Annotated in this window: 111 protein-coding genes, 2 tRNA genes and 1 pseudogene (1 of these 114 only partly in view); 53 read left to right on the top strand and 61 right to left on the bottom strand. The window is 68.6% G+C overall.

Translation table 11 applies throughout. The features are described from left to right. Positions 1-34: 34 nt before the first annotated feature. From V8201_RS09650 to V8201_RS09635, 4 genes are read right to left on the bottom strand one after another with little or no spacing between them, the layout of a single operon-like run. Positions 35-934: a hypothetical protein gene (locus V8201_RS09650; RefSeq protein WP_336545145.1), complete on the bottom strand. Its 900-nt coding sequence runs from the start codon at positions 932-934 to the stop codon at positions 35-37. Positions 935-973: 39 nt separating this feature from the next. Beyond that, positions 974-2,413, bottom strand: a complete 1,440-nt coding sequence (locus V8201_RS09645; RefSeq protein WP_336545144.1) for an efflux transporter outer membrane subunit — start codon at positions 2,411-2,413, stop codon at positions 974-976. Then, the gene (locus V8201_RS09640; protein ID WP_336545143.1) at positions 2,410-5,604 is read right to left on the bottom strand and encodes an efflux RND transporter permease subunit; all 3,195 of its coding nucleotides are present in this window, start codon (positions 5,602-5,604) and stop codon (positions 2,410-2,412) included. The genes V8201_RS09645 and V8201_RS09640 overlap by 4 nt, the downstream gene beginning before the upstream one ends. Next, positions 5,601-6,863, bottom strand: coding sequence for an efflux RND transporter periplasmic adaptor subunit (locus V8201_RS09635; protein WP_336545302.1), 1,263 nt, complete (start codon positions 6,861-6,863; stop codon positions 5,601-5,603). Before V8201_RS09635 ends, V8201_RS09640 begins: the two co-directional genes overlap by 4 nt. Before the next feature lie 87 nt (positions 6,864-6,950). Here V8201_RS09635 and V8201_RS09630 point away from each other — a divergent pair, with 87 nt between their 5' ends. After that, positions 6,951-7,625 (top strand): response regulator, encoded by a 675-nt coding sequence (locus V8201_RS09630; protein ID WP_037536314.1) that lies wholly within the window; start codon positions 6,951-6,953, stop codon positions 7,623-7,625. Beyond that, positions 7,622-8,938 (top strand): sensor histidine kinase, encoded by a 1,317-nt coding sequence (locus V8201_RS09625; RefSeq protein ID WP_336545142.1) that lies wholly within the window; start codon positions 7,622-7,624, stop codon positions 8,936-8,938. Before V8201_RS09630 ends, V8201_RS09625 begins: the two co-directional genes overlap by 4 nt. Here the strand turns inward: V8201_RS09625 and V8201_RS09620 are convergent. From V8201_RS09620 to ald, 3 genes are all read right to left on the bottom strand, one after another. After that, on the bottom strand, positions 8,933-9,763 hold the full coding sequence (locus V8201_RS09620) for an aldo/keto reductase (RefSeq protein ID WP_336545141.1): 831 nt from the start codon (positions 9,761-9,763) through the stop codon (positions 8,933-8,935). The genes V8201_RS09625 and V8201_RS09620 overlap by 6 nt on opposite strands. Before the next feature lie 62 nt (positions 9,764-9,825). Further along, positions 9,826-10,044 carry a DUF3072 domain-containing protein gene (locus V8201_RS09615; protein ID WP_271298834.1) on the bottom strand — a complete coding sequence of 73 codons (219 nt, stop codon included), beginning with the start codon at positions 10,042-10,044 and terminating at the stop codon, positions 9,826-9,828. A 59-nt stretch (positions 10,045-10,103) separates the two neighbouring features. Further along, a complete protein-coding gene (gene ald, locus V8201_RS09610) occupies positions 10,104-11,210 on the bottom strand; it encodes an alanine dehydrogenase (RefSeq protein ID WP_037536483.1) in 1,107 nt (368 codons plus the stop codon). A 124-nt stretch (positions 11,211-11,334) separates the two neighbouring features. On the opposite strand from ald, the gene V8201_RS09605 reads away from it, so the two are divergent. The 4 genes from V8201_RS09605 (at position 11,335) to V8201_RS09590 (ending at position 14,463) form a co-directional block, all read left to right on the top strand. After that, a complete protein-coding gene (locus V8201_RS09605; RefSeq protein WP_271298833.1) occupies positions 11,335-11,778 on the top strand; it encodes an Lrp/AsnC family transcriptional regulator in 444 nt (147 codons plus the stop codon). 192 nt (positions 11,779-11,970) lie between these two features. Continuing rightward, positions 11,971-13,818 (top strand): potassium transporter Kup, encoded by a 1,848-nt coding sequence (locus V8201_RS09600; protein WP_336545140.1) that lies wholly within the window; start codon positions 11,971-11,973, stop codon positions 13,816-13,818. Continuing rightward, a complete protein-coding gene (locus V8201_RS09595; RefSeq protein ID WP_336545139.1) occupies positions 13,815-14,342 on the top strand; it encodes a 2'-5' RNA ligase family protein in 528 nt (175 codons plus the stop codon). Before V8201_RS09600 ends, V8201_RS09595 begins: the two co-directional genes overlap by 4 nt. A 44-nt stretch (positions 14,343-14,386) precedes the next feature. Beyond that, positions 14,387-14,463 (top strand) — tRNA-Met (locus V8201_RS09590). 33 nt (positions 14,464-14,496) lie between these two features. Here V8201_RS09590 and V8201_RS09585 read toward each other — a convergent pair. Beyond that, entirely contained in the window at positions 14,497-14,760 is a 264-nt protein-coding gene (locus V8201_RS09585) for a SemiSWEET family transporter (protein ID WP_037536321.1), read from the bottom strand. Between the two features lie 158 nt (positions 14,761-14,918). On the opposite strand from V8201_RS09585, the gene V8201_RS09580 reads away from it, so the two are divergent. Beyond that, a complete protein-coding gene (locus tag V8201_RS09580; RefSeq protein WP_037536322.1) occupies positions 14,919-15,209 on the top strand; it encodes a hypothetical protein in 291 nt (96 codons plus the stop codon). Between the two features lie 28 nt (positions 15,210-15,237). Here V8201_RS09580 and fdhD read toward each other — a convergent pair whose 3' ends face one another. The 3 genes from fdhD to V8201_RS09565 are packed head-to-tail and all read right to left on the bottom strand — an operon-like array spanning position 15,238 to position 18,808. Then, positions 15,238-16,017 (bottom strand): formate dehydrogenase accessory sulfurtransferase FdhD, encoded by a 780-nt coding sequence (gene fdhD, locus V8201_RS09575; protein ID WP_336545138.1) that lies wholly within the window; start codon positions 16,015-16,017, stop codon positions 15,238-15,240. Then, positions 16,014-16,607, bottom strand: a complete 594-nt coding sequence (gene mobA, locus V8201_RS09570; RefSeq protein WP_235199826.1) for a molybdenum cofactor guanylyltransferase — start codon at positions 16,605-16,607, stop codon at positions 16,014-16,016. Before mobA ends, fdhD begins: the two co-directional genes overlap by 4 nt. Then, positions 16,514-18,808: an FdhF/YdeP family oxidoreductase gene (locus tag V8201_RS09565; protein ID WP_336545137.1), complete on the bottom strand. Its 2,295-nt coding sequence runs from the start codon at positions 18,806-18,808 to the stop codon at positions 16,514-16,516. Before V8201_RS09565 ends, mobA begins: the two co-directional genes overlap by 94 nt. Positions 18,809-19,019: 211 nt before the next feature. On the opposite strand from V8201_RS09565, the gene trxB reads away from it, so the two are divergent. After that, positions 19,020-19,988 (top strand): thioredoxin-disulfide reductase, encoded by a 969-nt coding sequence (gene trxB / locus V8201_RS09560; RefSeq protein WP_037536329.1) that lies wholly within the window; start codon positions 19,020-19,022, stop codon positions 19,986-19,988. A 226-nt stretch (positions 19,989-20,214) separates the two neighbouring features. Here the strand turns inward: trxB and V8201_RS09555 are convergent, their stop codons facing one another. The 3 genes from V8201_RS09555 to V8201_RS09545 are packed head-to-tail and all read right to left on the bottom strand — an operon-like array spanning position 20,215 to position 21,960. Next, positions 20,215-20,979 (bottom strand): hydrolase 1, exosortase A system-associated, encoded by a 765-nt coding sequence (locus V8201_RS09555; RefSeq protein ID WP_336545136.1) that lies wholly within the window; start codon positions 20,977-20,979, stop codon positions 20,215-20,217. Beyond that, the gene (locus V8201_RS09550; RefSeq protein ID WP_336545135.1) at positions 20,967-21,677 is read right to left on the bottom strand and encodes a hypothetical protein; all 711 of its coding nucleotides are present in this window, start codon (positions 21,675-21,677) and stop codon (positions 20,967-20,969) included. The genes V8201_RS09555 and V8201_RS09550 overlap by 13 nt, the downstream gene beginning before the upstream one ends. Positions 21,678-21,687: 10 nt before the next feature. After that, positions 21,688-21,960 (bottom strand): acyl carrier protein, encoded by a 273-nt coding sequence (locus V8201_RS09545; protein WP_037536336.1) that lies wholly within the window; start codon positions 21,958-21,960, stop codon positions 21,688-21,690. Between the two features lie 82 nt (positions 21,961-22,042). Between V8201_RS09545 and V8201_RS09540 the strand changes: the two genes are divergently transcribed. Together V8201_RS09540 and V8201_RS09535 are read left to right on the top strand one after the other, a co-directional pair. Then, positions 22,043-23,539, top strand: a complete 1,497-nt coding sequence (locus V8201_RS09540) for an AMP-binding protein (protein WP_336545134.1) — start codon at positions 22,043-22,045, stop codon at positions 23,537-23,539. After that, the gene (locus tag V8201_RS09535; RefSeq protein ID WP_336545133.1) at positions 23,536-24,756 is read left to right on the top strand and encodes a pyridoxal-dependent decarboxylase, exosortase A system-associated; all 1,221 of its coding nucleotides are present in this window, start codon (positions 23,536-23,538) and stop codon (positions 24,754-24,756) included. Before V8201_RS09540 ends, V8201_RS09535 begins: the two co-directional genes overlap by 4 nt. Here V8201_RS09535 and V8201_RS09530 read toward each other — a convergent pair. Beyond that, a complete protein-coding gene (locus V8201_RS09530; protein WP_152542409.1) occupies positions 24,753-25,172 on the bottom strand; it encodes a DUF4879 domain-containing protein in 420 nt (139 codons plus the stop codon). The genes V8201_RS09535 and V8201_RS09530 overlap by 4 nt on opposite strands. 243 nt (positions 25,173-25,415) lie before the next feature. Between V8201_RS09530 and V8201_RS09525 the strand changes: the two genes are divergently transcribed. The 10 genes from V8201_RS09525 (at position 25,416) to V8201_RS09480 (ending at position 37,794) form a co-directional block, all read left to right on the top strand. After that, positions 25,416-26,006, top strand: coding sequence for an XrtA/PEP-CTERM system exopolysaccharide export protein (locus tag V8201_RS09525; RefSeq protein ID WP_373276476.1), 591 nt, complete (start codon positions 25,416-25,418; stop codon positions 26,004-26,006). Between the two features lie 64 nt (positions 26,007-26,070). Further along, the gene (locus tag V8201_RS09520; RefSeq protein ID WP_271298822.1) at positions 26,071-27,579 is read left to right on the top strand and encodes an XrtA system polysaccharide chain length determinant; all 1,509 of its coding nucleotides are present in this window, start codon (positions 26,071-26,073) and stop codon (positions 27,577-27,579) included. Next, positions 27,576-28,619 (top strand): AAA family ATPase, encoded by a 1,044-nt coding sequence (locus V8201_RS09515; protein WP_373276470.1) that lies wholly within the window; start codon positions 27,576-27,578, stop codon positions 28,617-28,619. Before V8201_RS09520 ends, V8201_RS09515 begins: the two co-directional genes overlap by 4 nt. Then, positions 28,616-30,226, top strand: a complete 1,611-nt coding sequence (locus V8201_RS09510) for a porin family protein (protein WP_336545132.1) — start codon at positions 28,616-28,618, stop codon at positions 30,224-30,226. The genes V8201_RS09515 and V8201_RS09510 overlap by 4 nt, the downstream gene beginning before the upstream one ends. Before the next feature lie 11 nt (positions 30,227-30,237). Continuing rightward, positions 30,238-31,401, top strand: coding sequence for an ExeA family protein (locus V8201_RS09505; protein WP_336545131.1), 1,164 nt, complete (start codon positions 30,238-30,240; stop codon positions 31,399-31,401). Beyond that, positions 31,391-32,245 (top strand): XrtA system polysaccharide deacetylase, encoded by an 855-nt coding sequence (locus V8201_RS09500; protein ID WP_336545130.1) that lies wholly within the window; start codon positions 31,391-31,393, stop codon positions 32,243-32,245. Before V8201_RS09505 ends, V8201_RS09500 begins: the two co-directional genes overlap by 11 nt. 2 nt (positions 32,246-32,247) lie before the next feature. Then, positions 32,248-33,267, top strand: coding sequence for a FemAB family XrtA/PEP-CTERM system-associated protein (locus tag V8201_RS09495; protein WP_271300874.1), 1,020 nt, complete (start codon positions 32,248-32,250; stop codon positions 33,265-33,267). Continuing rightward, positions 33,267-34,412 (top strand): TIGR03087 family PEP-CTERM/XrtA system glycosyltransferase, encoded by a 1,146-nt coding sequence (locus V8201_RS09490; protein ID WP_336545129.1) that lies wholly within the window; start codon positions 33,267-33,269, stop codon positions 34,410-34,412. Before V8201_RS09495 ends, V8201_RS09490 begins: the two co-directional genes overlap by 1 nt. Further along, positions 34,409-35,908, top strand: coding sequence for an exosortase A (gene xrtA / locus V8201_RS09485; protein ID WP_336545128.1), 1,500 nt, complete (start codon positions 34,409-34,411; stop codon positions 35,906-35,908). Before V8201_RS09490 ends, xrtA begins: the two co-directional genes overlap by 4 nt. Continuing rightward, a complete protein-coding gene (locus V8201_RS09480; RefSeq protein WP_037536358.1) occupies positions 35,908-37,794 on the top strand; it encodes an XrtA/PEP-CTERM system amidotransferase in 1,887 nt (628 codons plus the stop codon). Before xrtA ends, V8201_RS09480 begins: the two co-directional genes overlap by 1 nt. 3 nt (positions 37,795-37,797) lie before the next feature. On the opposite strand, the gene V8201_RS09475 is transcribed toward V8201_RS09480, so the two are convergent. Beyond that, positions 37,798-37,983 carry a hypothetical protein gene (locus tag V8201_RS09475; protein WP_271298816.1) on the bottom strand — a complete coding sequence of 62 codons (186 nt, stop codon included), beginning with the start codon at positions 37,981-37,983 and terminating at the stop codon, positions 37,798-37,800. After that, positions 37,983-38,408: an MAPEG family protein gene (locus tag V8201_RS09470; protein ID WP_037536495.1), complete on the bottom strand. Its 426-nt coding sequence runs from the start codon at positions 38,406-38,408 to the stop codon at positions 37,983-37,985. Before V8201_RS09470 ends, V8201_RS09475 begins: the two co-directional genes overlap by 1 nt. Positions 38,409-38,546: 138 nt before the next feature. Between V8201_RS09470 and V8201_RS09465 the strand changes: the two genes are divergently transcribed. From V8201_RS09465 to V8201_RS09435, 7 genes are all read left to right on the top strand, one after another. Next, positions 38,547-38,897, top strand: coding sequence for a response regulator (locus tag V8201_RS09465; RefSeq protein WP_037536362.1), 351 nt, complete (start codon positions 38,547-38,549; stop codon positions 38,895-38,897). A gap of 180 nt (positions 38,898-39,077) precedes the next feature. Next, positions 39,078-39,845, top strand: a complete 768-nt coding sequence (locus V8201_RS09460) for an SDR family NAD(P)-dependent oxidoreductase (RefSeq protein ID WP_336545127.1) — start codon at positions 39,078-39,080, stop codon at positions 39,843-39,845. 6 nt (positions 39,846-39,851) lie between these two features. Continuing rightward, positions 39,852-40,766: a glycoside hydrolase family protein gene (locus V8201_RS09455; RefSeq protein WP_336545126.1), complete on the top strand. Its 915-nt coding sequence runs from the start codon at positions 39,852-39,854 to the stop codon at positions 40,764-40,766. Positions 40,767-40,809: 43 nt separating this feature from the next. Continuing rightward, entirely contained in the window at positions 40,810-42,528 is a 1,719-nt protein-coding gene (ilvD, locus tag V8201_RS09450; RefSeq protein ID WP_336545125.1) for a dihydroxy-acid dehydratase, read from the top strand. After that, entirely contained in the window at positions 42,515-42,910 is a 396-nt protein-coding gene (locus V8201_RS09445) for a hypothetical protein (protein ID WP_037536370.1), read from the top strand. Before ilvD ends, V8201_RS09445 begins: the two co-directional genes overlap by 14 nt. Continuing rightward, positions 42,907-44,289: an NAD(P)H-hydrate dehydratase gene (locus V8201_RS09440; RefSeq protein ID WP_336545124.1), complete on the top strand. Its 1,383-nt coding sequence runs from the start codon at positions 42,907-42,909 to the stop codon at positions 44,287-44,289. Before V8201_RS09445 ends, V8201_RS09440 begins: the two co-directional genes overlap by 4 nt. Next, on the top strand, positions 44,286-45,470 hold the full coding sequence (locus tag V8201_RS09435; protein WP_336545123.1) for a class I SAM-dependent RNA methyltransferase: 1,185 nt from the start codon (positions 44,286-44,288) through the stop codon (positions 45,468-45,470). Before V8201_RS09440 ends, V8201_RS09435 begins: the two co-directional genes overlap by 4 nt. A 465-nt stretch (positions 45,471-45,935) precedes the next feature. On the opposite strand, the gene truA is transcribed toward V8201_RS09435, so the two are convergent. Together truA and fmt are read right to left on the bottom strand one after the other, a co-directional pair. Then, positions 45,936-46,673, bottom strand: coding sequence for a tRNA pseudouridine(38-40) synthase TruA (gene truA / locus V8201_RS09430; protein ID WP_037536376.1), 738 nt, complete (start codon positions 46,671-46,673; stop codon positions 45,936-45,938). After that, complete coding sequence (gene fmt, locus V8201_RS09425; protein ID WP_336545122.1) at positions 46,670-47,596, bottom strand: methionyl-tRNA formyltransferase; 927 nt, start codon at positions 47,594-47,596, stop codon at positions 46,670-46,672. The genes truA and fmt overlap by 4 nt, the downstream gene beginning before the upstream one ends. A 53-nt stretch (positions 47,597-47,649) precedes the next feature. Between fmt and recR the strand changes: the two genes are divergently transcribed. The 4 genes from recR (at position 47,650) to V8201_RS09405 (ending at position 50,699) form a co-directional block, all read left to right on the top strand. Then, the gene (gene recR, locus V8201_RS09420; RefSeq protein ID WP_037536379.1) at positions 47,650-48,246 is read left to right on the top strand and encodes a recombination mediator RecR; all 597 of its coding nucleotides are present in this window, start codon (positions 47,650-47,652) and stop codon (positions 48,244-48,246) included. Positions 48,247-48,314: 68 nt separating this feature from the next. Then, positions 48,315-48,833: a peptide deformylase gene (def, locus tag V8201_RS09415; protein WP_336545121.1), complete on the top strand. Its 519-nt coding sequence runs from the start codon at positions 48,315-48,317 to the stop codon at positions 48,831-48,833. 178 nt (positions 48,834-49,011) lie between these two features. After that, positions 49,012-50,457: a DNA recombination protein RmuC gene (locus V8201_RS09410; RefSeq protein WP_271298807.1), complete on the top strand. Its 1,446-nt coding sequence runs from the start codon at positions 49,012-49,014 to the stop codon at positions 50,455-50,457. 11 nt (positions 50,458-50,468) lie between these two features. Further along, entirely contained in the window at positions 50,469-50,699 is a 231-nt protein-coding gene (locus V8201_RS09405) for a hypothetical protein (RefSeq protein ID WP_336545120.1), read from the top strand. Positions 50,700-50,952: 253 nt separating this feature from the next. On the opposite strand, the gene V8201_RS09400 is transcribed toward V8201_RS09405, so the two are convergent. From V8201_RS09400 to V8201_RS09370, 7 genes are read right to left on the bottom strand one after another with little or no spacing between them, the layout of a single operon-like run. Beyond that, a complete protein-coding gene (locus V8201_RS09400; protein ID WP_336545119.1) occupies positions 50,953-51,765 on the bottom strand; it encodes a TrmH family RNA methyltransferase in 813 nt (270 codons plus the stop codon). 39 nt (positions 51,766-51,804) lie between these two features. Continuing rightward, complete coding sequence (locus tag V8201_RS09395; RefSeq protein ID WP_037536388.1) at positions 51,805-52,080, bottom strand: HPr family phosphocarrier protein; 276 nt, start codon at positions 52,078-52,080, stop codon at positions 51,805-51,807. Next, on the bottom strand, positions 52,077-52,484 hold the full coding sequence (locus tag V8201_RS09390; RefSeq protein WP_037536390.1) for a PTS sugar transporter subunit IIA: 408 nt from the start codon (positions 52,482-52,484) through the stop codon (positions 52,077-52,079). The genes V8201_RS09395 and V8201_RS09390 overlap by 4 nt, the downstream gene beginning before the upstream one ends. A 14-nt stretch (positions 52,485-52,498) precedes the next feature. Then, a complete protein-coding gene (rapZ, locus tag V8201_RS09385; RefSeq protein WP_037536497.1) occupies positions 52,499-53,407 on the bottom strand; it encodes an RNase adapter RapZ in 909 nt (302 codons plus the stop codon). A gap of 7 nt (positions 53,408-53,414) precedes the next feature. Continuing rightward, positions 53,415-53,843: an HPr kinase/phosphorylase gene (locus V8201_RS09380; protein WP_336545118.1), complete on the bottom strand. Its 429-nt coding sequence runs from the start codon at positions 53,841-53,843 to the stop codon at positions 53,415-53,417. After that, positions 53,840-55,411, bottom strand: coding sequence for a sensor histidine kinase (locus tag V8201_RS09375; protein WP_037536394.1), 1,572 nt, complete (start codon positions 55,409-55,411; stop codon positions 53,840-53,842). Before V8201_RS09375 ends, V8201_RS09380 begins: the two co-directional genes overlap by 4 nt. Continuing rightward, positions 55,380-56,090, bottom strand: a complete 711-nt coding sequence (locus tag V8201_RS09370; RefSeq protein ID WP_037536395.1) for a response regulator transcription factor — start codon at positions 56,088-56,090, stop codon at positions 55,380-55,382. Before V8201_RS09370 ends, V8201_RS09375 begins: the two co-directional genes overlap by 32 nt. Before the next feature lie 213 nt (positions 56,091-56,303). On the opposite strand from V8201_RS09370, the gene V8201_RS09365 reads away from it, so the two are divergent. The 3 genes from V8201_RS09365 (at position 56,304) to V8201_RS09355 (ending at position 59,858) form a co-directional block, all read left to right on the top strand. After that, positions 56,304-57,917 (top strand): phosphoenolpyruvate carboxykinase, encoded by a 1,614-nt coding sequence (locus tag V8201_RS09365; protein WP_336545117.1) that lies wholly within the window; start codon positions 56,304-56,306, stop codon positions 57,915-57,917. A gap of 83 nt (positions 57,918-58,000) precedes the next feature. Next, on the top strand, positions 58,001-59,221 hold the full coding sequence (locus V8201_RS09360; protein WP_336545300.1) for a BtaA family protein: 1,221 nt from the start codon (positions 58,001-58,003) through the stop codon (positions 59,219-59,221). After that, positions 59,214-59,858 carry a class I SAM-dependent methyltransferase gene (locus V8201_RS09355; protein WP_336545116.1) on the top strand — a complete coding sequence of 215 codons (645 nt, stop codon included), beginning with the start codon at positions 59,214-59,216 and terminating at the stop codon, positions 59,856-59,858. Before V8201_RS09360 ends, V8201_RS09355 begins: the two co-directional genes overlap by 8 nt. 8 nt (positions 59,859-59,866) lie before the next feature. On the opposite strand, the gene V8201_RS09350 is transcribed toward V8201_RS09355, so the two are convergent. Genes V8201_RS09350 through V8201_RS09340 form a run of 3 tightly spaced genes read right to left on the bottom strand, consistent with a single transcriptional unit; the run spans position 59,867 to position 61,793 of the window. Further along, positions 59,867-60,307, bottom strand: coding sequence for an acyl-CoA thioesterase (locus V8201_RS09350; RefSeq protein ID WP_037536399.1), 441 nt, complete (start codon positions 60,305-60,307; stop codon positions 59,867-59,869). A gap of 59 nt (positions 60,308-60,366) precedes the next feature. Next, positions 60,367-60,819: an NfeD family protein gene (locus V8201_RS09345; protein ID WP_271298801.1), complete on the bottom strand. Its 453-nt coding sequence runs from the start codon at positions 60,817-60,819 to the stop codon at positions 60,367-60,369. Continuing rightward, positions 60,816-61,793: an SPFH domain-containing protein gene (locus tag V8201_RS09340; protein ID WP_037536402.1), complete on the bottom strand. Its 978-nt coding sequence runs from the start codon at positions 61,791-61,793 to the stop codon at positions 60,816-60,818. Before V8201_RS09340 ends, V8201_RS09345 begins: the two co-directional genes overlap by 4 nt. Positions 61,794-61,868: 75 nt before the next feature. On the opposite strand from V8201_RS09340, the gene V8201_RS09335 reads away from it, so the two are divergent. The 4 genes from V8201_RS09335 (at position 61,869) to V8201_RS09320 (ending at position 65,831) form a co-directional block, all read left to right on the top strand. Beyond that, positions 61,869-62,606: an ATP-grasp domain-containing protein gene (locus tag V8201_RS09335; RefSeq protein ID WP_336545115.1), complete on the top strand. Its 738-nt coding sequence runs from the start codon at positions 61,869-61,871 to the stop codon at positions 62,604-62,606. A gap of 61 nt (positions 62,607-62,667) precedes the next feature. After that, positions 62,668-64,125, top strand: a complete 1,458-nt coding sequence (gene guaB / locus V8201_RS09330) for an IMP dehydrogenase (protein ID WP_037536406.1) — start codon at positions 62,668-62,670, stop codon at positions 64,123-64,125. After that, positions 64,126-65,298, top strand: coding sequence for an RsmB/NOP family class I SAM-dependent RNA methyltransferase (locus V8201_RS09325; protein WP_336545114.1), 1,173 nt, complete (start codon positions 64,126-64,128; stop codon positions 65,296-65,298). Positions 65,299-65,330: 32 nt separating this feature from the next. Further along, positions 65,331-65,831 carry a tetratricopeptide repeat protein gene (locus V8201_RS09320; protein WP_081793193.1) on the top strand — a complete coding sequence of 167 codons (501 nt, stop codon included), beginning with the start codon at positions 65,331-65,333 and terminating at the stop codon, positions 65,829-65,831. Positions 65,832-65,833: 2 nt separating this feature from the next. On the opposite strand, the gene rsmA is transcribed toward V8201_RS09320, so the two are convergent. The 4 genes from rsmA to V8201_RS09300 form a co-directional block, all read right to left on the bottom strand. Beyond that, positions 65,834-66,673 carry a 16S rRNA (adenine(1518)-N(6)/adenine(1519)-N(6))-dimethyltransferase RsmA gene (gene rsmA, locus V8201_RS09315; RefSeq protein WP_336545113.1) on the bottom strand — a complete coding sequence of 280 codons (840 nt, stop codon included), beginning with the start codon at positions 66,671-66,673 and terminating at the stop codon, positions 65,834-65,836. Beyond that, on the bottom strand, positions 66,670-67,662 hold the full coding sequence (gene pdxA / locus V8201_RS09310) for a 4-hydroxythreonine-4-phosphate dehydrogenase PdxA (protein WP_336545112.1): 993 nt from the start codon (positions 67,660-67,662) through the stop codon (positions 66,670-66,672). Before pdxA ends, rsmA begins: the two co-directional genes overlap by 4 nt. A 1-nt stretch (position 67,663) precedes the next feature. Next, entirely contained in the window at positions 67,664-69,025 is a 1,362-nt protein-coding gene (locus V8201_RS09305; RefSeq protein WP_037536414.1) for a peptidylprolyl isomerase, read from the bottom strand. Between the two features lie 83 nt (positions 69,026-69,108). Continuing rightward, entirely contained in the window at positions 69,109-71,331 is a 2,223-nt protein-coding gene (locus V8201_RS09300) for an LPS-assembly protein LptD (RefSeq protein WP_271300872.1), read from the bottom strand. A gap of 178 nt (positions 71,332-71,509) precedes the next feature. Here V8201_RS09300 and V8201_RS09295 point away from each other — a divergent pair, with 178 nt between their 5' ends. The 4 genes from V8201_RS09295 to V8201_RS09280 all read left to right on the top strand — a co-directional run bounded on the left by V8201_RS09295 (position 71,510) and on the right by V8201_RS09280 (position 74,470). Next, entirely contained in the window at positions 71,510-72,979 is a 1,470-nt protein-coding gene (locus V8201_RS09295) for a leucyl aminopeptidase (RefSeq protein ID WP_037536418.1), read from the top strand. A gap of 9 nt (positions 72,980-72,988) precedes the next feature. Further along, positions 72,989-73,429 (top strand): DNA polymerase III subunit chi, encoded by a 441-nt coding sequence (locus V8201_RS09290; protein ID WP_271298795.1) that lies wholly within the window; start codon positions 72,989-72,991, stop codon positions 73,427-73,429. A 97-nt stretch (positions 73,430-73,526) separates the two neighbouring features. Next, a complete protein-coding gene (gene ndk / locus V8201_RS09285; RefSeq protein WP_037536422.1) occupies positions 73,527-73,949 on the top strand; it encodes a nucleoside-diphosphate kinase in 423 nt (140 codons plus the stop codon). Beyond that, positions 73,949-74,470: a GNAT family N-acetyltransferase gene (locus V8201_RS09280; protein WP_336545111.1), complete on the top strand. Its 522-nt coding sequence runs from the start codon at positions 73,949-73,951 to the stop codon at positions 74,468-74,470. The genes ndk and V8201_RS09280 overlap by 1 nt, the downstream gene beginning before the upstream one ends. Positions 74,471-74,513: 43 nt before the next feature. Here the strand turns inward: V8201_RS09280 and V8201_RS09275 are convergent, their stop codons facing one another. Further along, entirely contained in the window at positions 74,514-75,143 is a 630-nt protein-coding gene (locus V8201_RS09275) for a carbonic anhydrase (RefSeq protein ID WP_336545110.1), read from the bottom strand. A gap of 139 nt (positions 75,144-75,282) precedes the next feature. Between V8201_RS09275 and lipA the strand changes: the two genes are divergently transcribed. Together lipA and V8201_RS09265 are read left to right on the top strand one after the other, a co-directional pair. Continuing rightward, positions 75,283-76,218: a lipoyl synthase gene (lipA, locus tag V8201_RS09270; protein ID WP_037536427.1), complete on the top strand. Its 936-nt coding sequence runs from the start codon at positions 75,283-75,285 to the stop codon at positions 76,216-76,218. Then, positions 76,211-76,669: a type II toxin-antitoxin system RatA family toxin gene (locus tag V8201_RS09265; protein ID WP_336545109.1), complete on the top strand. Its 459-nt coding sequence runs from the start codon at positions 76,211-76,213 to the stop codon at positions 76,667-76,669. Before lipA ends, V8201_RS09265 begins: the two co-directional genes overlap by 8 nt. Here V8201_RS09265 and V8201_RS09260 read toward each other — a convergent pair. From V8201_RS09260 to V8201_RS09250, 3 genes are read right to left on the bottom strand one after another with little or no spacing between them, the layout of a single operon-like run. After that, on the bottom strand, positions 76,630-77,130 hold the full coding sequence (locus tag V8201_RS09260) for a CinA family protein (RefSeq protein WP_336545108.1): 501 nt from the start codon (positions 77,128-77,130) through the stop codon (positions 76,630-76,632). The two genes, V8201_RS09265 and V8201_RS09260, sit on opposite strands and share 40 nt — an antisense overlap. Next, positions 77,130-77,651 (bottom strand): hypothetical protein, encoded by a 522-nt coding sequence (locus V8201_RS09255; protein ID WP_037536433.1) that lies wholly within the window; start codon positions 77,649-77,651, stop codon positions 77,130-77,132. The genes V8201_RS09260 and V8201_RS09255 overlap by 1 nt, the downstream gene beginning before the upstream one ends. Continuing rightward, on the bottom strand, positions 77,648-78,772 hold the full coding sequence (locus V8201_RS09250) for a bifunctional 2-C-methyl-D-erythritol 4-phosphate cytidylyltransferase/2-C-methyl-D-erythritol 2,4-cyclodiphosphate synthase (protein ID WP_336545107.1): 1,125 nt from the start codon (positions 78,770-78,772) through the stop codon (positions 77,648-77,650). The genes V8201_RS09255 and V8201_RS09250 overlap by 4 nt, the downstream gene beginning before the upstream one ends. An 81-nt stretch (positions 78,773-78,853) precedes the next feature. On the opposite strand from V8201_RS09250, the gene dusB reads away from it, so the two are divergent. The 7 genes and pseudogenes from dusB (at position 78,854) to hflX (ending at position 87,947) form a co-directional block, all read left to right on the top strand. Then, a complete protein-coding gene (gene dusB, locus V8201_RS09245) occupies positions 78,854-79,861 on the top strand; it encodes a tRNA dihydrouridine synthase DusB (protein ID WP_037536436.1) in 1,008 nt (335 codons plus the stop codon). A 7-nt stretch (positions 79,862-79,868) separates the two neighbouring features. Continuing rightward, a complete protein-coding gene (locus tag V8201_RS09240) occupies positions 79,869-80,921 on the top strand; it encodes a two-component system sensor histidine kinase NtrB (RefSeq protein ID WP_336545106.1) in 1,053 nt (350 codons plus the stop codon). Beyond that, positions 80,918-82,333 carry a nitrogen regulation protein NR(I) gene (ntrC, locus tag V8201_RS09235; protein ID WP_271298786.1) on the top strand — a complete coding sequence of 472 codons (1,416 nt, stop codon included), beginning with the start codon at positions 80,918-80,920 and terminating at the stop codon, positions 82,331-82,333. Before V8201_RS09240 ends, ntrC begins: the two co-directional genes overlap by 4 nt. A 111-nt stretch (positions 82,334-82,444) precedes the next feature. After that, the gene (locus tag V8201_RS09230; RefSeq protein WP_051583673.1) at positions 82,445-84,670 is read left to right on the top strand and encodes a sensor histidine kinase; all 2,226 of its coding nucleotides are present in this window, start codon (positions 82,445-82,447) and stop codon (positions 84,668-84,670) included. A gap of 2 nt (positions 84,671-84,672) precedes the next feature. After that, a complete protein-coding gene (gene ntrX / locus V8201_RS09225) occupies positions 84,673-86,049 on the top strand; it encodes a nitrogen assimilation response regulator NtrX (RefSeq protein WP_336545105.1) in 1,377 nt (458 codons plus the stop codon). A gap of 99 nt (positions 86,050-86,148) precedes the next feature. Further along, positions 86,149-86,658: pseudogene (hfq, locus tag V8201_RS09220) on the top strand (RNA chaperone Hfq); the annotation flags it as partial. Positions 86,659-86,660: 2 nt separating this feature from the next. Then, positions 86,661-87,947 (top strand): GTPase HflX, encoded by a 1,287-nt coding sequence (gene hflX, locus V8201_RS09215; RefSeq protein ID WP_037536447.1) that lies wholly within the window; start codon positions 86,661-86,663, stop codon positions 87,945-87,947. On the opposite strand, the gene mazG is transcribed toward hflX, so the two are convergent. Further along, positions 87,944-88,669: a nucleoside triphosphate pyrophosphohydrolase gene (mazG, locus tag V8201_RS09210; RefSeq protein WP_336545104.1), complete on the bottom strand. Its 726-nt coding sequence runs from the start codon at positions 88,667-88,669 to the stop codon at positions 87,944-87,946. The two genes, hflX and mazG, sit on opposite strands and share 4 nt — an antisense overlap. A 294-nt stretch (positions 88,670-88,963) precedes the next feature. On the opposite strand from mazG, the gene V8201_RS09205 reads away from it, so the two are divergent. Continuing rightward, on the top strand, positions 88,964-91,336 hold the full coding sequence (locus V8201_RS09205) for a TonB-dependent receptor (RefSeq protein WP_336545103.1): 2,373 nt from the start codon (positions 88,964-88,966) through the stop codon (positions 91,334-91,336). A gap of 63 nt (positions 91,337-91,399) precedes the next feature. Here V8201_RS09205 and V8201_RS09200 read toward each other — a convergent pair whose 3' ends face one another. From V8201_RS09200 to V8201_RS09170, 7 genes are all read right to left on the bottom strand, one after another. Further along, positions 91,400-92,017 carry a retropepsin-like aspartic protease family protein gene (locus V8201_RS09200; protein ID WP_336545102.1) on the bottom strand — a complete coding sequence of 206 codons (618 nt, stop codon included), beginning with the start codon at positions 92,015-92,017 and terminating at the stop codon, positions 91,400-91,402. Next, the gene (locus tag V8201_RS09195) at positions 92,014-92,778 is read right to left on the bottom strand and encodes an MBL fold metallo-hydrolase (RefSeq protein WP_336545101.1); all 765 of its coding nucleotides are present in this window, start codon (positions 92,776-92,778) and stop codon (positions 92,014-92,016) included. The genes V8201_RS09200 and V8201_RS09195 overlap by 4 nt, the downstream gene beginning before the upstream one ends. Next, positions 92,775-93,551 carry a TatD family hydrolase gene (locus V8201_RS09190; RefSeq protein WP_336545299.1) on the bottom strand — a complete coding sequence of 259 codons (777 nt, stop codon included), beginning with the start codon at positions 93,549-93,551 and terminating at the stop codon, positions 92,775-92,777. The genes V8201_RS09195 and V8201_RS09190 overlap by 4 nt, the downstream gene beginning before the upstream one ends. Continuing rightward, complete coding sequence (gene metG, locus V8201_RS09185) at positions 93,551-95,104, bottom strand: methionine--tRNA ligase (RefSeq protein WP_336545100.1); 1,554 nt, start codon at positions 95,102-95,104, stop codon at positions 93,551-93,553. The genes V8201_RS09190 and metG overlap by 1 nt, the downstream gene beginning before the upstream one ends. Positions 95,105-95,145: 41 nt before the next feature. Next, a complete protein-coding gene (locus V8201_RS09180; protein WP_336545099.1) occupies positions 95,146-96,120 on the bottom strand; it encodes a DNA polymerase III subunit delta' in 975 nt (324 codons plus the stop codon). A 10-nt stretch (positions 96,121-96,130) separates the two neighbouring features. Further along, positions 96,131-97,297, bottom strand: a complete 1,167-nt coding sequence (locus tag V8201_RS09175; protein ID WP_336545098.1) for a D-alanyl-D-alanine carboxypeptidase family protein — start codon at positions 97,295-97,297, stop codon at positions 96,131-96,133. Between the two features lie 67 nt (positions 97,298-97,364). Further along, complete coding sequence (locus V8201_RS09170; protein WP_235199829.1) at positions 97,365-98,360, bottom strand: lytic murein transglycosylase; 996 nt, start codon at positions 98,358-98,360, stop codon at positions 97,365-97,367. A gap of 142 nt (positions 98,361-98,502) precedes the next feature. On the opposite strand from V8201_RS09170, the gene V8201_RS09165 reads away from it, so the two are divergent. Further along, positions 98,503-98,592 (top strand) — tRNA-Ser (locus tag V8201_RS09165). A 121-nt stretch (positions 98,593-98,713) separates the two neighbouring features. Here the strand turns inward: V8201_RS09165 and V8201_RS09160 are convergent. The 16 genes from V8201_RS09160 to V8201_RS09090 all read right to left on the bottom strand — a co-directional run. Further along, on the bottom strand, positions 98,714-99,784 hold the full coding sequence (locus tag V8201_RS09160) for a beta family protein (RefSeq protein WP_336545097.1): 1,071 nt from the start codon (positions 99,782-99,784) through the stop codon (positions 98,714-98,716). 11 nt (positions 99,785-99,795) lie between these two features. Beyond that, positions 99,796-100,236 carry an ImmA/IrrE family metallo-endopeptidase gene (locus tag V8201_RS19030; protein ID WP_373276475.1) on the bottom strand — a complete coding sequence of 147 codons (441 nt, stop codon included), beginning with the start codon at positions 100,234-100,236 and terminating at the stop codon, positions 99,796-99,798. Positions 100,237-100,289: 53 nt separating this feature from the next. Continuing rightward, positions 100,290-100,703 carry a hypothetical protein gene (locus V8201_RS09155; RefSeq protein WP_336545096.1) on the bottom strand — a complete coding sequence of 138 codons (414 nt, stop codon included), beginning with the start codon at positions 100,701-100,703 and terminating at the stop codon, positions 100,290-100,292. Between the two features lie 127 nt (positions 100,704-100,830). Further along, complete coding sequence (locus tag V8201_RS09150; protein WP_336545095.1) at positions 100,831-104,700, bottom strand: hypothetical protein; 3,870 nt, start codon at positions 104,698-104,700, stop codon at positions 100,831-100,833. A gap of 9 nt (positions 104,701-104,709) precedes the next feature. Next, positions 104,710-104,994 (bottom strand): hypothetical protein, encoded by a 285-nt coding sequence (locus tag V8201_RS09145; RefSeq protein ID WP_336545094.1) that lies wholly within the window; start codon positions 104,992-104,994, stop codon positions 104,710-104,712. After that, positions 104,991-105,638, bottom strand: a complete 648-nt coding sequence (locus V8201_RS09140) for a hypothetical protein (protein ID WP_336545093.1) — start codon at positions 105,636-105,638, stop codon at positions 104,991-104,993. Before V8201_RS09140 ends, V8201_RS09145 begins: the two co-directional genes overlap by 4 nt. A gap of 2 nt (positions 105,639-105,640) precedes the next feature. Further along, the gene (locus V8201_RS09135; protein ID WP_336545092.1) at positions 105,641-106,261 is read right to left on the bottom strand and encodes a hypothetical protein; all 621 of its coding nucleotides are present in this window, start codon (positions 106,259-106,261) and stop codon (positions 105,641-105,643) included. Beyond that, positions 106,251-106,604 carry a hypothetical protein gene (locus V8201_RS09130; protein WP_336545091.1) on the bottom strand — a complete coding sequence of 118 codons (354 nt, stop codon included), beginning with the start codon at positions 106,602-106,604 and terminating at the stop codon, positions 106,251-106,253. The genes V8201_RS09135 and V8201_RS09130 overlap by 11 nt, the downstream gene beginning before the upstream one ends. After that, entirely contained in the window at positions 106,597-106,755 is a 159-nt protein-coding gene (locus V8201_RS09125; RefSeq protein ID WP_336545090.1) for a hypothetical protein, read from the bottom strand. Before V8201_RS09125 ends, V8201_RS09130 begins: the two co-directional genes overlap by 8 nt. Positions 106,756-107,260: 505 nt before the next feature. Then, on the bottom strand, positions 107,261-107,509 hold the full coding sequence (locus V8201_RS09120; protein WP_336545089.1) for a hypothetical protein: 249 nt from the start codon (positions 107,507-107,509) through the stop codon (positions 107,261-107,263). Beyond that, complete coding sequence (locus tag V8201_RS09115) at positions 107,509-107,871, bottom strand: hypothetical protein (protein WP_336545088.1); 363 nt, start codon at positions 107,869-107,871, stop codon at positions 107,509-107,511. Before V8201_RS09115 ends, V8201_RS09120 begins: the two co-directional genes overlap by 1 nt. A gap of 449 nt (positions 107,872-108,320) precedes the next feature. Continuing rightward, positions 108,321-110,336, bottom strand: coding sequence for an AAA family ATPase (locus V8201_RS09110; RefSeq protein ID WP_336545087.1), 2,016 nt, complete (start codon positions 110,334-110,336; stop codon positions 108,321-108,323). Positions 110,337-110,415: 79 nt separating this feature from the next. Then, positions 110,416-111,003, bottom strand: coding sequence for a hypothetical protein (locus tag V8201_RS09105; protein ID WP_336545086.1), 588 nt, complete (start codon positions 111,001-111,003; stop codon positions 110,416-110,418). 62 nt (positions 111,004-111,065) lie between these two features. Continuing rightward, entirely contained in the window at positions 111,066-111,299 is a 234-nt protein-coding gene (locus V8201_RS09100; protein WP_336545085.1) for a helix-turn-helix domain-containing protein, read from the bottom strand. A gap of 92 nt (positions 111,300-111,391) precedes the next feature. Beyond that, the gene (locus tag V8201_RS09095; RefSeq protein WP_336545084.1) at positions 111,392-112,921 is read right to left on the bottom strand and encodes a tyrosine-type recombinase/integrase; all 1,530 of its coding nucleotides are present in this window, start codon (positions 112,919-112,921) and stop codon (positions 111,392-111,394) included. Between the two features lie 187 nt (positions 112,922-113,108). Beyond that, positions 113,109-113,640, bottom strand: partial view of a prolyl oligopeptidase family serine peptidase gene (locus V8201_RS09090; protein ID WP_336545083.1) — the 3' end only. It continues 1,577 nt past the right edge of the window; 532 of the gene's 2,109 nt are visible here — the last part of the coding sequence; its start codon lies beyond the right edge, outside the window; the stop codon is at positions 113,109-113,111.

Genomic DNA, 113,640 nt, shown 5'->3' with positions numbered 1-113,640 from the left:
GATTCCGGCACGATCCGTCGTCAGACGGCGATGGTCACGCCGGGAGAGCCGCGCCGCGCTGGATGAGATCGGCGTGGGGAATGCCCGCCGGGCCGAACGTCCGCCAGAGGTGATGGGTGACCACCGCCCGGCAGATCGCGGACCAGAATCGATCCTCGCCGCTTGGAATGATTTCTTGCCCATCCAGCCGCTGCGGCCAGTTTCGGTCTAGCATGCGTCTGGCCTCATCCGCGTGGCCGGACAGCATCAGCCCGACCAGCTTCTCCACCGAGGCTTGCGTATAGGCATCAGGGTCCTTCGGGTGATCGCGCCCATGCGGCAAGCGTTCCGACACCCAGGCGCGCAGCTCCCTGCGCATGACGGCGGGGTCCGATGATCGTCTGCTGACATGGCCCGTCGTGAGCGCGCGCCGATCGAGCACCAAGCCGTTCCCGGACCAGATCACCGGCAGGGGCAGGATGATCACGCCGGCGTGGGGCGCGTCGTTGAAATATTCGATGTCGAACGGCAGCGTGAGCCGCAGCGCCGGTCCGCCCGGTCGGACCGCCACGATGTCGAAACGCTCGCCCGTCCATTTGGTGACGTGAACCTCGGGCGTCAGGGTGACGGCGAACAAATCGGCATCGCCACCGGAACCGCCGAAGTCGCCAAGCACCAGCACATCGGGGCCTGATCGTGCCCCGTCACGCTGCCACAGCGTCTTGACGCTCATATAGCCGCCGCCAAGACGTATCGTACGTGTCGCCGTCGTCACCGCGAGCGCGCGGCAATAGGCATCCGTATCGCCCCCCGGCGGACAGGCGACGACGCGAACCTCGCCGCCCTTGCCGCGCCATAGCGAACCCAGCGGCGCCGGCTGAGCCGCTCCCGCTACCGGCGTCAGCAGCACAAGGCTGGCGAGCAACGCCCCGAGCCGATCGAGCCAGACCGCCATATCCCGCCGCCCCCCATGTTCGAAAACGCAGGATAGGGGCTATCGGACGACGGTCAAAGTCCCATCGGGCACCGGCCCGCCGGTCGCCTGGAACAGCGCCACCGTATCGGTCAGCCGTGCCGCACGCGCCTGTACCAGCTGCGAGCGCGCCTGCGCATCGGCTGCGGTGGCGTTGAGCAGCGACAGCGTGCCGACATCGCCGAGCGCGAGCTGACGCCGCACATAGCCGAGCGCCCGGCCCGAGGCATCTGCCGCGCGCGTCGCCGCATCGAGCGCCGTGGCGTCGGTGGCGAGGCCGGTCAGCGCATCGGCGACATCGCCGAACGCCTGTACCACGGCGCCGCGATATTGCGCCTTGGCACCGTCGAGCGCCGCCTCCGCCGCGCGTTGCTGGTTGCGCAGCGCGCCGGCGTGGAACAGCGGCTGGGTGATGCCGCCGAGCAGCGTCCAGAACGGATTGCCGTCCTTGAACATGTCGCCGAAGCGCTGCGCCGAGCCGCCGGCATTGGCGCTGAGCGTGATCGAAGGCAGCCGCGCGGCGATCGCGGTGCGCACGTCCGCGCCGGCGCCTTCGAGCTGCGCCCGTGCCGCGAGCACGTCCGGCCGCCGCGCGACCAGATCGGAAGGGAGAACGGTCGGCAGCCGCGTCGGCAGGGTCAAGGCGGACAGCGACGGCAGCGGCGGCAGCGCATCGCCGGCGGCGCGACCGAGCAGCGCGGCGATGAGGACGCGCTGATGCGCCTCCTGCCGGACGAGCGGCGGCAGCACGCCTTCGGCGGTCGCCACGGCGGTCTGCTGCGTGGCGATATCGGCGGCGCCGATCGCGCCGAGCTGCTGGCGACGCAGCAGGCTCGCCAGGATGTCGCGATTGACCGAGATCGCGGTCTGCGCCGCCGCGATCTGATCGGCGAGCGCGGCGCGGGCGATTACCGCCTGCACCAGATTGGCGACGACGGTGGTCCGGCCCGCCGCCAGCCGCTGCCGCTGCACTTCCGCGGCGGCACGCGCCGACCGGACGCGCGAGCGGGTCGCGCCGAACAGGTCGAGCGCATAGCTGACGTTCACCTGCGCGGTGTGCAGCGTATAGAGTTGCTGTTGCTGATCGGCGACCGGCGGCGACAAAGCGTTGGAGACGCGTGCGCGCTCGACATTGTAGCTCGCATCGAGCTGCGGCAGGGCCGCCCCCGCCGCCACCCCGGCGAGCGCCTGCGACTGGCGCAGCGAGGCATCGGCGCTGGCAATGTCGTTATTGTGGGCGAGCGCCTCGTCGACCAACCGATCCAGCTCGGGGCTGACGAACGCCGTCCACCAGTCCGCGCGTGCCGGCGTGGTCGAGAAGGCCTGCGCCGTGCCGCTGGCGGGGGCGATCGTCGCCGGCGTCGCGGCGGGCGGCAGCGGCGCATGCGCGTCGAGGTCGTGCGGCCCGACCGCACAGGCGGCGGTGGCGCAGGCAAGCAGCAGGACGAGAGCGCGGCTCATGCCGGCACCTCCGCGGCGGGCGCATCGCCGGCCGGGCCATGGCCGACGTCGCGGCCATGCGCGCCGCGGTCCTCCGGCGGCACCCGTTTCGAGAAACGGTCGATCAGCACCGGCAGCACCAGCAGGATGAGCAGCGGCGCGAGCGCCATGCCGCCGACGACGACGAGCGCGAGCGGCTTCTGCACCTGGCTGCCGATGCCGGTCGACAGCGCCGCGGGCAGCAGGCCGATCGCCGCGACGAGGCAGGTCATCACCACCGGCCGCAGGCTGTGCCGCACCGTCGTGCCGAGCGCGGTGGCGCGATCGAGCCCTTCGTCGACCGCATTGTTGAAGGTGGTGACGACGAGGATGCCGTCCATCACCGCGATGCCGAACAGCGCGACGAACCCGATCGCCGCCGAGATGCTGAATGCCGTACCGGTCAGCGCCAGCGCGAGCACGCCGCCGACCACCGCCATCGGGATCGCCGCGAAGGCGAGCAGGCTGTCGCGGATCGAGCCGAAATTGGCGTAGAGCAGCAACAGCATCAGCAGCAGGCTGATCGGCACGACGATCTCCAGCCGGGCGATCGCATTGGTGAGATTGTCGAGCTCGCCCGCCCATTCGAGGTGATAGCCGGCGGGCAGATGGACGTTCTTGGTGATCCGCGCCCGCGCCTCGTCGACCGCGCCGCCGAGATCGCGCCCGCGCACCGAGAATTTGATCGGGATGTAGCGTTCCTGATGCTCGCGATAGATGAACGATGCGCCCGAAGTGAGGTGGACGTTGGCGACTTCGGACAGCGGCACCTGGATCGTGCTGTTGCTGCCGTCGGGGGCGGGGGCGCCGATGGTGATGCGGCGGATCGCCTCGAGCGAGTCGCGTTGCTCGGGCTTGAGGCGGACGATGATCGGGAAGTGACGGTCGGTCCCCGCCTCATAGAGATCGGCGCTCGAACTGCCGCCCACCGCCGCGGCGACCGTCGCATTGACGTCGTCGGGGGTGAGGCCATAGCGCGCCGCGCGGGCGCGATCGACGTCGACGCGCACCGTCGGCTGGCCGAGCGACTGGAATACGCCGAGATCCTCGATGCCGCGCACCTGGCTCATCTGATCCTTGATCTGGTTGGCGAATTTTTCGAGCGTGGCGAGATCGGGCCCGAACAGCTTGATCGAGTTCGCGCCCTTCACGCCCGATGCCGCTTCCTCGACGTTGTCCTCGATGATCTGCGAGAAGGAGAAGTCGACGCCGGGATATTTGGCGGTCAGCTTGCTCGACAGCTCGGCGATCAGCGTCTCCTTGGTGACGCCGTGCGGCCATTCGCTGGCGGGCTTGAGCGGCACGAAGAATTCGGCGTTGAAGAAGCCGGTCGCGTCGGTGCCGTCGTCGGGGCGACCGTGGGCGGATAGCACCGCGGTCGTTTCGGGATAGCTGGCGATGATCCGGCGGATGCCGTTCACCGCCGGCTCGCCCGCCTCCAGGCTGATCGAGCCGGGCAGCGTCGCGCGGATATACATGTTGCCCTCTTCGAGATGCGGCAGGAATTCGATGCCGAGCGTCCGCACGCCGATCACCGCGAGCAGCAGCATCAGCGCCGCCCCGCCCAGGGCCAGCACCCGGTTGCCGAGCGCGAAGGCGGCGGCCGGCTCATAGGCGCGGCGCAGCTTGCCGACGATCCACGTCTCCACCTCCGACAGCTTGTCGGGGAGCAGCAGCGTCGCCAGCACCGGCGCGACGGTGAAGGTGGCGAGCAGGCCGCCCGTGATCGCGTAGGCATAGGTCTTGGCCATCGGGCCGAAGATATGCCCCTCGACGCCGGTCAGCGTGAACAGCGGCAGGAAGCTCGCGATGATGATCGCGGCGGCGAAGAAGATGCCGCGGCTGACCTCCGACGACGCGCCGAGCACCGCCGAGAAGCGGTTGGCGAGCGTGTAATGGCCGCGTCCGCTTTCGACATGCGCCGATCGCTCGACCATGTGACGGAAGATATTCTCGACCATGATGACGCAGGCATCGACGACGAGGCCGAAGTCGAGCGCGCCGACCGACAGCAGATTGGCGCTTTCCCCCTGCAGCACGAGGATCAGGATCGCGAAGGCGAGCGCGAAGGGGATGGTGGCGGCGACGATGATCGCGCTGCGCAGATTGCCGAGGAACAGCCATTGCAGGGCGAAGATCAGCAGGATGCCGACCACCATGTTCTCGAGCACGGTATGGATGGTGAGGTGGATGAGGTCGGACCGGTCGTAGATCCGGTCGAGATGCACGCCGGGCGGCAGCACGCCCGAATCGTTGATCTCCGCGACTTCCTTCTGCACCGCCTGGATCGTCGGCATCGATTGCGCGCCGCGCTGCATCAGCACGATGCCCTGCACGATATCGTCCTGGTCGTTATAGCCGGCGATGCCGAGCCGCGGGCTGTTGCCGACCTTGACCGTGGCGACGTCCTTGACCAGCACCGGCTGGCCGCCGCCGGTGCCGACGAGCACGTTCTCGATCCCCGACGGCGTCTGGATCAGGCCGACGCCGCGGACGATCGCCGCCTGTGCGCCGAAGTTGATCGTCTGGCCGCCGACATTGCCGTCGCTCTTGGCGATCGCGGCGAGCACCTGGCTGACGGTGACGTTGTGCGCGGCGAGCCGGTCGTTGTCGATCACCACGTCATAGGCGCGCAGCTTGCCGCCCCAGCCGGTGACGTCGATCACCCCGGGGATGCGCTTGAACCGGCGCTGCAGCACCCAGTCCTGCAACGTCTTGAGGTCCATCACCGAATAGCCCTTGGGCGCGCTGATCTTGTAGCGGTAGATCTCGCCCACCGGGCTGGTCGGCGACAGCGTCGGCTGCGCGCCGCCGGCGAGCGGCGGCAGCTGCGACAGGCGGTTGATCACCTGCTGCTTCGCCTGGTCGTTGGTGAAATCGTAGCTGAACTGGATCTTGACGTCGGACAGGCCGAACAGGCTGATCGCGCGGATCGCGGTGAGGTGCGGGATGCCCGCCATGCCGACCTCGATCGGGATGGTGACGTTGCGCTCCATCTCCTCGGCGGAGAGGCCCTGCGTCTGCGTGATCACCTCGACCATCGGCGGGACCGGATCGGGATAGGCTTCGATATTGAGGTTGATGAAGCCGATCACGCCGGCGGCGAGCATCGCGACGAAGACGCCGACGATGAGCAGCCGCTGGCGCAGCGCGAAGGCGACAATGCGGTTCATTCGCCGATGCCCGCTTCGTTGACGAACAGCGCACCGGAGGTGACGATCTTCTCGCCCGCGGCGAGGCCCTGGCGGATGACGACCTGGCCGTCCTGCGCATCGCCGGCGACGACGTCGCGTGCGACGAGCAGCCCGTCGGGGCGGACGACCCAGACGCGCGCCTGATCGCCCTCATGGATTACCGCCGCGGCGGGGACGCGGATCGCATCGCCGCCGGCGGCGCGATGGATCTGGAAGCTGGCGAACATCTGCGGCTTGAGCGCGCCGTCGGGATTGGCGATCGCCGCGCGCACCGGCAGGCGGTGGGTCTGCGGGTCGAGCGCCGCGCCGACCAGATCGATCCGCGCCTGGAAGCTGCGGCCGGGCAGGGCGGGGGTGGTCACCGTCGCCGAATCGCCGACGTGGATCGCCGCGGCATCGGTCTCGGCGACCTGCGCGATCAGCCAGACGCGTGAGGGGTCGGTGATCGTCATCACCGGCTTGTCGCCGCCCTGGCTGACATATTGGCCGGCGGCGACGTCGCGCGTCGCGACCAGCCCGCTGATCGGCGCGTGCAGCGTCGTCACGTCGTGGATGCCCGACACTTCGCCGACGCCCTCCAGCTGGCGGATCTCGCCCGGCGACTTGCCGAGCACCGCGAGCTTGTCGCGCGCCGCACCGAGCGCGGCGGCGGCGGTACGCGCGGTCGCCTGCGCCGCGGCGAGGTCGGTCTGCGCCTGCTGATAGTCCTTCTGCGCGCCGCCCGCGGTCTGGTAGATCAGCCGCTGGCGTTCGGCGTTGCGCGTCGCGGTGGCGAGCTGCGCCTGGGCGTTCTGATAGGAGGCCCGCGCGGCGAACAGCCCGTTGCGCGCGTCGACGAAGTCGTTGGTGCGGACGAGCAGCAGCGGCTGCCCCTGCCGCACGCGCTGGCCGGCGTCGACCAGCACGCGCACCACCTGCCCGCTATAGGGCATCAGCACCGGCGTGCTGCGGTCGCCGTCTACCGAGATCGACCCGCTCGCCAGCGTCCGCGCGTCCGCCGCGCCCATGCCGACCCGCATCGTGCCGAGCGCCGCCATCTGCGTGGCGGTCGGACGAAAGGTGCCGGGCGGCGGCGCGGGCGGCGGCGCGTCCTCGTGATGGGTCAGCCTGCCGATCAGCACGATCAGCAGCACGATCCCGGCGAGCACCACCGCGACGATGGCCAGCCAGCGCCATTGCGCCGGTCGCGACAGCGAGCGGGCGGGGGCGAGGGGCTCGGGATGTTCGGTGGCGTGCATCATGATCCTGCGCGTGCGAAGAAGCTTGGTGCCGATAGGCAGGCTGGCTTACAGCGGCCTGACGGATGCTGCGGCGCGGGAGGATGTTTGCGCATTTTGCTGATCGAGGATGACGCGGCGCTCGCCGATGCGCTGATCGGCGCGCTGCGGCAGCGGGGCATGACCGTCGACCATGCCGCCAGCGTCGAGGAGGCCGAGGGGTATCTCGCCGCGATCGATCATGCCGCGGTGCTGCTCGATCTCGGCCTGCCCGATGGCGACGGGCTGGCGCTGCTCCGCCGGATGCGCGCCGACGGCAACGTCCGCCCGGTGCTCGCGCTCACCGCACGGGGCAGCGTCGACGCGCGCATCCGCGGTCTGCACGGCGGGGCCGACGATTATATCGTCAAGCCGTTCGATCCCGACGAGCTGCACGCCCGCATCCTCGCCGTGCTGCGCCGTCAGGGCGGCTATCTCGGTGCGTCGCTGCAATGCGCGCGGCTCGCCTTCGACGTCGAGACGCGGGTCGCGCGCGTCGGCGCGACGCTGCTGCCGCTGTCGACGCGCGAGATCGAGCTGCTCGAGCTGCTGCTGCGCCGCGGCGGCAACGTCGTGCCGAAGCGGCTGGTCGAGGATCATCTGTTCGGTGCGGGTGGCGATCTCGGCTCCAACGCGGTCGAGGTCTATGTCCATCGCCTGCGCAAGCGGCTCGACGAGGCGGAGACCGGGGTACGGATCGAGACGGTGCGCGGCGTCGGCTATCTGCTCCGCGCCGCGGCGTGAGGCTGCGCGCGCCGCGCTCGCTCGCCGCGCAGTTCGCGCTGCTCCACGGCGTCACCGCGCTGATCGCGGCGCTGATGCTGCCGCTCGGCGCGGTGATGCTCCACCGCGTCGCGCATCATTATCAGCGCGACGTGCTGCGTCAGCAGGCCGCGGGAATCGCGACGCTGTTGCGCGATCACAGCCCCGCGGCGGCGATCGAGGCGACCGACATCCTCGCCGGCGGGCTGACGCTCAGCATCGTCGATGCGCGCCGCCGGATCGTCGCGCAGCACGGCCCCTCGCGCCCCGCCATGCTCGCCGCGGTGCCGCTCGACCGGCGCGCGCGGCAGATGCGCCGGGGCGCACTCGCGGCCATCAGCCTGCCGGCCGGCGGGCGCTGGATCGTCGTATCGCAGGACGACAGCGCGCCCGAAGTGGTCGCCGACGATATCGTCGATGCCTTCCTCGCCCGCTTCGCGCTGCTGCTGGTGCCGCTGATCGTGCTGCTGCCGCTGACCGGCGTGTGGCTGACCCGGCGGCTGACGCGGCGGATGACCGCGGCATCGGATATCGCCGCGGCGATCGGCCCGCGCACGCTCGACCGCCGGCTGCCGCACGGCACCTTGCCATGGGAGGTCGAGCCGCTCGCCGCCGCGACCAATGCTGCGCTTGACCGGCTCGAACAGGCCTTTGCCGCGCAGACCGCCTTCGCCGCCGACGTGGCGCACGAATTGCGCACGCCGCTCGCGACGATCCGGCTGCGGGCCGATGCGATCCCCGACCCCGCGGTGAGGGCCAAATTGCTCGCCGAGGTCGATCGCGCGGCGCGGGTCATCACGCAACTGCTCGTCCTTGCCGAACTCGAGCGGCCGATCGACGGGGCGCATGCCAGCGTCGCGCTGTCCGCGGTCGCCGAGGATGTCGTCGCCGATCGCGCGCCGGCGTTGATCGCGGCGGGCCGGCGGATCGCGCTCGACGATCAGGGCGCGCCGCCGCTTCCTGGCTATGCCGGCGCAATCCGCCTCGCGCTCGAGAATCTCGTCGACAATGCCGCGCGGTACACGCCGCCGGGGACGCCGATCACCGTGCGCGTCGGTCCGGGGCACGAGATCAGCGTCGTCGACGACGGGCCGACGATCGCGCCCGCCGATCTCGAACGGATGGCAACGCGGTTCTGGCGAGCGGGGACGACGCGCAGCGAAGGCTTCGGGCTCGGCCTGTCGATCGTGCAGCGGGTCGCCGCGGCGCATGGCGGGCGGCTGCTCATCGCTGCGGGATCGGGTGGGCGTGGCCTGTGCGCCACCCTGCGCTTCGGCCGCGTGCCGCCGCTATAGCATCTCCAGCGGCACCGGCTTCGCGGGGCGCGGGAACAGCCGGTCGAGCGCCGCGAGTTCCTCCGCATCGAGGCGCAGGTCGGCGGCGGCACGATTGTCGCGGACATGGGCGACCGTGCCCGCCTTGGGGATGGCGAGAATGCCGTCGCGGGCGAGCAGCCAGGCCAGCGCCAGTTGCGCCGCGCCGACGCCCTTGGCCCGCGCCATCGCGCTTAGCCCGGGGTGCGTGACGAGCCGCCCCTGTTCGACCGGGCTATAGGCCATCGCCGGCAGGCCGCGTCGGTCGAGCCACGGCAACAGGTCGAGTTCCGGCCCGCGGCGCGTCAGATTGTAGAGGATCTGGTTGGTCGCGCAGGTCGTACCGCCCGCGGCGATCAGTGCGGCCATATCGTCGGGATCGAAATTGCTCACGCCCCAACGCAGAATCTTGCCGGCCGCGACGAGCGCCTCCATCGCCGCCACCGTCTCGGCGAGCGGTATCCGGCCACGCCAGTGCAACAGGTAGAGATCAAGCCGATCGGTGCCGAGCCGGCGCAGCGAATCGTCGCACGCGACCGGCAGCCGGCTGGCGGAGGCGTTCTGTGGAAAGGCCTTGCTGACGAGGAACACCTCGTCGCGCCGCCCGGTGATCGCCTCGCCGACCAGGCGTTCCGATTCGCCGTCCGCGTACATCTCGGCGGTGTCGATGAGGGTGAGGCCGAGATCGAGCCCGGCGCGCAGGGCGGCAATCTCGTCGCGTCGCCGGCTGGCGTCCTCCGCCATCATCCAGCTTCCCTGGCCGAGTGCCGGCACGGTGATTCCATCGGGAAAGCGGATCATCTTCATGGCATCAATCCGACATGGAACGGCCCCCGTCGCGTCCTGTCGCAACGGGGGGCCGTGAGAGGTCACTTGCCGCGGCCGGTCTTGCCCTGCAGCTCGTCGATCTTCTTCGACGCTTCCGCCTTGGTCAGCGATTCGTCGAACGTCTCGCCCGCCTCTTCGGACAGCGTCTTCAGATAGCTCGCCTGCGCGCCGGTCATCGTCTCGTCACCCGTCGTCCAGTCATCCGGATCCTTTTCGGCGTTGGACGTGGGGTGGGTCTTAGGGTTTTCGGTCTCGGACATGGGTGAAGCCTTCTACAGTGTCGAAGGCTTCAACCACCATGTTCCACGTTCGTTCCGGCTCAGCCCTGCCAGGCCTCGAACGGCAGGTCGAGCGCCTCGGCGACCGCCTGATGACGGATCTTGCCGCCCGAGACGTTGAGGCCGTTGGCGAGATGCGGATCGGCCTTCATCGCCGCGTCCGCGCCGAGGTTGGCGAGCTTGAGCGCGAAGGGCAACGTCGCATTGTTGAGCGCGAAGGCGCTGGTCCGCGCCACCGCGCCCGGCATGTTGGCGACGCAATAATGCGTCACGCCGTCGACCTCGAACACCGGGTCCTCGTGCGTCGTCGCATGGCTGGTCTCGAAACAGCCGCCCTGGTCGATGGCGATGTCGACCATCACCGCGCCGCGCTTCATCGTCTTGACCATCTCGCGCGTCACCAGCTTCGGGGCCGCCGCGCCGGGCACCAGCACCGCGCCGATGACGAGATGCGCGTTCTTCACCGCCGCGGCGATCGCCGCCTTGCTCGCATAGGCGGTCTTGATCTGGCTCGAGAAGAACATGTCGAGTTCGGCGAGCCGGTCGTTGGAAATGTCATAGATCGTCACGTCGGCGCGCATGCCGACCGCCATCTGCGCCGCATTGACGCCCGACACGCCGCCGCCGAGGATCGCGACCTTCGCCGGCGCGACGCCCGGCACGCCGCCGAGCAGCACGCCGCGGCCACCCTGTTCCTTTTCGAGATAATGCGCGCCGACCTGCACCGACATGCGACCGGCGACCTCGCTCATCGGCTTGAGCAGCGGCAGGCCGCCGCGCGACGCGGTGACGGTCTCATAGGCGATGCAGGTCGCGCCCGAATTGATGAGCCCTTCCGCCTGCGGCTTGTCGGCGGCGAGATGGAGATAGGTGAACAGCAGGTGGCGCGGTTCGAGCAGCGCGATTTCGCTCGCCTGCGGTTCCTTGACCTTGACGATCATGTCGGCGGCGGCGAACACCGCGGCAGGATCGGGCAGGATGGTCGCGCCCGCGTCGATATAATCCTGATCCTCGAAGTCGATGCCCGCGCCCGCGCGCGTCTCGACGACGACCTCATGACCCGCGGCGACCAGTTCGGCGACCGAGGGCGGGGTCAGGCCGACACGATATTCGTGGTTCTTGATTTCCTTGGGCACGCCGATGCGCATCATCATTCTCCTCTACTGCCGCCGTACATAGCCGCGCCCGAGCGGGAGAAGGTCGCAAAGAATCGCAACGAAAGCAGCACGGACGGGATAGGATTGCAGCGACGAGCGGCCTAACGCACGATCCATGCTCGACGCCCTCGACCGCAAGATCCTGTCGCAACTGCTCGCCAATTCGGACCTCACCAGCGCCGAACTCGGCGAGGCGGTCGGCCTGTCGCCGAGCGCCGCGCATCGCCGTGTCGGCTCGCTCAAGGAGCGCGGCTATATCGCCGGATTCCGCGCGGTGCTCAGCAAGGCGGCGCGCGGCAATCCCAGCGTCGTGCTGGTCAACGTCACGCTGCGCGACCAGCGCGAGGAGACGATGGCCGCGTTCGAACGCGAGATCGCCGACGTGCCGGAGATTCGCGACTGTTTCCTGATGAGCGGCGAGGCGGACTATATGCTCCACGTCGAGGTGCGGCGTGACGACACGTTCGAACGTATCCACCGCGAGACGCTCGCCCGCCTGCCGGGGGTGACGCGGCTCGCCTCGCATTTCGTCATTCGCGAGGTCTTCCGCCGGCCATGACCCCGGCCGGTGCAGCCTTCCCGTTGCCCGCATCGTTCAGCCCATGCTAAGGCGGGATCATATGGAACAGGTTGGGAACATGGCCGGACTTCGCTGCGCGTCGGATCGGTCGCACCGCTCGTGACAACGCCGGTACCGGCCGCCGTGCCGAATGCGCGCGACGAGGGGGACGCTCAGGGTCATCACGACGGCATGCTCAAGCTTGCCGTCGGGGCGATCGGCATCGTCTTCGGCGATATCGGCACCAGCCCGCTCTACGCCTTTCGCGAGACCTTCGCCGGGCACCACAAGCTGGCGCTCGATCCGCTGCACATCATGGGCGTGCTCAGCCTGATGTTCTGGTCGATGATGATCGTCGTGACGATCAAATATGTCGCGATCATCATGCGCGCCGACAACAAGGGGGAGGGCGGCAGCCTCGCGCTGCTCGCGCTCGTCTCGGGCCGGACCAAGAGCCGGCGCTGGTCGGCGGGGATCATCCTGCTCGGCGTCTTCGCGACCTCGCTCTTCTACGGCGATTCGATGATCACCCCGGCGGTGACCGTGCTCGGCGCGGTCGAGGGGCTGGCGATCGCCGCGCCGGCGTTCGGCGGATTGGTGCTGCCGATCGTCATCGCCATCCTCATCGCCTTGTTCTGGGTGCAGAAGAGCGGCACCGCGCGGATCGGGCTGGTGTTCGGGCCGATCATGCTCGTCTATTTCACCGTCATCGCCGTGCTCGGCCTGATCAGCGTCGTGCAGACGCCGGCGGTGCTCTGGGCCTTTTCGCCGCATCATGCGGTGCATTTCTTCCTCGCCGATCCGGTCCGGGCGTTTCTCGCGCTCGGCTCGGTGGTGCTGGCGGTGACCGGGGCGGAGGCGCTCTATGCCGACATGGGCCATTTCGGGCGACGGCCGATCGGACTGTCGTGGCTGGTGTTCGTGCTGCCGGCGCTAATGTGCAACTATCTGGGGCAGGGCGCTTTGCTGTTCCGCGAGGGCACCGCCGCGCTGGAAAGCCCCTTCTACATGCTCGCGCCCAATTCGCTCCAGCTGCCTTTGGTCATCCTCGCGACGATGGCGGCGATCATCGCCAGCCAGGCGGTGATCTCGGGCGCTTTCTCGGTGACGCAGCAGGCAATCCAATTGGGCTTCATGCCGCGGCTGCGCATCGAACATACCAGCGCGGCGACCGCCGGACAGATCTACATCCCGATCGTCAACTGGATGCTGATGGTCATGGTGATCCTGCTGGTGCTGTTCTTCCGCACCTCGTCCAACCTCACCTCCGCCTATGGCATCGCGGTGACGGGGGCGATGTTCATCGATTCGTGCCTGCTCGGCGTCGCGCTGACGCGGCTGTGGAACTGGCCGCTCTATGCCGCCGCACCGTTGCTCGGCCTGTTCTTCCTCGTCGACGGCGCCTATTTCTCGGCCAATCTCACCAAGGTGCCCGACGGCGGCTGGTTCCCGCTGATGGTCGGCTTCATCGTCTTCACCTTCCTCACCACCTGGTCGAAGGGACGGCAGCTGATGATGGACCGGCTGCGCGAGGCGGCGATGCCGATCAAGGTGTTCATCACCTCCGCCGCCAGTTCGGCGAGCCGGGTGCCCGGCACCGCAGTGTTCATGACCTCGTCGGCGGACGGCGTGCCGCATGCGCTGCTGCACAATCTCAAGCACAACAAGGTGCTGCACGAGCGGGTGATCCTCCTCACCGTCAAGATCGTCCAGCAGCCCTATTGGCGCGAGGCGGATCGCGCCATGACGGAGGAGATGGGTGACGGCTTCTACCGCCTGATCCTGCGCTACGGCTTCATGGAGGAGGTCGACGTGCCGGCGGCGCTCAAGCGCGTGCATGGCTGCGGTGCCGAGTTCAAGATGATGGACACCAGCTTCTTCCTGTCGCGCCAGACGCTGCTCCCCTCCGAACGACCGGGGATGATGCTGTGGCGCGAAAAGCTGTTCGCCTGGATGCTGCGTAACGCGGAGAGCGCGATGGAATTCTTCCGCCTGCCGACCAATCGCGTCGTCGAGCTCGGCAGTCAGGTGGAGATTTGACCGGCCCCGCCTCCGGTCCGGCACCGGCGCCGATCATCGTCACCGCGCTGTTCGGGCGGCAGGACCAGGGCTGGTTCGACGCGCAACGCGCCGCGCATTTCCCGCCCGAACGCAACCAGCTGTCGGCGCATCTCACCATGTTCCATCATCTGCCGCCCTCGGCGGAGGCGGAGATCAAGCATCGCCTGTCCGGCCTCACCCGCGGCATCGCCGCGCCGGTGGCGCGCGTCGGTGGGCTGATCTCGCTGGGGCGCGGCGTCGCCTATCGTATCGAATCGCCCGAGCTGGTCGCGATCCGCCGTGAGCTGGCCGATGCCTTTTCGGGGCTGCTGACGCCGCAGGATGCCGGCGGCTGGCGCCCGCACGTCACCATCCAGAACAAGGTGCAGCCCAATATCGCCAAGCTGCTGCTCGCCGCGCTGAGCCGCGATTTCGTCGCGCGCGAGGTCGAGATCGCCGGCCTTGCCACCTGGTGGTATCGCGGCGGACCATGGGAAGCACTTTCCCGTCATATGTTCGCTTGACGGCTGCTGTATCCCACACTTATAGGCGCCACCTCACACGGCGGGGCGGAGTAGCTCAGCTGGTTAGAGCACGGGAATCATAATCCTGGGGTCGGGGGTTCAAGTCCCTCCTCCGCTACCATTTCCGGTAGCGCCCGCCGGTGTGAGCATCATCCTACAGCGCCGTCACAAAGGTGATCAGCCCCAGCACCACGCCGGGTGCGTTGGCGAGCGTCACCGGCCAGTCGCGCCGCTGCTTGACCAGGCCATAGGTCACCCACAGGCTGCAATTGAGCATCGTGCACAGCGGCTGGATCGCCGAGCCCTTGTGGCCGGCCAGATTGAGCCGGATCTGCGACACGTAAGAGACGTACATCGCGACTGCGGTCAGCGTGGCGATCCAGCCGAGCAGATGCACGGCGCGACGTTCGGTAGTCATCAATCAGGTCCCCCTCGGGCGGCATCGCCGCGGCAGACACGGGTAATGACCGGGCGGCGGCTGTGTTGCGTCGGCCGGCCGCGAAAAACGAACCTGTGATAACGTCCTGTAAAGACGCGCCATGCCATGGCGGTCGTCGCTGCGGAGCGAGGCCGGTCATGCCCTATCATCATCCTGTCGAGCGTCGCCGCGGGGACCGTCGCGTCGCTGCCCGCCCGGCCACGCCGGACCGCCGCCTCGCCGAACGCCGGCGCGACGAGGTCAAACTGGTCCGCAAGCCCGAGCCGATGCATCGCGGCGTGCTATGGGCGGCGGTGGCGATGATCCTGATCCTCGCCGACAGCGTCTTCCTCGACGGGACCTATCGCCACATGCTGATCGACGGGTTCGACGGCGTCATCGACGGCATTCGCAACTGGTCGGCGCATCTGTGGGATTGGGGGCACTGACGACCGGCGGCGCGGCGGAGGCGCGTCCTCAGGCGAAGACCGCGCCGGGATCGTTGAGCAGCAGCAGCGCATCCGATCGCGCCAGCGCCACCAGCGTCAGCCCGTGCGCGCGGGCGTGATCGATGCCGAGGCTGGTCGCGGCGGAGATGCCGACGAGCAGCGGCGTTCCCGCCACCAGCGCCTTGTCGACCATCTCGAAGCTGATCCGCGACGTGACCAGGGTGAACGCCGCATCGATTCCCAGGCCGATCAGTTTGTCGAGCGCATTGTGGCGGCCGACATCCTCGCAGAGCGCGAGGATCGCGCCGTCGACACCGCAGGCTGCGGCGGCATGGACCGCGCCGGTGCTGCGGTTGAGGTGCTGCGAATCGCGCACCAGCCCCAGCGCATGAAATATCGCAGCGGGCGCGACGCGCGGCGCCTCGGGCCGGCGGGCGACCGGGCGGACGAGCTGTTCGAGGCTGGCGATCCCGCACAGGCCGCAGCTGGTGTCGCTGGTGCGGTGGCGGATGCGGTCGGCGATACGGCCGCGGCACCGCTCCGCCAGCGCGACGCGGACGATCCAGCCTGCCGGCGCCTCGAACACGTCGATGTCGAGGATGTCGCCGCGGGTATCCGCCAGTCGTTCGGTCAGCATGAAGCCGGTCGCGAACGCCGCCAGATCACGCGGCGTCATCATCATCACCGCATAGCCGAGACCGTCGACTTCGATCGCGACCGGCGCCTCGATCGCCATCGCCCGTGTCGCGGCATCGATGCTGCCGTCGGGGCGCAGCACGTGCACCGCCTCCTGCCGCGCGCCGCTCACAGCGCGAGCAGGTCGTCGGGCGTGTTGACGTTGACCAGCGGCGCGGGGCTGGGGATCGGCAGGGCGCCGATGCTGCGCGCCCAATTCTGTACCGAGCGCCGCGGCGATTCGGCGATATGGCGGAGCAGCGACGGCGCGAGCGCGCTCGGCCAATGGCCGATCACCGGCGCGTCGAGACAGAAGCTGGGCGCGCGGCGCAGCAACGCCGGCAGCAGCGGCTCGGGCAACAGCGGCATATCGCAGGGCAGCGTCAGCACCGAGGCATAGCCATGCGCCGCGCCATAAGCGAGCGCCCCGGCGATCCCGCCGAGCGGACCGAGGCCGGCGTGCGGCCGATCGCACACGCCGTCGTCGCGCCCGACGACGACCACCGCATCCGCCTGTTCCGCGCCGAGCGCGCGCATATGGTCGAGCAGCGGACGCCCCCGATAGAGCGCCGCCGCTTTGTCCGTCCCGAAGCGGCGCGACTGGCCGCCGGCGAGGATCGCCGCGAGGATCAGGCGGATCGCTCCACCCGCACCGGCACCGACTTGCCCGCCGGCACGTGGCTCTGCTCGGCCTTGTGCGTCACCGGCATCAGCACGTTGCACTCGGGATAATAAGCGCCGAGGCATCCCTGCGGAATGTCGTAGGGGACGACGAGCAGCTTGCCGACCCGCCGGTCGCCGTTGCTGCCCGCGTCGCCGACGAGGTCGACCAAGTCATGTTCGGCGAGGCCCATCGTCGCCATGTCGGCGCGGTTCATGAAGACGATGTCGCGAGTGCCTTTGATGCCGCGGAACCGGTCGTGATAGCCATAGACGGTGGTGTTGAACTGATCGTTCGAACGCAGCGTCATCAGTCGGAACCGCCCTGGCGCCTCGGCGAAACCGGTCGCGTTGAGTGTCGAGGGCACGTTGAACTCGGCGCGGCCGCTTTCGGTCAGCCATTGCCGATGCGCCGCCTCGACGCCCTTCCAGAAGCCGCCCGGTACCCACATCCGCTCGTTGAAGCGGGTGAATTTGTCGGGATAGGTCGCCTCGATCGCGTCGCGGACCAGCGCGTAATCGCCGACCCACGCATCCCAGTCGACCTTCGGATTGGGCGCCAGTGTCGCCTTGGCGATGCCCGCGACGATCGCCGGCTCGGACAGCAGGGTGTCCGCCGCCGGCGTCGCCTTGCCGCGCGAACCGTAGATGCGGCTGAAACTGTCCTCCATCGTCACCGCCTGCGGCCCCGTCGCCTGCTCGTCGGTCTCGATCCGGCCGAGGCAGGGGAGCAGGTAACAGGTCTTGCCGGGCAGCAGATGCGTGCGGTTGAGCTTGGTCGCGATGCTGACGGTGAGGTCGAGCTGCTGCCACGCCGGCTCGATCTCGGCGGTCGCCGGCACGGCGCGGGCGAGATTGCCGCCGAGGCCGATGAACGCCTGGGCGCTGCCGTCGATGATATGTTCGCACGCCTCGACCGTGTCCCAGCCCTTGTCGCGCGGCGGCTCGAAATCGTAGAGCGCCTTGAGCCGGTCGAGCGGCGCCAATTCGGGCTTTTCGGTGATGCCGACGGTGCGCTGGCCCTGGACGTTGCTGTGCCCGCGCACCGGGCCGAAGCCCGCGCCCGGCTTGCCGACGTTGCCGCGCAACAGCATCAGATTGACCAGGGTGTGCAGATTGTCGATGCCGTGGACGTGCTGGGTCAGCCCCATGCCGTAGACGCAGATGACGCGCTTCGACTTGGCGTAGATCGCACCGACGCCTTCAAGCTCGCCGCGGCTGAGCCCGCTCTCATGCTCGATCGTCGCCCAGTCGGTGGCGCGCACCATGTCGGCGAAGGCCTCGAAGCCCTTGGTATGTTCGGCGATGAAGGCGTGGTCGAGGATAGCGGGGGCGCCGATCCGCTGGCACTGGTCGTCCGCCTCGATGACATATTTGCAGATGCCGAGCATCGCCGCGATGTCGCCGCCGGTCTTGACCTGATGATATTGGCTGGCGATCGGCGTCGACTTGCCGGTGACCATCTCGATCGGGTTCTGCGGATCGGTGAACCGTTCGAGCCCGCGTTCCTTCAACGGGTTGAATACGATGATCTCGACCCCGCGCTTGGCGCAGGCGCGCAGCGGGTGAAGCGCCCGCGGGCTGTTCACGCCGGGGTTCTGGCCGAAATAGAGGATCATGTCGCAGCTGTCGTAATCCGACAGATGGATCGTGCCGACCGGCGATCCGATCGCGGACTTCAACCCGACCGACGTCGTCTCGTGGCACATGTTGGACGAATCGGGCAGGTTCTGGCTGCCGTACATCCGTGCCATCAGCGCCCACATATAGCTCGTCTCGAGGCTGGCGCGGCCGGAGGCGTAGAAAACGACCTTGGCCGGGTCATAGCCCTTGAGATGCGCACCGATGTCGGCAAACGCCTCCTCCCAGCTCACCGCGACGTAGCGGTCGCTCGCCGCGTCATATCGCATCGGATGGGTGAGGCGGCCCGCCTGTTCGAGGTCGAAATCCTTCCATCCGCGCAACTCGGTGACGCTATGCTCGGTGAAGAAGGCGGGCGTGGTGCGATAGCTGGTCAGCTCCCACGCGGTCGCCTTGGCGCCGTTCTCGCAGAATTCCGCGATATGCGGATGCGCGGGCTTCCCCCAGGCGCACGACACGCACATCACGCCCTCCGGCTTGTTCTGCCGGGCAAGCTCGCGCACCGTCTCGGGATTGACCTTCTCGCGCAGGTTGATGCGGGCGACCGACTTCATCGACCCCCAGCCGCCGGACGGGCCGGTATAGGGTTCGGTACTGATCTGATCGTCGGCCACTATGTTCATCCCTCACGCTTCGTGAGCGCGAACGCGTGGAGGCGAGGGTTGGATGCACGGAAACGATGACAGGATGCCGCTGGGCCGACGATCCCGCCGCCAACCGTCCCCGGTGATCCGATTATAGCCGCATTCGGCGGTGATTTGCCGACGGCATTCAAAAACGCCGCATGATCGCCTAGATCAGCATCCGAATCTTCCCTTCCGACAGGCTGTTCCCATGACCACCCATTCCACGCGCATGCTCATCCTCGGCTCGGGCCCGGCGGGTCTGTCGGCGGCGATCTACGGCGCGCGCGCTGGCATGGCGCCGATCGTCGTCCAGGGCATCCAGCCCGGCGGGCAGCTCACCACCACCACCGATGTCGAGAATTACCCCGGCTTCGCCGACGTCATCCAGGGCCCGTGGCTGATGGAGCAGATGCAGAAGCAGGCGGAGCATGTCGGCACGCGGCTGATGTGGGACACGATCGTCGAGGTCGACCTCACCCGGCGGCCGTTCCGGCTGATCGGCGACGGCGGCGACGTCTACGAGGGCGAGGTGCTGGTGATCGCCACCGGCGCGCAGGCGAAATGGCTCGGGCTCGAATCGGAGGAGGCGATGAAGGGCAAGGGCGTGTCCGCCTGCGCGACCTGCGACGGCTTCTTTTACCGTGGCAAGAAGGTGGCGGTGATCGGCGGCGGCAATACCGCGGTCGAGGAGGCGCTTTACCTCACCAACCACAGCGACGACGTCACGCTGATCCATCGCCGCGACACGTTGCGCGCTGAGCGCATCCTGCAGGAGCGGCTGCACGCGCATCCCAACGTCACCGTGCTGTGGAACAAGGAGGTGCGCGAGTTCGTCGACGGCGGCGGCAATGCCGGCCTCGTCGCGCTCGATCTGGAGGATACGGTGACGGGCGAGCATTCGCGCCTGTCGGTCGACGGCGGGTTCGTCGCGATCGGCCACCATCCCGCGACCGAGCTGTTCCGCGGCCATCTCGCGCTCGACGACGACGGCTATATCGCGGTCGAAACCGGCTCGACCCGCACCAGCGTGCCGGGCGTCTTCGCCTGCGGCGACGTCGCCGACAAAATCTATCGCCAGGCGGTGACCGCGGCGGGCACCGGCTGCATGGCCGCGCTCGATGCGGAGCGCTTTCTCGCCGCCGCCGAGTTCGAGGAGATGGCCGAGGCGGCGGAATAGCGACCGGCCGTGGCCGGAACGGGCGTCGGCACTGCATGACCTTGCAGCGGTGCTCGATGTCGCCGTTCTAGACTGGAAGGTGATCACGCGAAGACACGAAGGCGCTAAGAGTTCAGTGCAATACAATGACGTGGAAGCGTCGGGCGAGTGCACTTCCAGACTATAGAGGAAAGCGCTTCCCTTGTGCGACGACCGAATTTTTCGCGTCTTTGCGGCTTCGCGTGTGTTATTGGTCTTCCAGCAAACCTGCGACCAACGCCTGCAACTGCCGCTGATCCGTCTCCCGGGCGAAGCTGTGCGAGGCGGTGTCGATCCGATGCGCGGGAAGATGCGGCGCTGCGGCGGCGAAGGCCTGCGCGGTGGCGTCGGCGCTCGCGAGGATGATCGTGGCGGCATCGCCCCAATTCTCGATCGCGCCGACGATCCGCCGCGCAAGTGTCTGCGGCGGAGCGGTCGAGGCCTTGTGCAGGCCGCGGAGCGCCTTGCCGAGATCGATGCGGCCGGAGAGCAGCCGCGCCCAGGCGCGCGGGCTGGTCAGGCGCTGGCGATAGGTGGCGCGGATCGCGGCGACCGGGGGAAGGTCGTCGAAGTCCTCGATCGTCCAGGGATTGGCGAGGATCAGGCGATCGACTCCCGCCTCGCGGCCGTGGAGCGCGAGCAGGCTCGCCGCGTCGCAATTGCCATAAGCGACGATCGTCGCGAGCTGCGGCGCGGCGGCGCGGAAGGCTTCCGCCGCGGCGACGAGATCGCCGCGGGCGGACAGGTACCCATGGTTGTCGCCCGACGAATCGCCGATCCCGCGCCGGTCGTAGCGAAAGACGGGATGGCCGCGGGCCGTCATCGCCGCTGCGAGCAGCGCCATGCCGCGATGCGCGCCGCAGCGGATTTCGTTGCCGCCGGAGACGATCAGCAATCCGGTCGCGCCCGCCGCCATGTCGAGCGAGCCGATCAGCGTCTCGCCCGCACAGGGAAAGGTGATCAGGCTTCGCACGCCGCGATCCAGCCGGCGATATCCTCGGCGAGCAGCGCGGCGAGCGCGGCATCGTTGCCCGGTTCGCTGCGGCGCCACAGCGGGGCGGCATCGACGTGGCGGTCGGCTGCGGCGGGGTCGCTGGCGAGGCGGACGACGCGACGGGGGATGCCGGGCTGATCGGACGGCGTCGCCGCCGACATCGACAGCAACAGGTCGCTTGGCAACAGGTTGCCGGCGATCTCGACCGGATCGCCACCCGCCATCATCATCGTCTGGTCGCCGGAATGGCTGGCGGCTCGCCACGTCCGATGCAAATCCCGCAGCAGGTCTGCGCCGGTTTGCGGCGCGAGATGCCACCGTCCGCTATGGAGCGCGCAGCCGTCGAGCAACGCTCCGCTTCGAATGCCCACCGCATAGGTCCGCCGCCCGTCGTCGAGACAGCGATCCGTGATGGCCTCCAGCGCCGTCGCCATGCGCAGCAGCGTAAGGCCGGCGAGCGGGGTGATGCTCTCCCCCTGACCCGGCACGTCGGGCAGCACACTGCCGATGCCCCGCTCCGCCAGCGCCCGCAGCAGCGTCACCACGAAGGTCCGCGTGCGATTGCCTTCCTCGAACATCGGCAGCGCGACGACGGCGAGCGGCCCGTCGTCGGGGCCGAAGCGCAGCATCCCCTCGCGCCCGCCCGGCCAGTCGTAATGATCGATCCGCGGCGCCATGCCGCAGAGGCTAGACGAGCGCCTTGCTCGCGGCAAATTCGACCAGCGCGCCGAAGGTTTCGAGCATATCGCCGTCGACCTCGTCATCCTCGATCAGGATGCCGAGCCGATCCTCGATCTCGGTCAGCACGCTGGCGACCGCCATCGAATCGAGTTCGGGCAGCGCGCCGAACAGCGGCGTCGTCGCGGTGAAGCCGGCGACGCGCTCGGCGGAAAGGCCCAACACGTCGCGCAGGACGGCGCGGACGGTGGTCTCGACGGTGTCATAGCCTTCGGGAAGCAAAGCGGCGGCCCTGATCGGTTGCGGATAGCCGCCGGTACTGGCTGGGGCTGCATTCGGCAACAGAGTGACGCTAAGAGGGGCGATGGCCTTGCCCGATCCGACCCCGTTTCCGCTCGACCACCTGCTGCGCGGCGCCGCGGACGCGCCCGCGCTGCTGACGCGATCCCGCGACTGGACCTTCGCCGCGCTCGAGGAGGCGGTCGCCGCGGTCGCTGGCTGGCTCGACGCACAAGGGTGTGCGCCCGGCGAGCGGATCGCGAGTTGGTTGCCCAAGACCGTGCTCGCCTGCGTGCTGCCGCTCGCCGCGGCCCGCGCCGGGCTGGTGCACGTCCCGATCAATCCGGCGCTGCGCCGCGCGCAGGTCGCCCATATCCTCGCCGACAGCGGCGCGCGCCTGCTTGTCACCCAGAGCGCGCGCGCCGAAACGCTCGACCCCGCGGACGTGCCGGCGGAGTGCCGCCTGATCGACGAGGGTGAGGTGCCGCTCGCCGGCGGCGGACCGGGTCGCTCGACCGCAGACCCGCAGTCGCTCGCCGCGATCCTCTACACCTCGGGGTCGACCGGACGGCCCAAGGGCGTGATGCTCAGCCATGCCAATCTGTGGCTCGGCGCGGTGGCGGTGGCGCATTACCTGCGATTGTCGCCGTCCGACCGGGTGCTCGGGGTGCTGCCGCTCGCCTTCGATTATGGCCAGAACCAGTTGCTGTCCGCCTGGTATGCCGGCGCCGCCGTCGCCCCGCTCGACTATCTGACGGCGCGCGACGTGGTGAAAGCGGTCGAGCGGTTCGAGGCGACGACGCTCGCCGGGGTGCCGCCGTTATGGGTGCAGTTGCTCGACGTCGACTGGCCGGCGGCGACCGCCGCCCGGCTGCGACGCCTGACCAATTCGGGCGGCGCCTTGACCGAGCGGCTGGTGCGCGGACTGCGTGCGCGCTTCCCCGCCGCCGAGCTCGTCGCCATGTATGGACTGACCGAGGCGTTCCGTTCGACCTGGCTCGACCCGGCGCTGATCGACGCGCATCCCGACGCGATCGGCCGCGCCATCCCCTTCGCCGAGGTGATGGCGGTCCGCCCCGACGGCACGCGCGCGCACGGCGAGCCGGGCGAACTCGTCCACGCCGGGCCGCTGGTGGCGCAGGGCTATTGGCGCGACCCCGAGCGGACGGCCGAACGCTTCCGTCCCGCTCCGCCATGGTCGGCGAGCGGCGGCATCGCGGTCTGGTCGGGGGATACCGTCGTCGAAGGGGAGGACGGCCTGTTCCGCTTCGTCGGCCGCGACGACGAGATGATCAAGAGCGCCGGCAACCGGATCAGCCCGCTCGAGGTCGAGGAGGCGGTGCTGGCCGGCGGCGAGGCGCGCGAGGCGGTCGCGGTCGGCGTCGCCGATGCGCGGCTCGGGCAGGCGATCACCGTCATGCTGGCGGGCGATGCCGCGGCGGAACCGGCGTTGCGGGCGCGGCTGCGCAGCCTGTTGCCGAGTTTCATGCAACCGGCCCATTATGTTTGGCGCGACGCGCTGCCGCGCAACGCCAACGGCAAGCTCGACCGGGCCGCGATCCGTGCCGAGGTGACGGCATGAAACCCGTCGGTCCGCTGCCGCCCGAATTCGTCGGTCAGTCCGGCGTCCTGACCATCGCCGGCGCGCCGGCGGAACAGTGGGCGGCGGACACGCCGGTCTTCGTCTACGACGCCGGCATCGTCGCCGCGCGCATCCGCCGCTTCCGCGCCGCCTTTCCGATGGTCGACCTCCATTATGCGATCAAGGCGAATCCCTTGCCCGCGCTGCTCGACACGGTCGCGCCCTGGGTCGACGGCCTCGACGTCGCGTCGGGCGGCGAGCTGGAGCGTGCGCTGGCGGTCAAGCCCGGCGGCGCGATCAGCTTCGCCGGTCCGGGCAAACGCGATGCCGAGCTGGCCGCCGCGCTGCGCAACGGCGCGACGCTCAATCTCGAGTCGGACGGCGAGGCGACGCGCGCGCTGCGGCTTGCCGATCAGCTCGGCGTCACGCCGCGGCTGGCGGTGCGGGTCAATCCCGATGTCGAACTGCGCGGATCGGGCATGAAGATGGGCGGCCGGCCGTCGCCCTTCGGCGTCGATGCGGCCGCGGCGGCGGCCTTGGTCCGCCGGCTGATCGATGCCGGCGCCGACTGGCGCGGCTTCCACATCTATGCCGGCAGTCAGGCGCTCGACGCGGGCGCGATCATCGAGACGCAGGCGGCCACGCTCGCGCTCGCCGCCCGGCTCGCCGAGGCGGCGGGGGCCGCGCCACCGCTGGTCAATCTCGGCGGCGGCTTCGGCGTGCCCTATTTCGCCGGTGACCGGCCGCTCGATGTCGAACGGGTCGGGGCAGGCCTTGCGGAGGGATTGGCGACGCGCGCGGCGGTGCTGCGTGAGGCGCGGTTCGCGATCGAGCTCGGCCGCTGGCTGGTCGCCGAGGCGGGCGTCTATCTGACCCGGATCGTCGATCGCAAGACGAGCCAGGGCGAGACGTTCCTCGTCACCGACGGCGGCCTCAACCATCAGCTCGCCGCGAGCGGCAATTTCGGCACGGTGGTGCGGCGCAACTATCCGCTCGCGCTCGCCAGCGCGATCGACGGCCCCGCGGCCGAGACGGTGTCGGTGGTCGGGCCGCTGTGCACGCCGCTCGACCGGCTCGGCGACCGCGTCGCCCTGCCGGAGGCGCAGCCGGGGGACCTGATCGCCGTCTTCCTTGCCGGTGCCTATGGCGCGTCGGCGAGTCCTGCTGCTTTCCTCGGCCATCCTGCCGCGGCGGAGATCGTGGTCGGCGGTGCCTAAAGCAGGGTGATCTCGGCGGTGAAGGTGCGCGCCGGCGCCGTCATCGCACTGTCCTGCACTGTGATCCGGGTGCCTGAGGGCAGGGGGGCGAGATGATAGGTCAGCTCGATCCCCGTCGCGGGCTCGCCCGGTCGGCACGCGCCGGCGACCACCGCCGCACCGCAGAGCAGGCGCTGGCTCGCCGGGGCCTGCGTCACCACGCCGTCGACGCGCAGTACCCGCGCCCGGCCGATGCCGGTTTCGCGGACGACGATCGTCACCGGCCCGTCGTGACGACGCGCGGTGACGGCCTGATCGGGGCCGATCCGCTCGGCCTGCGTCGCCGAACTGACCCCGGTGATCGTCAGACCGATCAGCGGCGGGGCGGCCTGTGCCGAAACGGGAAAGGGATAGGGCAGGAGAACCGAAAGGGTCATCAAAAGCAGCGCACGAGCCATCATGCTGTGATAACGCAACCCGGCGGCCTTGGGGAGGGCGTGCCGATTGTGCTGTAATTGTTGGCCTAGCGTTCCTAACGCTATCTTCACCTCTCCCGCCCCATGACGCGCAGACGTAACCCCGCCTGTGGATGCGGCCCGGCGTCCCCGGGGGGTCAGGAGATGATTATGCGTTCCGGTGGTCCCGTCCGTATCCTGCTCGCGCTTGGCGGCCTCGCGCCGATGCTCGCCGCCTGCGCCACCGATGCGAGCGGCCCGGCGCTGCCGCCGGCCAGTTACGTCGCGAGCAAGGAGCAGCCGGGCGAGGAATATGTCATCGGCCCGCTCGACCAGCTCAACGTCTTCGTCTGGCGCAACCCCGAACTGTCGGCGAAGGTGCAGGTCCGCCCCGACGGCCGCATCACCACGCCGCTGGTCAACGACATGCCCGCGGTCGGCAAGACCCCCTCGGTGCTCGCCGCCGACATGAAGCAGGCGCTCGGCCAATATGTAAAGGACCCGATCGTCTCGGTGATCGTCGAGAATTTCTCGGGGACCTACAGCCAGCAGGTGCGGATCATCGGCGCGACCGAGAAGCCCGCGTCCATTCCCTATCGCGCGAACATGACGCTGCTCGACGCGATGATCGCGGTCGGCGGGCTCAACCAATATGCCGCCGGCAACAAGGCCAAGCTGGTCCGCCACGATCGCAAGACCGGCGAGCAGCACGAATACAAGCTCCAGATCGCCGACCTGCTCAAGAAGGGCGATTCGAGCGCCAACGTCGGCCTGCAACCCGGCGACGTGATCATCATCCCCGAGTCGATGTTCTGATGGCCGGCATCCTCCTTACGCACGCCGCGCGCGACCACGCGCCGGCGTTCGCCGGACGCGCGCGGTGAACGGCCTCTACGACGAGGTGCGGCTGGCACTGCACGCGATCTGGACGCGCCGCTGGCTCGCGCTGGCGGTGGCCTGGGGCATCTGCGTCGCCGGCTGGTTCGTCGTCAGCCAGATGCCGAGCCGCTACGAATCGCGCGCGCGCGTCTTCGTCCAGATGCAGTCGATCCTGCCCGCGTCGATCGACGCACCCGCGCAGGCGCAGCAGAAGGATGTCGACACCATCCGCCAGACGCTGATCAGCGCGGTCAATCTCGAAAAGGTGGTGCGCGGCACCGACCTGGCGCAGACCGTGTCGAGCGACCGTGACGTCGCCGACCGCGTCGCCGGCCTCGCCAATGCGATCAAGGTCGAGAGCCAGCAGGACAATCTGTTCCAGATCACCACCACCGCCGCCAGCCCCAAACTGGCGCAGGCAATCACCCAGAAGCTGATCGACATCTTCGTCGAACAGAATCTCGGCCGCGACCGCAGCCAGACGACGCAGAGCCTCGACTTCCTCAACAAGCAGCTCGACCAGCTCCAGAAGCAGCTCGCCGATGCCGATGCCAAGCGCGCCGATTTCCAGACGCGCTATCTCGGCGCCTTGCCGGGCACCGGCTCGGTCGGCGACCGGATCGGCGCGTCGCGCAGCCAGATGGCGCAGGTCGACAGCGACCTCGCCGCCGCCCAGTCGAGCCTTGCCGCGGTGCAGGGCCAGATGGCGGGGACGCCGGCGACCATCCCGAATGCCGGCGGCGTCGCCGCCGGTCCGGCGCGTGCCGCGCTTGCCGCCATCCAGGGCCAGCTCGCCGATGCACGCGCGCGGGGCTATACCGATCAGCATCCCGACGTGATCGCGCTCAAGCGTCAGCTCGTCGCGGCACAGGCGGCGGCGCGCGGCGAACCGGCCGGCGCCGGCGGGGGCACGCCCAATCCGCTCTATCTGTCGTTGCAATCGATGCTCGCCGACAAGCAGAGCGCCGCCGCCGCGCTCAAGATGCGCAAGGCCCAGTTGCAGAGCGACCTCGACCAGCTCAACGCCAAATTGTCGGGCGATCCCGAAGTGGCGGCGGAGCAGGGCCAGATCGACCGCGATTATCAGGTGCTCAAGGATCAATACGATCAATTGCTCACCCAGCGGCAGCAGATCGCGCTGCGTGGCCAGGCGCAGACTCAGACCGACAATGTCAAATTCCAGGTGATCGATCCGCCGACGATGCCGCGCGCGCCGACCGCGCCCAACCGCATGCTGCTGCTCACCGGCGTGCTGATCGTCGGCATCGCCGGCGGCATCGGCGCGGCCTTCGCTTTGGGTCAGCTTCGCGCCACCTTCGCGACCGGACCGCGGCTCGAACGCGCCACCGGCATGCCGGTGATCGGCGCGATCGGCGAGGTGGTGACGCGCAGCCAGTCCGAGCAGCGCGGCAAGCGGCTCAAGCTGTTCCTCGGCGGCACGGCCGGGTTGGTCGCGGCCTATGTGCTGCTGCTCGGCGTCGAGGTGTTGCAGCGGGGGATGGCGGCATGACGGTGCAACGGGACGGGACGATGAGCGGATCGCCACGCGCCGAATCGATGCTCGAGCGCGCCGCCCGAGTCTACGACTTCAATGCGCATCTGCGTCGCCGGCCGCCGCCGATCGATCTGCCCGCGCTCGAAGCGGTGGCACCGCCGCCGCCGGTCGACGCCTGGCAGCAGGCCGACTTGGCGGATCCGACGCTGCTCGCGATCCCGCCCGAGCTGCGCGCCCCGGTCGGCCAGGAACTGCCCGACAGCTTCTACGACGCGCCCGAGCTGACCGACATCGCCGCGATCGATCGCGGCATGCTCGCCGAGGCGGGGATGATCGTGCCGGGTGCACCGGTCGGCCCGCTTGCGGAGGAATTCCGGCTGATCAAGCGGCAGTTGCTGATCACCCGCGAACGCATCGCCCGCGCCGGTCGCGACGATGCCGCCGACGCGGACGCGCTGTCGTCGCGCGACCGGGCGCGCACCGCGCTGATCTGCTCGGCGCGGCCGGGCGACGGCAAGACCTTCTGCGCGGTCAATCTCGCGCTGTCGATGGCGGCGGAACGCGATACCGAGGTGCTGCTGATCGACGCCGACTTCGCCAAGCCCGACGTGCTCGCGCAGCTCGGCCTCGCCGAACAGCCGGGGCTGCTCGACGCGCTCGCCGATGGCGAGATCGACGTCGAGAGCCTGGTGATCCGCACCGATGTCGGCGGCCTGTCGATCCTGCCGGCCGGCACCAAGACCGCGAGCGACACCGAGCTGCTCGCCTCCGCCCGGACGCGCGAGGTGCTGGCGCGCCTGCTCGCCGCCAATCCGCGCCGCATCCTCATCTTCGATTCGCCGCCTGCGCTCGCCGCGTCGCCGGCGGCGGTGCTGGCGATGCTGGTCGGGCAGGTCGTGCTGGTGGTGCGCGCCGACCGCACGCCGGAAAGCGAATTGCGCGAGGCGGTGCAGCGGCTCGACGGCTGTGACGAGATCGCGCTGGTGCTCAACGCCGTGTCCTTCGTCCCCGGCGGCCATCGCTACGGCACCTATTACGGGCAGGATCGTCCGTGATCCGCACGTTGGGGATGGCGACGGCGCTGGCGGCTCTGGTCGCCGGCGGACAGGCGGGGGCGCAGGTGCAGCGCGGCCGCGTCGTCGCGACGCCCTATGTCGAGGTCGGCCAGATCCTCGACGCCGACCTCAACTCCGGCGACGTGCTGACCTATTCGAGCCTTGCCGCCGGCATCGATGCCGCGGCGAGCACCGCGCGCGTCAAGGGGCAGATCTCCTATCGCTACGAACGCCGCATCTCGTGGGACGACCGGGTCGGCGATGACGACATCCACACCGGCCTCGCCCGCGTCTCGGCAAAGGTCGCGCGCGGGCTGAGCTTCGAGGCGGGCGGCATCGCGACGCGCGCGCGCAGCGACATCCGCGGTGCGGCGCCGGGGGTGATCGTCGGCAACGGCGACAATATCAGCCAGGTCTATGCCGTCTTCGGCGGCCCGAGCTACGTCACGCGGGCAGGGCCGGTGTCGCTCGCCGCCAGCTATCAGGCCGGATACACCAAGGTCGACACGCCGAGCTACGTCGCCTTGCCCGCCGGCCAGTCGCGGCTCGACTATTACGACGATTCGTTCGGGCAGGTCGCGGCGATCGGCGCGAGCGTGCGACCGGGGCAGATCGCGCCGGTCGGTCTGAGCGCCAGCGCCGGCTGGGAGCGGGAGGACGCCGGCCAGCTCGACGGCCGCTACCAGAGCTGGCGCGTGCGCGGCGACGTGCTTGCCCCGGTGTCGCCCTATGTCGCGCTGACCGGCGGGGTCGGCTATGAGCGGGTCGAGACGAGCAACCGCGCCGCGCTGGTCGATGCGACGGGCGCCGCGGTGGTCGACGGCAACGGCCGCTACGTCACCGATTCCGCCGCGCCGCGCCAGATCGCCTATCGCACCGACGGCGTCTATTACGACGCGGGCGTCGTCTGGCGCCCCAATCGTCGCCTCTCCGCCGAGGCGCATGTCGGCAAGCGCTACGGTTCGCTGAGCGTGACCGGGCTCGCCACCTATCAGGCCTCCGAGCGGGTCGCGGTCGCTGCCGACGTCTATGACACGGTCACCACCTTCGGCCGGCAGCTGCGTACCGGGCTCGCCAACCTGCCGACGAGCTTCCTGTCGGCGCGCGACGCCTTTACCCAGCAATATAACGGCTGCGTCTTCGCGACGAGCGGATCGACGCCGGGCGGCTGCCTCAACGACGTCTTCCAGTCGATCGCCACCGCCAGCTATCGCGCGCGCGGCGTCGACGGCGTCGTGTCGATCACCCGCGGACGTTCGGCCTATGGCGGCGGCATCGGCTATGCCAATCGCAAGCTGTTCGACCGCGACGACGTTCCGGGCGTGACGCTGTACGGGGTCGAAGACCAGAGCGCCTATGCGCAATTGTTCTACAACCGCACGCTCACCGCGCTGTCGACACTCGCCGCCAACCTGTTCGTCAATTACTATGAATCGGGTATCGCCCGCACGCCGGGGATCTGGTCCTACGGCGCGACGGGGAGTTACGGGCGCAGCTTCGGGCGCGTCACCACCACGGCCAGCGCCGGCATTTACGCCTTTGATACCGGAGACGTAGATACCGTCTGGTCGGCGCAGGCACTGATTGCCGCGCGCTACTCGTTCTAAGGGCTCGGTCTATGTACGACGCGCATTTCGGATTATCGGGGCGGCCGTTCCAGCTGACGCCCGATGCGCGCTTCTGGTTCGAAACCGCCACGCACCGCAAGGCGATGGCCTATCTCGGCTATGGCCTCGCGCAGGGCGAGGGCTTCATCGTCGTCACCGGCGATATCGGCGCGGGCAAGACCACGCTGGTCGGCCATCTCACCGGCCAGGTCGATCCGCAGGCGCTCAACGTCATCACCATCGTCTCGACCGCGGTGCCGGCGGACGATCTGCTGCGCATCGTCGCGACCGGGCTCGGCGTCGATCCGCATGGCCTCGCCAAGGCGCAACTGCTCACCGCGATCGAGCGCGGGCTGCATTCGGTGGCGCGATCGGGACGGCGAACGCTGCTGATCGTCGACGAGGCGCAGGCGCTGCCGGTCGATTCGCTCGAAGAGCTGCGCATGCTCTCCAACTTCCAGGCGGGCGGTCATGCGCTGCTGCAGATCCTGCTGCTCGGCCAGCCCGAGTTCCGCGAACGGTTGCACGGCTCCGACCGACTCGAGCAATTGCGCCAGCGGATCATCGCCATCCACCATCTCGAGCCGATGGCGGCGGACGAGGTCGCCGATTATATCGCGCATCGGCTGTCGGTGGTCGGCTGGCAGGGCCGCCCCGATTTCGCCGCCGACGCCTTCGCCGCGCTGTACGAGGGATCGGGCGGCGTGCCGCGGCGGCTCAATCAGCTCGCCGGACGCGTCATGCTCCACGCCGCGGTCGAGGACCTCGACGTGATCGACGGGGCGATCGTGCGGCAGGTGGTCGGCGATCTCCACGACGACCTGCCGATGCTCGCGCCTGACACGGCGGCGGCGGCACCGGCGGAGGCGCCCGCACCGGCGCCCGCCGAAAGCTCGGTCCGCCGCTTCGTCCCGCGCGCCGCCCCCGATGCGGCCGAAGCCGGTGCCGCGCCCGAGCTGCCCGCTGCGGTCGCCGCCCGGCTCGCCGCGCTGGAGGCACGCGTCGCGCAGCAGGAAGGCGCCTTGCGGCGGGTGCTGACGCTGCTCGTCGACTGGGTCGAGGCGGACCGGCAGGAGACCGCCGCCGCCGCCTCGGTGATGGCGGCGGGCGCGGCCGAGATCCGCGAGGATCACGTTCCGATCCGTGCTCCGGCGGCGTGGGACCATGCCGCGTAGCGCCGTCCGCAACGGCCTGTCGGTCGACGTCGAGGAATGGTTCCAGGTCGGCGCGTTCGAGCGGGTGATCGACAAGGCCGACTGGGATAGGCTGCCGAGCCGCGTCGCCGACAATACCGGCGCGGTGCTCGACCTGTTCGTGGAGAGCGGCGTCAGGGCGACCTTCTTCACGCTCGGCTGGGTGGCGGCGCGTCACCCGGCGCTGATCCGGCGCATCGCCGAGGCCGGGCATGAGATCGCCAGCCACGGCTGGGATCACCAGCGCGTCTTCACGATGGACGCCGCGACCTTCCGCGCCGACCTCGCCCGCGCGCGCACCGCGCTGGAGGATGCCTCCGGCCAGCCGGTGACCGGCTATCGCGCGCCGAGCTTCTCGATCGACACGCGCAACCTGTGGGCGTTCAACGTACTTGCCGAGGCGGGCTATGCCTATTCGTCGAGCGTCGCCCCCGTCGCGCACGATCATTATGGCTGGCGCGACGCGCCGCGCTTCGCCTTCCGGCCGCTGTCCGATGCGCCGCTGATCGAACTGCCGGTGACGGTGGCGCGGATCGGCGGGCGGCATCTGGCGACCGGCGGCGGCTTCTTCCGGCTGCTGCCGGCCGCGCTGACCGATTATGCGGTGCGGCAGGTCAATGGCGAAGGCCATGCCGGCATCTTCTATTTCCATCCGTGGGAGGTCGATCCGGCGCAGCCGCGCGTCGCCGGCGCTCCGCTGCGATCGAAGGTGCGCCATTATTCGCGGCTCGGCGCGATGGCGGGCAAGTTGCGCGGGCTGATCGGACGCCATGACTGGGGCCGGGTCGATGCGGTCGTCGCGGCAGAGGCGGCACGGCTGTCGTGACCGTGCCGACGGTGCGCGAGGCCGATCTCGCCGACAGCCGCGACAGCGACGCGATCGACGCGTTCGTCCGGGCGCAGCCGCAGGCGACCCCGTTCCATCTGCCGGCGTGGAGCCGCAGCGTCGCGCGCGGCTGCGGTCAGCGCGCGCATTATCTCGTCGCGGAGCGGGGCGGGGCGATCGCCGGCGTGCTGCCGCTCACCGCGATGCGCTCGCCGCTGTTCGGCAAGGCACTGGTGTCGACCGGTTTCGGCGTCGACGGCGGGATATTGGGGGAGGGCGTCGAAGCGCTCGCTGCAACGGCCTGGACATTGGCGCAGCGTCTCGGCTGCCCCGGAGTCGAGCTGCGCGGCGGTCCGGCGCCGGACGGCTGGCAGACCGACGACACCTCCTATCTCGGTTTCGCCCGCGATCTCGCCGCCGACGACGAGGCCGAACTGCTCGCCGTGCCGCGCAAGCAGCGGGCCGAGGTGCGGCGCGCGCTCGGCAACGACCTGAACGTGGAGGCGGGCGGCGCCGCGCTGCTCGCCGACCATTACCGCGTCTATGGCGAGTCGGTGCGCAACCTCGGCACGCCGGTGTTCCCGGCCAGGCTGTTCCGCGCGGTGCTGGACGAGATGGATGCGGACATCCTCACCGTGCGCAGCGGCGCGCGTGCGGTGGCGAGCGTGCTCAGCCTCTATTTCGCCGGCACCGTCTTTCCCTATTGGGGCGGCGGCACCACCGCGGCGCGCTGCCTGCGCGCCAACGACCGCATGTATTTCGCGCTGATGAGCCACGCCCGCGCGCGCGGCTGCACCCGCTTCGACTTCGGGCGATCGAAGACGGGCACCGGGGCCGCGGCGTTCAAGAAGAATTGGGGCTTCTCCGGCGTGCCGCGCCTCTACGCCCGGCGCAGCGAAGGGGCGGCGCGCGAGGTCAATCCGCTCAATCCCAAATATGCGCTGATGGTGAAGACGTGGCAGCGGCTGCCGCTGCCGGTCGCCAACCGGCTGGGGCCGTGGATTTCGCGCGGCCTCGGCTGATGGAGCTGCTGTTCCTGGCGCATCGCGTGCCGTTTCCGCCCGACCGCGGCGACCGCATCCGCAGCTACCACATCCTCCGCCATCTCGCCGCGCGCGCGCGCGTCCACCTCGTCGCCTTCAGCGAAGGCGCGGGGGAGGTGGCGCCGCCCGAACTCGCCGGGCTCGCCAGCGTGACGCTGATCCCGCGCACCCGATCACAGGCGGTCGCGGCGCTGGCCGCGCTCACCAAGGGGCTGCCGGTGTCGCTCACCGCCTTCGCCTCGGCCGGGATGCGGCGGGCGGTGGCGGCACGGCGCGCGGATGCGGTCTACTGCTTTTCGGGGCAGATGGCGCAATATCTGCCGGCGGGGGTGCCGGCGGTGATGGATTTCGTCGACGTCGATTCGGCGAAGTTCGCAGGGTTCGCCGAACAGGGTAGCCCGCCGATGCGCTGGATGATGCGGCGCGAAGCCCGACTGCTCGGCGCATTCGAGCGGAGGGTCGCCGCTCGCGTCGACGCCAGCCTGTTCGTCAGCGCGGCGGAGGCGGCGCTGTTCCGGGAGGGCGGCGCGACGGGCCGGATCGTCCCGGTCGAGAACGGCATCGACGCCGCCGCCTTCGCCCCCGCTGCCGTGACGGATGTCGCCGCCGAGGGCGCGTTGCTCGTCTTCACCGGCCAGATGGACTATCGCCCCAACGTCGAGGCGGTGCGGTGGTTCGCGCAGGATGTCCTCCCCGCGCTACGCCGCCGATACCCCACGTTGCGTCTCGCGATCGTCGGTCGCGCGCCGACCGCGGCGGTGCAGGCGCTGGCCTCGCCGGCGGTGATCGTCACCGGCGCGGTCGCCGACGTGCGGCCGTGGCTCGCCGCCGCCACCGTCTGCGTCGCGCCGTTGCGTCTGGCTCGCGGCATCCAGAACAAGGTGCTGGAGGCGATGGCGATGGCGCGCCCGGTCGTCGCCACCGCCGCCGCGGCCGAGGGGATCGATCACGCCGGCACCCTCCGCGTCGCCGACGATGCCGACGCCCAGGTCGCGGCGATCGCCGCGCTGCTCGACGATCCGGCGCAGGCGACAGCCCTGGGCGCCGCGGCGCGGGCGCGGGTCATCGAACGCTATGACTGGACCGCGCGGCTCGCCCCGCTCGACGCGCTGCTCGGACTGTGACGGCCGACAGAGCCCTTCGCTGGCGCCGGTATGCGATCGCACTGACGCTGACCGCGGCGGCGATCCTGCTGCTGTTCCGGGAGGACGTCGCCCGGCTGGTGACGATCTGGTGGACGAGCACGACCTTCGGCCACTGCCTGTTCATCGGGCCGGTGATCGCCTGGCTGGTCTGGCAGCGCCGCGCGGAGCTTGGCGCGCTCGCGCCGACCGCCTGGTGGCCGGGGCTCGCCCTCGTTGCCCTCGGCGGCGTCGGCTGGCTGATGGGCGAGGCGGGATCGGTCAGCTTCGCCCGCCAGTTCGGCCTCGTCGTCATGCTGCAGGGCACGGTGCTGACCCTGCTCGGGCCGCAGGTCGCGCGGGGGCTCGCCTTTCCGCTCGGCTATGCGCTGTTCCTGGTGCCGTTCGGCGAGGAACTGGAACCCGCGTTACAGGCGGTGACGGTGCGGATGGTTATGCCGCTGCTGCATCTGTTCGGCGTGCCGGCCAGTTCCAACGGCGTGCTGATCCACGCCGGCCGTTACTGGTTCGAGGTGGCCGAAGCGTGCTCGGGCGCCAAATTCGTCATCGCCATGTTCGCCTTCGCGATGCTCGTCGCCGCGACGTGCTTCCGGTCGTGGCAGCGGCGCGGCTGGTTCCTGCTCGCGGCGCTGATCGTGCCGGTGCTCGCCAACGGCATCCGCGCCTTCGCCACCATCTATGCCGCGCATCTGACCAGCGTCGCGGCGGCGACGGGGTTCGACCATATCGTCTATGGCTGGCTGTTCTTCGGGCTGGTGATGGCGGCGGTGCTGGCGATCGGCTGGCGCTGGTTCGATCGCGCCCCCGATGCGCCGGCGTTCGATCCGGCGACGCTGCCGCCGGTGCGCGGGCACCGCATCGGCCTGCCGATCGCGGCGCTGCTGACGGTCGCGGTGGCCGCGGCCGGGCCGCTGTGGAGCGTGACGATCGCCCGCCGCGCGACGCCGCTGCCGGCGCGGATCGACCTGCCGCAGCTCGCCGGCTGGCGGCGCGCGCCACTCAGTCGCACCACTCCGTGGCAGCCTTATTATCCCGGTGCCGACCATAGCCTGTTCGGCCGCTACGCCCGCCAGGGTGCCGCGGTCGACGTCGCGGTCGCGGTGTTCGCGTCGCAGGGAGAGGGGCATAAGATCGGCGCCTTCGGCACCGGCGTGCTGCGCGAGGAGGATCGCTGGGTCCGCGTGGCCGACGCGGCGCCGATCGCCGGTGGCGCGTCGATGCGGATCACCGCGGCCGGGCCGGTGGAGCGGATCGTCACGACATGGTACGTCGTCGGCGGAACGGTAACGTCGGATGAGCGCGTGGTGAAGATCGAGGCGATGAAGGCACGGCTGTTCGGCGGTTCGCAGCGCGCGATGGCGGTGCATCTCTCCGCCGAGGTGACGCCCGGCCGCGATGCGCGCGCCGATATCGCCGCGCTGGCGGCGGCGCTCGGCCCGATCGGCGACCTTGCCGATCGTATCGCAGGCGCACGCTGATGTGCGGCATCGCCGGCATCTTCCATCCCGAGACGCCCAAACCGGTCGATCCGTCGCGCGTCGCCGCGATGATCGCGGCGCAGGCGCATCGCGGTCCGGACGGCGAGGGCGTCTGGACGGCGCCGGGCGTCGGCCTCGGCCACCGGCGCCTGTCGATCATCGATCTCGAGGGGTCGCCGCAGCCGATGCGCTCCGGCGCGCTCGCCGTCACCTATAACGGCGAGATCTACAATTTCGCCGAGCTGCGCGCCGACCTGATCCGCCGCGGCGCGGTGTTCGTCACCGAGGGCGATACCGAGGTGCTGCTGCACGGCTGGCGCGCCTGGGGGCCGTCGCTGCTCGAACGGCTCAACGGCATGTTCGCCTTCGCATTGCACGATGCCGACACCGGCACGCTGTTCCTCGCCCGTGACCGGATGGGGGTGAAGCCGCTCCATTACGTCGAATTGTCCGACGGCAGCCTCGCCTTCGCCTCCGAACTCAAGGGCCTGCTCGCCCACCCCTTGCTCCGCCGCGTCCCCGACGTCACCGCGATCGAGGATTTCCTCGCGCTCGGCTATGTTCCGGACGATGCCTGCATGATCGCGGGCGTGCGCAAGCTGCCGGCCGGGCATTTCCTCCAGGTGCAGCGCTGGCAGGGCGTGCCGCGCCCGCGCCGCTGGTGGAGCCTCAGCTTCGCCGATCGCGCCACCGGTTCGGCCAAGGCGCTCGGCGAACAGTTGCTCGGCCATATGCGTGACGGCGTGCGCAGCCGCATGGTCGCCGACGTGCCGCTCGGCGCCTTCCTGTCGGGCGGAGTCGACAGTTCGGCGGTGGTCGCGCTGATGGCGGAGGCGAGCAAGGCGGCGGTGCGCACCTGCACGATCGGCTTCGACGAGGCGGGTCATGACGAGCGCGATCACGCCGCCGCCGTCGCCCGCCGCTTCGCCACCGATCATCATGCCCAGGTCGTCCGGCCGGACGATGCCGCGCTGATCGACACGCTCGTCCACCATTTCGACGAGCCGTTCGCCGATGCGAGCGCGCTGGCGACCTATCAGGTCGCGGCCTTGGCGCGGAGCCGTGTCACCGTCGCGCTGTCGGGCGACGGCGCCGACGAGATGCTCGCCGGCTATCGTCGCTATCGGTTCCAGGCGGCGGAGGAGCGGGTGCGCGGCCTGATGCCGGCCCGCTGGCGCCGCGCCGGCTTCGGCACGCTCGGCCGGCTCTATCCCAAGGCCGACTGGGCCCCGCGGCCGTTGCGCGCCAAGACGACCCTGCTCGCGCTCGCCGCGGATGGCGACGAGGCCTATGCGCGCGCGGTCGGCGTCACCACGCCCGAACAGCGGGCGCGGCTGCTCAGCCCGGCGGCGCGGCATGCGCTCGGCGGCCACCGGGCGGAGGACCGCTATATCGCCGCGATGCGCGCCGCCCCGGCGCGCGATGCGCTCGACCGCGCGCAATATGCCGACATGATGATCTGGCTGCCCGGCGACATCCTCACCAAGGTCGACCGGACCAGCATGGCGGTCGGGCTGGAAGCGCGCGAGCCGTTGCTCGATCATCGGCTCGTCGAATTCTGCGCGACGCTGCCGGTGGCGATGCGGCTGCATGGCGGCGAGGGCAAATGGCTGATGAAGCGCAGCCTGGAACGCTATCTGCCGCGCGACATCCTCTACCGGCCCAAGATGGGCTTCGTCACGCCGATCAGCGCCTGGTTCCGCAACGCCCTCGCCGACGAGGCGGAGGGGCTGGCGCGCTCGCGCATCCTCGTCGAGAGCGGCTGGCTCGACATGGCGGAGGTCGCGCGGATCGCCGCCGATCACCGCAGCGGCCGCGCCGATCATGGCCGGACCTTGTGGCAGCTGATGATGCTGGAGCGCAGCGCGCGGCGGCTGTTCGGCTGATCCCTAGCGCAATTTGGCGATCGGCAGACTGTCCGCCTTCGCCCGCTCCTTGGTCGATTCCTCGCTGCGCTTGAGCGCCTTGGCGATCGCCTTCAGCGCCATGCCCTTCTTGGCGAGCAGGTGGAGCTTCTGAATCTCGTCCTGCGTCCACGGCTGGCGATGCCGCTCGAACACCTCACCCTTGGCCATCAGAACACCGCCATGGCGGCGTGGAGGGTGAGCGCGGCGAGCGCCAGCGTCGAAGCGAGGAACAGCATGAAGCGGGGCCATACCCGGTTGACCGTCGCTTGCACCAGCGAATGTAGCACGCGCAGCGCGACATAGGCCCAGGCGATCAGGGCGTTGACGCCATCGCCGGTGCCGCTGATCGCGATCACCGTCGCCACCGCATAGAAGAGCGTCGGCTGCTCGGTGAGGTGGTTGTAATTATGCGCCTTCCACTGGACGGACGGCGGCAGCGCGCGATCGGCGTCGGCGGCCTTGCTGCCGATCAGGCGGGTGATGTCGATCCCGGCCGCCTGCATCGCCGGCAGCCGCGTCGCGATCGTCCAGACCAGCATCACCAACGTCCAGGCGATCAGCGCCACCATGGGTTGCAGGATTTCGCTATGCATCGTCGCCCCTTCCGACTTGATCGGGAGCAGCTTAGCGCGGGCCGGGCGGCTGTCGAGCATCGCCGCCCGGCCCGCGGCGGGACCCGCCGGCGAAATCACCTGTTGGCAAGGCGGGACCGGCACGGGTAAGGGCCGATCATGGCTTCTCCTACGCAGATCCTCATCGTCGAGGACGAACCCTTGATCGCGATGATGCTCGAAGACTTCCTCGAAGTGCTCGACAAGACCTCGGCGGGGACGGTCGATACGGTCGCGGGCGCGCTGTCGCGGGTCGCGGACGGCGGCATCGATGCGGCGATCCTCGACGTCAATCTGCGCGGCGGCGAGAAGAGCACGCCGATCGCCGAAGCGCTCGCGGCGCGCGACATCCCCTTCATCTTCGCGACCGGCGGCAGCGACGACAGCGTCGACGCGCAGTTCCGCGACCGGCCGGTCCTGCAGAAGCCCTTCACCATGGACGGTGTCGCCAAGGCGCTCGACGCGCTGTGAGGCGAGGGGGCTCGGCCCCCGGTAACAATTGCCCGCTCCTCGCCCTGATCCTGTCCGTGGACAGGATCCGACCCGCGCGCCTGTCCCGGCGGCTACCCGTCGGATGACGCATTTGTCACCGGAACGATGCGCCCGTCGCCCGCATTGAGCCGCTGATGATGTGTCGAGAGGGGGACTGACGTGACCGATACGCCCATCGCGGTGGTGACCGGCGGTGAATCCGGAATCGGCGCGGCCTGCGTCGCCGCGCTCGCCAGGGCCGGCGCGCGCGTCGCCTTCACCTATTTCCGCGATGCCGCCGCCGCCGCGGCGGTGGTGCAGGCCGCCGGCGGCGAGGCGCAGGCCCATGCCGTCCAGTGCGACGTTTCCAGCGAGGAGGCGGTCGAATCATTGTTCGCCGAAACGGAACGCCGGTTCGGCACCGCCAGCTGGCTGGTCAACTCCGCCGGTCTCAACATGAGCGGCACGCGGCTCGTCGACATGAAGCTCGACCAGTTCGATCGCGTGCTGCGGTCGGACCTGTACGGACCGTTCCTCACCTGCCGCCGCTTCGTCCGAGCGGCCGAGGCGGCCAAGGCGGGCGGCCGGATCGTCAACATCTCGTCGATCCACGAACGCGCGCCGCGCCCCGGCGGCGTCGACTATGATTCGGCCAAGGGCGGCCTCGCGCAGCTGACCGCGACGCTGGCGCTCGAACTGGCGCCGGCGCGGATCGCGGTCAACGGCGTCGCGCCGGGGATGATCCTGACGCCGATGAACCAGCATGCGGTCGAGGATGTCGACTATCGCGCCAAGCTGGAGGCGAACATCCCTTGGGGCCGCGCCGGCACCGCCGACGAGGTGGCGACGCTCGTCGCCTTCCTGCTCTCCCCCGCCGCCGATTATATCACCGGCACCACCGTGACGATCGACGGCGCCCTGTCGCTCGTCATCGCGCAGGGCGCCTGAGCGGCCATGCCGACCTATGCGGTCGAGGCGCTCGACGCCGTCACCATCGCCGCCGGCTCGCCGCTCGACGGCATGGATCTGATGAGCCCGTTCGTCTGGCGCGAGCAGGGCCGCTATCGCATGCTCGTCCGCGGCGTGCCCGATCCGCTCGGCCCGACCGACCCGACCGGCCTGATCGCCAGCGGCTGGAGCGATGACGGTCTCGCCTTCACGCTCGATCCCGTGCTCGCGATCGCGCCGGGGGCGGACGCCGACGAGGCCGATGCCGGCGGCTGCGAGGACCCGACGGTGCTCGTCGACGCGGATGGCGGCTATGTCGTCTATTACACCGGTGTCGACGCGAAGCGGACGCAGGGCGTGTTGATCGCCGCGAGCGGCCCCTCGCTCGACCAGTTGGTCAAGCGCCGCGTCGCGCTCGCGGCCCCGGAGGGCGAGGGCAATATCAAGGAGGCGACGTTCGCGCAGACGCCCGCCGGCGACTGGCGGCTGTTCTACGAATATGCCGCCGTCGAGGAACGCGGCATCGGCGCGTCGCGGATCGGCATCGCGCAGGCTGCGCATCTCGGCGATCCGTGGACGTCGCTCGCCGACCCGTTTCCGATCCGCCCGGAATCCTGGGACAATTGGCATCTGTCGACCGGCCCGGTGTGTCAGCTGCCCGGCGCCGATCCGGTGATGTTCTACAATGGCGCGACGCTCGATGCACGCTGGCGGATCGGCTGGATCAGCTTCTCGCCCGACTTCGCCACCGTCACCGGCCGCGGCCTCGAACCGGTCGTCGTGCCGCCGCCGCCCGAGGATCGCGCCAAGACCGATATCGCCTTCGCCGCCTCGACCGTGATCGAGGACGGGATGATCTCGCTCTACTTTTCGCTGGAGGATCGCATTCTGCGGCGCGCGCGTATCCGATATTACGCGTAACAAGCTTGCGTTGGCGGGGCCTCTCGCGACATAGGGCGTCGCCATGACCCAGTTCGACAAGTCCCGCCTGCCCAGCCGCCACGTCTCCGTCGGTCCCGAACGCGCGCCCCATCGCAGCTATTATTATGCGATGGGCATCGGTGAGGAGGAGATCGCCCGCCCGTTCGTCGCGCTCGCCAGCGCCGGCAACAATTCCGCGCCGTGCAACACGACGCTCGATGCGCAGGCCGATGCGGCACAGGCGGGCGTGGTGCAGGGGGGCGGCCTGCCGCGCCGCTTCAACACCATCACCGTCACCGACGGCATCGCCATGGGCCATCAGGGCATGAAGGCGAGCCTCGTCAGCCGCGAGGTGATCGCTGATTCGGTCGAGCTCAGCGTCCGCGGCCATTGCTATGATGCGCTGGTCGGCTTCGCCGGCTGCGACAAGTCGCTGCCCGGCATAATGATGGCGATGCTCCGCCTCAACATCCCGTCAATCTTCGTCTACGGCGGGTCGATCCTGCCCGGCCGCTTCCAGAACCGCGACGTCACCGTCGTCGACGTGTTCGAGGTGGTCGGCAAATATGCCGCCGGCGCCTGTCCGCTGTCCGAGGTGCACGAGCTCGAAAAGGTCGCCTGTCCCGGCCACGGCGCGTGCGGCGGCCAGTTCACCGCCAACACCATGGCCTGCGTCGGCGAGGCGATCGGGCTCAGCCTGCCCAACAGCAACATGACGCCGGCACCGTATAGCAGCCGCGAGCAGATCGCGATCGCCGCCGGGGCGCAGGTGATGGAACTGGTCGGGCGGCAGTTGCGTCCGCGCGACATCTGCACGCGCGCCGCCTTCGTCAACGCCGCGCGCGTCGTCGCCGCCACCGGCGGGTCGACCAATGCCGCGCTGCACCTGCCGGCGATGGCGAATGAGGCGGGCATCGACTTCGACCTGTTCGACGTCGCCGAAGCGTTCAAGTCGACCCCCTATATCGCCGATCTCAAGCCCGGCGGCCGCTATGTCGCCAAGGACATGTATGAGGCGGGCGGCGTCTATATGTTGATGAAGACGATGCTCGCCGGCGGTCTGCTCGACGGCGACTGCCTGACCGTCACCGGCAAGACGCTCGCCGAGAACATCGACCAGGTGACGTGGAATCCCGACCAGAAGGTGATCTACGACGTCAGGACGCCGATCACCCCGACCGGCGGGGTCGTCGGCCTGCGCGGCAGCCTCGCCCCGGACGGCGCGATCGTGAAGGTCGCCGGCATGCACCGCCTCCAGTTCGAAGGACCGGCGCGCTGCTTCGACCGCGAGGAGGACGCCTTCGCCGCGGTCGAGGCGCGCTCGATCGCCGAGGGCGAGGTGATCGTCATCCGCTACGAGGGGCCGAAGGGCGGCCCCGGCATGCGCGAGATGCTCTCGACCACCGCCGCGCTCTACGGCCTCGGCATGGGCGAGAAGGTCGCGCTGATCACCGACGGGCGTTTCTCTGGCGGGACGCGCGGCTTCTGCATCGGCCACGTCGGCCCCGAGGCGGCGGACGGTGGCCCGATCGCGCTGGTCGAGGACGGCGATCCGATCCGCATCGATGCCGAGGCGGGGACGATCGACCTGCTCGTCGCCGACGACGTGCTCGCCGCCCGCCGCGCCGCCTGGACGCCGCGGGTGAACGATTATGGGTCGGGCGCATTGTGGCGCTATGCACAGAATGTCGGCCCGGCCTGGCAGGGCGCCGTCACCCATCCCGGCGCCAAGGCCGAAACGCACGTCTATGCGGATATCTGACCGCGGCGCGGCGGTGGCGGCTCTGCTGCTGCTCGCCGCCTGCGGGGACCGGACGACGGACGGCAACCGGCTGGCCGCGGTCGAATCGGAACAGGCTGCTGCGGCGGCGGACGCCGGCACCGTGCCGTGCGCGCGCGGCGGCGCGGCGCTTGCCTCGGTCTGCACCGTCGATCAGGTGGCGAGCGCGGACGGGCTGGTGCTCACCGTCCGTCATCCCGATGGCGGCTTCCACCGCCTGCTCGTCACCCGCGATGGCCGCGGTGTCGTCGCAGCCGACGGCGCGGAGGCGGCGCGGGTCACCATTCCGGCGTCCGGCCTGATCGACGTCGCGATCGGCGGCGACCATTATCGCTTGCCCGCGACGATCAAGCCGGCGCGATGATCGCCTGCGCCGGCCAGCCGATCCTCACCGCCGAGCAGACTCGCGCCGCCGAGGAGCGCGCGATCCGCGCCGGCCGTTCGGTCGAGGCGCTGATGCAGCGCGCGGGCGAGGGGATCGCCGCCGCGGCGCTGCGCTTCGCCGCCGGGCAGGCCATCCTCGTCGCCTGCGGACCGGGCAATAACGGTGGTGACGGTTATGTCGCGGCGACCCTGCTCGCCGCCAAAGGGCAGCGCGTCCGCGTCGCCGCCTCGTCGCCGCCGCGCACCGCCGCTGCGATGGCCGCGCGGACGCGATGGGCCGGGCCGGTCGAGTCGCTGGAGACTGCCGCACCCGCCGCTCTGCTGATCGACGCCCTGTTCGGCACCGGCGCGCGGCCGCTCGATCCGGTGCAGGACGCGACGCTCGCCCGTCTTGCCGCCGCAGCCCGGCTGATCCTCGCCGTCGACCTGCCGAGCGGCAGCGACGCCGATACCGCCAGCGCGCCCGACTGGGCCCAGGCGCACCCCGCGACGCTGACGCTGGCGCTCGGCGCTCTCAAGCCGGCCCACGTCCTCCATCCTGCCGCCGGAGCATGCGGCGCGGTGCGGCTGATCGATCTCGGCCTTCCCGCCGATGCGGCGGTCGCCGTCGCCTCCGCTCCGCAGCTGCCGGAGCCCGGTCCGACCTCGCACAAATATACCCGCGGCATGGTGGCGATCGTCACCGGCGCGATGGCGGGCGCGGCGCGGCTCGCCGGCATCGCCGCGTTGCGGAGCGGCGCCGGCTATGTCGCGCTCTACGGGGACGCCGGGCAGGGCGGCCCCGCCGCCATCGTCCACCGCGACTATGATGCGGAAGCGCTCGCCGAATCGAGGATCGGCGCGGTGCTGATCGGCCCGGGCCTCGGCCGTGATACGCAAGCGCGCGACCGCCTGACGGCGCTGCTCGCCGGCGACCGGCCGCTGGTGATCGACGGGGACGCGCTGCACCTCACCGACCCCGGGAGCCTGCGCGCGCGGCGCGCGCCGGTCGTGCTCACGCCGCACGCGGGCGAGTTCCAGGCGCTGTTCGGCACGCCCGCCGGCTCTTTGCTCGATCAGGCCCGTGCCGCCGCCGCAGCCGCGGGGGCGATCGTCGTGCTCAAGGGCGCGACGACGACCGTCGCCGACGCCGCCCGCTGTCGCGTCCATCCGCACGGCAATCCCTGGCTGTCGACCGCCGGGAGCGGCGACGTGCTTGCCGGGACGATCGCCGCGCAGCTCGCCCATCCGCGCGCCGATCCGTTCGCCGCGGCCGACGCCGGCGTCTGGCTGCACGCGCGTGCCGCGGCGATCGCCGGCCGCAGCTTCCTTGCCGACGACTTGGCAAATGCGCTGACCGCGGTCAGAGCGAGCGCATGACCTCCGACACCATCTTGCGCGTCGCGGCCCGCGGCGACGGCGTCACCGCCGACGGCCGCCACGCCGCCTTCGCCGCCCCCGGCGATTCACTCCACGCGGACGGTACGCTGAGCCACGGCCCGCATCATCAGACGCCGCCGTGCCGCCACTTTCCCGAATGCGGCGGCTGCCAGCTCCAGCACCTCGACGACGAGGCCTATGCCGCCTTCGTCACCGACCGGGTGGCGAGCGCGCTCGCCGGGCAGGAGCTCGCCGCCGATCTGCGTGCGCCGCTCGTCTCGCCGCCCGACACGCGCCGCCGCGCGACGCTGCACGCCGAGGCGAAGGGCGGTCGCATCCTGCTCGGCTTCACCGCCGAGAAGAGCCACGCCATCGTCGACCTGCGCGAATGCCATGTGCTCGCCCCGGCGCTGTTCGCGATCGTCGCGCCGTTGCGCGGCCTGCTCCAGTCGCTCGGCTTCCGCCGCCGCGGCGACGTCCATCTGACGCTCGCCGATCAGGGGCTCGACGTGATGGTGAGCAACCTCACCGCCGACGGGCTCGATGCGGCGGAGGCGATCACCGCCTTTTGCGAACGCCACGGCGTCGCGCGCTTCACGATCGACGGCGGCTATGGGCTGGAGACCCGGTGGGAGCCGCGGCCGGTGACGATCACGCTCGGCGGGCAGCCCGTGCCGCTGCCGCCGGCGAGCTTCCTCCAGGCGACGCAGGAGGGCGAGGACGCGCTCGTCGCGGCGATGCGCGAGGCGACGCAGGGCGCAGGCACGATCGCCGATCTGTTCGCCGGGCTGGGCACCTTCTCGCTTGCGCTGCCGGCGCGCGTCTATGCCGCGGAGGGTGCGCGCGATGCGCTGGCGGCGCTGAAGGCGGCGGCGGGGCGCGCCCAGTTGCCGGTGTTCACCGAGCATCGCGACCTCTATCGCCGCCCGCTCACCGTCGCCGAGCTCGACCGGTTCGACGCGATCGTCATCGATCCGCCCCGCGCCGGCGCCCGCGACCAGGCCGAGGCGCTCGCCGCCTGTCAGGCGAAGGTGATCGGCTACGTCTCCTGCAACCCGTCGAGCTTCGCGCGCGACGCGCGGCTGCTCGTCGACGGCGGCTGGCGGATCGACTGGGTCCAGCCGGTCGGCCAGTTCCGCTGGTCCACCCACGTCGAGCTGGCGGCTCGCTTCGTGCGGTAGCGTCTTAGCGGCCGGACTTTTTTGGGACGTGAAGTCGGACATCACGCGAAGACGCGAGGAGGTTGCGTTCAGCATCGCCCTGATCGATCCGAAGACTGCGTTCCGGGGCTGTTAGCAAAGGGTTCGCGCAGAGGCGCAGAGGCGCAGAGGACGCGGAGCAGAGGGGCCGAGTTAGGCGGGTGGACCGCTCTACGGGAGCGACAATCTCCGCGCCTCCGCGCCTCCGCGCCTCCGCGCCTCCGCGTGACCCCGCTACTGCAAAATCAGAACGACACACCGCGATCGTAACGGCGTGATCGACCTCACCCGATCCACATCATCTTCGCGTCTTCGCGTCTTCGCGAGAATATTTCACGCGGAGGAGCGGAGGCGCGGAGAGGGTGTGGTCGCGGCGGGTGTCTCGATCCTCACGGGATGAGATGGTCTGCCGTTCGCGAGCCATTCGGCGACCGCTATCGCCGCGCCTTAATACACCGCCGACATGAAGAAGAGCCCGTCCGGCGGGGCGTTGAGCCCGAGCCGGGCGCGATCCCGCGCAGCGAGCGCGTCCGCGACGTCGGCGACCGACCATCGCCCCATGCCGACCAGCGCCAGGCACCCGACCATCGAACGGACCTGATGATGGAGGAAGGAGCGCGCCGCCGCCTGCACCGCGACACGCTCGCCGATCCGCGTCACCGACAGCCGGTCGAGCGTCCGCACCGGGCTGTCCGCCTGGCAATGCGCCGAGCGGAAGGTGGTGAAATCGTGCCGGCCGACCAGCAGCGCCGCCGCCGCCGCCATGGCGTCGCTGTCGAGCGGCTGCGGCACCTGCCACGCCAGTCCCGTTTCCCAGGTCAGCGGCGCCCGGCGATTGACGATGCGATATTCATAGGCGCGGCCGAGGCACGAGAAGCGCGCATGCCAATCGTCCGCCACCGCCTCACAGGCGAGCACCGCCACCGGCGCCGGCCGCAGCCGCGCGTTGAGCGCCTCCATCAGCCGGAACGGCGCGATCGGCTTGGCGATGTCGACGTGCGCGCGCATGCCGAGGCCGTGCACCCCGGCGTCGGTCCGCCCCGCGGCATGGACCGCGGCGCTCTCGCCGGTCACCGCGGTCACCGCCGCCTCCAGCGCCGCCTGCACGCTCGGCCCGTGCTTCTGTCGCTGCCAGCCCATGAAGGGGCGGCCGTCATATTCGACCGTCAGTGCGAACCGCGTCACGCAGCGGTGCCGCCCACCGTGGTACCGCTCGCCACCGGGAAGCCGCGCAGCAGCTCGGCGGTGCTCGTCACCGCGCGTCCGGCGCGCTGCACCAGCGTCGGCCGGATCGCGCCGTCGCCGCAGGCGATCGTCAGGCCCGCGTCGACCGTCGTGCCTTCGCCACCGAGGAAGCTGAACGGCAGCACCTCGGCGGCGAGCAGCTTGACCCGCTCACCCGCGATCTCGCACCAGGCGCCGGGCGCCGGGTTCATCGCGCGGATCAGCCGTTCGACCGCGACGGCACTCTGGGTGAAGTCGATGCGCGCCTCCGCCTTGTCGATCTTGGCGGCATAAGTGACGCCCTCGGCGGGCTGGGCGACCGGCGGATGGGCATCGAGGTCGCCGAGCACCGTGACCATCAGCCGCGCGCCCAGCGCGGCGAGCTCGTCGGTCAGCGCGCCGGCGGTCTTGTGGTCGACGGGGACGCGCCCCTCCAGCCGCACCGGCCCGGTATCGAGCCCGGCTTCCATCTGCATGATGCCGACCCCGGCCTCGGCATCGCCGGCGAGGATCGCTCGCTGCACCGGCGCCGCGCCACGCCAGCGGGGCAACAGCGACCCGTGCACGTTGAGGCAACCGTGGCGCGGCGCCGCCAGCACCGGCTTGGGCAGGATGAGGCCATAAGCGGCGACCACCGCGACATCGGCGTCGAGCGCGGCGAAGGCCGCCTGTTCGGCCGGGTCGCGCAGGCTGACCGGATGCCGCACCGCAATCCCCAGCGCCTCGGCGCGCTGCTGGACCGGCGAGGCGACCGTATCGCGCCCGCGTCGCCCGCCGGGACGCGGCGGCTGGCTGTAGGCCGCGACGACGTCGTGCCCGGCCGCCACCAGCGCATCGAGCGTCGGCACCGCGAAGCCGGGAGTTCCCATGAAGATGATCCGCATGGCCCGTCTTCAACGCGCTGGCGGGCGGCCGCGCAACCCCCTATCTGTTCTGCATGGCCTCTCCCGAAATCGAAGCCCTCACCCAGGCGCTGGCGCGGCTGCCCGGCCTCGGCCCGCGGTCGGCGCGGCGCGCGGTGCTCCACCTGCTCAAGAAGCGCGAGGCGGCGCTCGGGCCGTTGCGCGCCGCGCTGGAGGCGGTGGACGAGCGGCTGGAAACCTGCGCGACCTGCGGCAACGTCGATACCGCCAATCCGTGCGCGATCTGCGCCGATCCCCGCCGCGACGCGCGCGCGCTCTGCGTCGTCGAGGAGGTCGCCGATCTCTGGGCGCTCGAACGTTCGCGGCTGTTCCCCGGCCGCTTCCATGTGCTCGGCGGCCGGCTGTCGGCGCTCGAAGGCGTACGGCCGGAGGATCTCGCGATCGACGCGCTGGTCGCCCGGATTGGGGCGGGCGGCATCGACGAGGTCGTGCTGGCGATGAACGCGACGCTCGAGGGGCAGACCACCGCCCATTATCTCGCCGACCGGATCGAGCAATTCCCGGTCCGCGTCACCCAGCTCGCGCACGGACTGCCGGTCGGCGGCGAGCTCGACTATCTCGACGAGGGCACGCTGGCGCAGGCGCTGCGCGCGCGGCGTCCGGTGGCCTGAACAGCGCCGCGACAGCGCGCGCGCACGCCAATCTTGACGTGCCCCCGCCGCCCACCTAGCTCGACGCCATGGCAGTCCTCTCTATCGTCGAAGTACCCGATCCGCGCCTGCGCCTGATCTCCAAGCCGGTCGACGCGGTGACCGACGACACGCGCGCCTTCGTCGCGGACCTGATCGATACGATGTACGCCGCCAACGGCATCGGCCTCGCCGCGATCCAGGTCGGTGTCGACAGCCGCATCCTCGTCATCGATCTGCAGGACGAGAAGGACGCGGACGACAAGCCGATCAAGGCGCCGCACGCCTATATCAACCCGGAGATCCTGTCGGTCAGCGAAGAGACGAGCAGCTACAACGAAGGCTGCCTGTCGATCCCCGAACAATATGCCGATGTCGCGCGTCCGGCGAGCTGCCGCGTCCGCTGGCTCGACGAGCAGGGGGAAAGCCATGAGGAAGAGCTCACCGGCCTCCTCTCGACCTGCATGCAGCATGAGATCGACCACCTCAACGGCGTGTTGTTCATCGATCATATCAGCCGGCTGAAGCGCGACATGGTGATGAAGAAGCTGGCGAAGATGCGCCGCTGACGCACGAGGCCGGACGGGGCGGGGCCGTCCCGCCGCGGCGATCGTCGGCGCGTCACGGCGCGCTCCGGCCAACAAAGTTCTGTCTTCCTCCCGACGTTCGATCTATGTTCTTTCCGTATTGTTGTTTGTTGGTCACGCCGCCCGGGTTCGCGTCGGGAGGTGACCGTCGGGGAGAGACATGGACTTGACCACGCTCATCATCGCGATCCTCGCGCTTGCCGCCGGCCTGCTGGTCGGCTGGCTGCTCGCCAACCGCAAGGCGGCGACGCTCGCCGCCGATCTCGCGGTGGCGCAGAGCCGGGCGGCGGACCTCGATCTCGTCAGCCGTACCCGCGACGCGGTCGAGCGCGAGCGCAACGAAGCGATGCGCGAGCTGGCCGCGCTGCGCGCGCAGGCGGATGATCGCGCCGCGACCCTCGATGCGCTGCGCGACGAGCTCGCCGCGGTGCGCGCCGACCGCGATGCCGCCCGCACCGGGCTGGCCACCACGCGTGCGCAGATCGAGGCGTTCGAGGCGCGGCTCGTCGACATGCGTGACGCCAAGGAGCAGATGGCGGCGCAGTTCAACGATCTCGCCAACAAGGCGCTGACCGATGCGCAGAAGGCCTTCCTCGACCGCGCCGAGGCACGCTTCCGCCAGTCCGAGGAACTCGCCGGCAACAACCTCAAATCCCTGCTCCAGCCGGTCAACGAACGCCTCGCCCGCTACGAGGAGGGCGTCGCCAAGGTCGAGGCCGAGCGCCGCGACGCCTTCGGCGATCTCAAGGGCCAGATCGAGCAGATGCGGCTCGGCCAGGAGCGCGTGTCGGGTGAGGCGGCCAAGCTGGTCAATGCGTTGCGCAACGCCCCCAAGGCCCGCGGCCGCTGGGGCGAGCAGCAGCTGCGCAACGTGCTCGAAACCTGCGGCCTTGCCGAACATACCGATTTCGCGATGGAGGTCAGCGTCGCCGACGGCGAGGGCGGCCGGTTGCGCCCCGACGCCATCGTCCGCGTCCCCGGCGGCAAGTCGCTGATCATCGATGCCAAGGTCTCGCTCAACGCCTATCAGGATGCGTTCGGCGCGGTCGACGAGGGGGAGCGCCACATCGGCCTGACCGCGCATGCCGCATCGATGCGGGCGCATATCAATGGCCTGTCCGCCAAGGCCTATTGGGCGCAGTTCGACGATACGCCCGAATATGTCGTGATGTTCGTCCCCGGCGAGCATTTCCTCTCCGCCGCGCTCGAACATGATGCGGGGCTGTGGGACTATGCCTTCGACAAAAGGGTGCTGCTGGCGACGCCGACCAATCTCATCGCGATCGCGCGGACGGTGGCGGCGGTCTGGCGGCAGGAGAAACTGGCGACCGAGGCGCGGGCGATCGGGGCGCTCGGCAAGGAACTCTACGACCGGCTCGCCAAGGCGGGCGAGGATTTGCGCAAGGTGGGCGGCGGGTTGACCACCGCGGTCAACAATTACAACAATTTCGTTTCGAGCTTCGAAAGCCGCGCGTTGGTCTCGGCGCGCAAGTTCCGCGACCTCAACATCGAGCCGGGCGCGCGGGAGATCGGCGTCGCGGAACCCGTCGAGGCGCTGGCGCGCTACGGCGAGGAAGCGCTGCGCCTCCCCGATGCGGCGGAATAGAGGAGCGGGTGATGAAGGCCATGTACGACGGCGATGTCATCATGGATCAGGACGGCCGGTTGTCCGGCATGGTCGCGGGTGACGTGATCGTGCGGCCGGGCTGCACCGTGCGGATCAGCGGGATGGTCGGCGGCGACGTCTATGTCGAAGCGGGCGCCTCCGCGCGGATCAGCGGCATAGTCTCCGGCCGGATCGTCAACCGCGGCGGCGCGATTCGCGTCACCGGCATGGTCGGTGGCTAGACTGATCGGCGAGGCATTGATGCGGCGGCTGAAAAACGAGCGGCTGTCCTATCTACGAACGTCGTGATAGCCGAATGGCTCCTTCTCACCGGTGCAGATTTCGAAACGAAAGAGCTTCATTGTTCGATTAACGTGTCCAACTTGTCCATGTCGTCCCGAAATGGGACGGAGAAGCGCCGGTTCGGACGAGGCTTGGGGCAGCTCGCCATCCCCTGGCATGGTTTAGTCTCGCCCCCGGCGGGGACGACGCCATTCAGGCCCGATCGCCCTGGCCGTGCTGCGCCAGCACCTCATAGGCCATCACCGCGGTCGCCACCGCGGCGTTGAGGCTGTCCGCCTTGCCGAGCATCGGGATCTTGACCAGCAGGTTGCACGCCGCGGCATAGTCCGCGGGCATGCCCTGCGCCTCGTTACCGGTCAGCAGGAAGGTCGGCGTGGCATAGCGTGCGGCGCGATAGTCGTGATCGGTATCGAGACTGAGTCCGACGAGCTGGCCCGGCCCCTCGCGCAGCCAGCCGAGGAAAGCGTCCCAGTCGCTGCGCACCACCGGCACGGTGAACAGCGCCCCCATGCTCGCGCGAACCGCCTCGACCGAAAAGGGATCGACGCATTCGCCGATCAGGATCAGCCCGCCCGCGCCGACCGCATCGGCGGTGCGCAGGATCGTGCCGAGATTGCCCGGATCGCGCAGCCGCTCGGCGACCAGCCAGATCGCCGCGCTGCCGCGGTCGAGATCGGCGAGCGTCCGGTCGAACTCGTCGAACACGCCGACCACCGCCTGCGGATTGTCCTTGCCGGACAGCTTGCTGAGGATGTCGGGCGTGGTCTGGATCGATTCGCCGCCCGCCATCTCGACGTCGATCGACAGGGCATGGACCAGCGGATGATCGGCATTGCCCGCCGCGTAGAAGAGGATGCGCGGCAGCCGCCCGGTCTCGCGCGCTTCGGTGAGGATGCGCAGCCCCTCCGCCATGAACTGCCGGGCGCCGCGGCGATGGCGCTTGTCGCGCAGCTCGCGGGCATATTTGACGAGCGGGTTGGAAAAGGCGGTGATCTCACGAGGCATGGCGACTCCCCTCCGCCACGGCGGCGGGTCGGCGCAAGCTCAATCTTCGCCGAACTTGGCCTCGACCAGCTCGCACAGCGCGCCGACCGCCGCTTCGGCCCCGTCGCCGCAGGCGCTGATCGTGATCGCATCGCCCTTGGCGGCGCCGAGCATCATCAGCCCCATGATCGACGTGCCGGTCACCGCGCCATCGTCCTTGCGGACATGCACTTCGACCGGCTGGGTCGAGGCGAGCGTGACGAACTTGGCGCTCGCCCGCGCGTGGAGCCCGCGCTTGTTGGTGATCGTGACGGTGCGGGCGACCTCGTCGCTCATGCCGCCGCCTCGCCTAGCACCTCGGAGGCGACCGAGATGTATTTGCGGCCCGCCTCACGCGCCGCGGCGACCGCCTCGACCACCTTCATCGACTTGCGCGCCGACCCCAGGCGGATCAGCATCGGCAGGTTCATCCCCGCGATCACCTCGACCCGGCCGCGCTCCATCAGCGAGATGGCGAGGTTGGAGGGCGTGCCGCCGAACAGATCGGTGAGCACGATCACGCCGCGCCCGGCATCGACCGCGCCGATCGCCGCGGCGATGTCGGCGCGTCGCTCTTCCATGTCGTCGTCGGGACCGATCGCGATCGTCGCGATGCGATCCTGCGGTCCGACGACGTGGATCATCGCGGTCACGAATTCTTCGGCGAGCCGCCCATGCGTCACCAGAACCAGGCCAATCATCTCAGATACGTTACTCATTTGCTGGCCGGCGGCCCCTCGAGCGAGTCCTGCGGTGCGGCCGCGAGGTCGCGATGCGTGATGGTGGGGGAAAAACCGGCATTACGCAACCGGTAGCCGAGATGCTCGGCGACATGGACCGACCGGTGTCTCCCTCCGGTACAGCCGATCGCGACGCTGACATAGGATTTGCCCTCGGCGCGATAGCGCGGAATCAGCAGTTCGAGCAGGTCGCCGATCTGCGCCATCGCGGCGGGATACGCCGGATCGTCGGCGACATAGGCGCTGACGTCGGCATCGAGTCCGGTGCCCGGACGCAGCGCCGGGTCCCAGTGCGGATTGCGCAGGAAGCGCATGTCGAAGACGAGGTCGGCGTTGCGCGGCAGGCCGCGCGCGAAGCCGAACGACTGGATCGACAGCACCGGTTCGTCGGCACCGGTCCGCGAAAAGGTGGTGCGCACCTGTTGCGCGAGGGCGTTGGCCGACAGGTCGGTGGTATCGATCAGCCGGTTCGCCCAGTCGCGCAAGGGGCGGAGCAGCTCGCGTTCGCGCGCGATGCCGTCGCCCGCCGGCCGGTCGGGCGCGAGCGGATGGCGCCGGCGCGTCTCCGAATAGCGACGCTCCAGCTCCGCTCCCGAACAGTCGAGGAACAGCATGCCGATATCGAGGCCGTGATCGTCGCGCAGCAGCCGGATCCGCTCGACGATCCGGGTCGGATCGAAATCGCGGGTGCGGGCGCCGATGCCGATCGCCAGCGGCTGGCTGTCGTCCGCGGTGGCGGCGGCGAGCGGCGCGTCGAGCAGCCGGTCGAGCAGCACCAAGGGCAGATTGTCGACCACCTCCCAGCCGAGGTCTTCGAGCGTTTTCAGCACCGTCGATTTGCCGGCGCCGGACAGGCCGGTGACGAGCAGGATATCCTTGGTCATCATACCCTCATTCCGGCGTCGCCTCGGGCTGGCGCAGCGCCCATTCGATCTTCAGCGGCGTGGCGGCGTGGAAGGCATCGAGCGCGATCTCGCGCACCGCGATTCCCGCCAGCGTCCGCGTCGCGCGCTCTGGCATGCGCGAGGGGGGCACGTCGAGCCGGACGATCAGTGCGACCGGCACCGCATCGCGCGACGCCATCCGGACGATGCCGATCCCGCGCACTTCGATCTGCCCGCGGATCGTCGCCGGCGCGCTGGCGAGCACGGTGGCGTCGACGCGCGCCAGCACCGTCTGATCGTCGCTCACCAGCGTCGCCCCGCGGTCGATCAGCCGCAGCGCGAGGTCGGACTTGCCGGCCCCCGGCGGTCCTTCGAGCAGCACGGCGCGGTCGCCGATCGCGACGCAGGTCGCATGGCGGCGCTCGGACCCGGTCATGACGGTTCGAGCGGCAGGCGGACGACGAAGCGCGCGCCGCCGAGCCGGTCCTCACGCGACTCGACCAAGATGCTGCCCTGATGCGCCTCGACGATCGTCCGCGCGATGGCGAGGCCGAGCCCCGAATGCTGGCCGAACGCCTCGCTTTCCGGGCGGATCGACTGGAAGCGGCGGAAGATCGCCTCGCGCGCCTCCTCGGGCACGCCGGGGCCTTCGTCCTCGACGCGGATGATGAGATCGGCGTCGTCGCGGGTGACGGCGATGGCGATCAGCGCGCCGTCGGGGGAGAAGGAGAGGGCGTTGTCGATCAGATTGTCGAACACGCGTTCGAGCCGCGCGCCCTCGCCGAGCGTGACCAGCGGCGCACCGACCTGATCGAAGCGCAGCCGCACCCCGCGCTCGACGCCGCGCGACAGGCGCTGCGCGACGAGCGCTGCGAGCATCTCGGCGACGTCGATACTCTCGAACTTGGCGCGGCTGAGCTGCGCGTCGAGCCGCGAGGCTTCGGAGATGTCGGTGATCAGCCGGTCGAGCCGATGCACGTCGTCGCGGACGATCGACAGCAAGCGCGCGCGCAGCTCCGGATCGCGCACCGCGTCGAGCCCTTCGACCGCCGAACGCAGCGAGGCGAGGGGGTTCTTCATCTCATGCGTCACGTCGGCGGCGAACGCCTCGGTCGCGTCGATCCGTGCCCGCAGCGCGAGGCTCATGTCGGACAGCGCGCGGGCGAGGCTGCCGATCTCGTCCCGGCGGGACGGCAGACGCGGCACGACGACCTCGCGTGCGCGACCCAGCCTGACCCGCACCGCGGCGCGCGCCAGCCGGCGCAGCGGCCGCACGATCGTCCGCGCGAGGAACAGCGACAGCAGCACCGAGACGACCGTCACCAGCAGCAGCACGATGCTGAGCCGGAAGCGCTCGATCCGCACCGTCTGGGTGATGTCGCGAGCGTTGATCGTCGTCATCACCACCGCCCCATCGGGGAGCGGCGCGGCGGCGGTGATCACCGGCGTGCGGTCCGGCGCGCGCCAGACGCTCGCCGAGGTCGCGCCGGTGCGGGCGACGCGGACGTCGGGCCATTGCCCGCCGTCGGCGCGCTCGCGGTAGAGCGGCGTGCGTGCGGCGCCGACGATGATGTCGATCCCGGCATCGAGCCAGCGCGCGACGACCTGATCCCAGTCCTGTTTGTCGGGATCGAGCAGCACCGCGTTGCGCGAGCCGAGCCGCCGGCTGTCCGCGATCGTCCGTCCGGCGGCATCGAAGGTGCGCAGCCGCGCATGCGTATCGTGCGCCAGCCGCAGCAGCATCTCGTCACGCTGCCCCGCCGGCACCATCGCCAGCGCCTCGCCGATCAGCCGCGCCTCGCGGCTCGCCTGTTCGACGCGGCTGTCGACGATGCGGCTGCGGTAGGAATCGAGATAGAAGAAGCCGCCGGCGAGCAGCAGCAGCGCGATGATATTGACCGCGAGGATGCGCCGGGTGAGCGAGATCTGCCCCGACCAGCGCAAGGCGAGGTCGGCGCCCTCGCCGCGCGCGTCACTCTTCGGAGAATCGGTAGCCGGCGCCATACAATGTCTCGATCGCGTCGAAGGTGGCATCGACCTGGCGGAACTTGCGGCGCAGGCGCTTGATGTGGCTGTCGATGGTCCGGTCGTCGACGTAGATGTCGTCGTGATAGGCGGCATCCATCAGCTGGTTGCGCGTCTTGACGATCCCCGGTCGCTGCGCGAGCGTCTCGAGGATCAGGAATTCGGTAACCGTCAGCGTCACCGGTTCGCCGGCCCACAGGGTGCGATGCCGCGCCGGGTCCATCGACAGCCGCCCGCGGACGAGCGGTTCGACCGCTCCCGCCGCAGCCGGGTCCTCGGCGGCACTCGCCGTCACGTCGGTGCGGCGCAGGATCGCGCGGATGCGGGCGATCAGCAGCCGCTGGCTGAACGGCTTGGCGATATAATCGTCCGCGCCCATCGCGAGGCCCAGCGCCTCGTCGAGTTCGTCGTCCTTGCTGGTCAGGAAGATCACCGGGATCTGGCTCTTCTCGCGCAGCCGGCGCAGCAGCTCGAGTCCGTCCATCCGCGGCATCTTGATGTCGAAGATGGCGAGGTCGGGTGGATTGTCGGTCAGGGCCTTGAGCGCGGTCTCGCCATCCGAATAGACGCGGGTGAGAAACCCTTCGGTCTGCAATGCGATCGAGACCGAGGTCAGGATATTGCGGTCGTCGTCGACCAGCGCGATCGTCGCGGTCATGCGGGGAAAGCCCTTGCCACCATCGCATCGCGGTACGGCAAAGCGGCGCGCGGCTCAACCGCGCCGTCGCGGCAAACGCTTCGTCCCAAAGCGGTTCATCTGCGTCGCGTGGCAGTTTGACGCTACGGCCGTGCCTGCCTATGGCTCGGCTTCCACCGGCGTGCGTGCAGACCCTCCCCAGGATGCGCGCGCCGGGTCGATTGCATTGGGAGGATGTACGTGAACGAGCGCATTCCGCACGCGGATCTCGCCAGCCAGGGTTTCGAGACCCGGGCCGACTGTCACTGGAATCTGGTCACCGCACGGCTCGTCGAGGCTGCGGTCGCGCGCGGCGAAGGCAAGCTCAGCGCCGACGGTCCGCTGGTCGTCGAGACCGGCGCGCACACCGGCCGCTCGGCGCAGGACAAGTTCATCGTCCGCGACACCGAGACCGAGGACAGCGTCTGGTGGGGCAAGTCGAACAAGGGCATGGCGCCCGACCATTTCGCCGCGCTGAAGGCCGATTTTCTCGCCGCGCTGCGCGACAAGGAGCATCTGTTCGTCCAGGACCTGTACGGCGGCTCGCAACCCGAGAACCGGGTGCGCGTCCGGGTGATCAACGAACTCGCCTGGCATAATCTGTTCATCCGCACGATGCTGGTGCGGCCCGAGGAGCGCGAGCTGCGCGATTTCGCGCCCGAATATACGATCATCGACCTGCCGAGCTTCCGCGCCGATCCCGCGCGTCACGGCACCCGCACCGAGACGGTGATCGCGGTCAATTTCACCGAGAAGCTGATCCTGATCGGCGGCACGCGCTATGCCGGCGAAATGAAGAAGTCGGTCTTCGGCCTGCTCAACTATCTGCTGCCCCGCACGGGGGTGATGCCGATGCATTGCTCCGCCAATATGGGGGCGGACGGATCGACCGCGGTGTTCTTCGGTCTGTCGGGCACCGGCAAGACGACGCTCAGCGCCGACGCCAGTCGTACCCTGATCGGCGACGACGAACATGGCTGGTCGGATACCGCCGTGTTCAACTTCGAGGGCGGCTGTTACGCCAAGATGATCCGCCTGTCGCCCGATGCCGAGCCCGAGATCTTCGCGACCACCAAGCGCTTCGGCACCGTGCTCGAAAATGTCGTGATGGACCCGGTCACCCGCCAGCTCGACCTCGACGACAACAGCCTCGCCGAGAACAGCCGCGGCGCCTATCCGATCGACTTCATCCCCAATGCGTCGAAGGACAATATGGGCGGCGTGCCGCGGACGATCGTCATGCTCACCGCCGATGCCTATGGCGTGCTGCCGCCGATCGCCAGGCTGACGCCGGATCAGGCGATGTACCATTTTCTGTCGGGCTATACCGCGCGCGTCGCCGGCACCGAGATCGGCGTCACCGAGCCCGATGCGACCTTCTCGACCTGCTTCGGCGCGCCGTTCATGCCGCGTCATCCGTCGGTCTACGGCAATCTGCTGAAGGAGCGGATTGCCAGGGGTGGGGTCGAGTGCTGGCTGGTCAATACCGGTTGGACGGGCGGCAAATACGGCACGGGCCACCGCATGCCGATCAAGGCGACGCGGGCGCTGCTCAACGCGGCGCTCGACGGCAGCCTCGGCCAGGCCGAGTTCCGCACCGATCCCAATTTCGGCTTTGCGGTACCGGTGGCGGTGCCCGGGGTCGATCCGGCGATCCTCGATCCGCGAAGCACCTGGGCGGACAAGCATGCCTATGACGCGACCGCGGCGAAGCTCGTCGACCTATTCGTCGAGAATTTCGCGCAATTCGCCGACCACGTCGACGCCGGCGTTCGCCGGTCGGCGCCGAAGGTCACCGAAACGGCATGATGCTGTCACGGTAGCTTCGCAGGAACGACCATGCGCCGTCACAAAGACGGCGCATGGGCCGCCCCGTCCACGACGAGGAGCGGATGATGCGCGGAACACAAAAGGCGGTCGCGGCGGCGATGCAACGGCATGGTCATCTGTCGAAACAGGGCCTGCTCGAGCGCGCCTTCACCTGGGCGTTCCGCGGTCTCGTCTATGCGCAGATCTGGGAAGACCCGGTGGTCGATATGGCGGCGCTCGACATCCGGCCGGACAGCCACCTCGTCACCATCGCCTCGGGCGGCTGCAACATGCTGTCCTATCTCACCGCCAATCCCAAGGCGATCGACGCGGTCGACCTCAACACCGCGCATATCGCGCTCGGCACGTTGAAGCTCGCCGCGGCGCGCCACCTGCCCGGCCATGCGAGCTTCCATCGCTTCTTCGGTCATGCCGCCAGCCGCGACAATCTCGCCGCCTATCAGACCTATATCCGCCCGCATATCGACGAGCCGACGCGGCGTTACTGGGAAGGGCGCGACCTCATCGGCCGGCGGCGCATCGCCGGCTTCGCCAGCGGCGTGCACAAGCGCGGCCTGCTCGGCCGGTTCATCGGCGCCGCGCATCTGCTCGCCCGGCTCAACGGTGTCGACCCGCGGCAGCTGCTCGCGGCGGAGACGATCGAGGAACAGCGCGCGATCTTCGAACGCGATCTCGCCCCGGTGTTCGATCGCGGCTTCGTCAAATGGCTGACCGACCAGCCGGCCTCGCTGTTCGGCCTCGGCATTCCGCCGGCGCAGTTCGAGGCGCTCGCCGGCGACGGACGAATGGCGGCGGTGCTGCGCCAGCGGCTCGAGAAGCTCGCCTGCGGATTCGACCTGCGGGACAATTATTTCGCGTGGCAGGCCTTCGGTCGCCGCTATGGCGACGGTCCATCCGCACCGCTGCCGCCCTATCTGCAGGCGGAGCATCACGATGCCATCGTCGCGCGAGTCGACCGCATCACGCTGCGCCACGCCAATATGACCGACCATCTCGCCGCGCTGCCCGCCGCCTCGCGCGATCGCTACATCCTGCTCGACGCGCAGGACTGGATGACCGACGAACAGCTCGGCGCCTTGTGGGGAGAGATCACCCGCACCGCCCGGCCGGGTGCGCGCATCCTGTTCCGCACCGCGGGCGAGGCGGATATCATCCCCGGCCGCGTCCCCGATGCGATCGTCGCGCACTGGCGCTATCGTGCCGACGAGTCGCGCGCCTTCACCGCGCAGGACCGGTCGGCGATCTACGGCGGGGTCCACCTCTACGTGCGCGCCAATGACTGAGCGCGATCACGCCGGGCGGATGGACCGCATCTACGGCGGTCAGCGGCATATCTACGATCTGACCCGCAAATATTATCTGTTCGGGCGCGATCGGCTGATCCGCCAGCTCGATCTTGGCATGGGCGGGACGCTGATCGAGATCGGCTGCGGTACGGGGCGCAACCTCATCCGGGCGGCACGCCAATGGCCGGTGGCGCGGTGCTACGGTATCGACATTTCGGAGGCGATGCTGATGACCGCGCGTGCCAAGGTCGCAACGGCGGGGCTGGCCGATCGCATCACCTTGGCGCAGGGCGATGCCGCCGCTTTCGATCCGCTCTCCCTGTTCGGCGTCGCGAGCTTCGACCGGGTGATGCTGAGCTACACCTTGTCGATGATCCCGCCCTGGCAGGCGGCGCTGACGCAGGCGATGGCGGTGACGGACGCGACGGGACGGCTCGCGGTGGTCGACTTCGGCGAGCAATCGGGTTGGCCGGCGGTATGGCGCAACGCCTTCCTCGGCTGGCTGCGCCATTTCGAGGTCACGCCGCGCGCCGATCTCGCCAGCGAAGTCGCCCGGATCGCGCACGCGCAGGGCCGCAGCCATGAGACGCAGCAGCTCTGGCGTGATTATGCCCGGATCGCCTGGGTCGCGTAGCACGCCGCTCAGCGGCGTTCGAGGAGCCCGGTCGCGGGCAGCGGTCCATCGCCCCGCTGGAAGAATTGTTCGACGATGTCGCGCGCCAGTCGCGCCGGCTTGAGCGTTTCCGCATCGAGGCAGCACCAGCTCGACTTGACCTCGGCGAGCACCTCCTCACCGCGGCGGATCACCGTCTCGTAAAACGCCCGCGCGCCCTGGACCTTTTCGAGCAGCACCGTCGCGATGACGTCGTCACCGAGGAAGGTCGGCTTGCGATAGGTGATCTCATGCTTGAGCGCGACCCACAGGTGCGAGGCGACCGCCTCGGCCGGCGCGAGCTTCTGCCAATGGCTTACCACCGCGTCCTGCACCCACTTGAGATAGCTGGCGTTGTTGACATGCCCCATAAAATCGATGTCGGCCGGATCGATACCGATCGGGAAGGCGTGGGGGATACTGTGGGTCACCTCTCTTCTATAGCAGATCGGCGGGCCACTGACACCTGCGATACGGCCGCGGCGGCGATTTAGCCGCCGGCCGGCTCGACGATGGCGACGCCGTCGCGGATCGCGACGATCCGCACCCGCGTGCCTACCTCAGCGACCACACCGCGCGCCGGCCATGATCCGTCGCCGATCGTCACCCGGCCGCCGTCCGGCCCGATCGGAGCCTGGACGACGACGACGCTGCCGATCAGCCTCGCACGGCGGTCATTGAGCTGCGGATCGCTGCTCGCCACCGGGTAATCATGGTACCAGCGCCGGCCGATCAGCACGGTGACGATGCTCCATGCCGCGAAGGCCGCGAGCTGCGCGGCGGCGGGGAGTTCCGGCAGCACCAGCAGGGCGACGCCGACCACCGCCGCGGCGATCGCCAGAAACACCGCGAACACGCCCGGGATCAGCAGTTCGGCGATCCCGAGCACCAGTGCGGCGATCAGCCACGCGCCCGCGGCCCCGCCGATCGCCTCAAGCGTCACGCCTCCGGCAATTCGAACGGCCCGCGCTTCGGCTGCGGCTTGGCCGGGGCAGACGCAGGAGCAGGAGCCTTGGCGAGCGCATCCTTGGCAAGCTCGCCGATCCCGCCGAGCGTGCCGATCAGCTGCGTCGCCTCGACCGGGAAGAGGATGGTCTTGGCATTGGGGCTGGTCGCGAACTTGCCGACCGCCTCGACATATTTCTGCGCGATGAAATAGTTGATCGCCTGCGTTCCGCCGCGCTCGATCGCCTCCGACACCACCGCCGTCGCCTTGGCCTCCGCCTCGGCGGCGCGTTCGCGCGCTTCCGAGTCGCGATAGGCCGATTCGCGTCGCCCCTCCGCCTCGAGGATCCGCGCCTGCTTCTGTCCCTCGGCGCGCAGGATTTCGGAAGCGCGCGTGCCTTCCGCCTCAAGGATATTGGCACGCTTCTCGCGCTCCGCCTTCATCTGCCGGCCCATGGCGGCGACGATATCGACGGGCGGACGGATATCCTTGATCTCGACGCGGGTGATCTTGACGCCCCAGGGCACGGTCGCGTGATCGACCACCGAGAGCAGCCGCGCGTTGATCTCGTCGCGCTTCGACAGCGTCTCGTCGAGGTCCATCGACCCCATCACCGTGCGCAAATTGGTCGTCGTCAGCTGGAGCAGCGCGACGTACAGGTCCGACACCTCATAGGCGGCCTTCGGGGCGTCGAGCACCTGGAAGAAGACGACGCCGTCGGTCGAGACGATCGCATTGTCCTTGGTGATGATCTCCTGCCCGGGAATCTCGATCACCTGCTCCATCATGTTCACCTTGCGGCCGACGCGATAGAAGAAGGCGGGATAGAAGTTGAAGCCGGGGCTCGCCGTCGTGGTGTAGCGGCCGAAATGCTCGATCGTATATTGATAGCCCTGCCGGACGATCTTGATGCTGGTGAAGAGATAAAACAGCACCAGCAGCAGTGCGAATCCCGCGATCGTGATAGCCATATGCCCTCCCGCCGGCATGATTCTGCGTGCCGTCGCCAACTCTTAGCACAGCGCGGCGACGCAAGAAGGTGGACGATGCAGCGAATTCTCTTCGGCAATCACCCGACGCAGATGCGCGGCATCGTCGCCAGCATCGACGATCGACGGTATGAAGCGAGCTTCGCACCGCTCGACGCGGTCGACCTCGCGCGGTTCGATCTGGTCGTGCCGCTGCGCGTCGAGCAGATCGCTGCGGCACGCGCCGGCCGGACGGTGGTGCCGGACGACCGGTCGGTCGCGCTCTGCGACGACAAGCTGGCGTTCAACCTCTGGCTGATCGATGCGGGCTTCGGCGATACCGTCCCGACCCTGCTCGACACCCGGCCGACCGTATTTCCGTATATCCGCAAGACCCGGCGCGGCGACTTCGGCCACGGCTGCCGGATGATCCGCCATCCCGGCGACGATGACGGCGACGATCATCCCGACGTCTTCCGCCAGCGCGCGGTGGCGGGGGCGGACGAATATGTCCTGCACCTGCTGCGGATCGGCGACACGATCCGCTTCCACGTCGCCTATCGCTACGACATGGGCCAGCCGCTCGGCGTCCGCGGCGCGATCGACCGTCCGGCGAGCATCACGCCCGCCGATCCCGGCGATGCACTGCCGATCTGTACCGCCATCCTCGACGCGCTCGATTACCAGGGCACCTGCTGCTTCAACTACAAGCGCGAGGAGGGGGCGTTGCGCATCCTCGAATGCAATCCCCGCTTCGGCGGCTCGCTGGTCGGCGTCGTCAGCGAATACCTCGACGCGCATCTCGCCGCCCTCTAGCGTAGCGGCGATCCTGCGGTTACATGGCCCGCCACTATCCCTCCCGCGAGGAAACGGCACCTTGGACATCCGGCTCGGCCTCACCTTCGACGACGTTCTGCTCGTACCCGGCGAGTCGGACATCCTGCCGAGCACCGCCGACACACGCACGCAGCTGACCCGCGGCATCGCGCTCAATATCCCGATCCTGTCGTCGGCGATGGATACGGTGACCGAGGCGGACATGGCGATCGTCATGGCGCAATTGGGCGGCATCGGCGTGCTCCACCGCAATTTGTCGATCGAGGAACAGGTTGCCGCGGTGCGGCAGGTCAAGCGTTTCGAATCGGGCATGGTCGTCAATCCGATCACGATCGCGCCGACCGCGACGCTCGGCGAGGCGCAGGCGCTGATGGCGCATCACCGGATCAGCGGTATCCCGGTGGTGGAGCGCGACGGCAAGCTCGTCGGCATCCTTACCAACCGCGACGTCCGCTTCGCCGGCGATCCCAAACAGCCCGTCGCCGAACTGATGACGCGCGACAATCTCGCCACCGTCTCGACCGACGTCGGTCAGGAGGAGGCGCGCGTCCTGCTCCACCAGCGCCGCATCGAGAAATTGCTGGTCGTCGATGACGCCTATCGCTGCGTCGGCCTGATCACCGTCAAGGACATCGAGAAAGCGGTCACCTATCCGACCGCGACCAAGGACGCCTCCGGACGCCTGCGCGTCGCTTCGGCGACGACGGTCGGCGACAAGGGGTTCGAGCGGACCGAGGCGCTGGTCGACGCCGAATGCGACCTCATCGTCATCGACACCGCGCACGGCCACAACCGTGACGTCGCCCGCGCGGTCGAGCGGGTCAAGAAACTCTCCAATTCGGTGCAGGTCGTCGCTGGCAACGTCGCGACCGGCGAGGCGACGCGCGCGCTGATCGACGCGGGCGCCGACGGGATCAAGGTCGGCATCGGTCCGGGCTCGATCTGCACCACCCGCGTCGTCGCCGGCGTCGGTGTGCCGCAGCTCACCGCGGTGATGGATTGCGCCGAAGCCGCCGCGAAGCACAACGTCCCCGTCATCGCCGACGGCGGCCTGCGCACCTCGGGCGATCTCGCCAAGGCGCTTGCCGCGGGCGCCTCGACCTGCATGGTCGGCTCGCTGCTCGCCGGCACCGAGGAGGCGCCGGGCGAGACCTTCCTGTACCAGGGCCGGGCCTATAAGTCGTACCGCGGCATGGGCTCGGTCGGGGCGATGGGCCGCGGCTCGGCGGATCGCTATTTCCAGGGCGACATCAAGGATCAGATGAAGCTGGTGCCCGAAGGGATTGAAGGGCAGGTCGCCTATAAGGGGCCGGCGCGCGACGTGATCCACCAGCTCGTCGGCGGCATCAAGGCGGCGATGGGCTATACCGGATCGGCGACGATCCCGGACCTGCAACAGCGCGCGCAGTTCGTGCAGATCACCGGTGCGGGGCTCAAGGAAAGCCATGTCCACGACGTCACCATCACCCGGGAAGCTCCCAATTACCCGACCCGCTAAGTGACACCCGGCGCCCGGACCCAGGCCGCGATCGAGCTGCTCGATGCGGTGATCGACGCCGCGCGCGGTGGCGGCGCGGCGGCGGACACGCTGATCGCGCGCTATTTCGCAACGCGCCGCTACGCCGGATCGAAGGACCGGCGGGCGGTGCGCGACCTCGTCTATGCAGCGATCCGCCGCGCGGGCGAGGTGCCCGCTTCGGGTCGGGCGGCGATGCTCCCGGTCGCGGCGGAGGATGCGGCGGTTGCCGCGACCTTCGACGGATCGACGCATGCGCCTGCGCCGATCGCAGCGGGGGAAGACGCGGCGACCGGCGGCATCATGCCGGCATGGCTCGCCGAGGCGCTCGCCGCCTCCGGGATCGACGCGGATGCGCAAGCCGCGCTGATCGACCGCGCGCCCCTCGATATCCGCGTCAACCGTTTGCGCAACGACCCCGCGGCGCTGGCCGCCCGGCTCGGCGGCACGCCGATCGTCGGACTACCCGATGCGCTGCGGTTGCCGACCGGCACCAATCTCGATGCGCTCGACGGCGAGGCGGAGGTGCAGGACGCGGGCAGCCAGATCGTCAGCCTCGCGGTGCAGGCGGTGCCGGGCCAGCGGATCGTCGATCTCTGCGCCGGGGGCGGCGGCAAGACGCTCGCGCTCGCCGCCGCGATGCGGAACGATGGGCAAATCCTCGCCACCGACGTCGATCGCGGCCGGCTGTCGCGCCTGATGCCGCGTGCCGAACGCGCCGGTGTCGGCATCGTCGCGACGCGCCTGCTCGATCCGCGCCGCGAGCTGGAGGCGCTCGCCGACTGGCAGGGGCAGGCCGACGCGGTACTGATCGACGCGCCCTGTTCGGGCACCGGCACCTGGCGCCGCAACCCAGAGGCGCGCTGGCGGCTTACCCCGGCGCGGCTTGCCGCCTTCACCGCACAGCAACGCCATGTGCTCGACGTCGGCGCAGCGCTGGTCCGGCCGGGCGGCGGCCTGGTCTACGTGACCTGCTCGCTGCTCGACGTCGAGGGGGCCGATCAGGTCGCGGCCTTCCTCGCCGCGCATCCCGACTGGCGGGCCGAGCCGCTCGATCTGCCCGCCGGCAGCCCGCGCGGGCAGGGGGTGCGGCTCGACCCGGCGCGCGACGCGACCGACGGCTTTTTTGTCGCGCGGCTGATCCGCCCCTGCTAATCCTGCGGGCGATGCCCCCGGTGGAGACCTTCATGCGCGTTACGTCCGTCGCCCTTGCTGCCGCGCTGACCGTCGTCTGCGTCTCGACCTCGCTCAGCGGCCAGCGTCCTGACGATCAGATCGACGCGCGCTCGCTGCAATTGCTGGCGCAGGGGCGGGCGGCGCGCGCCGCGGGAAATCTCGACGGTGCGACCGACCTGCTCGAAACCGCGGTGGCGGTCGATCCGCGCAACCGGCAGGCGTTCGTCACGCTCGGCGAGGTCGCCGAGGCCCGCGGCCTCCCCGGCAAGGCGATCCGCCTGTATCGCGAGGCGCTGACGCTCGAACCCAATGATATCGACGCGCTGCGCGGGCAGGGCGAGGCGCTCGTCGCCAAGGGCGCGGTGGCGATCGCCCGCACCAACCTCGCCAAGATCCGCACCCTGTGCAAAGCGGGCTGTCCCGAGGCGAACCAGCTCGCCGCGGTGATCGCCAAGGGGCCGCCGGTCACCACCGCCTCGGTCGATCCCAAGCCGGCGGTAGCGAAGGAATAGGCTCAGCCGGCGCCGACGACGCGGGCCAGCTCCACGAACTCCGCGACACTGACCGTCTCCGCGCGTCGCGTCGGATCGACGCCGATCGCCTCCAGCCCGGCCAGTGCACCGGCCACGCCCTTGAGGCTCTGTCGCAGCATCTTGCGGCGCTGGCCGAAGGCGGCGGCGGTGAGCCGCTCCAGAACCCGGACGTCGACTCCCTCGGGCGCGGCCTCGGGCACGATATGCACCACCGCCGACATCACCTTGGGTGGCGGCGTGAAGGCGGAACGATGCACCGGCATCGCGATCCGTGCGCTCGACCGCCACTGGCTGAGCACCGCCAGTCGGCCGTACGCATCGTCCCCCGCCGAGGCGACGATCCGCTCGGCGACTTCCTTCTGGAACATCAGCGTGCACGACTGCCACCACGGCTGCCAGTCGGCGGTCAGCCAGCCGACAAGCAAGGCGGTGCCGACATTATAGGGCAGGTTGGAGACGATATGCGGCCGCCCGGCGAACAGCGACGGCGCGTCGATCGTGAGCGCATCCGCCTCGATCACCCGAAGCTTGCCCGGATAGGCCTCGCCCAGCTCGGCCAGTGCGGGGATGCAGCGGTGGTCGCGCTCGATCGCGGTCACGCTCGCGCCCGCGGCGAGCAAGGCACGGGTCAGGCCGCCCGGGCCGGGGCCGACCTCGAGCACCTCGGCACCGGCGAGATTGTCGGGCACCGCCGCGATGCGGCGCAGCAACTGGCCATCGAAGAGGAAGTTCTGGCCGAGCGCCTTGCTGGCATTGAGGCCGTAGCGGGCGATCACCTCGCGCAGCGGCGGCAGGGCGCCGCCCGCCGGGGTATCGCTCATGCGCGGGCGCGGCGGTCCGCCGCCTGGCCCGCCAGAGCGATCGCCGCGATCATCGCGCCGGGATGCGCCCGGTCCTTGCCGGCGAGCGCGAAGGCGGTGCCGTGATCGGGCGAGGTGCGTACGATCGGCAGTCCGAGCGTGATGTTGACGCCTTCGTCGAAATGCAGCGTCTTGATCGGCACCAGCGCCTGATCGTGGTAGCAGCACAGCACCGCGTCATAGCCGGCACGGGCGCGGGCATGAAACAGCGTATCGGCCGCAAACGGGCCGGTCGCGTCGATCCCCTCGGCACGCAGCTGCGCGATCGCAGGCGCGAGAATGTCGATCTCCTCGCGACCGATCGCGCCGCCCTCGCCGGCATGCGGGTTAAGCCCGGCGAAGGCGAGCCGCGGCGCGGCGATACCGAAATCGCGCGTCAGCCCGACCGCGGTGGCGCGCCCCTTGGCGACGATCAATTCGACCGAGAGCAGCGAGGACACCTGCGCGAGGGGGACATGCGCGGTGATCGGCACGACGCGCAGGCTGGGCCCGGCGAGCATCATCACCGCATCCTCCGCCGCGACGCCGCAGCGGCCCGCGACGAATTCGGTCTGGCCGGGATGATTGAAGCCGATGCCGTATAGTTGCGCCTTGGACACCGGGCCGGTGACGAGCGCACGCGCCGCGCCTTGCCGGACCAGGTCGACCGATTGTTCGAGCGCCTGCAATGCCGCCTGCGCCCCGCCGACCTCGGGTGAGCCGGGCATCACTTCGCCGGCGTTGCCCGTCGCCAGCACCGGCAAGGCGCGATCGAACACCGCCGCGGCCTCGTCGATCGCCCCGATCGTCTCGATCGGGCCGTTCCATACCCGGCGCACGGCGGCGGGATCGCCGACCAACGCGAAGTGCGGCAGGCTGCGCAAGCCGCGCACCGCCCAGCTCTTGGCGATGATCTCGGGACCGATCCCGGCGGGATCTCCCATGGCGATCGCGAGCGGCGGCTGGCTCATCTCAGCGATACTCGATCACCGCGTCGCGGCGCAGATCGCGCAGCTTGCTCTGGGCGCGCAGATTGACGCGCTGTTGTTCGAGCTGCCCCTGGATCTGCGCGGCACCCGGCACGGCCGATTGCTGCGGATCGTCGCGACCGCACAGGACGAGGGCGCGAACGCCTTCGGTCGGCGAGCCGAATGGCGGTGTCGCCTGACCGACCTGCAGCTTGAGCAGGATCTCCTGCAACTGCGGCGGCAGGTCGCGGATGCGGACCGAATCATTGTCGACCACCTCGGCGCCGATCGTCGCGGCGACCTTCTCGACCGTACCGCAACCCTGGATCGACTGGACCGTCTTGGCGAAGGTGGCGGCGCGGGTCTGCGCCTGCGCCTGCGTCGTGCCGGCGGGGAAGGCGACGGTAAGCTGTTTGAGGCTGAGTCGCGCGTCGCGCGGGTCGGCGGCGCCGATCGTGCGCTTGTCGGTGAGATAGAGGATCGAGAAGCCGCCCGGCGTCTCGATCGGCCCGGCGACCTGGCCGACCTGCATCTGCTGCGCCGCATCGGCGAGCGGCTGCGGCAGCGTCACCAGCCGGATCCAGCCGAGATCGCCGCCGACGCCGCGGGTCGACGCTTCCGAATAGTTGCGCGCGAACAGCTCGAACGGCTGCTGCGCCTTCTGGATCTCGCCGATGATCTGCTTGGCCTTGGCGAACACCTCGTTGCGGTTGGCGTCGTTGGCGCTGAGATAGATCTCACGCAGATTATATTCTTCGGTGCCCCGCGCCGCTTCGATCCGCTTCTGGATCGCGCTGACCTCTTCGTCGCCGACGTTGACGAACGGCTCGATCTTGCGGCGCAGGTAGCGGTTCCAGGCCAGCTCGCCCTCGATCGCGCGACGCAGCGAGCGTTCGGACGAACCCGCCTTACGCAGCGCGACACGCAGCTGCGGCACGGTCATGTTGAAGCGCTTGGCGAGCCCCGCCTCGCTCTGGTCGAGCTCGGCGGCGGTGACGGTGACCTCGGCGGTCTTCGCCTCCTGGATCTCGAGCGTCTCGTCGATCAGCTGGCGCAGGATCTGGAGCTTGAACTCGTCGATCTGCTCGGGGGCGGGGCCACGGCCGCCGTTGTTGAAGACCGTCAGCGCGAGCCGCTGATCGACATCGGTGCCGGTGATGACCGTATCGTTGACGATCGCGGTCGGCTTGCGGATGTTCGGATCGAGCTTGCCGAAGATCTGGAGATTGGCCGGAATGTTGAGGTTCGTTTCGGGCACCTGCTGATCGGCGACGGTCTGCGCGACCGCGCCGCTGGCGATCGCCGCCAGCGCGAGCCAGCTGATGGTGCGACCGAGGCGGGCGCTGCGTCCTGTGATCTGCTTCACGTTCTTCCGTTATCCCAAAGCGCGGCGTCGCCTGTCTCGCGACGCCTGTTCCCGGCTATGGCCCGATCGAGCTGAACTGCGGCTTAGCGGCCGAGGTTGGTCAACGCCAGCGTCAACAGGAAGCTGTTGCCCGAGCGGGCGTCGCCGGTGTCCTGATAATCGCGCCGCCAGGTGAAGCCGAGCCGCAGGCAATCGTCCTCATATTGCACGCCGAGGCGATGGCGGATCGGTTCGAAGCCATCGGCGAGCGACAGGGGATCTTCGCTGCGCTCGGTCAGGTCGATCACCGTCGACCCGAACGCCGACCAGAAGCGCGCGAACTGGACGCGCCCCGCGAGCCGCACCTCCTCGCGATCCTGAAGGTCCTCGATCGCGGGGAAGATGTTGCGATTGAGGCGCAGATAGCCGGCGAGCACATAGGTCTGGCTCGAACCGACCGTCGCGTCGACCTCGTTGCGGCGCACCGCGAAACTGTCCTTGTCCAGCCGGTAACGGTGGATGATCGACACGAAGTCGCGCACCCGCAGCGTCGATCGACCGACGATGTCGGAGAACCGGTCGCTGAGCCCGGTACCGACCGGCAGGATCGTCGGCCGTTCGGACAGGCGATAGCTCTGGCCGATCACCGTGTTGAAGGTGATGCCGGGCACCGCCACCGCCCATTCCGCGCCATAGGTGACGCGGCTGCTGTCCTCCCACCGGTCGTATCCGGCGAAGCGGTTGAGCGCGAAGAGGTTCGAATCCTCGAGGTCGACCGCGCGCGCATCCTCGTTGGGGATGTCGAGATTGTTGGTCTTGGGCGTGGCGACGAGCTGCACCCGCGGCGTCAACCGCTGCGTGCCGCCGAGAAACTCGCCGATGAACGGCCATTTGACGTCGACCGCGAGCGCACCGATCGCGCGGGTCTGGAAGCCGTCGAGGCCGCGGTAGCTCGCCACCGTGGTGAGCATCGAATCGTGCGTGTTATAGGCGTCGGCACGGCCATAAGCGGTGAACGTCACCTCCTGGCCCCAATTGGTCAGGCGGCGCAGGTCCCATTGCGCGGCGACGAAGGCGCGCTGCGTATCCTGCCCCTCCGTACGGGTGATCGCGAGCGAATTGGCCTGCAACTGCAGCTTGCCGCCGCCGAGATCGATCCGCTTGCGGAAGTCGATCTCGGGCAAGGCGATCGGCTGTGTCCCCTGCGGGTCGTTGACGCGCAGCGTCTGGATATACCAGCCGGTCAGCGCGAAATAGGTGTTGGGATCGATCCGCTCGAGCGATGCGGTGGTGCGCAGCCGGTCGTCGCGCGAGATATCGTAGCGGCGCAGGAAGGTGCGATCGCTGGCGATGCGCGCCGAGCCGCTGATGCTCCAATAGGGATCGAGCTGATAGCGTGCGATGCCGTCGATATAGCCGCGGAACGCGCGCTCGGTATCGGTCGGCGTCGTCGTGTTGAGATCGTCGCTGCGGCGGCTTTCGGTCAGATATCCGGTGACCTGGAATGCGCCCTTGGTGCTGAGCGCCTCGTAGCGCGCCTGCATCATCGGCAGCACCGCCGAGAAGATATGCGGGGTGAGGGTCAGCCCCTTGTTGGGCGCCAGCCGAAAATAATAAGGCGTCACCAGTTCGAGGCCGTTGACCCGGTCGAGCTGCAGGTCGGGCGCGAGCAGCCCGCTTTCCGAGCCGCCCCCGGTCGGCATCGAAAAGGCGGGCAGCGGCACCGCCGGCAGGCCGAACAGATGGAATTGCCCGCCGCCGAAATAGACCCGCTCGCGATCCGGGCGGTAGAGGATGCGCACCGCGGTGATCTGCCACGACGGGGTCTTGGGACAGCCTTCGGACGTCTGCACCGCGCAGGGGGTGTAGGCCGCCTTGTCGAGCTGCATCGAGCCGTCGGTGCGGCGCGTGCCACGCTCCGCCGCCATCCGCCCGCCCTGTTCGAGCACGACGAGCATGTTCTGGACGACGCCGTCTTTCAGCGAGTCGGTCAGCTCGATCGAATCACCGTAGGCGACGTCGCCTTGGGGATTGGTGACGGCGATATTGCCGGTCGCGACGACCCTGCCGGTCTTGCGGTTCCAGACGACCTTGTCGGCGCGCAGCCGGTCGCCCTGCCGGAACATCCGCACCTCGTCGAGCGCGGTGACGATATCGGCGTTGCTGTCATAGTCGAGGCTGCCGGCGCTGAACTGCACCTGGTCCGCCGTCGCCGGCGTCGCCAGCGCGGGATCGTTGGCCGGCGGCGGCGCGACCGGACGATCCTGCAGGTCCTGTGCGCCTGCCGGCGTAGCGAATAGCGCGGCGGCGAGCGCACAGCCGGCCATAAGGTCGAAACGCAACACGATAATCCGAATACCCTTTCGGCGTGGCCGGCGTCGCCCTGAACGACGCCGGAGCCGCGGACCGCCTATCGCATCACCCGCACGGCGCTGCAATCGTTGTGCTCGTCGCACCGCGACCTTAGATCATGCGCCTATTGTCAGTGCCAGGAAGTGTTCCGTTATGCAGATTGCCTTCTCGTCCGATCGTTCCACCGCCGCCATCACCGCGCTGCCGGTGGAGAAGGACCTCGCCGGCCGCGGCAGCTGGGCGGGGCTGGGCGAGGGGCATCAGGCGCTGGCCAGCGCCGCGGCACAGGCGGCGCGCTTCGACGGCGAGGCCGGCGCGATCGTCGACCTGTTCGTCGGCGAGGGCGATACCCACCGCCGCGTGCTGCTCGTCGGCGTCGGCAGCGGCAGCGAGGCGGATTGGGAGAAGGCCGGCGGGGCGTTGACCGCCAAGCTGCTCACCTCGGGCGCGACCGAGCTGACCGCTGATCTTGCCTCGGTCAGCCCGACCGCCAAGGCGGTCGCGCGCTTCGCCGCCGCCGCCGCGCAGCGCGCTTGGCGCTTCGACCAATATCGCACCAAGCTGCCCGAGAAGCAGAAGCCGACGCTGACCCGGCTGACGATCGTCGGCGCACCCGATGGCACCGAAGCGGCGTGGAGCGCGCAGCAGGCCGTCACCGAAGGGCTGACGCTGACCCGCAACCTCGTCGCGGCGCCGCCGAACATCCTCTACCCCGAAAGCTTCGTCGAACAGGTGCGCGCGAGCGTCGAGGGCCTCGGCCTCGAGATCATCACCGTCGACGAGGCGGAGATGGCGCAGCACGGCATGGGCGCCCTGCTCGGCGTCAGCCAGGGGTCGGTGCGGGAGGCCCGCATCCTCGCGCTCCGCTGGAACGGTGCCGGCGAGGGCGATCCGGCGGTGGCGCTGGTCGGCAAGGGCGTCACCTTCGATACCGGGGGCATCTCGCTCAAGCCCGGCGCGGGCATGGAGGACATGAAGTGGGACATGGGCGGTGCCGGCGCGGTCGCGGGGACGATGAAGGCGCTCGCCGCGCGTAAGGCGAAGGTCAATGTCGTCGGCGTGATGGGGCTGGTCGAGAATATGCCCGATGGCAATGCACAGCGTCCGGGCGACGTCGTCACCTCGATGTCGGGGCAGACGATCGAGATCCTCAATACCGACGCGGAGGGGCGGCTGGTGCTTGCCGACGCGATCACCTGGACGCAGGCGACCTTCCGCCCGAAGGCGATCATCGATCTGGCGACGCTGACGGGGGCGATGATCGTCAGCCTCGGCAACGAATATGGCGGCCTGTTCGCCAATGACGACGGCCTGGCCGATGCGCTGCTCGCCGCGGGACTGGCGACGGGCGACAAATTGTGGCGCTTCCCGCTGTCGGACACGTACAACAAGCTGATCGATTCGCCGATCGCCGACATGAAGAACGTCGGTCCGCGGGGCGCCGGCTCGATCACCGCGGCGCAGTTCATCCAGCGCTTCGTCGACGAGGGCGTCGCCTGGGCGCATCTCGACATCGCCGGCATGGTGTGGAGCGACAAGGCGGGCGCGACCTACGACAAGGGCGCGACCGGTTACGGCGTGCGGCTGCTCGATCGCGTCATCGCCGATCGTTTCGAGGGCTGAGGCTCGCCCATGCAGGTCGATTTCTACCACCTTACCGCGACCCCGCTCGATCGGGCGTTGCCACAGATTGCGGCGAAGGTGGTGGAGGGCGGCCAGCGGTTGCTCATCGTCAGCGCGCAGGCGGAGCAGCGTGCCGGCATCGACCGGCTGCTGTGGAGCTATCGCGCCGACAGTTTCCTGCCGCATGCACAGATCGGGGCGGGGGATGACACGCGCCAGCCGATCCTGATCGCCGACGACGTGGTGGCGGCCAATGCCGCGCGCCACGTTGCGTTGGTCGACGGCGAATGGCGGGAGGCAGCGCTCGACTTCGATCGTGCCTTCCACTTCTTCGAGGACGAACATATCCGCAGCGCGCGCGAGGCGTGGCGCGCGCTCGGCGGCCGCGACGGGATCGAGCGGCGATATTGGAAGCAGAATGACGCCGGCCGCTGGGAGCAGGCCGCCTGAGCCGGACCGCTCGAGCCGAACCGGTTGCAAACAGGCCGCCCCGCGACTAGGGCTCCGCGACTTCCACGATTGCCCAAGACAGGAGCCCGTGACCATCATGGCCGCGAACCGTACCTTTTCGATCATCAAGCCCGATGCCACCCGCCGCAACCTGACCGGCGCCGTCACCAAGATGCTCGAAGAGGCCGGCCTGCGCGTCGTCGCGTCGAAGCGCATCCAGATGACGCGCGAGCAGGCCGAGGGCTTTTACGCCGTGCACCGCGAGCGTCCGTTCTTCAACGATCTGGTCAGTTTCATGATCTCCGGCCCGGTCGTCGTCCAGGTGCTCGAGGGCGAGAATGCGATGCAGCGCAATCGCGACATCATGGGCGCGACCAACCCGGCGAATGCCGAGCCGGGCACGATCCGCAAGGAACTCGCCGAATCGATCGAGGCGAACACCGTTCACGGTTCGGATTCGGACGAGAATGCCGAGATCGAGATCGCCTATTTCTTCAAGCCCGAAGAGATCGTCGGCTGATGCACTGGCGGCTGCGGCGCGCGTCCCCCGCGGATGCGCCTGCGGTCGCGCTGGTGGCGGGCGCGAGCTTCCTCGCGACCTTCGCCGGCATCCTCGACGGGGCGGACATCGTCGCCCATGTCGCGAAGAGCAGTTCGGTCGAGGCGTTCCGACGCTGGATCGCCGACCCGGCGAGCGTCGTGACGCTCGCCGAACATCCCGACGGCGCCGCACCGGTCGGCTATACGATGCTGACTGCCCCCGATCTACCGATCCCGGCAGGACCGCACGATATCGAGCTCCGCCGTATCTACACCTTGCCCGTCGCGAGCGGCACGGGTCTGGGCGCGTTGCTGATGGCGCGGGCAGTCGAGGACGCACGGGCGCTGAGCGCGACCCGCATGCTGCTCGGAGTCTATGGCGGCAATAGGCGCGCACGACTGTTCTACGAACGCCAGGGCTTCGCGCTGGCTGGTCGGCGCCAATATCAGGTCGGCGCAACCTTGCACGACGATGTCGTCTATGCGCGGGACATCGGCTGAGATCGTGAACGGCGGCGCCCCTGCGGAGCGCCGCCGGCTTTGATCACGCCGGAGCGAAGACCCCGTCTTCATCCATCACGTGCAGCACGCCGTCCGCGATCGCGAAATAGGCGCCGCGGAGCTTGAGCTTGCCCGCAGCCTCGCGCTCGGCGACGAAGGGGAAGGTGCGCAGGTTGGCGAGACTGACCCGCACCGCCTCGTGCTCCAGCTCGCGCTTCGCCTCAGCGCCTTCGCCGAATTCGGCCTTCACCTTGTCGCGAGCCTCGTCGAGCAGACCGACCCAGTCGGAAATGAAGCCGCCGTTGCCCTTCTCGCGCCCGGCAAAACCGCCCGACAGTGCCGCGGCGCAGCCACCGCACGAGGCGTGGCCCATCACCACCACCTCGGGCACCTCGAGCTGCGTCACCGCGAACTCCACCGCGGCGGAGACGCCGTGGAAACCCTTGTTCGTTTCGAACGGCGGGACGAGATTGGCGACGTTGCGCACGGTGAAGATCTCGCCCGGCGCGACGTCGAAGATCTGCATCGGATCGACGCGGCTGTCCGAACAGGCGATCACCATCACCTTGGGATCCTGTCCCTGGCTTAGCTGGCTCCAACGCTCGCGCTGCTCGGTCCAGCCCTTGTCGCGGAACCGGCGATAGCCTTGGACCATGTCGGCGAAGTCGGTCATTGTACCTCCAATTAGCGTCCGTTTCGGCAGCTATAACGCACATTTATCCGGTGTGTGCCGGCTATGGCAGGCGGGCAAAGCTTCTTCACAAACGGCATGATGGTTGTTCACAAACCGTGGAGTCGCTATCTCGCGGATCATGAACGAGATGACTCCGCTCGCCCGTCCGGAACGCCAGCGCAAGCCCGACTGGATCCGCGTCAAGGCGCCGACCAGCGCCGGCTTCGCCGCGACGCGCGAACTGATGCGGTCGAAGAGCCTGACCACCGTCTGCGAGGAGGCGGCGTGTCCGAACATCGGCGAATGCTGGTCGAAGAAACATGCGACGGTGATGATCCTCGGCGACACCTGCACCCGGGCCTGCGCCTTCTGCAACGTCAAGACCGGCATGCCGCGCGCGGTCGATCCGATGGAGCCCAACAACGTCGCCGACGCCGCGGCGCAGATGGGGCTGGAGCATATCGTCGTCACCTCGGTCGATCGTGACGATCTGCCGGACGGCGGTGCCCAGCAGTTCGTCAAGGTGATCGAGGCGATCCGCCGCGCCAATCCGCGCACGACGATCGAGATCCTCACCCCGGATTTCCGCAACAAGCACGAAGCCGCGGTCGAGGCGATCGTCGCCGCGCGCCCCGATGTCTACAACCACAATCTCGAAACCGTGCCGCGCCTCTATCCGACGATCCGTCCCGGCGCGCGTTACTATGCCTCGATCCGCCTGCTGGAGAGCGTCAAGAAGCTCGATCCGTCGATCTTCACCAAGTCGGGCGTGATGCTCGGCCTCGGCGAGCAGCGGCTGGAAGTGCATCAGGTGATGGACGACATGCGCTCGGCGGACATCGACTTCCTGACGATGGGGCAATATCTCCAGCCGACGCCGCGCCATGCCAAGGTGGCGGAGTTCGTCACGCCCAAGGCGTTCGACAGCTATGCCGCGATCGCGCGCGCCAAGGGCTTCCTGCTCGTCGCCTCGTCGCCGCTGACCCGGTCGAGCTATCATGCCGGCGACGATTTCGCCAAGATGCGCGATGCCCGCGCCGCCAAGCTCGCCGGGAAGACGCTCGAACGTGCCTAAACACGCCGAGACCCGGCATCTGCCGTACACGCCCGAGCAGATGTTCGACATGGTCGCCGACGTGAAGCGCTATCCGGAGTTCCTGCCCTGGGTCAGCGCGATGCGGGTCCGCCAGGACAGCGACACCGCGACGCTCGCCGACATGATCGTCGGCTTCAAGGGGCTGCGCGAGACGTTCACCTCGAAGGTGGAGAAGGTGCGGCCCGACAGCGTCCATGTCGAATATATCGACGGGCCGCTCAAATATCTGCACAACGACTGGCGCTTCCGCGCCCAAGAGGGCGGCTGCGCAGTCGATTTCGCGGTCGACTTCCAGTTCAAGAACCGGATGTTCGAGATGCTCGCCGGCCAGGTGTTCGGCGTGGCGTTGCGGCGGATGATCGGCGCGTTCGAGGATCGCGCCAAAGTGCTTTACGGCAACAGCAACTCGAGCGCGACCAGCGCCGCTTGAAGCCGGATGCCGCCGCGGCCGAGGTCGCCGAACGCCTTGCGGTCGGCATGGACGTCCGACGGATCGCCGCCCTTCTCCGCTCGTGCGAAGACGACGGTGCCGACCGGCTTCTTGACCGATCCGCCGCCCGGCCCGGCGACGCCGGTGATCGCCACCGCGACATCGGCGCCGCTGCTGGCGAGTGCGCCCTGCGCCATGCTCCACGCCACCGCGATCGACACCGCGCCGAACGTCTCCAGCACGTCGCTGTTGACCTTGAGCAGCTTCATCTTGGCGTCGTTCGAATAGGTGACGAAGCCGGCGCCGAACACGTCGGACGCGCCCGGCACTTCGGTGATCGCCGCGGCGACCAGACCGCCGGTGCAGCTTTCGGCGAGCGCGACGGTGCGGCCCGCGGCGCGGTTCGCCTCGACGACGCGCGTGGCGGCGTCGATCAATTCACGGGGTAGCAGCGTATCCATCAGCGCGAACCCTCCGGGCAGAGCGGCAGGTCGGGCACCGCGCTCGCCTTGCCTCTGGCCTTCTGCTCCTTGAAATAGCGCAGGGTGGTGACGATCACCGCCGCGGTATTCTGCGGCGGCAGCGGCGCGAGCGGCGTCACGAAACGGTCGATCGTGCCGCAATCGGCCGGGTTGATCCGCCCGACCAGCAAGGGCGCGAGCGCCGCCGTGAGCAACGGGCGGGCGAATTCCGACTGGAGCAGCGAATCGATCATCGGATCGGACAATTTGACGATCGCCGCCCGCGCATCCGGCCAGGCGCGATCCGCCGCCGCCTGATAGCGGCCGAGGAATTGGCTGTCGGTGCGGCGGATCAGGCTCGACGACGGCAGGCGCGTCGCACAGATGATCCCGGTCTGCTGAATGATGTCGGGCAGCGCGACGAGCGTCATCGCCTCCGCCTCGGGTGTCGTGATGCACCGGGTCTGCGCCTCGGCGGACGAGGCGGCGAGCAGGCCGACGATGGCGAGCAGCGCTCTCATCGCGGCAGGCTCACGGTGGCGACCGCCTGTGCGGCAATGCCTTCGCCGCGGCCGGTGAAGCCGAGCCGTTCGGTCGTCGTCGCCTTGATGCTCACCCGGTCGATCGACAGGTCGAGCAGCGCCGCGATCCGCTCCCGCATCGCCGCGCGGTGCGGCCCGATCTTCGGCGCCTCGCAGATCAGCGTCAGGTCGACGAAGTCGATGCGCCCGCGGCGCTCCGCGATCAGCGTCGCGGCATGTTGGAGGAATTGCGCCGAATCGGCCCCCTTCCATTGGGGATCGGAGGGCGGGAAGTGGGTGCCGATATCGCCCGCGGCGATCGTGCCGAGCAGCGCATCGGTCAGGGCATGCAGCGCGACATCCGCGTCGCTATGACCCGAGAGGCCCTTGTCGTGTGGGATCAGCACGCCGCCGAGCCAGAGTTGCTCACCGGCCTCGAGCCGATGCACGTCGAAGCCGGAGGCGCTGCGTGACTCCCATTGCACGCGCGCCTCGGCGGCGGCGAAATCTTCCGGATGCGTTACCTTGTCGAGCATCGCATCGCCCTGCACCAAAGCGACGCTGCCGCCAAGTCGCTGCACCATTTGCGCATCGTCGGTCGCCTCGTCGTCGGCGGGCCAGGCCGCATGCGCGGCGCGCAGCGCTTCCGTGCGGAAGCCTTGCGGCGTCTGCACGCGCGACAGGCCGTCGCGCGGCACCACCGTGCCGTCGCGGACCAACGTGTCCGCCACGGCGATCGCCGGGATGACACCGTCCGCCGCATCGAGCGCGGCGACGACCCGATCGATCACCGCGGCGGGCACGAACGGCCTTGCCGCATCATGCACCAGCACCCGCGCGCCGGTGACCGCGGCAAGGCCCTTCGCCACCGACTCGCGCCGCGACGCGCCGCCCGTCACCAGCGTCACCGCGCCCAGCGCCGCCTGCGCCAGCGGCTCGGCGCCGGGGGCGATCACCACCACCACCCGATCGATTGCGGGATGGTCGGCGAAGGCGGCGTAGGCATGGGCGATCAGCGGCTTGCCGGCGATCGTGGCATATTGTTTGGGCAAGGCCCCGCCGGCGCGCACGCCGCTGCCCGCCGCCACGATCAGCGCCGTCGTATAAGCTCGTTCGGTCATCGCCCCATCCTAGCCCGCCGCCCGCGACCTTGCCAGCACCGCGGCAAGTCGCTAGGGCGATGCCTGTTTTTCAGGCAGATCATGGCAGCTCTTTCGCCCATCCAGATCGGTCCCGTGCGGATCGACACCCCCGTCATCCTGGCGCCGATGACCGGCGTCACCGACATGCCGTTCCGCACGCTCGTCCGACGCTACGGCTCCGGCCTCAATGTCACCGAGATGATCGCCAGCCAGGCGGCGATCCGCGAGACGCGCCAGTCGATCCAGAAAGCGGCCTGGCATCTGTCCGAAGAGCCGGTGTCGATGCAGCTGGTCGGCTGCACCCCCTATGAGATGGCGGAGGCGGCGAAGCTCGCCGAGGATCGCGGCGCGGCGATCATCGACATCAACATGGGCTGCCCGGTGCGCAAGGTCACCAACGGCGACGCGGGGTCGGCGCTGATGCGCGACCCTACGCTCGCCGCGCAGCTGGTCGACGCGGTAGTCAAGGCGGTCAAGGCGCCGGTGACGCTCAAGATGCGGATGGGCTGGGACCTCGACAGCCTCAACGCGCCCGAGCTGTCCCGGATCGCGCAGGATCTCGGCGTCCAGCTCATCACCGTCCACGGCCGCACCCGCAACCAGATGTACAAGGGCAGCGCCGACTGGCGCTTCATCCGCACCGTCAAGGATGCGGTCAGCATCCCGGTGATCGCCAATGGCGATATCTGCTCGATCGAAGATGCGGTCGCCGCGCTCGACCAATCGGGTGCGGACGGCATCATGATCGGCCGCGGCGCGTATGGCCGACCGTGGCTGCTCGGTCAGGTGATGGAATATCTCGCCACCGGCACGCGTCGCGCCGATCCTTCGCTCGACGAGCAATATCGCGTCATCAGCGAACATTATGACGCGATGCTCGATCATTACGGCAGCGTCACCGGCGTCAATATGGCCCGCAAGCATATCGGCTGGTACACCAAGGGGCTGACCGGATCAGCCGAGTTCCGCAATACGGTCAACCAGCAGCCCGATGCGGCGGTGGTCAAGCGGATGCTCGCCGACTTCTACGCGCCGCTCCGCGACCAGCCGATCGCGCAGGCTGCCTGACCGCGTGATGACGCCGCACAGCGGCTATGCCTCGGGTCGCCCCGGTTTCGCCGAGCTGTTCGGTGCGCTGCCGGTCGCGGTGATCGTCATCGACCCGGACGATCGCATCGCCCATGCCAATGCTTTCGCCGAACAATTGCTCAACCTGTCCGAGCGGGTGATGCGCGGCCAGCCGCTCGCCGCGATCCTGCCGCCGCCGGCCGCCGACGATCGCCGCGAGGGCGGCTTCGCTTATTATGACGCCGAGATCGCGACGCCGCACGGCCCCAAGATCCGCGTCGACTTCGTCGAGGCGGCCGTGTCTGATCATCCCGGCTGGCGCGCCATTACCCTGCACAGCGCGGCGACCACCCGCGGGCTCGCCCAGTCCGGCGGCGGGGCGCGCGCGGCGAGCGGCGCTGCGGCGATGCTCGCCCATGAGATCAAGAACCCGCTGTCGGGCATCCGCGGCGCGGCGCAATTGCTCGGCACCGGCGAACTCACCACGCTGATCGTCACCGAGGTCGATCGCATCGCCGCGCTGATCGACCGGATGCAGGATTTCAGCGACACCCGCCCGCTGCCGATCCATGGCGAGAATATCTACCCGTTGCTCGGCCATGCGCGCCGGCTTGCGCTCGCCGGTTTTGGTCGCGGCGTGACGATCGAGGAACGGTTCGATCCGTCGCTGCCCGATGCGGCGATCAACCGCGATGCGCTTCTCCAGATCCTCATCAACCTGCTCAAGAATGCGGTGGAGGCGTGCCGGGCCGAGCGCAACCCGCGCATCCTGATCACGACGGCCTATCGTCACGGCATGTCGGTCGCCGCCGCCGCGGGCCGACCGCGCACACCGTTGCCGATCGAGATCTGCGTGACCGACAACGGCCCGGGCGCGCCGGCCGACATCGCCGACCATCTGTTCGACGCCTTTGTCTCGGGACGGCCGGAGGGGCAGGGGCTCGGCCTCGCCCTGGTCGACAAGCTGATGCGCGACATGGGCGGCATCGTCCAATATGCCCGCGAAGGAACCCCCGAAATGACGACGTTGCGCCTCCTGCTGCCGCGAGCGACGCTGTGAGCCGTGTCCTCGTCGTCGACGATGATGCCGCGATCCGCACCGTCGTCGCGCAGGCGCTGCGCCGGGCCGGTCATGACGTCCAGACCGCCGAGACGCTGGCGCAGCTCGACCGGATGCTCGCCACCCGCGTGCCGGACGTGCTGATCACCGATGTCATTTTGCCCGACGGCGACGGCATCGCCCGTGCGCAAGAGATCGGCGAGCGCCTGCCGCAATTGCCGGTGATCATCCTGTCGGCGCAGAACACGCTGACCACGGCGGTGCGTGCGGCCGAGGTCGGGGCTTATGAATATCTCCCCAAGCCCTTCGACCTCGACGATCTGACCCGCGCGGTCGCCGGCGCGCTGGCGCGCGGCGCGGTGATGCCGCAGCCCGAGGCGGGGGAGGACCCCGCCTTGCCGCTGATCGGTCGCTCGCCGGCGATGCAGGACGTCTACCGCATCATCGCGCGGGTGCTCTCGAACGATCTGACCGTGCTGATCTCCGGCGAGTCGGGCACCGGCAAGGAATTGGTCGCCCGCGCGATCCACGATCTCGGCGCGCGGCGGGCGGCGCCGTTCGTTGCAATCAACATGGCCGCGATTCCCCGTGAGCTGATTGAGGCGGAGCTTTTCGGCCATGAGCGCGGCGCCTTCACCGGCGCCGCGGTGCGCAATGCCGGCCGGTTCGAACAGGCGGCCGGCGGCACCCTGTTCCTCGACGAGATCGGCGACATGCCGATGGAGGCACAGACGCGGCTGCTGCGCGTGCTCCAGTCGGGTGAATTCACCACGGTCGGCGGTGCGCGGGCGATGCGCGCCGATGTCCGCGTCGTCGCGGCGACCAACCGCGATCTGACGACGCAGGTCGCGTCGGGCCAGTTCCGCGAGGATCTGTTCTACCGCCTCAACGTCGTGCCGATCGCGCTGCCCGCGCTGCGCGAACGTCGGCAGGACATCCCGCTGCTCGCCCGCCACTTCTTAGAGAGCGCCGCGGCGCAGGGACTGCCGCGGCGCCAGCTCAGCGATGCGGCGCAGGCGGCGCTGACCGCGCACGACTGGCCGGGCAATGTCCGCGAGCTGGAGAATCTGATGCGGCGCCTGGCGGTGCTCGCCCGCGACGAGCTGATCGACGCGGCGACGATCCGCGATCTGCTTGGCGCGCCGGGCGGCGCGGGGGAGGCGGCCGATCCGGGCATCGCCGAGGCGGTCCGCCATCTCGTCGAGCGGATCGCGCGCGAGCGCCCCGACGCGCTTGACGACGGCAGCCTGTACGATCGCGTCATCGGCGAGGTCGAGCGACCGCTCATCGCCGTGATGCTCGCCCGTCACGGCGGCAACCAGCTCCGTGCAGCGCGTGCGCTCGGCCTAAACCGCAACACGCTGCGCAAGCGGCTCGACACGCTCGGGATCAGCACACGCACCGACGAATGAGGGGCGGAGGGGCCGGCCGCTAGCGTCGTTCGTCCCGGTGTCACCACAAACCACCGGCAACGCCAAATTATGTGGTTTCCGTGCAACAATCCACGTTGTACGATGGCGACAATGAACGCGGCCGTCACGCCCGATCTGATCGAATCCCTTCCGGATCGCCGGCTGCGCATCACGCCCGCCGTCGAGGCGTTGGTGCTGGCGCTCGCCATCGCGATCGCGACCGCCACCTATTTCATCATCACCGGCAGCAGCAAGCCGGCCCAGCCGCTGTCACCGCCGGCGATCGCCTCGCTGCTCGTCGCCAATCTGGTACCGGGTATCGCGCTGCTGATGCTCGTCGGGCGGCGTATCGCGCGGCGGCGGGCCGCGGCGTCGCTCGTCGGGGGCGAGGGCGTGCTGCACGTCCGCCTCGTCGCCATCTTCTCGATCATCGCCGCGGTGCCGGCATTGCTCGTCACCATCTTCGCCTCCCTGCTGTTCCAGATCGGCGTCGAATTCTGGTCGTCCGATCGCGCGAGCGGCATGATCGAGAATGCGCGGACCCTGGTCGGCGAGAACTATCAGCGCGAGGCCAATCGCGTCATCTCGCAGGTCCAGGCGATGAGCGGCGACCTCGCCGTCGATTTGCAGGGTCATGCGATCGACAGCGCCTATTTTCAGCAGGCGCTCCTGATCCAGACCTATCGCCGTGAACAATCGGAGGCGATGATCATCCGCCGCGGCGAGTCCGATCCGCTGATCGTGCTCAACCCCTATGGCAAGCCGCTGCGGAACCTCGTCACCCCGGCGGTGGAACAGGCGCTCGACACCGGCGCCGGCTTCGTCGTCATCCGCAGCGACGACCGGATCGGTGTGGTCGTGCCGATCGCTTATGGCAAAGGCGCCTATCTCTATTCGGCGCGCATCTTCGATCCGCAGCTTGCCAGCCAGCTGCGCCGCGGCGACGCGATCATCCGCGACTATCAGGCGCTGCAAAGCCGGTCCCGGTCGCTCCAGCTCAAGTTCAATGCGGCCTTGCTGATCGTCTCACTGCTGATCGTCGGTATCGCCGTCTGGGCGGCGCTGGCTGTCGCCGATCGCCTTGTCCGTCCGGTCGCGGAGCTCGTCGGCGCCGCGCGTAAGGTCGCCACCGGCGATCTCACCGCGCGCGTCCCCGATCCGCGCCGCAAGGACGAGGTCGGCACGCTCGCCAATGCCTTCAACCAAATGACCGGTCGACTGCAGGAGCAGAACAGCGCCCTAGTCAGCGCCAATGATCAGCTCGACAATCGCCGTGCGCTGATCGAGGCGGTGATGGCCGGGGTTTCCGCCGGTGTCATCGCCACCGCCGAAGACGGCACGATCCGCATCGCCAACCGCTCGGCGACCGAATTGATCGGCACCGGCGCCGATGGTCTGATCGGCCGCCCGCTGAGCAGGATCGCGCCCGAGCTCGCCGAACTGGTCGACGGCGACATGCGCGAGGCGATCGTCCAGGTCATCCGCAGCGGCGACACGCGGACGCTTGCCGTGCGGATCGCGCGGACCGACGCCGGGCCGATCCTGACCTTCGACGACATCACGCAGCAGCTGCTCGACCAGCGCCGCGCCGCCTGGTCCGACGTCGCGCGCCGGATCGCGCATGAGATCAAGAACCCGCTCACCCCGATCCAGCTCGCCGCCGAGCGGCTTCAGCGCCGCTACGGCAGCAAGATCGACCCCGAGGACACGACCTTCGCGCGGCTGACCGACACGATCGTTCGCCAAGTCGGCGACCTGCGCCGGATGGTCGACGAGTTCAGCTCCTTCGCGCGCATGCCCAAGCCGGTGTTCCGCGAAGAGTCGCTGGTCGACATCGCCCGACAAGCATTGTTCCTGCACGAGGTCGCGCATCCGTCGATCCGCTTCACGCTCGATCACAGCCTGCCGGCGCCCGCGCTGGTCTGCGACCGGCGGCAGCTCGGGCAGGCCTTCACCAACATCGTCAAGAATGCGGTCGAGGCGATCGAAAGCAAGGGCGATGCGGGCGGCAGCGTGACGATGCGCGTTGCCGAGGAGGATGCGGTGATGATCGTGGAGGTCGCCGACACCGGCGTCGGACTGCCGCCCGATCGCGACCGGATCGTCGAACCCTATATGACGACGCGCGCCCGGGGCACCGGGCTCGGCCTCGCGATCGTCAAGAAGATCGTCGAGGAGCATCACGGCATGATGACCTTCGCCGACCGCGACGGCGGCGGCACCATCGTCCGCATGACCTTCGACGCCGCCGCTCTCGCCGCCCTCGACCAGGGGGCCGCCGCGCCCGAGCCCGCCGGCGACGGCCAGCTCGCCGCCCTTACTCGTAATCGGAATTAATTATGCCGCTCGACATCCTCGTCGTCGATGACGAACACGATATCCGCGAACTCGTCGCCGGCGTCCTCGAAGACGAAGGCTATGACACCCGCTCCGCCGCGAACAGCGACGCGACGCTGGAGGCGATCGCCACCCGCCGGCCGTCGCTGGTGCTGCTCGACGTCTGGTTGCAGGGATCACGGCTCGACGGGCTTGAGCTGCTCGACGAGATCAAGCGGCGCGATCCGTCGATCCCGGTGCTGGTCATTTCGGGCCACGGCAATCTCGATACCGCCGTCGCCGCGATCCGCCGCGGCGCCAGCGACTTCATCGAAAAGCCGTTCGAGGCGGAGCGGCTGTTGCTGCTCGTCGCCCGCGCGACCGAGACCGAGCGCTTGCGTCGCGAGGTCGCCAGCCTGCGCGTCTCGGCAGGGCGGGAGAGCGATCTCACCGGCAGTTCGGGTGCGATCAATGGCGTGCGCGCGACGCTGAAGCGCGTCGCCGCGACCGGCAGCCGCGTCCTCATCATGGGGCCGGCCGGGGTCGGCAAGGAGGTCGCTGCCCGGCTGCTGCACGGCTGGAGCAACCGCGCGCAGGCGCCGTTCGTCATCGTCAGCGCGGCGCGGATGACGCCCGAGCGCGTCGAGGAGGAGCTGTTCGGCGTCGAGGAGGGCGGGGACCTGATCCGTCCCGGCCTGCTCGAACAGGCGCATGGCGGGACCTTGTTCCTCGACGAGATCGCGGACATGCCGATCGCGACGCAGGCGCGCATCCTGCGCGTGCTGACCGATCAGAGCTTCAGCCGCATCGGCGGCACGCGCATCGTCAAGGTCGACGTCCGCGTCGTCTCGGCGACCTCGCGCGACCTGACCCACGAGATCAGCGAAGGCCGGTTCCGCGAGGATCTCTATTATCGCCTCAATGTCGTCCCGGTCGTGCTGCCGCCGCTCGCCGAACGGCGCGAAGACATTCCCGCGCTGGTCGAACATTTCATGGCGCATTATGCCGCCGAACGCCGCGTGCCGACGCCGGAGATCGCCGCCGACGCGATGGTCGCTTTGCAGTCGTACGACTGGCCGGGCAACGTCCGTCAGCTCCGCAACGTGGTGGAGCGGACGATCATCCTCGCGCCGGGCGACCGGATCGGGCGGATCGATCTCGACCTGCTGCCCGCGGAAGTGCTCGGCGACCAGGGCGACCTTGGCAGCGGCGGGGGCGGGGCGATCATGGGCGCGCCGCTGCGCGAGGCACGCGAGACCTTCGAGCGTGAATATCTCCGCGTCCAGATCCGTCGCTTTTCCGGCAACATCAGCCGCACCGCCAGCTTCATCGGCATGGAGCGTTCGGCGCTGCACCGGAAGCTCAAGCTGCTCGGCATCACCGACGTGCGCGAGGATTAGGTGCTGGACGCAGCGCCCCATCGTTCATAGATGCACGTCGTCGCCCGGTCCGGGCGGTGATCCGACGCCGGGAAACGGCGCGATAGCGGGCAAACGGCTCGCCAAGAACCGAAAGGCTTATGTATGGCCGAAAAACAAGGCTCGTTGCAGGACCTCTTCCTCAACGCTCTCCGCCGCTCCAAGACCCCGGTGACCATGTTCCTGGTCAAGGGCGTCAAGCTCCAGGGCATCGTCACCTGGTTCGACAATTTCTCGGTGCTGCTGCGCCGCGACGGCCAGTCGCAGCTCATCTACAAGCACGCCATTTCGACGATCATGCCGTCCGGCCCGATGGATATCGCCGCGCTGATCGAATCGGTCGGCGAGGCGCAGCGCAAGCAGCCGCTGTTGCAGGAGATCTTCCTCAACGCCGTGCGCAAATCGGAAGATTCGGTGACGATGTTCCTGATCAACGGCGTCATGCTGCAGGGTCAGATCGCCGGCTTCGACCTGTTCTGCATGCTGCTCCAGCGCGAAGGCATGGCGCAGCTCGTCTACAAGCACGCCGTCTCGACCATCCAGCCGGCGCGCGCGCTCAACCTCGCCGATGAAGGGGAGACGGAAGACTGACCGTGACCAATGGCTTCAATCGCGATCGCGATGAATTCGCCCGCGGCGGCCGCACCCTCGTCGTGCTGCCCGATTCCGGCGACGCGCATCGCGATGCCGATGCCCGGCTCGACGAGACGGCGGGCCTCGCCGCGGCGATCGGCCTGGTCGTCGTCGACAAGGTCGCGGTGCGGGTGAGGGCGCCCAAGGCGGCGACCCTGATCGGCAGCGGTCAGGTCGAACAGCTCGCCGTACAGGTGCGGCAGAACGAGGCCGACCTCGTCGTCTTCGATGCGAGCCTCACCCCGGTGCAGCAGCGCAATCTCGAGACCGCGCTCGAAGCCAAGGTAATCGACCGCACCGGACTGATCCTCGAAATCTTCGGCGAGCGTGCGGCGACCGCCGAAGGGCGGTTGCAGGTCGAACTCGCGCATCTCGACTATCAGGCCGGCCGGCTGGTGCGCAGCTGGACCCATCTCGAACGGCAGCGTGGCGGCTTCGGCTTCCTCGGCGGTCCGGGTGAGACGCAGATCGAGGCCGATCGCCGGCTGATCCGCGACCGGATGGCGCGGCTGCGGCGCGAACTCGATCAGGTCAGCCGCACGCGCGGGCTGCATCGCGATCGGCGCCAGCGGGCACCGTGGCCGATCATCGCGCTGGTCGGCTATACCAATGCCGGCAAGTCGACGCTGTTCAACCGGCTCACCGGCGCGCACGTCATGGCCGAGGATCTGCTGTTCGCGACGCTCGACCCGACGCTGCGGCAGATCTCACTGCCGGGAATCGACAAGGCGATCCTGTCCGACACGGTCGGCTTCGTCTCCGACCTGCCGACGCAGCTCGTCGCCGCCTTCCAGGCGACGCTGGAAGAGGTCGTCTCGGCCGATCTTCTGATCCACGTCCGCGATATCGCGCATCCCGACAGCGAGGCGCAGCGGAGCGACGTCGAGGCGGTGCTCGCAGAGATCGGTGTATCCGAGCAGACCCCGCGGTTCGAGGCGTGGAACAAGCTCGACCTGCTCGATCCCGAGCGGCACGAGGACGTGCTGGTCGAGGCGGGGCATCGCGATGATGTCGTCGCACTTTCCGCGTTGAGCGGGGAAGGGGTCGACGACCTGATCGAACAGGTCGCCGCCAAGCTGACCGCCGGGCACCGCCGTTACTGGATCACGCTCGACGCCGGTGACGGCGCCGGCGCGGCATGGCTGCACGCGCATGGCGAGGTGCTCGGGCAGATCAGCGAGGATCTCGAAACGCAATATGAGGTGCGGCTCGCCGAGCGCGACTATGCGCGTTTCCTGCAACGCTAGCCGTGCTTGACCCGCTGCCATAACGCTTCCTTGTCGGCGAGCGGCACGGCGGCGAAAGCGTCGCCGGCGATCCCCTCCATCCCCCGGAAGCGTCGTTCGAACTTGGCATTGCCCCGACGCAGCGCCGCTTCCGGATCGATGCCGAGGTGGCGCGCCCAATTGACCACGGCGAACAGCAGGTCGCCGATCTCCTCTTCGACCGCGTCACCCGTCGCCGTGGCGACCTCCGCGATCTCCTCATGCACCTTGGCCAATGCGCCGTCGCCGTCCGGCCAGTCGAAGCCGACCCGGGCGGCGCGGTTCTGCAACTTCACGGCGCGCATCAGCGCGGGCAGGGCCACCGCGACGCCGGCAAGCGCACTGGTATCGCTTTGGCCTTCCCGTTCGGCGGCCTTGATCGCTTCCCAGCCCGGCGTCGCATCGGCGTCGCCGAATATATGAGGATGCCGCCGCTCCATCTTGTCGCTCACCGCCGCGGCGACGTCGTCGAGCGTGAAGGTGCCGGCGTCCTCGGCGATCCGGCTATGGAAGACGACCTGGAGCAGCAGATCGCCGAGTTCATCCTTAAGATCCGCCGCATCGTCGCGCGCGATCGCGTCGGCGACCTCATAGGCTTCCTCGATCGTATAGGGCGCGATCGTCGCCCAGGTCTGCGCCACGTCCCACGAGCAGCCGTGGACGGGATCCCGCAGCCGCGCCATGATCGCCACGAGCCGATCCATCGCCGATGACGTCACCTCAATCCTCCCTCGTCGTGCACTGTCTGTAGCAGCGCCCGGGAGGTGGGGCTAGATGACTGCGATTTCGCCATATCCGTCCATCCTGCCACGAGAAAAATAAATGACGCACGACCGGCCTGGCATTCGTGGATGTAAATTTGACACCTTTCTATTTGCCAACAGTAACTTGGCTGCTTCTAGCTCAGGCTAAGCATCCCAATACCGGTCATATACTCGTCATCGAGGTATGACACGGCGCCCGCGAACCGGATCAACGGTCACGCTATCATGCGGGGGATGAATATCATGTTGAAATATGGCGCTGCGATCATTGCGATCGCGGCAGCGTCGGGTCCTGCCCGAGCTCAAACTGTGCCGGCCGGCGGCAGCGTGCCGGCACAGTCGCAGGACGTCGGTGACGATCAGGAGGTCGTCGTTACGGGCAGGGCGGTGACCTTTGCGAACACGCAGGTGACCAATGCGATGATCAGCCGCCAGTCGGCGCTGACCAGCGTCAACGATGTCATCAAGGAGCTGCCCGGCGTTTTCGTTGCTGAGGGCGATGCGTTCGGTTCGTCCGACTGGGCGACCTCGATCAGCATCCGCGGGTTCAGCAGCGGGGGCGGGGGCGGTCAGCAGATCGGCTCGACGATCGACGGCCTTCCCAATGGCGGGTCCGGCTATGGCGGCGGTGCCCGCGCCAACCGCTATATCGACTTGCTCGATCTCAAGACGGTGCGCGTGTCGCAGGGCACCGCGGACATCGCGTCGCGATCGAACGAGGCGCTCGGCGGTACGCTCGATTACGTCACCGACGATCCGGCGGCCGAGCGTCGGTATCGCTTCACGGCGGCGGGTGGTGACTTCAGTGCGCGCAAGCTCTACGCGCGCGTCGATACGGGCGACATCGCGCCGTCCACGCGCGCCTTCGTCAGCGCTTCCACATCGCGGGTCCGGGACTGGATCGGCGGGGCCAGTGAGACGCGCCGCGACCATGTCGAGGGCAAGCTGAAGAGCACGATCGCCGCGGTCAATCTCACGGCTTGGCTGTCATACGACGATGCCGATGAAGCGGAATTCGGATCTGTCTCGCCTGACTCCTTCGCCAGTGATCCGAACCACGATGCCTATACCGATCACTGGACCGGCGTCCCGTACATCGATCAGAGCTACCGTGCCGGATCGCGGGCCTTGCGGCGCAACCTGTTCGGCTATCTCAAGAGCGATACCCATATCGGCGAGGTGGCGCTGTCGCTGACCGGTTATTACCATCGGCTCCGGGGTCGCGGCGATTTCCTGCCGCCCTATCTGGTCGATGTCCGTCAGGACGGCGTGGGCGCTTCCGAAAGCGAATATACGGGTTCGCAGCCCACCCGGATCGGTGGTGCGCCGCTCGGCAAGATCTATTTCGTCACGCCGACCGGGGTCGCGGCGACCATGAACGAGGGGTGCGCCGGTACTGCGCTCGTGCCGCCGAGCTATGCAGCGGCCTGCTATCCGAGTGGCTCACAGGCGGTGATGTCCTATCGCCATACCCATTATCGCGGCGAACGCGGCGGCTTCACCACCGATGCCGGCTGGACGCACGAGTTCGGCGGTGTGGAGAACCTGCTGCGGGCCGGCTTCTGGTTCGAACGCGACCGCGCCAACCAGATCAGGGACTGGCACAAGGTCACCAATCCGCTGGTCGGCATGGCGTTCGACGGGACGGCCTATTACGAGCAGTACAGCACGGATTATGATGTCGACGAGGCCATGTATTATGGCGAGGACACCATAACGATCGGTCGGCTGAGCGCGCGGTTCGGCGTCAAGCAATTCTTCCTCGATCAACGCCGCGCCGAACAGCTCAACGACCGGGCCAGCACGTCGCTGCGCTCTCATTCACAACCGTTGATCTCGGCCGGCGTGACGGTGCAGGCGCCGCTGCCGGGACTGGAAGTCTTTGCCGGCTATTCACAGAATTTCGCCGCGATCGGCAACGGTCCGCTCGGCCAGCCGCATGTGGTGATCGCACGGATCAAACCGGAAACGGCAAACAATATCGAGATGGGCGGCCGCTACAATGCCGGCCGGGTAGAGGCGTCGCTGACCGGCTACGACATCAAGTTCAACAATCACATCCAGTCGATCTCGGCCAACCTCGTCAGCGGGATCGATTACCTGAACGAGCAGAGCAGCGTCTATCTCAACGTCGGCGGCATACGCAGTCGCGGCATAGAGGCCGCGCTCGCTTATCGCATCCTGCCGGCTTTGAAGCTGTCGGGCAGCTACACCTACAATCACGCGACCTATATTGGCACCGGCAATGCTGCGCAGGATGACGATGTCGATGTGACGCCGGGGCGGCAGGCGATCAATTCACCACGCACGATGTGGGTGCTGGCGAGCGACTATAAAGGGTCGGTGCTGAAAGCCGGCGCAGCGGCCAAGAAGGTCGGCGACCGGTTTCTCGACACCAGCGGCGACGCGAGCGGTGCCGGTTTCCTGTTGATCGATGCCTATGTCGGCGCGGATCTCGGCAAGGTCGCCGGACCGCTCAAGGGTCTGTCATTGACGATCCAGGCGAACAACCTGACCGACCAGCGCTATCTCGCCGGCAGCGACGGCGGTACGGCGTTCCTCGGCACGCCGCGTACGATCACCGGATCGTTGACGTTCGACTTCTGAACGCAAGAGAGGGCGCGTGCACCGCGCCCTCTCGACCCTGCTACTCAAGTTCGATAATATGTATTATGTAAAAACCTGCGGGTGATGTGGCTCGAGGATCAGCGTGCTGCCCTCCACCCGCCACGATTTCAGCTTCGACAGGAAGTTCATCCCGAGCACATCGGTGTCCCCGAAGGCCGGCGACACGACGACGCCGAGATCCCGTGCAGCGATATCGCCGAGCCGCAGCTCCCGCACCGTCGCGGTCTGCGCACGGATCTGGCCGTTGGCGGTGTTGAGGATCATCGGAAATGCGCTGTCGCGGACGTCGAGCGCGGCTGCCTGCGCCGTAGTCGTCGAAAGCGCCGTCACCGTCGCACCACTGTCGACGAGCATCCGTCGCGACACGCCGTCGAGCGTCACGCGCGCCCAGAAATGGCCGTCGGGCGCCATCCGGATCCGCGTCTCCTTGCCCGCGACCGACTGATCCTCGATCTTGAGCAGCCGTGCGACGTGCTGGAGGTACGGATCAAAGCGCTCCCGCTGCGCCACGACGATCGCGAGCAGGCCGAAGATCGCCGCCCAGCTGACGAGCGACAAGGCGATCCGGGCGATCGGTACGCGCCGCGCCACCAGCGCCGCGATCGGCAAGCCAAGCAACACCACATAGAATAATGCAGAGCCGCCCAGTTCGTGTGTCATGATCGAAATTCGAGTCCGTCATAGCCAGGTTCGACGCCCGGCGGCAGCGCCGCGACGAGCGTCGCATAGTCCATGGAATGATCCATATGTATGAAGGCTGACCGGCGGGGACGCAGCTCCTCGATCCAGTGCAAAACGGTCGGTGCGTCGGGGTGCGTCGGATGCGGTGCGTAGCGCAGCGCGTCGACGATCCACACGTCGAGGTTGGTATAAAGGGCGCGCATCGCCGGGGTCAGCTCGTGAAAATCGGTCGCATAGCCAATGACCGCATCGTCCGTGGTGAAGCGCAGCCCGGCCGAGCTGATCCGGCCATGCGGCTGGTCGACCACATCGATGGTGATGCCACCGATGGTCAGGCGATCCGGCAGCTCCGCCGCCTCGACCGTCGGTGGATAGCCCTGCCGCCCGGCGAAGACATAGGTGAAGCGCTCCCGCAGCGCCGCGAGCGTGCTTTGTCGGGCATAGCCCTGCACCGGCGCGCCCCGCGCATGGAAGATCTGGCGGACATCGTCGATGCCGTGGCAATGATCGGCGTGATCGTGCGTCCAGAGGATCGCGTCGACCGCCGCCACCTCCGCGGCGAGCAACTGCTCGCGCATGTCCGGCCCGGTGTCGACGAGGATGCGGGTGCCCTCATGCTCGACGAGGATCGACGCGCGGGTGCGGCGGTTGCGCGGCTCGGCGGGATCGCACACGCCCCAATCATTGCCGATCCGCGGCACGCCCGATGACGTACCGGAGCCGAGGATGCGGACCTTCATCCGCGCGCCTTGCCGAACAGCGTGAAGAAATTGTCCGCCGTCCGCGCCGCCAGCATATCGAGCGGCTCTCCGCGCAACGCGGCGAGGAAGGCAGCGGTATCGGCGACGAACGCCGGCTCACCGGGCTTGCCGCGGTTGGGCACCGGGGCGAGGAACGGTGCGTCCGTTTCGATCAGCAAGCGATCGATCGGCAGCCGCGCCGCCGTCTCCTGCAGATCCCGCGCGTTCTTGAAGGTGACGATGCCCGAAATCGAGATGTAGAGACCGAGTGCGAGCGCCGCATCGGCGAAGGCGCCGCTCGCGGTGAAGCAGTGGATGACGCCGGTATAGGCCCCCTGCTCCATCTCGTCGCGCAGGATCGCCAGCGTATCCGCCTCTGCGTCGCGGGTATGGACGATCAGCGGCAGGCCGGTGTCGCGGCACGCGGCGATATGCGTGCGGAAGCTCGCCTGCTGACGGATGCGGTCGGACCGTTCGTAGAAATAGTCGAGGCCCGTCTCGCCGATCGCGACGACGCGCGGGTGCGCGGCGCGCGCGATCAGCGTGGCGCGGCCGATGTCAGGATAGTGATCGGCTTCATTGGGGTGGATGCCGATCGCCGCCCATACGTCGGGCTCGCGTTCGGCGGTGGCGATCACCGCATCCCACTCGCTCTCGCGCGTCGAGATGTTGAGCATCGCACCGACGCCGCGGGCGCGCGCGCGGCCGAGCACCTGCTGCTGCTGCTCGAACACCCCCTTATAGTTGAGGTGGCAGTGACTATCCGCGAACATCATGCCGCGGCGGCCGGCAGTTCGAGCCGCGGGAAGATCGGCGACGGCGGTGCGATGACGAAGCCCGATGTCGCCTGGCGGCCGTACCAGCCGTCATCGTCGATTGCCGCGTGATCGCGCGCCTCGGCACCGATCTGGTCGAGCACCTTGGCCGCCGACTCCGGCACCACCGGCAGGATCGCGATCGCCAGCATGCGGATCGCACGGACCAGCGTGCCGAGCACCGCCTGCATCCGCTCCGGATTCGTCTTGCGCAGCGCCCATGGCGCCTGCGCATCGATATATTGGTTGCAGGCGAAGACGCCGCGCATCCACGCCTCGATCCCCTGGCTGAGCATCAGATCGCCGAACGCCGAGGTGAGACCGGCGCAGGCGACGACGACCTCTTCGATCAGCATCGCATCGGCCGGGTCACTGCGCCCGGCCTCGGGGAAGGCGCCGGCCAGATTCTTGACGATGAACGACAGGGTGCGTTGCGCGAGATTGCCGAAGCTGTTGGCGAGTTCGGCATTGACGCGCGTGACGATCGCCTCGGCCGAATAGCTGCCGTCCTGACCGAAACTGACGTCGCGCAGCAGGAAGTAGCGGACCGCGTCGACACCGAACGCGTCCGTCAACTCGTCGGGGCTGACGACGTTGCCGACCGACTTCGACATCTTCTCACCGCGGTGCAGGACGAAGCCATGCGCGAACACCTGCTTGGGGATCGGCAGCTGCGCCGACATCAGGAAGGCCGGCCAATAGACGGTATGGAAGCGGGTGATGTCCTTGCCGATCAGATGCAGATCGGCCGGCCAGAACCGCGCCAGCGACGCGGTATCGTCGGGATAGCCCGCGCCGGTCAGATAGTTGGTGAGCGCGTCGACCCAGACGTACATGACATGGCCCGGGCTGTCGGGCACCGGTACGCCCCAGTCGAAGCTGGTCCGCGACACCGACAGATCGGACAGGCCGCCCTCGACGAAGCGCATCACCTCGTTACGACGCGCCTCCGGCCGGATGAAGTCCGGGTTGGCGGCATAGAAGTCGAGCAACGGCTGCTGATATTTGGACAGGCGGAAGAACCACGTCTCCTCCGCGGTCCATTCGACCGGCGTGCCCTGCGGCGAAAGGCGCTGCCCCCCTTCCCCGTCGACCAGCTCCTTCTCGTCGTAGAAGGCTTCGTCGCGGACCGAATACCAGCCTTCGTACCGATCGAGATAGAGGTCGCCCGCGTCGCGCATCGCGCGCCAGATCGCCTGGCTGGCGGCGTAATGACCGGGTTCGACGGTGCGGATGAAGCGATCGTAGCTGATGCCGAGCTTGTCGGCCATGCCGCTAAAATGCGACGACATTTCGTCGGCGAAGGCGCGCGTTTCCATGTTCCGGGCGCGCGCGGTCTGCGCCATCTTGAGGCCGTGTTCGTCGGTACCCGTCTGGAAGCGGACGTCGCGCCCCGCCTGCCGCTGGAAACGGGCGATCGCATCGGCGGCGATCATCTCATAGGCATGGCCGATATGCGGACGCCCGTTGGGATAGTGGATCGCGGTCGTGATATAATAAGGATCGGCCATGCCGGCCTCCTAGTCGATCCACCCGGCGAGGTGAAGCGGGCTCAGCGCAGCGTCGCGAGGATCGCCGCCATCTCGAACACCGTCGCCTGCGCATCGAGCGACAGGCCGAGCGCCGCGCCGGCGAGGTCGCGCGCCGCAGCCTGCGCATCGATCGCGGTCTTCAGACGCGGACCGCTGCGCCCGCGCGCCTCGCGCGCGATCAGCGTCGGCACGCGATGGAGAAAGGCTTCGTAGCGCGCGGCATTGCCCTTGCCGGCGAGCGCCTTGGCAAGCGCCGCCCGGCGCGTGTTGGCGGGATCGCCGTCCCCGGCGATGGCGACGATCGCCCGATCGATCCCGTCGATATCGAGCCCGGCATAACGGATCGCCCGCCCCGGCGCCCCCTCCCCGCTGCCGACCAGCGTCGCGATCTCGTCTTCGGACGTTTCGGGAAGCGCCTGCCGCAGTGCCGCCGCCATGTCGGTGTCGTCGAGCGCGGCGAAGCGCAGCACGCGGCAGCGCGAGCGGATCGTCGGCAGCAGCCGTCCCGGCGCGTGGCTGACCAGCAGGAAGATCGTCCCCGCCGGCGGCTCCTCGAGGTTCTTGAGCAAGGCGTTGGCGCCGTTGCGCTCGAGATCGTCCGCCGCGTCGATGATGACGACGCGGCGCGCGCCCATCGACGGCGTCGTCGCGAACATCGGCTGGAGGCTGCGCACCTGCGCGATGGTGATGCTGCGCGCGAGATCCTGATCCGGCTTGTCGGCATCCTTGGGCAGGCGGTGCAGCACGCGCAGATCGGGATGCGAGCCGGCATCGACCAGCGCCCGCGTCGGATGGCCCTCCGGCACGGCGAGGCCCGGCGCGACGGCGCCCGTGGCGCTCGCCTCGGCGAGCAGACGCAGCGCCGCGCGATGCGCGAAGCTCGCCTTGCCGACGCCTTCGGGGCCGACGATCAGCCACGCATGATGCAGCGAGCCGCCGCGCAAGGCCGCGGCGAAGGCAGCCTGCGCGTCGCTATTGCCGAACAGCTCGCTCACCGGCGTCGGATCACCCGAACAGCGAGGTCAGCCCCGCCCAGGCGCGACCGAAGAAACCGGCTTCGCCGACGTCCTTGTCCGCGACCAGCGGCAGGCGCTGCTCGGGCAGGTCCGGCGCGGTGACGACAAGATCGGCGATATGCTGGCCCGCCTTGATCGGCGCGCGGATCGGGCCTTCGTAGACGACCTTGGCGTGCATCTCCGGCACCGCGCCGGCCGGCAGCGTGACGGTCAGGTTGCGCGGCGCAACGAGGCCGACGCTGCTCGCGCCGCCCATCTGCACCTCGGCGGTCGAGACCTGCTTGCCCTGCGCGACGATCGGCTTGGCCTGCCAGGCGCGGAAGCCCCAGTCCATGAACCGCACCGATTCCTGTGCGCGACCGTTGGACGAGGTCAGCCCGGCGACGACCATCACCAGACGGCGGCCGTTCTGCTCGGCCGATCCGGTGAAGCCGTAACCCGCCTCTTCGGTATGGCCGGTCTTCAGCCCGTCGGCGCCCGCCACGCGGCCGAGCAGCGGGTCGCGGTTCGCCTGGGTGATGTCGGCGCCCGCGCCGAGCGTCTTGCCCCAGGTGAAGCTCGGCAGCGAATAGAAGCGCTTGTACAGGTCCGGGAAGTCGCGGATCGTCGCGCTGGCGAGATGGGCGAGGTCGCGCGCGGTGACATAGGTGACGCCATTGTCGGGCCAGCCGTTCGAAGTGCCGAAATGACTGTTGGTCAGGCCGAGCTTCTTCGCCTCCGCGTTCATCCGGTCGGTGAAGGTCTGCTCGGTGCCGCTGATCCCCTCGGCGAGGACGACGCAGGCGTCGTTACCCGACAATGTGACGATGCCCTTGAGCAGATTCTCGACGCTGACATTCTCGCCGGTCGACAGGAACATCGTCGACCCCGCCTGCGGCCCGTGCCAGCGCTGCCACGTCTCGGGACGGACCTGGAACGTCTGGTTGAGCTTGAGCTCGCCCTTCTTGATCATGTCGAACGCGACATAGACCGTCATCATCTTCGCCATCGACGCAGGCGGCATCCGCCGGTCGGCATCCCGCTGGTACAGCACCGCGCCCGACGACAGATCCTCCATATAGGCGATCGGCGCGCTCCCCTGGAACTGGGGCGCAGCGGCGATCGTGGGAACGGCGGCGGCGACGATCGCGAGGGGAGCGGCAATCAGCTTGTTCATGACGATGGTGAGGCTTTCCGGGAGATGAAGCGGGAGAAAATCGGCATAGCGCCGCGCGGCGGCGACGTCAGCCCTCAACCGCGTCGGCGAGCAGCCCGACCGACAGAGCGTAGAAATTCGAGCAATTGTAATCGAGGATCACGCGGTAATTGCCGGTGAGCAGATAGGCGGTCGCGCCCGGACCGTCGGGCTCGATCAGCGTCGCCTGCACGGTATCCGCGGGCCAGCGCCGCCCCTGCGGCACCAGTCCGAGCGCGCGCCACTCCGCCATCGTCCGCCAGCGGCTGTGCCGCTCGAACACGCGCGGGCAGCGTGGGCTGACCATCCGGTTGGTGATGCTGCGCCGGTCGAGCGACGCCGGCACGCTGACCGCGACACCCCACGGCTGACCCGGTCGCCAGCCGGCATTGGCGAAGTAATTGCCGATCGAGGCGAGCGTATCGGCCGGGCTGGTCCAGATATCCGCGCGCCCGTCGCCGTCGCCGTCGCGTGCGAGCCTCAGATAGACGGAGGGGAGGAATTGCGGATTGCCGGTCGCCCCTGCCCAGCTGCCTTTCAGCTGTTCGCGCGGAATGCCCCGATCGAGGATCTTGAGTCCGGCGATGAATTCGCCCGCAAACAATTCGCGCCGCCGCCCTTCATAGGCGAGGCTTGCGAGACTGCGCAGCAGGTCGAAATTGCCGGTATAGGCGCCGTAGTTGGTTTCATGCCCCCAGATTGCGACCATGATCGATTCGGGCACGCCGGTCTCGCGCTCGACCCGCGCCAGCCGGGCGCGTTGCGCCTGATAGGTCGAACGGCCACGACCGATTCGCGCCGCATCGACGTGGCTCGTCTTATACGGCGCAAAGGGCGGGGTCGCGGTGCTGCCCGGATTGCCCGGCTGGGCACGGTCGAGCTGGATCGTGCGGTCGCTGAGCGTCAGCGTCGGGAAGACCGAATCCACCGTCCGCTGCGTCACGCCGGCGGCCAGCGCCTGCTGCCGCAGCGTCTGAAGATAGGCCTGAAACCCCGCCTCGTCCTGCGCGGCGACCGGCGCCGCCGCGGCCAGCGCCAAGCTCATCGCCAAAGCGCCGGTCGTCAGCGCGCGTCGCAATCCTTGCCCCCACATGCCGGCGGTGGTGCCACAGCCGGCGCGGCGCGTGAACCTCTTATCGTCGCAGGGCTTGCACGGGCAGCCGCGGTGCGACTATCCGGGGTCCGCCGGAGGGATGGCCGAGTGGTTTAAGGCAGCGGTCTTGAAAACCGCCGTAGGTGGAAGCCTACCGTGGGTTCGAATCCCACTCCCTCCGCCAATTTCTGCCAAAAAACCATTGTAATTGCAGTATCTTAGCTCAGAGTCGCCGCGGCTGGCCCATGTCGCTACCCACGTTTCCGAAGCGGTTTAGTATGGACGATTGCGATCGACTAGGAACGTCAATCGTCAGTGAACGGCTCGTCGGCGTCGCCTGTAACCACGTCAGCCCCGAAAAAGGCCTGACGATGGAGGTGAATATTAATGCGAGCAGCGGCGGCGATTCCGGGGCTTTTGATAGCACCGGGTAGCCCCTGAGCGGTGCTTTCAATCGCGTAGGTCCCCCACAGGTTCAAGCCACGAGGCCAATCGGGATCGCCCACGGCACGGCGAGCAACGTCTTCATAATCCTCGGAGGACGGTTGGCTTTTGTCCTGACGGAAAAATATCCACTGTCCGGGCAGCGGCAGGTCTATCCGCGGGATGTTGCGCATCGGAACGTCCAACGTGGAGGGGGGTCGAGTACTTCCCCAATCACCATAGACCAAAGCAACCGAATTGTGCCGCCTCACGAGATTAGAATATATGCTTCTCTCCGCGAGAGCTAGAGTACCGCGGGCCCCGATTGACGCAAAGGTATCAGGAAAGCTACTGCCTGCCACCACCAATTCCGTTTCAGGGGCGATATTCGCAACTTGGCCAATGATCTGCGAGGCCCACAGCTCCCGCGCTATCAGATCGTTTGCCCAGCCCATGTCTACGAAGATCGTGAGATCGGCTATGCGCTCAATAACCGCGGAAAGTAGGCGCAACGGAGGTACGCTTCCGGTAAAGGCTAGACGGAGCACCGCCCCCCGGTCGATCCGCTCAATATGCCGGGCCTGCCCTTCGAGGTCGGTAATGCCATCCTCCGATATGCGGATGACCGGGATTGCGAATGGCACCCCCTCGACAGCTTCATAGTAGGCCGCGTACCCCGACGCGGGGTTGAAGAGCGCCGCAAATTGCTCTGCTGCCGGCTTTCCGCTGCTCGACAAGCGACGCGTCGGGTCGAGGTCCAAAGCGAAGCGGCGGGACCCGAAGGCCTCGCCAATCTTCTCCCAAGTACGGCTGAGCTGCTTAGCGTTCGGCCAGGGGCGGGCCGACAGCACCGGAAACATCCGATCTTTTGATGTCGCTGGAAGCTGGAACAGCGCCTTCATCTCGGCAACCCGAGTGTAGAGAATCGGGCAGTAGGCGATGTTCTGCAGCATTCAAATGCCTTCTAAGCGACGCCCAACCGGACCTTCATGGCGGGGACGGATACTCGAAATATTCCTGCTAATTCGTCAACCGTTTCCTGTGTCCGCGCGCCCCCCAAACGTCGGAGCTCATCCGACACAGTAGGTGCAGGCATCACGATGTCTGCCGCCAACTTGTTTGCTTCAACCTCTTTACGGCTGGTCAAACTGGACCGATACATGATGCTATCAACGACACCCGTTCCGATATCATCGCGATGGAGTAGGAAATGGGCTAGTTCATGAGCAACCGTGAAACGCTGACGTTCGGGAGGCTCATACTTGTTTACCCGGATTTCAAACCTCGATGGAGCCGTGGCAGACGGCTGGATCAAGCCAGATATTTTTGGCGGTAACGGCGATCGGATAACTTCGACACCAAGCTCTCGGGCGAGTTCACCCACTCGGACGGGAACCTCCGCCATGTAGCGCTTGACGATCTCAGCCTCATCTGGCCGAGCACGACTGAGAAGGCTAGTCACGACTGCCCCTCCCCTTCAGCGCCATCATCTTCGCTACCGATGGGTGATACACCTTCAAACATCATTTCCTGTGTCTTGGCCTTTAACGCCTCTGTCACGCGCATGTTCAGCATTTCATCTAGAGCGCCGCCCTCGCGAAATCCGTCCTGTAGATATTCTTCTGTTTTCAAATGCGCCTTTTGCTCAATCGAGGTCCAACCCACAAAGCCAACCACAGCTAGAAAGACAGCAAGAACGGTAATCAACAGAGATACAGCTGTGAGCATAATCGAAATAAAGTCAGCGTAGGATAAAGTGTACTGACTTTTCCCGAAATGACTTGTCATCAGACTTCCGACGATGCCGGCGATCAGGCAAAGGGCCAATAGACCCGCGACCTTCAGGGCCGACAATCCTCGTGATCCCCCCATCGGCATCCGCTTAGGCTCCAGAACGTAACAGGAACAATATAAGATTGACGCGTGAGGCGTCAATCGTGGGCAGCGTGGCGATCATTCGCTCGGTCCTGGGCAAGCATGCGACATTGCGTTCGCCTTGTTATTCGTCAGTCGTTAATAGGTCGAGAGCCTGTCGCATGCCCAAATAGCTCTGGAAAGGGACAAGGCGTTTCATCGCTTCGACCTGACTGTCCGTGACAGGATCGCCGGTGGCCGCCCCGATCGGTGCGCCGGCCGCCTTCGACGTGTCGGCAATCAGGCCAGCGGAGGGGCCGAGCAGCTTCCCGACTGGATCGACGCCAATCCGGCGCACCCCCTGCCCGCCCTGCGGCGCGTTCGGGAACGCCGCCATGAGCGGGTCCTTCACCGGATTGAAGCCGGTCATGGTGTCCGCGGTGGCGGCCGCCTCGATCGGCAGGGCGAAGAAGCCGGAGGCGTCCAGCGCCTCGCCGAGTACGTAGCCTGGGTTCTCGGCAGCGGTCATGAACCGCTCGTACCGCTCGCCGCCCACCGCATAGGCGCGCAGCCACGCCGACAGCAGCCCGACAGACGTCATCCCCACCATCATGCTGGTGAACTGCGTTTTGCCCTCCTGCATGCCGCGCAGGAGCACGCGCTGGTGGCTGGCGAGATTGTAGGTCTTGAACTGGAGCATCGCCTTGCCGAGCGGCGTATGCGCGAACAGGGGCACGTCGCCGACGCTGCGCGTCACGACGACGCTATCAACCTCCTTCGACACCGCCGCGCGATAGGCGCGCACCGCGTGGACGTCGTTCCATCGCTCCGTGTTGGCCACCCGGACGCCTTCGATCACCTGTCCGTGCTCGGCAAACTCGCGCCCCACCCGCCGCGCCATGTCACCGTCGATGCCGAGATAGGCGAGGAAGCGCCCGTCTTCCGCCCGGCCGGCCACCGCGTCGAGGATGCGGTTTTGTGACATGATCGAGGCGATCGACTTCGACATGTCGGTGAAGAGCGACATGCCGTTCCAGGTCGAGCCAATGCGGGTGCCGTTCTGTAGCAGCCGCTCAATCGCTGTGCCCGATCGGTACGGGTCGCCGATCTCGCCAAGCGTCGCGAGCCGGTTCTGAAGCACCCGCTCCGTCACCTGCCCGGCAAGCTGCGCCTCATGGATCGACAGCTTCACCGCGTCGAGGTTGCCGATCAGGGCGGGTACGCCCTGCGACATGAAGCGGCCGACGCCCTGCGCGGTCGCGCCGCGGTATAGGTCGGAGAGGTTGGACAGCACGACACGGCCCATGCTGCGGATGTAATTGAAGGCAGTGAGGCCGCGCACGATCCGGCCGAAGTCGCCGCCGTTCTCAGCCGACTTATAGGTGCCGCGGATCAGGTCACGCATGGCGGTGAGGTCTTCGATCGCCCCATGCTCGTCGTTCGACAGCGCCTTAAGCCGCGCTTCGTCCGCGCCGGCGTTCGCGCGCAGATCGGCATAATCCCGCCGGATGGCCGTGATCTGATCGCGCATGTCGGGGCGGCCGAAGCGCCGGGTGAGCTCCGTTTCCGACGCCATAGTCCGCCCGTAGCGCTCGGCGACGGACATGACGTTGCTGTCGAGGAACTGCGTCACCAGCGCGTCGGGAATGTTGAAGGTGCGATCCTTCATAGGGCCGCGGGTGATCGGCGTCAGATAGTCCGGCAGCGCGTCGCCGCCGCCCATCGCGCGGCCGGTGAGCTTGTCGAATACGCTGTCGGCGATGTCGCGGGCTGCGTCGGTGAAATCAGCCTTCGCGCCGCCGGCAGCATCGACGCCGACGCCGCCGTGGGCGATCTCCCAACGATCGTAGAAGTCGCGCTCCAGCTTGGCGCGCACGTCCGCGATGGCCTGTACCCGCGCGTCGACCTTCGCGGGATCGAGGCGGGCAAGCCGGTCCTTCAGGCGCTGCGCCCGCTCGCCCCGTGCCAGCGTCATGTCGGACACCTCGCGCGCCGCGCCCTCCATGGCTTGCCGCAGTTCGGCCAGCGCCGCATCCGGGTCGAGCGCTTCCGCCGCCTCCATGCGGCGCGACAGGCTGTTCAGGCGCTCATGCCGCGCCGCTTCGGCCGCAGCCTCGCGCTGGAGGCGTTCGGCCATGCCGGCGGGTGCGTCGTCGCCGAGTCGTTCGGCGACGCGGGCGATCCGGTCTTGCGCGCGCTCGGAGCGCTGCACGACATCGGCGAAGGCGCTGCGCAGATCGGACAGCTTGTCAGCGAGCTTGCCGGGGTCGAGCCGCTGCGCGGAGCGCTCGAACACCTGCCCGCGCTGGACCAGGCGCTGGAGGCTCTTCGCATTGCCCTCCTGCATGTCGGACAGCGTGTTGAGCAGGCGATCGGCGCGATCGGCGATGCCCGCATAATTCATGTCGACGCGGCTGCGGCGGCCGCGCAGCGCCCCGCGCTCTTTCAGGTAGGATCGAAGCCCCTCCCCGCCCTCGGCGGCGGCGCGTGCGGCTTCTGCGCGGGCGTCGCGGGCGGCCGCGCCGTTGCCGGCCTTCTCCGCGTCGCGCGCTTGGCGACGCAGATCGTTGATCCGCGACACGCGGTCGATCTGGTCGGGGTTGGCTTCGTCGAGCCGCGTGGCCTTGGCTTCGATGTCGGCCAGGGCAGCGGTACGGTCTTTGGGCGACAGGCGAAGGTCGGCGAGTTCCTGATCGAGCGCGGCGTTGCGGGATTTCAGCGCCTCGACGCTCTCGGCGTAATCTTGCCCGATGCGGTCGCGATAGAAGCCGGTGACGATCTCCTTGAACTCGGGCTCGCGCGCGGTGAGCGCGCCGCGGTTCCAGACACGCGACAGGTAGCTCGCCGCGGTATCGACCCCCACGTCGTCGGGCAGCAGGCCAAGGTCGATCGCTTCGTTCTTGAACGGGTCGAACACCCGCTCCCGCCACGCCGACGCGGCCCGGCTGACGAACGGGTTGGCGTCGGTATCGCCGTTGCGCATGGCGTTGCCGACCGCTTCCTCGAACTCCGGCCGGCTCATGTTGGTGCCGGCTTTCTTCATGTCGGCGAAGATCGCGTTATGGGCTTTCACGGCGTCGGCCATGCGAGACAGGTAGGTGCTGCGCGCCAGCGTCTCGGCGGCCGCGCCGAGCGAGCGGCCCTCGCCGTGCATCGTCTGGTATAAGGTGTTCTCGGCAAGCTGCTGCGACACCTCTCGGGCCGCCGCGCTCTCGCGGAAGTTCGCCCGAAGGTTCGGCGACAGGGCGCGTGTGGCGGATGCTACCCGCTCGGTGATGTTGCCGGCCACCGTCAGGTCGCCCACCGTCGCGCGCTCGACAGCCGCCGCGCCGGCGCTGCCCGGCTGCGCGGTGACGATCCCGTGCAGCGCCTCCGCGGCGGTCTGGCGCTCCGCCTTCGACATCAGGGTCGCAGCACCCGCGCCGAGCAGGCCGCCGAGCACGATGCCGCTGCCGATGGCCGTATAGCTCTCTTCGGGCGTTCGCAGGTCCTGCGTCGCCTGAAGGCCGGCTTCCTGGATCGCGGTCGACACGCCGCCCGCGGCCGCAAGGGCCAGGGCGGAGCGGCCGATGCGATAGGCCGACCCGACTTTGGCGATCTCGCCGCCGACCGGGATCAGGATGGTGGGGTCGACGACAGACGTCGCGATCATCGCCGCCGTGCCGGCCCACCCGGCCGACGCGAGCGTCTTCCTGTCTTCGCTTTCGCGGTCGATCTGCCGTTTGAGCGCTTCGGTATAGCCGGCGTTATTGGCGGAGGTGAAACGATCCCAATGCTGCTCGTAGGGCGTGCCCTGGATATCCTTCCACGGGTTGTAGCCAGGGTCGACGTTGTTGTTCGTCCCGTCGAAGCTGTCGGCGCGAGCCATCACGGAGCCGATGATATTCTCTTGCCGCCACGCCGCGCCGAGCGTTTCCATGGTCGACGGCGCGGCTTGCGGGCGATCCTCGGGCAGCGCCCCTGTCGCCAGCGCGTACAGGTCGTCGGGGCCGCGGGTGCGTTGAACGATCGGCATATGAGACTCCTATCGGCGCGCCCAAGCGCGGGCGGCGGCAAGACTGCTGAAGGGGCGATCGGCGCGGCTCTGATACCAGCCGGAGAGATCGGGCAATTTCCAGGCGGCGAACATGTCGGCAAATTGCCCCTCGCCGATGCTCGCGCCCTCGCGGGCAATCGTCAGGGCGTCGATGCCGTCTTCGGCCTTCGCCCCGATCCAACCGCCGCCGACCGTCATGACGACACGTGCTGCGCCGTCTTTGGTGAGGGCGGGCCGCCCCCTCCAGTTGCGATAGGTGACGCCCTCGCTCATTTCCGCGAGCCCATGCCGAGCTGCTTCATCTGCGCAGCGGCAAGCAGCGCCATGGGCGACACCATGGCGGCCGTTATCGCGTCCTCCAGGTTGGGGAAGCGGGCCGCGGTGGCTTCGAGGTAAGCGAGGCCATCGGCGATCATCTGCTTGGCGGCGGGGCCGTGCGAGCGCTCGATCATCGCCCTGCACTGCCGACCGGCTTCCATATAGCTGGCGTCGCTCTCGAACGCGCCGGTCGCATGAAGCTGCGCGATGTCGCTGAAGGCCCCATTGGCCAGCTCGGAGGGCACGCCGGCGGACAGAAGGTCGCCCTTCAGCGCGCCAAGCCCGTCAGGGTCGGCGATCTCCAAGCCAGGCGGGACGTGCTGCTCAAACGAATAGGCGGCCGCGCTGGTCGGCGCGAACTCCGCGGCGGTAGCTTCCTGTGCGGCCTGTGCGGCGGCAGCGGGATCAAGGGCCGCGCCGGCGTGCAGCGCCTCGATCCGGGCGAGGATCGGCGCACGGCCAAGGGGCGACAGGTTCGGGTTGGAAGCCTGTTCGATCAGGCCGGCAAGCTCGGTGTGCTGGTCGGCCGACATAACGCTGGCGGTTACGGGGGCCGCATCCTGCGCCGACGCCGCAGACTGGATTTCAGGATTGCTCATAGTCAGGCTTCCTTGCGGGCGGGGCGGCCGGGCCGCGGCGCGATTTCACGGAGGGCGATATCGAGGTGGGCTTCGAGCGACGGAGCCGGGGCGCTCTGATCGAAAGCGGCGCTGCGCGAGGCGAGCACGCCGCCGTGCGCCAGCCGCTCATGGGTGACCATCGGCATGTCAGTGAGCAGCCGCGGGAGTTCGCCGAGCGCGGCACGGCGCGTCGGGCCGTCCGCTTCTTCCCATAGCGCCTTCGTGCATTCGCGAAGGGCCTGGACAGCCGCCACCAGCAAATCGATCGAACGATGCACCTCGGCCGCCTGTTTGCGCGCCTCCCGCGCCATACCGGCGAGTCGGGCCCGCGCATGGGCTGCATTGGCTTCGGCGATCTCAGCGGTCAGAGCGGCCATGCCGGCAGCGGCTTCGTCACGCGCGGTACGATAGGTGGCGACGCGGGACTCGATCGCGGTGACGATCCCTTCCAGGCGGTCCACCGCCTCGGCCGCGCCGGCCTGCCCGTGCTCGGCTTCGACCACGCGGACGCTCAATTCCCGCCGCATCTCTACGGCTTCGGCTTCCAGCGCGGCGATACGGATGTCGAGCGATGCGATCGTGTCGGTGGGGCTAACGGTCATTGGACGCCTCCAGGCGGTTGATGTCGTTGTCGATGTTGAGAAGCGTCGCGGCCAGTCGCTCTTCCTCGGCTTGCGCTTCAATGTCGCCGCCCGCCGCCGCGGCCTCGGCGACCCGTCCGGCCAGGCAAACGCGCTCGCGCCGCAGGTAGAGAGCCTTCAATTGCTCGGCGGGATCGGCTTCGAGCCAAGCGATGCGAGCGTTGAAGAATTGCGCCTCGCGATGCAGTGCTTCGGCCCGGAGCGTCGCGCCGGGCACGCCACGGCTGGCTTCGACGTCTGCGGCGCGGGCGGCGGCCTCGGCGGCGTCGCGGCGCTGTCGCGCCTGCTCCAGCGGATCAGCCACGGGCCTGCTCCGGCAATTGGCCACGGCGGCGAAGCTCGGCGACGATGGCGGCACGAGCGAAGCTGGCCGGGCTCGAAAAGTCCGCTGCGGCGGCTTCGGCCAAGGCGGCTTTGAGCTCCGGCGGGATGCGGATGGCTAACTTCGTGTCCAACTTGCGTCTCCGATGTCCGTGTGACGAGACGAAAAGGCCACGGTTGGGCGACAGCAGCAATTATCGGTAAAGTTCTATTCCGCTTTATTTTCTGCGGAGAAGCATCAATGCTGAATAGCGTCGGTGATATGCTCTAGGTGAGCCGCCGCCGCTCTAGTGATAAGTCGGTAAGGTTGGAAAGTGGATACCCCCCTATCTTATCCGGTAGGGGACCCATCGCGATCCGGCCCCCTACCCCCGGCTTCCAGGCCGGAGGGCAGATCAGGATTTTCGTAGGCGGCGGCGCGATCCCCGCGGCGGCAGGACGCGCGGCATCGCTGCCCCGCCAGCGTCGGCCGGGCAGAGCACGCACAGGCAACAGGAATGTGGGTAGATATGTGGGGCGACAGATTGCACAGGCTAATACCTGCGCATTTCTGCCACTCTTCGCCGATCAGCCGCGGAGGTTATATCCGCATCACCGGTTTGGCGGGCGTTGTGATACGCCCGCCAATCGGGAAATTTATCAGGAGAACTGGCGGCCCGCAGGCGGCTGCGCAATATCTTCGAGGATCGACGCACGCTTATCCCCGTGTGACAGGCGAACCAGCGCGCCGAGGGCAAGAAACCCAGAGCGCACGCAATCCCGCACCGCCTCCTCACCAAAGCGATCCCGCAGCTCTAGCAGAGCCTCTTGCGCAAGCTCCTGATCGGCGGTGCCATCACGTTCTAGGATCGCATTGAACCGCGCATCAATTTCGTCTTCGATGTCCATCAGAACAGGTCCTTCGCCTCGATCTGCCGCGTCTCGTCCTCCAGCCCAAGCCGCACCGCCTCGGCGCGGCGCTCTTCTGGCCGCAGGGGCGGCAGGCTTGGCACGGGCTCGGCCACGGGCGTGACGTTGATCATGCGGCCCGCGAGCTGCTGCTCGGCGAACGCGATCAGGCTCTCCAGCTTGTCGACCGTCAGATCGTCGGTGGGCGTCGTGACTTCGAGCTTCACCTCGCGCGGCAGCACCTTGGCAATGAAGTCGAGATACTTGCCCGGATCGGTGTGCGCGACGCGGGCGAGAGCCGCAGGGCCGTCGCGCAGCCAGCTATCCAGCACGTCGGACACGACGTTCTCGGCCAGCTTCACACGCGATCCCTTTGGGCGACCCGGGGAACGTCCTCCGATCCCTTTAAGAAACCGCCCCTGCTTGTCTCGTTCGGCCGTAGCATCGTTGCTGATGAACGCCTCATCGGGCCTCTGGACTATACTCATCGGTCTTACCTCCTAGGGGGACACAACAGGGGGACAGGCCAAATTTCAGGGTCTGTCAGCCCCTCAAAAAGTGACGGTTTTCTGCGGTTTTTCGTAGGGGGACAGGGGACACCCCCTAGTGTCTTGGAAATTTGTCCCCCTGCGCCGCTGCGCGGAGCGCTGCGCGGCGGCAAGCTAAGGGGCCGGGAGACAGCATCAGCCGCCCTGTCCCCCAAGCTGTCCCCCATGGCCCCACACCAGAAACGGCAGATTTCTGCGGTTCTATGGGCGCAACTCGACGTAGGGGGACAGGTCGAAGGAGCGGTGTCTCCCATCCTGTCCCCCTAAAACAGCGTTGCAGGGGTGACGGGAGGCGCGGGAACCACAAATTCGACCCCGTGGGCTCCGAAAGCTCGCTCGATATGCTTCCCGGCGATCAGCCGCTCTTCGATCCGGGCGAAGCGCTTCTTGCGAGTAGCGGGCGTGCTATCGCTCCACTCCCCGTAGCAATGCTGGCGAATAAGCTCCCGCGGCACGCCTTTCCGGCCATCCGGCGTGGCCTCCGCAGCCGCGAGCATTAGCCCTGCGAAGCTCTCCAGATAGAGCGCCTGGTGCGGATCAAAGGCGGAAGCACTTATCGGCCGCACGATCGCGGCACTGATCGGGTCGCCATCTTCATCAACGCCAAGGTTGACGCTCCGCAGCTCGAAGTCGGCGATTGGCCCCGTCTCGGCATAGCGGCTCTTGGTGAGCGCCAGCTTCCTGTCCTTCACCTCGCCGGTGATCTCCGAAATTTCGCCGGTGGCGGCCAGGATCACGTCCGCACTGGCCGTCCACGCGCTCGATCCCCGCACGCCCGCGCCGTCGCTCTTGCCGTAATGCGCCACCGCCACGATCAGACAGCCCGCATCGCCGGCGAGCTTGCCGAGCGCCTTCATCGCTGCGGTCGCGAGCTGCGCGTCGTTCTCATCCACGCTGAAGGCCGCAGCGACCGTGTCGACCACGATCATGCCGAGACGCAGGCCGAACCGCGCCTGCATCTCGGTCGCCGCCGCCGTAACGATGGCCCCGATTTCGTTCGCGTCGCTGATCTCCGCCCAAGCGATCGGCAGCGCTGTGGCGTCGATCCCGCCCAGCCGGTGCAGCCGCAACGCTTCGAGCCGCGGCGCTATCGTGCCCGCGCCTTCGGCGGCGAGGATCAGCACGCCGACGCGCTCGCGCACCGGACGCCCGAAGAAGCCGCCGCCCGTGGCCAGAGCGCCCGCAAGCTCAAGCGACAGGAAGGTCTTGCCGATGCGGCTCTGCCCGGCGAGCAGCACGACCCCTTCGCGTGGCAGCCATTCCTTCACCAGCCAGGTCGGCCGCACCGCGGCGTTGGCATCCGACAGGAAGCGCACGATCGGCTTGGAGACGATCACGGCCGGCCGCGGGAGATCGACGACGCCGCCAAGGTCCACCGCCGGCGACGCTGCGCCCGGAGCATTCTGGCCGTAGAGATAGGCGTTCTCCACCTTGCGGGCGAGTTCGTCTCCATCCCACGGCGGCGCGCAGCGCGGGTTCCAGTGCTCGGCGATCAGGTCGACCGCCTGTGCCTCCGACACCCCCATGTCGCGCACCGCGCACGCAAGCTGGTACGTGGCCGCGTCACCTCCCTGCCCTTCCACGGCGACAGGAGCGGCGCAGAGGAAGGCCGTGACGCGCTGGAGGGCTTCAGGTGTGTCGAGGTCGCATGCAGGTGCCTGCGTGTCTGTCAGGCGCTCCCGCGGGGCAGAGAGCCGGTCGAGGATGAGAGGCGGCAGATCGGCCAGCGCCGTGTCCTGCTCGATCTCGTACCTGCCGCCCTCGACGGTGCTCCCGGCGGCAACGACATACCCGTGCCGGCCGCGGACATCGATCCCGCGCCCGAGCGGGCTCGGCGCTTTGTCGCTGTCGGCGACGTTCGCGACGTCGCGAGGCGCACGGTAAAGTAGATGCAGCCCGCCCGATGGCGTTCGCACCGTCAGTGTGTCGCGCGGCAGATCGAGAGCGGCGAGCGATCCCATGCCGGGCTTGCCGCCCTTCACGTCGACATCGATCGCCGCATATCCGTCGCCCATGAGCAGCCCGACGTTCCACGGCTGCGGCCAGCCCGTGATGCTGTCGGTCCAAAGCTCGGCGGCGCGCAGCGGATCGGCGGTGGCGATCTCGTAGAACGCCTTGTCGCGCGGCGTCTTGCCGCCGGCGATCAGCGGGAAGACCTTGAACCCACGCTTCGCCCAATCGACCGCGGTATCTCGCATGTCAGCGGAGCGGACTTGGGTGACGGGACCGCCGGTCAAAGCGGCCCTCATTTCAGGGGTAATAGGATGCACGGTGGCCATGTCTTTTCTCGATTGAGCCACCGGCGTTATCCAGCAGAGCCGGGCACCGGCCGCGCCGCGAGGCGCGAGGGTCTATGAATTAAATGCGATGCCAGCCGTCCGGCACCTGTCCGGCGCGGCGCTGCTGCTGCGCCCACTGGTTGCGCGGGTTCGTGGCGGCCCGAAGCTGCCCGGCCGGGATCGCCCAGAGGCTGCGGCGGATTGCACCACGCGACACGGCTCGAACCTCGACGATGATGCGCAGATGGCGTCCCCCGCGGCTCGCCCGGTGCTCGCTCTCCAGCGCACGGCTGGTCATCGGCGCGAGCGCATCGCTGCCGGCCAGCGATTGGCGCTCATGAACGCGCAGCGGCCGCAGGAGCACGCCGCCGGCGCGGTGGGCTCGCTCTTCGTCCGAACCGCGCGGCGCATCACACGGCCAGGGCAGCGTGGGCACGCCGATCGGCGCGGCACGCCGGATCATTTCGTCGCCACCGACGCGGGCGATGCCGGGGCGGGTGCGAACCAGTCCGTTACCTAGGTCCGCCACTTCGACGACCGGGCGCTCCCCTGGAGCCACAGCGAAGTCATCTCCCGCGATGTTAAGAAGCAGCCGCGTGGCCGCCCCGCGCAAGTGTCGCCGGCGCTGAAGCGCTTCCGCAAACGGCGAATTAAGAGTATAGATCATCTCGGTTCCTACCATTCCCGAGCCGTTCGGCGTTCGCGCGCCGGGCGGCTCTTCCATTTGGATCAAGCCGCGACGTGGACGTCGTTCAGCCACGCTTCTGCGTCTTCGACGCGGACGAAGCGGCGGTTGCCGCGCAGAAGAGTGCGCAGCCGGCCTTCGTTGATCTCGCGATAGAGCTTGGTCTTGCCGATCGAATAACGGCGGCAGAACTCACCGACGTCGAGCAGGCGGGCGTCGGCCGCGGGCTCGCGCTTCTTCCATGGGCGCTGCTGATCGGTATCAGGCGATTGGTTCATCTGGCTTCTCCAGCTACGTGCTGGAGAAGGGTTACGATCGTTTAGGAACGGGTAGGAGCCGCCAGTCGGGTTCGATTGTGCTGCCGCCTGCTCTACCCACGTTGCGCATCAAGCTCGCGCCGCAGCCGCCGCACCGTGGGGTCGCGAGCGTCGAGGTGGGTCGGCACGGACGGCGGCGTGGTTTCGTCCCTGCCCGCCGCCGGCTTACGCGTCTGGTGCCGCTCGCCGGCGCTTTCCAGCTCGACACGCGATCCCAGCACGCGACGCTTGGCCGCCGGTATAGCTTCGCCGTGACCGACATCGACATCCGCCACGGCTGTCAGCGCGTCGATCGCGTCGCGCACTGCCCGGTTCGGCGTGCGGCCGCCTCGGTCCCTCATGTCCGCTGCCAACGCCAGCACCGCGTCTTCTGCGGCTGCATCATCCGATGCGGGTGCGCTGGCGCAGTAGGTCGCCCAATCCGCCATCATCGCCCGGCGTTTCGCGAGCAGATCGCCGCGCCGATAGGCCTTCTCGGCCTTGTTGCCGATCGTGTGGGCCAGCGCCATTTCGCAAACCTCATGCGGATAGGCCGTCTCTTCGGACGCCCAATCACGGAAGGTGCTGCGGAAGCCGTGCACGGTGATCCCGTCGCGCTCCATCCGCTTCAGCACCGCCGCCAGCGACATGTTGCTGAGGCCGGTCTTCGGCTTCGAGCCGGGAAAGACGTAGAGTTCGTCAAGCCCTTCCATTTGGCCGATGATCTCCATCGCCCGATCGGTGAGCGGCACAACGTGTTCAAGGTTGGCCTTCATCCGCGATGCCGGAATGGTCCACGTCTTCGCATCCGCGTCGATCTCCGCCCACGTCGCGCCGATCACCTCGCCCGTGCGCCCCGCGGTCAGGATCGTGAACTCCAGCGCTCTCGCCCCGGTGCCCGCCCGCCGGCGCAGATCGGCCACGAATGCGGGAGCCTCGGCATAGGGAAGCGCGGGGTGGTGCTCGACCGTCTGCACCTTCGACTTGCGGGGGAGCAGGTGATCGAGATTGCCGCGGAGGCGCGCCGGGTTCTCGCCCGTGCGGAAGCCACGCACCTTCGCCCAATCAAGTATCCGCTCCACGCGCCCGCGGACGCGAGACGCCGTTTCCGTCTTCGTCGTCCAGATCGGAAGCAGCACCTTCAGCACTTGGTCGACGTCGACCGCCTGGACGGGCGTGTCGCCGATCGCCGGATAGACATATGCCTGCATCGTCGCCGGCCACTGCGCAGCATGGACCGGGTTCTTCCAGCCAGCCTTGTGCGCTTCGATATAGGCTTCCGCGCACGCCCTGAACGTCATGGCGGTGGCCGCGGCGAGCGCTGCGCGGGTGCGGAGCGCCTTGCGGGCCTCGATAGGGTCGATCCCGTCGAGGAGCTGCTTGCGGGCCTCCAGCGCCTTCGCACGGGCTTCGGCCAGGGTGATCGTCGTGAGAGGGCCAAGGCCCATCTCGCGCTGCTTCCCGTGCATCGTGAACCGAAGGCTCCACGATCGCGTGCCAGCGGGCGACACCTGGAGCCAAAGGTTGCCGCCGTCCGCGTGCATCCCGGCCGGGAGCTTGTTGATCTGCGTCGCTATCAGCCGGTTCGTCGATCGCCGCGCCATAATCGAACTCCACCACCCATGTTTCTACCCACATTGCATGGGCGGTCAAATAGGGTCAAGTAGGAACGATCACGGACACGGGAAAGCACCGGAATGGCTGATTTCTGCCATTCCGGTGCTGCGATGAGCTATTGAGAACGCGGGTGAGTTAGACACTCCCTCCGCCACACGGCGCCTGCGCCCTTCCCTAATTCGCCGGGCCGAGCAGCTTCTGCGCGAAATAGGTCATCTGCAACGCCTGCAAGCGCGCGCCCTGTTCGATATCGGCGTCGCCGGAATGGCCGCCGGCGGTGTCCTCGTAGAACAGATAGGGCAGGCCATATTCCTTCAGGCGCGCGGCGAACTTGCGCGCGTGCTGCGGGCCGACGCGGTCGTCCTTGGTCGTCGTCCAGATATAGGGTTCGGGATAGGCGACGCTGCGTTTGATGTTCTGATAGGGCGAGATGGTCGCGAGGAAGGCGCGCTCCTCGGGCACCGACGCCGAGCCATATTCGTCGACCCATGACGCGCCCGCGGCGATCTGTTCGTAGCGGAGCATGTCGAGCAGCGGCACCTGGATCGTCACCGCCTTCCAGAGGTCGGGATGCTGGTTGAACTCGACGCCCATCAACAGGCCGCCGTTCGATCCGCCATAGATGCCGAGCTTGGCCGGACTGGTCAGCTTGCGCGTGAACAGGTCCTTGGCGACGCTGGCAAAATCGTCGTAGATCACCTGCCGC

The organism is Sphingomonas kyungheensis (assembly GCF_037120395.1).
Lineage (GTDB): Bacteria > Pseudomonadota > Alphaproteobacteria > Sphingomonadales > Sphingomonadaceae > Sphingomonas > Sphingomonas kyungheensis.
The sequence above is the reverse complement of the archived record's forward strand: the minus strand, read 5'-3'. Positions and strand labels throughout refer to the sequence as shown.

Coding starts and splice junctions, on each gene's coding strand:
- V8201_RS09650 (WP_336545145.1), bottom strand. CDS start 934: ATGGCGGTCTGGCTCGATCGGCTCGGGGCGTTGCTCGCCAGCCTTGTG.
- V8201_RS09645 (WP_336545144.1), bottom strand. CDS start 2,413: ATGAGCCGCGCTCTCGTCCTGCTGCTTGCCTGCGCCACCGCCGCCTGT.
- V8201_RS09640 (WP_336545143.1), bottom strand. CDS start 5,604: ATGAACCGCATTGTCGCCTTCGCGCTGCGCCAGCGGCTGCTCATCGTC.
- V8201_RS09635 (WP_336545302.1), bottom strand. CDS start 6,863: ATGCACGCCACCGAACATCCCGAGCCCCTCGCCCCCGCCCGCTCGCTG.
- V8201_RS09620 (WP_336545141.1), bottom strand. CDS start 9,763: ATGAAGATGATCCGCTTTCCCGATGGAATCACCGTGCCGGCACTCGGC.
- V8201_RS09615 (WP_271298834.1), bottom strand. CDS start 10,044: ATGTCCGAGACCGAAAACCCTAAGACCCACCCCACGTCCAACGCCGAA.
- ald (WP_037536483.1), bottom strand. CDS start 11,210: ATGCGCATCGGCGTGCCCAAGGAAATCAAGAACCACGAATATCGTGTC.
- V8201_RS09605 (WP_271298833.1), top strand. CDS start 11,335: ATGCTCGACGCCCTCGACCGCAAGATCCTGTCGCAACTGCTCGCCAAT.
- V8201_RS09600 (WP_336545140.1), top strand. CDS start 11,971: ATGCTCAAGCTTGCCGTCGGGGCGATCGGCATCGTCTTCGGCGATATC.
- V8201_RS09585 (WP_037536321.1), bottom strand. CDS start 14,760: ATGACTACCGAACGTCGCGCCGTGCATCTGCTCGGCTGGATCGCCACG.
- V8201_RS09580 (WP_037536322.1), top strand. CDS start 14,919: ATGCCCTATCATCATCCTGTCGAGCGTCGCCGCGGGGACCGTCGCGTC.
- V8201_RS09565 (WP_336545137.1), bottom strand. CDS start 18,808: ATGAACATAGTGGCCGACGATCAGATCAGTACCGAACCCTATACCGGC.
- trxB (WP_037536329.1), top strand. CDS start 19,020: ATGACCACCCATTCCACGCGCATGCTCATCCTCGGCTCGGGCCCGGCG.
- V8201_RS09550 (WP_336545135.1), bottom strand. CDS start 21,677: ATGGCGCCGCGGATCGATCATTACGACTGGCCGGGCGGGCGCGAGGGG.
- V8201_RS09540 (WP_336545134.1), top strand. CDS start 22,043: ATGGCCTTGCCCGATCCGACCCCGTTTCCGCTCGACCACCTGCTGCGC.
- V8201_RS09535 (WP_336545133.1), top strand. CDS start 23,536: ATGAAACCCGTCGGTCCGCTGCCGCCCGAATTCGTCGGTCAGTCCGGC.
- V8201_RS09530 (WP_152542409.1), bottom strand. CDS start 25,172: ATGACCCTTTCGGTTCTCCTGCCCTATCCCTTTCCCGTTTCGGCACAG.
- V8201_RS09525 (WP_373276476.1), top strand. CDS start 25,416: ATGCTCGCCGCCTGCGCCACCGATGCGAGCGGCCCGGCGCTGCCGCCG.
- V8201_RS09515 (WP_373276470.1), top strand. CDS start 27,576: ATGACGGTGCAACGGGACGGGACGATGAGCGGATCGCCACGCGCCGAA.
- V8201_RS09505 (WP_336545131.1), top strand. CDS start 30,238: ATGTACGACGCGCATTTCGGATTATCGGGGCGGCCGTTCCAGCTGACG.
- V8201_RS09500 (WP_336545130.1), top strand. CDS start 31,391: ATGCCGCGTAGCGCCGTCCGCAACGGCCTGTCGGTCGACGTCGAGGAA.
- V8201_RS09490 (WP_336545129.1), top strand. CDS start 33,267: ATGGAGCTGCTGTTCCTGGCGCATCGCGTGCCGTTTCCGCCCGACCGC.
- V8201_RS09480 (WP_037536358.1), top strand. CDS start 35,908: ATGTGCGGCATCGCCGGCATCTTCCATCCCGAGACGCCCAAACCGGTC.
- V8201_RS09475 (WP_271298816.1), bottom strand. CDS start 37,983: ATGGCCAAGGGTGAGGTGTTCGAGCGGCATCGCCAGCCGTGGACGCAG.
- V8201_RS09470 (WP_037536495.1), bottom strand. CDS start 38,408: ATGCATAGCGAAATCCTGCAACCCATGGTGGCGCTGATCGCCTGGACG.
- V8201_RS09465 (WP_037536362.1), top strand. CDS start 38,547: ATGGCTTCTCCTACGCAGATCCTCATCGTCGAGGACGAACCCTTGATC.
- V8201_RS09455 (WP_336545126.1), top strand. CDS start 39,852: ATGCCGACCTATGCGGTCGAGGCGCTCGACGCCGTCACCATCGCCGCC.
- ilvD (WP_336545125.1), top strand. CDS start 40,810: ATGACCCAGTTCGACAAGTCCCGCCTGCCCAGCCGCCACGTCTCCGTC.
- V8201_RS09445 (WP_037536370.1), top strand. CDS start 42,515: ATGCGGATATCTGACCGCGGCGCGGCGGTGGCGGCTCTGCTGCTGCTC.
- V8201_RS09440 (WP_336545124.1), top strand. CDS start 42,907: ATGATCGCCTGCGCCGGCCAGCCGATCCTCACCGCCGAGCAGACTCGC.
- V8201_RS09435 (WP_336545123.1), top strand. CDS start 44,286: ATGACCTCCGACACCATCTTGCGCGTCGCGGCCCGCGGCGACGGCGTC.
- fmt (WP_336545122.1), bottom strand. CDS start 47,596: ATGCGGATCATCTTCATGGGAACTCCCGGCTTCGCGGTGCCGACGCTC.
- recR (WP_037536379.1), top strand. CDS start 47,650: ATGGCCTCTCCCGAAATCGAAGCCCTCACCCAGGCGCTGGCGCGGCTG.
- def (WP_336545121.1), top strand. CDS start 48,315: ATGGCAGTCCTCTCTATCGTCGAAGTACCCGATCCGCGCCTGCGCCTG.
- V8201_RS09410 (WP_271298807.1), top strand. CDS start 49,012: ATGGACTTGACCACGCTCATCATCGCGATCCTCGCGCTTGCCGCCGGC.
- V8201_RS09405 (WP_336545120.1), top strand. CDS start 50,469: ATGAAGGCCATGTACGACGGCGATGTCATCATGGATCAGGACGGCCGG.
- V8201_RS09400 (WP_336545119.1), bottom strand. CDS start 51,765: ATGCCTCGTGAGATCACCGCCTTTTCCAACCCGCTCGTCAAATATGCC.
- V8201_RS09395 (WP_037536388.1), bottom strand. CDS start 52,080: ATGAGCGACGAGGTCGCCCGCACCGTCACGATCACCAACAAGCGCGGG.
- V8201_RS09390 (WP_037536390.1), bottom strand. CDS start 52,484: ATGATTGGCCTGGTTCTGGTGACGCATGGGCGGCTCGCCGAAGAATTC.
- rapZ (WP_037536497.1), bottom strand. CDS start 53,407: ATGACCAAGGATATCCTGCTCGTCACCGGCCTGTCCGGCGCCGGCAAA.
- V8201_RS09380 (WP_336545118.1), bottom strand. CDS start 53,843: ATGACCGGGTCCGAGCGCCGCCATGCGACCTGCGTCGCGATCGGCGAC.
- V8201_RS09375 (WP_037536394.1), bottom strand. CDS start 55,411: ATGGCGCCGGCTACCGATTCTCCGAAGAGTGACGCGCGCGGCGAGGGC.
- V8201_RS09370 (WP_037536395.1), bottom strand. CDS start 56,090: ATGACCGCGACGATCGCGCTGGTCGACGACGACCGCAATATCCTGACC.
- V8201_RS09365 (WP_336545117.1), top strand. CDS start 56,304: ATGTACGTGAACGAGCGCATTCCGCACGCGGATCTCGCCAGCCAGGGT.
- V8201_RS09360 (WP_336545300.1), top strand. CDS start 58,001: ATGATGCGCGGAACACAAAAGGCGGTCGCGGCGGCGATGCAACGGCAT.
- V8201_RS09355 (WP_336545116.1), top strand. CDS start 59,214: ATGACTGAGCGCGATCACGCCGGGCGGATGGACCGCATCTACGGCGGT.
- V8201_RS09340 (WP_037536402.1), bottom strand. CDS start 61,793: ATGGCTATCACGATCGCGGGATTCGCACTGCTGCTGGTGCTGTTTTAT.
- V8201_RS09335 (WP_336545115.1), top strand. CDS start 61,869: ATGCAGCGAATTCTCTTCGGCAATCACCCGACGCAGATGCGCGGCATC.
- V8201_RS09320 (WP_081793193.1), top strand. CDS start 65,331: ATGCGCGTTACGTCCGTCGCCCTTGCTGCCGCGCTGACCGTCGTCTGC.
- rsmA (WP_336545113.1), bottom strand. CDS start 66,673: ATGAGCGATACCCCGGCGGGCGGCGCCCTGCCGCCGCTGCGCGAGGTG.
- pdxA (WP_336545112.1), bottom strand. CDS start 67,662: ATGAGCCAGCCGCCGCTCGCGATCGCCATGGGAGATCCCGCCGGGATC.
- V8201_RS09300 (WP_271300872.1), bottom strand. CDS start 71,331: ATGGCCGGCTGTGCGCTCGCCGCCGCGCTATTCGCTACGCCGGCAGGC.
- V8201_RS09295 (WP_037536418.1), top strand. CDS start 71,510: ATGCAGATTGCCTTCTCGTCCGATCGTTCCACCGCCGCCATCACCGCG.
- V8201_RS09290 (WP_271298795.1), top strand. CDS start 72,989: ATGCAGGTCGATTTCTACCACCTTACCGCGACCCCGCTCGATCGGGCG.
- ndk (WP_037536422.1), top strand. CDS start 73,527: ATGGCCGCGAACCGTACCTTTTCGATCATCAAGCCCGATGCCACCCGC.
- V8201_RS09280 (WP_336545111.1), top strand. CDS start 73,949: ATGCACTGGCGGCTGCGGCGCGCGTCCCCCGCGGATGCGCCTGCGGTC.
- V8201_RS09275 (WP_336545110.1), bottom strand. CDS start 75,143: ATGACCGACTTCGCCGACATGGTCCAAGGCTATCGCCGGTTCCGCGAC.
- lipA (WP_037536427.1), top strand. CDS start 75,283: ATGAACGAGATGACTCCGCTCGCCCGTCCGGAACGCCAGCGCAAGCCC.
- V8201_RS09260 (WP_336545108.1), bottom strand. CDS start 77,130: ATGGATACGCTGCTACCCCGTGAATTGATCGACGCCGCCACGCGCGTC.
- V8201_RS09255 (WP_037536433.1), bottom strand. CDS start 77,651: ATGAGAGCGCTGCTCGCCATCGTCGGCCTGCTCGCCGCCTCGTCCGCC.
- V8201_RS09250 (WP_336545107.1), bottom strand. CDS start 78,772: ATGACCGAACGAGCTTATACGACGGCGCTGATCGTGGCGGCGGGCAGC.
- dusB (WP_037536436.1), top strand. CDS start 78,854: ATGGCAGCTCTTTCGCCCATCCAGATCGGTCCCGTGCGGATCGACACC.
- V8201_RS09240 (WP_336545106.1), top strand. CDS start 79,869: ATGACGCCGCACAGCGGCTATGCCTCGGGTCGCCCCGGTTTCGCCGAG.
- V8201_RS09230 (WP_051583673.1), top strand. CDS start 82,445: ATGAACGCGGCCGTCACGCCCGATCTGATCGAATCCCTTCCGGATCGC.
- ntrX (WP_336545105.1), top strand. CDS start 84,673: ATGCCGCTCGACATCCTCGTCGTCGATGACGAACACGATATCCGCGAA.
- mazG (WP_336545104.1), bottom strand. CDS start 88,669: ATGGATCGGCTCGTGGCGATCATGGCGCGGCTGCGGGATCCCGTCCAC.
- V8201_RS09205 (WP_336545103.1), top strand. CDS start 88,964: ATGAATATCATGTTGAAATATGGCGCTGCGATCATTGCGATCGCGGCA.
- V8201_RS09200 (WP_336545102.1), bottom strand. CDS start 92,017: ATGACACACGAACTGGGCGGCTCTGCATTATTCTATGTGGTGTTGCTT.
- V8201_RS09195 (WP_336545101.1), bottom strand. CDS start 92,778: ATGAAGGTCCGCATCCTCGGCTCCGGTACGTCATCGGGCGTGCCGCGG.
- V8201_RS09190 (WP_336545299.1), bottom strand. CDS start 93,551: ATGTTCGCGGATAGTCACTGCCACCTCAACTATAAGGGGGTGTTCGAG.
- metG (WP_336545100.1), bottom strand. CDS start 95,104: ATGGCCGATCCTTATTATATCACGACCGCGATCCACTATCCCAACGGG.
- V8201_RS09175 (WP_336545098.1), bottom strand. CDS start 97,297: ATGAACAAGCTGATTGCCGCTCCCCTCGCGATCGTCGCCGCCGCCGTT.
- V8201_RS09170 (WP_235199829.1), bottom strand. CDS start 98,360: ATGAGCTTGGCGCTGGCCGCGGCGGCGCCGGTCGCCGCGCAGGACGAG.
- V8201_RS09160 (WP_336545097.1), bottom strand. CDS start 99,784: ATGCTGCAGAACATCGCCTACTGCCCGATTCTCTACACTCGGGTTGCC.
- V8201_RS19030 (WP_373276475.1), bottom strand. CDS start 100,236: ATGGCGGAGGTTCCCGTCCGAGTGGGTGAACTCGCCCGAGAGCTTGGT.
- V8201_RS09155 (WP_336545096.1), bottom strand. CDS start 100,703: ATGGGGGGATCACGAGGATTGTCGGCCCTGAAGGTCGCGGGTCTATTG.
- V8201_RS09150 (WP_336545095.1), bottom strand. CDS start 104,700: ATGCCGATCGTTCAACGCACCCGCGGCCCCGACGACCTGTACGCGCTG.
- V8201_RS09145 (WP_336545094.1), bottom strand. CDS start 104,994: ATGAGCGAGGGCGTCACCTATCGCAACTGGAGGGGGCGGCCCGCCCTC.
- V8201_RS09140 (WP_336545093.1), bottom strand. CDS start 105,638: ATGAGCAATCCTGAAATCCAGTCTGCGGCGTCGGCGCAGGATGCGGCC.
- V8201_RS09135 (WP_336545092.1), bottom strand. CDS start 106,261: ATGACCGTTAGCCCCACCGACACGATCGCATCGCTCGACATCCGTATC.
- V8201_RS09120 (WP_336545089.1), bottom strand. CDS start 107,509: ATGGACATCGAAGACGAAATTGATGCGCGGTTCAATGCGATCCTAGAA.
- V8201_RS09110 (WP_336545087.1), bottom strand. CDS start 110,336: ATGGCCACCGTGCATCCTATTACCCCTGAAATGAGGGCCGCTTTGACC.
- V8201_RS09105 (WP_336545086.1), bottom strand. CDS start 111,003: ATGATCTATACTCTTAATTCGCCGTTTGCGGAAGCGCTTCAGCGCCGG.
- V8201_RS09100 (WP_336545085.1), bottom strand. CDS start 111,299: ATGAACCAATCGCCTGATACCGATCAGCAGCGCCCATGGAAGAAGCGC.
- V8201_RS09095 (WP_336545084.1), bottom strand. CDS start 112,921: ATGGCGCGGCGATCGACGAACCGGCTGATAGCGACGCAGATCAACAAG.